The 115,343-nt window shown below is 47.3% G+C and carries 110 protein-coding genes, 1 tRNA gene, 1 rRNA gene and 1 riboswitch (1 of these 113 running past the window's edge); of the genes, 72 read left to right on the top strand and 40 right to left on the bottom strand.

The annotated features are described in order from the left end of the window. On the bottom strand, positions 1 to 635 hold the 5' portion of the coding sequence (yumC, locus tag BXO87_RS06325) for a ferredoxin--NADP reductase 2 (protein ID WP_007613496.1). The gene continues 361 nt to the left of window position 1, outside the view; the window shows 635 of its 996 coding nt (coding positions 1–635); it begins with the start codon at positions 633 to 635; its stop codon lies beyond the left edge, outside the window. A gap of 311 nt (positions 636 to 946) precedes the next feature. Between yumC and BXO87_RS06315 the strand changes: the two genes are divergently transcribed. From BXO87_RS06315 to BXO87_RS06305, 4 genes are all read left to right on the top strand, one after another. Continuing rightward, positions 947 to 2,167: an NAD(P)/FAD-dependent oxidoreductase gene (locus tag BXO87_RS06315; protein ID WP_007408709.1), complete on the top strand. Its 1,221-nt coding sequence runs from the start codon at positions 947 to 949 to the stop codon at positions 2,165 to 2,167. 174 nt (positions 2,168 to 2,341) lie between these two features. After that, on the top strand, positions 2,342 to 2,467 hold the full coding sequence (locus BXO87_RS20470) for a YuiA family protein (RefSeq protein ID WP_007408708.1): 126 nt from the start codon (positions 2,342 to 2,344) through the stop codon (positions 2,465 to 2,467). 68 nt (positions 2,468 to 2,535) lie between these two features. Then, positions 2,536 to 2,856 carry a YuiB family protein gene (locus tag BXO87_RS06310; RefSeq protein ID WP_025285206.1) on the top strand — a complete coding sequence of 107 codons (321 nt, stop codon included), beginning with the start codon at positions 2,536 to 2,538 and terminating at the stop codon, positions 2,854 to 2,856. A gap of 100 nt (positions 2,857 to 2,956) precedes the next feature. After that, complete coding sequence (locus tag BXO87_RS06305) at positions 2,957 to 3,598, top strand: 3D domain-containing protein (RefSeq protein WP_038459704.1); 642 nt, start codon at positions 2,957 to 2,959, stop codon at positions 3,596 to 3,598. 29 nt (positions 3,599 to 3,627) lie between these two features. Here BXO87_RS06305 and BXO87_RS06300 read toward each other — a convergent pair whose 3' ends face one another. Further along, complete coding sequence (locus BXO87_RS06300; RefSeq protein WP_014418782.1) at positions 3,628 to 4,104, bottom strand: divergent PAP2 family protein; 477 nt, start codon at positions 4,102 to 4,104, stop codon at positions 3,628 to 3,630. 147 nt (positions 4,105 to 4,251) lie between these two features. Between BXO87_RS06300 and BXO87_RS06295 the strand changes: the two genes are divergently transcribed. Together BXO87_RS06295 and BXO87_RS06290 are read left to right on the top strand one after the other, a co-directional pair. Further along, positions 4,252 to 5,742: a leucyl aminopeptidase gene (locus BXO87_RS06295; RefSeq protein ID WP_038459702.1), complete on the top strand. Its 1,491-nt coding sequence runs from the start codon at positions 4,252 to 4,254 to the stop codon at positions 5,740 to 5,742. 132 nt (positions 5,743 to 5,874) lie between these two features. Beyond that, complete coding sequence (locus BXO87_RS06290) at positions 5,875 to 7,203, top strand: Na+/H+ antiporter NhaC family protein (RefSeq protein WP_038459700.1); 1,329 nt, start codon at positions 5,875 to 5,877, stop codon at positions 7,201 to 7,203. Between the two features lie 46 nt (positions 7,204 to 7,249). Here BXO87_RS06290 and BXO87_RS06285 read toward each other — a convergent pair whose 3' ends face one another. Then, on the bottom strand, positions 7,250 to 7,843 hold the full coding sequence (locus tag BXO87_RS06285) for a biotin transporter BioY (protein WP_003151994.1): 594 nt from the start codon (positions 7,841 to 7,843) through the stop codon (positions 7,250 to 7,252). Positions 7,844 to 7,942: 99 nt separating this feature from the next. On the opposite strand from BXO87_RS06285, the gene BXO87_RS06280 reads away from it, so the two are divergent. The 8 genes from BXO87_RS06280 (at position 7,943) to BXO87_RS06245 (ending at position 21,688) form a co-directional block, all read left to right on the top strand. Next, positions 7,943 to 8,539 (top strand): sulfite oxidase-like oxidoreductase, encoded by a 597-nt coding sequence (locus BXO87_RS06280; RefSeq protein ID WP_038459698.1) that lies wholly within the window; start codon positions 7,943 to 7,945, stop codon positions 8,537 to 8,539. Between the two features lie 175 nt (positions 8,540 to 8,714). Continuing rightward, positions 8,715 to 9,584, top strand: coding sequence for an alpha/beta hydrolase (locus tag BXO87_RS06275; protein WP_038459696.1), 870 nt, complete (start codon positions 8,715 to 8,717; stop codon positions 9,582 to 9,584). A gap of 135 nt (positions 9,585 to 9,719) precedes the next feature. Continuing rightward, positions 9,720 to 10,505 carry a 2,3-dihydro-2,3-dihydroxybenzoate dehydrogenase gene (locus BXO87_RS06270; protein ID WP_038459694.1) on the top strand — a complete coding sequence of 262 codons (786 nt, stop codon included), beginning with the start codon at positions 9,720 to 9,722 and terminating at the stop codon, positions 10,503 to 10,505. Between the two features lie 23 nt (positions 10,506 to 10,528). Then, the gene (gene dhbC, locus BXO87_RS06265; protein WP_038459692.1) at positions 10,529 to 11,725 is read left to right on the top strand and encodes an isochorismate synthase DhbC; all 1,197 of its coding nucleotides are present in this window, start codon (positions 10,529 to 10,531) and stop codon (positions 11,723 to 11,725) included. A 17-nt stretch (positions 11,726 to 11,742) separates the two neighbouring features. Next, positions 11,743 to 13,368 carry a (2,3-dihydroxybenzoyl)adenylate synthase gene (locus BXO87_RS06260; protein ID WP_038459690.1) on the top strand — a complete coding sequence of 542 codons (1,626 nt, stop codon included), beginning with the start codon at positions 11,743 to 11,745 and terminating at the stop codon, positions 13,366 to 13,368. Between the two features lie 17 nt (positions 13,369 to 13,385). After that, entirely contained in the window at positions 13,386 to 14,312 is a 927-nt protein-coding gene (locus BXO87_RS06255) for an isochorismatase (protein ID WP_038459688.1), read from the top strand. A 14-nt stretch (positions 14,313 to 14,326) separates the two neighbouring features. Further along, complete coding sequence (locus BXO87_RS06250) at positions 14,327 to 21,454, top strand: amino acid adenylation domain-containing protein (RefSeq protein WP_038459685.1); 7,128 nt, start codon at positions 14,327 to 14,329, stop codon at positions 21,452 to 21,454. A gap of 18 nt (positions 21,455 to 21,472) precedes the next feature. After that, entirely contained in the window at positions 21,473 to 21,688 is a 216-nt protein-coding gene (locus BXO87_RS06245) for an MbtH family protein (RefSeq protein WP_038459683.1), read from the top strand. Positions 21,689 to 21,732: 44 nt separating this feature from the next. Here BXO87_RS06245 and BXO87_RS06240 read toward each other — a convergent pair whose 3' ends face one another. The 3 genes from BXO87_RS06240 to BXO87_RS06230 all read right to left on the bottom strand — a co-directional run bounded on the left by BXO87_RS06240 (position 21,733) and on the right by BXO87_RS06230 (position 24,991). Continuing rightward, positions 21,733 to 22,410, bottom strand: coding sequence for a YukJ family protein (locus tag BXO87_RS06240; RefSeq protein WP_038459680.1), 678 nt, complete (start codon positions 22,408 to 22,410; stop codon positions 21,733 to 21,735). Positions 22,411 to 22,527: 117 nt separating this feature from the next. After that, entirely contained in the window at positions 22,528 to 23,658 is a 1,131-nt protein-coding gene (ald, locus tag BXO87_RS06235; protein ID WP_003152011.1) for an alanine dehydrogenase, read from the bottom strand. A 103-nt stretch (positions 23,659 to 23,761) separates the two neighbouring features. Further along, positions 23,762 to 24,991, bottom strand: coding sequence for a PucR family transcriptional regulator (locus BXO87_RS06230; RefSeq protein WP_007408691.1), 1,230 nt, complete (start codon positions 24,989 to 24,991; stop codon positions 23,762 to 23,764). A 315-nt stretch (positions 24,992 to 25,306) separates the two neighbouring features. Between BXO87_RS06230 and BXO87_RS06225 the strand changes: the two genes are divergently transcribed. The 16 genes from BXO87_RS06225 (at position 25,307) to BXO87_RS06150 (ending at position 42,989) form a co-directional block, all read left to right on the top strand. Next, complete coding sequence (locus BXO87_RS06225) at positions 25,307 to 25,600, top strand: WXG100 family type VII secretion target (RefSeq protein ID WP_015418116.1); 294 nt, start codon at positions 25,307 to 25,309, stop codon at positions 25,598 to 25,600. A gap of 75 nt (positions 25,601 to 25,675) precedes the next feature. Beyond that, positions 25,676 to 25,915 carry an ESX secretion system protein YukD gene (yukD, locus tag BXO87_RS06220; protein WP_007408690.1) on the top strand — a complete coding sequence of 80 codons (240 nt, stop codon included), beginning with the start codon at positions 25,676 to 25,678 and terminating at the stop codon, positions 25,913 to 25,915. 14 nt (positions 25,916 to 25,929) lie between these two features. Continuing rightward, positions 25,930 to 27,216, top strand: a complete 1,287-nt coding sequence (gene essB, locus BXO87_RS06215; RefSeq protein ID WP_038460878.1) for a type VII secretion protein EssB — start codon at positions 25,930 to 25,932, stop codon at positions 27,214 to 27,216. A gap of 54 nt (positions 27,217 to 27,270) precedes the next feature. Then, the gene (gene essC, locus BXO87_RS06210; RefSeq protein WP_038459677.1) at positions 27,271 to 31,746 is read left to right on the top strand and encodes a type VII secretion protein EssC; all 4,476 of its coding nucleotides are present in this window, start codon (positions 27,271 to 27,273) and stop codon (positions 31,744 to 31,746) included. Then, positions 31,743 to 34,853, top strand: coding sequence for a type VII secretion protein EsaA (esaA, locus tag BXO87_RS06205; protein ID WP_076851266.1), 3,111 nt, complete (start codon positions 31,743 to 31,745; stop codon positions 34,851 to 34,853). Before essC ends, esaA begins: the two co-directional genes overlap by 4 nt. Before the next feature lie 7 nt (positions 34,854 to 34,860). Further along, a complete protein-coding gene (essA, locus tag BXO87_RS06200; RefSeq protein WP_007408686.1) occupies positions 34,861 to 35,334 on the top strand; it encodes a type VII secretion protein EssA in 474 nt (157 codons plus the stop codon). 60 nt (positions 35,335 to 35,394) lie between these two features. After that, positions 35,395 to 36,126, top strand: coding sequence for a (S)-benzoin forming benzil reductase (locus BXO87_RS06195; protein WP_007408685.1), 732 nt, complete (start codon positions 35,395 to 35,397; stop codon positions 36,124 to 36,126). A 163-nt stretch (positions 36,127 to 36,289) separates the two neighbouring features. Continuing rightward, on the top strand, positions 36,290 to 36,820 hold the full coding sequence (locus tag BXO87_RS06190; RefSeq protein WP_047936080.1) for an HD domain-containing protein: 531 nt from the start codon (positions 36,290 to 36,292) through the stop codon (positions 36,818 to 36,820). Positions 36,821 to 36,957: 137 nt separating this feature from the next. Then, positions 36,958 to 37,194 (top strand): DUF2642 domain-containing protein, encoded by a 237-nt coding sequence (locus tag BXO87_RS06185; RefSeq protein WP_014418770.1) that lies wholly within the window; start codon positions 36,958 to 36,960, stop codon positions 37,192 to 37,194. Between the two features lie 135 nt (positions 37,195 to 37,329). After that, on the top strand, positions 37,330 to 38,436 hold the full coding sequence (locus BXO87_RS06180; RefSeq protein ID WP_014418769.1) for an AI-2E family transporter: 1,107 nt from the start codon (positions 37,330 to 37,332) through the stop codon (positions 38,434 to 38,436). A gap of 61 nt (positions 38,437 to 38,497) precedes the next feature. Beyond that, a complete protein-coding gene (locus tag BXO87_RS06175) occupies positions 38,498 to 38,719 on the top strand; it encodes a spore germination protein (RefSeq protein ID WP_007408682.1) in 222 nt (73 codons plus the stop codon). A 72-nt stretch (positions 38,720 to 38,791) separates the two neighbouring features. Continuing rightward, complete coding sequence (locus tag BXO87_RS06170) at positions 38,792 to 39,040, top strand: YueH family protein (RefSeq protein ID WP_003152028.1); 249 nt, start codon at positions 38,792 to 38,794, stop codon at positions 39,038 to 39,040. Positions 39,041 to 39,105: 65 nt separating this feature from the next. Beyond that, positions 39,106 to 39,504 carry a YueI family protein gene (locus BXO87_RS06165; RefSeq protein ID WP_003152031.1) on the top strand — a complete coding sequence of 133 codons (399 nt, stop codon included), beginning with the start codon at positions 39,106 to 39,108 and terminating at the stop codon, positions 39,502 to 39,504. 96 nt (positions 39,505 to 39,600) lie between these two features. After that, positions 39,601 to 40,152, top strand: coding sequence for a cysteine hydrolase family protein (locus tag BXO87_RS06160; protein WP_003152033.1), 552 nt, complete (start codon positions 39,601 to 39,603; stop codon positions 40,150 to 40,152). 17 nt (positions 40,153 to 40,169) lie between these two features. Next, on the top strand, positions 40,170 to 41,636 hold the full coding sequence (locus tag BXO87_RS06155) for a nicotinate phosphoribosyltransferase (RefSeq protein WP_014418767.1): 1,467 nt from the start codon (positions 40,170 to 40,172) through the stop codon (positions 41,634 to 41,636). Between the two features lie 129 nt (positions 41,637 to 41,765). Continuing rightward, complete coding sequence (locus BXO87_RS06150; protein ID WP_032876792.1) at positions 41,766 to 42,989, top strand: EAL and HDOD domain-containing protein; 1,224 nt, start codon at positions 41,766 to 41,768, stop codon at positions 42,987 to 42,989. Positions 42,990 to 42,995: 6 nt separating this feature from the next. On the opposite strand, the gene BXO87_RS06145 is transcribed toward BXO87_RS06150, so the two are convergent. Next, a complete protein-coding gene (locus tag BXO87_RS06145; RefSeq protein WP_038459666.1) occupies positions 42,996 to 43,337 on the bottom strand; it encodes a YuzC family spore coat inner layer protein in 342 nt (113 codons plus the stop codon). 465 nt (positions 43,338 to 43,802) lie between these two features. On the opposite strand from BXO87_RS06145, the gene degQ reads away from it, so the two are divergent. The 6 genes from degQ (at position 43,803) to BXO87_RS06110 (ending at position 48,603) form a co-directional block, all read left to right on the top strand. Continuing rightward, positions 43,803 to 43,943 carry a degradation enzyme regulation protein DegQ gene (degQ, locus tag BXO87_RS06135; protein ID WP_003152043.1) on the top strand — a complete coding sequence of 47 codons (141 nt, stop codon included), beginning with the start codon at positions 43,803 to 43,805 and terminating at the stop codon, positions 43,941 to 43,943. A 151-nt stretch (positions 43,944 to 44,094) separates the two neighbouring features. Beyond that, positions 44,095 to 45,006 (top strand): polyprenyl synthetase family protein, encoded by a 912-nt coding sequence (locus BXO87_RS06130; RefSeq protein ID WP_079891857.1) that lies wholly within the window; start codon positions 44,095 to 44,097, stop codon positions 45,004 to 45,006. After that, positions 45,006 to 45,170 (top strand): competence pheromone ComX, encoded by a 165-nt coding sequence (gene comX / locus BXO87_RS06125; protein ID WP_007613432.1) that lies wholly within the window; start codon positions 45,006 to 45,008, stop codon positions 45,168 to 45,170. The genes BXO87_RS06130 and comX overlap by 1 nt, the downstream gene beginning before the upstream one ends. Before the next feature lie 11 nt (positions 45,171 to 45,181). After that, entirely contained in the window at positions 45,182 to 47,473 is a 2,292-nt protein-coding gene (locus tag BXO87_RS06120) for a histidine kinase (protein ID WP_038459663.1), read from the top strand. A gap of 80 nt (positions 47,474 to 47,553) precedes the next feature. After that, positions 47,554 to 48,198, top strand: coding sequence for a two-component system response regulator ComA (gene comA, locus BXO87_RS06115; RefSeq protein ID WP_003152052.1), 645 nt, complete (start codon positions 47,554 to 47,556; stop codon positions 48,196 to 48,198). 21 nt (positions 48,199 to 48,219) lie between these two features. After that, positions 48,220 to 48,603 (top strand): hotdog fold thioesterase, encoded by a 384-nt coding sequence (locus BXO87_RS06110; protein WP_007613430.1) that lies wholly within the window; start codon positions 48,220 to 48,222, stop codon positions 48,601 to 48,603. A gap of 39 nt (positions 48,604 to 48,642) precedes the next feature. Here BXO87_RS06110 and mnhG read toward each other — a convergent pair whose 3' ends face one another. The 7 genes from mnhG to BXO87_RS06075 are packed head-to-tail and all read right to left on the bottom strand — an operon-like array spanning position 48,643 to position 54,412. Then, complete coding sequence (mnhG, locus tag BXO87_RS06105; RefSeq protein WP_007613429.1) at positions 48,643 to 49,017, bottom strand: monovalent cation/H(+) antiporter subunit G; 375 nt, start codon at positions 49,015 to 49,017, stop codon at positions 48,643 to 48,645. Next, positions 49,001 to 49,285, bottom strand: coding sequence for a Na(+)/H(+) antiporter subunit F1 (locus BXO87_RS06100; RefSeq protein ID WP_003152057.1), 285 nt, complete (start codon positions 49,283 to 49,285; stop codon positions 49,001 to 49,003). Before BXO87_RS06100 ends, mnhG begins: the two co-directional genes overlap by 17 nt. Continuing rightward, the gene (locus BXO87_RS06095; protein WP_038459660.1) at positions 49,285 to 49,761 is read right to left on the bottom strand and encodes a Na+/H+ antiporter subunit E; all 477 of its coding nucleotides are present in this window, start codon (positions 49,759 to 49,761) and stop codon (positions 49,285 to 49,287) included. Before BXO87_RS06095 ends, BXO87_RS06100 begins: the two co-directional genes overlap by 1 nt. A gap of 5 nt (positions 49,762 to 49,766) precedes the next feature. Then, complete coding sequence (locus BXO87_RS06090) at positions 49,767 to 51,248, bottom strand: Na+/H+ antiporter subunit D (protein WP_038459658.1); 1,482 nt, start codon at positions 51,246 to 51,248, stop codon at positions 49,767 to 49,769. Beyond that, positions 51,241 to 51,582 (bottom strand): Na(+)/H(+) antiporter subunit C, encoded by a 342-nt coding sequence (locus tag BXO87_RS06085; RefSeq protein ID WP_003152063.1) that lies wholly within the window; start codon positions 51,580 to 51,582, stop codon positions 51,241 to 51,243. The genes BXO87_RS06090 and BXO87_RS06085 overlap by 8 nt, the downstream gene beginning before the upstream one ends. Then, positions 51,582 to 52,013 carry a Na(+)/H(+) antiporter subunit B gene (locus BXO87_RS06080; protein ID WP_007613424.1) on the bottom strand — a complete coding sequence of 144 codons (432 nt, stop codon included), beginning with the start codon at positions 52,011 to 52,013 and terminating at the stop codon, positions 51,582 to 51,584. The genes BXO87_RS06085 and BXO87_RS06080 overlap by 1 nt, the downstream gene beginning before the upstream one ends. Next, on the bottom strand, positions 52,010 to 54,412 hold the full coding sequence (locus tag BXO87_RS06075; RefSeq protein ID WP_076851264.1) for a Na+/H+ antiporter subunit A: 2,403 nt from the start codon (positions 54,410 to 54,412) through the stop codon (positions 52,010 to 52,012). Before BXO87_RS06075 ends, BXO87_RS06080 begins: the two co-directional genes overlap by 4 nt. A 242-nt stretch (positions 54,413 to 54,654) precedes the next feature. Between BXO87_RS06075 and BXO87_RS06070 the strand changes: the two genes are divergently transcribed. Further along, the gene (locus tag BXO87_RS06070; RefSeq protein WP_007408668.1) at positions 54,655 to 54,873 is read left to right on the top strand and encodes a hypothetical protein; all 219 of its coding nucleotides are present in this window, start codon (positions 54,655 to 54,657) and stop codon (positions 54,871 to 54,873) included. 44 nt (positions 54,874 to 54,917) lie between these two features. Here the strand turns inward: BXO87_RS06070 and BXO87_RS06065 are convergent, their stop codons facing one another. The 6 genes from BXO87_RS06065 to malK form a co-directional block, all read right to left on the bottom strand. Continuing rightward, positions 54,918 to 55,877 (bottom strand): ABC transporter permease, encoded by a 960-nt coding sequence (locus BXO87_RS06065; protein WP_076851263.1) that lies wholly within the window; start codon positions 55,875 to 55,877, stop codon positions 54,918 to 54,920. After that, positions 55,878 to 56,924 carry an ABC transporter permease gene (locus tag BXO87_RS06060; RefSeq protein WP_012118308.1) on the bottom strand — a complete coding sequence of 349 codons (1,047 nt, stop codon included), beginning with the start codon at positions 56,922 to 56,924 and terminating at the stop codon, positions 55,878 to 55,880. Then, complete coding sequence (locus tag BXO87_RS06055) at positions 56,917 to 58,449, bottom strand: ABC transporter ATP-binding protein (protein ID WP_070082281.1); 1,533 nt, start codon at positions 58,447 to 58,449, stop codon at positions 56,917 to 56,919. Before BXO87_RS06055 ends, BXO87_RS06060 begins: the two co-directional genes overlap by 8 nt. A gap of 141 nt (positions 58,450 to 58,590) precedes the next feature. Then, entirely contained in the window at positions 58,591 to 59,664 is a 1,074-nt protein-coding gene (locus tag BXO87_RS06050) for a BMP family lipoprotein (RefSeq protein WP_007408665.1), read from the bottom strand. A 401-nt stretch (positions 59,665 to 60,065) separates the two neighbouring features. Beyond that, a complete protein-coding gene (locus BXO87_RS06045; protein WP_003152077.1) occupies positions 60,066 to 60,773 on the bottom strand; it encodes a response regulator in 708 nt (235 codons plus the stop codon). Next, on the bottom strand, positions 60,766 to 62,367 hold the full coding sequence (malK, locus tag BXO87_RS06040; RefSeq protein WP_003152078.1) for a malate sensor histidine kinase MalK: 1,602 nt from the start codon (positions 62,365 to 62,367) through the stop codon (positions 60,766 to 60,768). Before malK ends, BXO87_RS06045 begins: the two co-directional genes overlap by 8 nt. A 174-nt stretch (positions 62,368 to 62,541) precedes the next feature. Here malK and BXO87_RS06035 point away from each other — a divergent pair, with 174 nt between their 5' ends. Continuing rightward, a complete protein-coding gene (locus tag BXO87_RS06035; protein WP_007408662.1) occupies positions 62,542 to 63,099 on the top strand; it encodes a YufK family protein in 558 nt (185 codons plus the stop codon). A 14-nt stretch (positions 63,100 to 63,113) separates the two neighbouring features. On the opposite strand, the gene BXO87_RS06030 is transcribed toward BXO87_RS06035, so the two are convergent. The 3 genes from BXO87_RS06030 to BXO87_RS06020 form a co-directional block, all read right to left on the bottom strand. Next, a complete protein-coding gene (locus BXO87_RS06030) occupies positions 63,114 to 63,527 on the bottom strand; it encodes a thiol-disulfide oxidoreductase DCC family protein (RefSeq protein ID WP_014305710.1) in 414 nt (137 codons plus the stop codon). Positions 63,528 to 63,548: 21 nt separating this feature from the next. Next, complete coding sequence (locus BXO87_RS06025; protein WP_014305709.1) at positions 63,549 to 65,423, bottom strand: transglycosylase domain-containing protein; 1,875 nt, start codon at positions 65,421 to 65,423, stop codon at positions 63,549 to 63,551. Between the two features lie 89 nt (positions 65,424 to 65,512). Beyond that, entirely contained in the window at positions 65,513 to 66,757 is a 1,245-nt protein-coding gene (locus BXO87_RS06020; RefSeq protein WP_007408659.1) for a multidrug efflux MFS transporter, read from the bottom strand. Positions 66,758 to 66,908: 151 nt separating this feature from the next. On the opposite strand from BXO87_RS06020, the gene kapD reads away from it, so the two are divergent. After that, positions 66,909 to 67,526 (top strand): 3'-5' exonuclease KapD, encoded by a 618-nt coding sequence (kapD, locus tag BXO87_RS06015; RefSeq protein ID WP_003152084.1) that lies wholly within the window; start codon positions 66,909 to 66,911, stop codon positions 67,524 to 67,526. A gap of 24 nt (positions 67,527 to 67,550) precedes the next feature. On the opposite strand, the gene kapB is transcribed toward kapD, so the two are convergent. From kapB to BXO87_RS06000, 3 genes are all read right to left on the bottom strand, one after another. Next, the gene (gene kapB / locus BXO87_RS06010; RefSeq protein ID WP_015240473.1) at positions 67,551 to 67,937 is read right to left on the bottom strand and encodes a kinase-associated lipoprotein KapB; all 387 of its coding nucleotides are present in this window, start codon (positions 67,935 to 67,937) and stop codon (positions 67,551 to 67,553) included. 47 nt (positions 67,938 to 67,984) lie between these two features. After that, positions 67,985 to 69,268, bottom strand: a complete 1,284-nt coding sequence (locus tag BXO87_RS06005) for a sensor histidine kinase (RefSeq protein WP_015240472.1) — start codon at positions 69,266 to 69,268, stop codon at positions 67,985 to 67,987. A 122-nt stretch (positions 69,269 to 69,390) separates the two neighbouring features. Beyond that, positions 69,391 to 70,554, bottom strand: a complete 1,164-nt coding sequence (locus BXO87_RS06000) for a MalY/PatB family protein (RefSeq protein WP_076851262.1) — start codon at positions 70,552 to 70,554, stop codon at positions 69,391 to 69,393. An 86-nt stretch (positions 70,555 to 70,640) separates the two neighbouring features. On the opposite strand from BXO87_RS06000, the gene BXO87_RS05995 reads away from it, so the two are divergent. Further along, entirely contained in the window at positions 70,641 to 70,901 is a 261-nt protein-coding gene (locus BXO87_RS05995; RefSeq protein ID WP_038459646.1) for a DUF1871 family protein, read from the top strand. A 24-nt stretch (positions 70,902 to 70,925) separates the two neighbouring features. Here the strand turns inward: BXO87_RS05995 and BXO87_RS05990 are convergent, their stop codons facing one another. Further along, positions 70,926 to 71,747 carry an alpha/beta fold hydrolase gene (locus tag BXO87_RS05990; RefSeq protein WP_032876825.1) on the bottom strand — a complete coding sequence of 274 codons (822 nt, stop codon included), beginning with the start codon at positions 71,745 to 71,747 and terminating at the stop codon, positions 70,926 to 70,928. Between the two features lie 152 nt (positions 71,748 to 71,899). Here BXO87_RS05990 and BXO87_RS05985 point away from each other — a divergent pair, with 152 nt between their 5' ends. The 3 genes from BXO87_RS05985 to yugI all read left to right on the top strand — a co-directional run bounded on the left by BXO87_RS05985 (position 71,900) and on the right by yugI (position 74,160). Further along, positions 71,900 to 72,400 carry an Lrp/AsnC family transcriptional regulator gene (locus tag BXO87_RS05985; protein WP_003152098.1) on the top strand — a complete coding sequence of 167 codons (501 nt, stop codon included), beginning with the start codon at positions 71,900 to 71,902 and terminating at the stop codon, positions 72,398 to 72,400. After that, on the top strand, positions 72,401 to 73,570 hold the full coding sequence (locus BXO87_RS05980) for an aminotransferase (RefSeq protein ID WP_029973792.1): 1,170 nt from the start codon (positions 72,401 to 72,403) through the stop codon (positions 73,568 to 73,570). A gap of 197 nt (positions 73,571 to 73,767) precedes the next feature. After that, on the top strand, positions 73,768 to 74,160 hold the full coding sequence (gene yugI, locus BXO87_RS05975; RefSeq protein ID WP_007408653.1) for a S1 domain-containing post-transcriptional regulator GSP13: 393 nt from the start codon (positions 73,768 to 73,770) through the stop codon (positions 74,158 to 74,160). A 51-nt stretch (positions 74,161 to 74,211) separates the two neighbouring features. Here the strand turns inward: yugI and BXO87_RS05970 are convergent, their stop codons facing one another. Then, the gene (locus tag BXO87_RS05970; protein WP_003152104.1) at positions 74,212 to 74,448 is read right to left on the bottom strand and encodes a DUF378 domain-containing protein; all 237 of its coding nucleotides are present in this window, start codon (positions 74,446 to 74,448) and stop codon (positions 74,212 to 74,214) included. Positions 74,449 to 74,678: 230 nt separating this feature from the next. Here BXO87_RS05970 and BXO87_RS05965 point away from each other — a divergent pair, with 230 nt between their 5' ends. Together BXO87_RS05965 and BXO87_RS05960 are read left to right on the top strand one after the other, a co-directional pair. After that, on the top strand, positions 74,679 to 75,842 hold the full coding sequence (locus tag BXO87_RS05965; protein ID WP_032876828.1) for an iron-containing alcohol dehydrogenase: 1,164 nt from the start codon (positions 74,679 to 74,681) through the stop codon (positions 75,840 to 75,842). An 86-nt stretch (positions 75,843 to 75,928) separates the two neighbouring features. Then, positions 75,929 to 77,101 carry an iron-containing alcohol dehydrogenase gene (locus BXO87_RS05960; RefSeq protein WP_003152109.1) on the top strand — a complete coding sequence of 391 codons (1,173 nt, stop codon included), beginning with the start codon at positions 75,929 to 75,931 and terminating at the stop codon, positions 77,099 to 77,101. A 307-nt stretch (positions 77,102 to 77,408) separates the two neighbouring features. On the opposite strand, the gene ycaC is transcribed toward BXO87_RS05960, so the two are convergent. Both ycaC and BXO87_RS05950 read right to left on the bottom strand, forming a co-directional pair. After that, a complete protein-coding gene (ycaC, locus tag BXO87_RS05955; protein WP_014418745.1) occupies positions 77,409 to 78,053 on the bottom strand; it encodes an isochorismate family cysteine hydrolase YcaC in 645 nt (214 codons plus the stop codon). A 126-nt stretch (positions 78,054 to 78,179) separates the two neighbouring features. Beyond that, positions 78,180 to 78,746: an NADPH-dependent FMN reductase gene (locus BXO87_RS05950; protein WP_038459644.1), complete on the bottom strand. Its 567-nt coding sequence runs from the start codon at positions 78,744 to 78,746 to the stop codon at positions 78,180 to 78,182. 397 nt (positions 78,747 to 79,143) lie between these two features. On the opposite strand from BXO87_RS05950, the gene BXO87_RS05940 reads away from it, so the two are divergent. The 3 genes from BXO87_RS05940 (at position 79,144) to BXO87_RS05930 (ending at position 81,342) form a co-directional block, all read left to right on the top strand. After that, positions 79,144 to 80,496: a glucose-6-phosphate isomerase gene (locus BXO87_RS05940; protein WP_007408647.1), complete on the top strand. Its 1,353-nt coding sequence runs from the start codon at positions 79,144 to 79,146 to the stop codon at positions 80,494 to 80,496. 65 nt (positions 80,497 to 80,561) lie between these two features. Further along, the gene (locus tag BXO87_RS05935) at positions 80,562 to 80,915 is read left to right on the top strand and encodes a transporter (protein WP_239692961.1); all 354 of its coding nucleotides are present in this window, start codon (positions 80,562 to 80,564) and stop codon (positions 80,913 to 80,915) included. A gap of 22 nt (positions 80,916 to 80,937) precedes the next feature. Then, positions 80,938 to 81,342 carry a YugN-like family protein gene (locus BXO87_RS05930; protein ID WP_038459635.1) on the top strand — a complete coding sequence of 135 codons (405 nt, stop codon included), beginning with the start codon at positions 80,938 to 80,940 and terminating at the stop codon, positions 81,340 to 81,342. Here BXO87_RS05930 and BXO87_RS05925 read toward each other — a convergent pair. Then, positions 81,339 to 82,325 carry a potassium channel family protein gene (locus BXO87_RS05925; protein WP_038459633.1) on the bottom strand — a complete coding sequence of 329 codons (987 nt, stop codon included), beginning with the start codon at positions 82,323 to 82,325 and terminating at the stop codon, positions 81,339 to 81,341. The genes BXO87_RS05930 and BXO87_RS05925 overlap by 4 nt on opposite strands. Next, positions 82,322 to 82,576 (bottom strand): Atypical membrane-integrating protein, encoded by a 255-nt coding sequence (locus BXO87_RS05920; RefSeq protein WP_015418086.1) that lies wholly within the window; start codon positions 82,574 to 82,576, stop codon positions 82,322 to 82,324. The genes BXO87_RS05925 and BXO87_RS05920 overlap by 4 nt, the downstream gene beginning before the upstream one ends. A gap of 132 nt (positions 82,577 to 82,708) precedes the next feature. On the opposite strand from BXO87_RS05920, the gene BXO87_RS05915 reads away from it, so the two are divergent. From BXO87_RS05915 to BXO87_RS05885, 7 genes are all read left to right on the top strand, one after another. Beyond that, entirely contained in the window at positions 82,709 to 82,972 is a 264-nt protein-coding gene (locus BXO87_RS05915; protein WP_015418085.1) for a YuzI family membrane protein, read from the top strand. A gap of 46 nt (positions 82,973 to 83,018) precedes the next feature. Then, on the top strand, positions 83,019 to 83,696 hold the full coding sequence (locus tag BXO87_RS05910; protein WP_038459631.1) for a zinc metallopeptidase: 678 nt from the start codon (positions 83,019 to 83,021) through the stop codon (positions 83,694 to 83,696). 42 nt (positions 83,697 to 83,738) lie between these two features. Continuing rightward, the gene (locus BXO87_RS05905; protein ID WP_038459629.1) at positions 83,739 to 85,028 is read left to right on the top strand and encodes a hemolysin family protein; all 1,290 of its coding nucleotides are present in this window, start codon (positions 83,739 to 83,741) and stop codon (positions 85,026 to 85,028) included. 89 nt (positions 85,029 to 85,117) lie between these two features. Further along, on the top strand, positions 85,118 to 86,776 hold the full coding sequence (locus BXO87_RS05900) for a glycoside hydrolase family 13 protein (protein ID WP_038459627.1): 1,659 nt from the start codon (positions 85,118 to 85,120) through the stop codon (positions 86,774 to 86,776). Positions 86,777 to 86,897: 121 nt separating this feature from the next. Continuing rightward, entirely contained in the window at positions 86,898 to 87,320 is a 423-nt protein-coding gene (locus BXO87_RS05895; protein WP_007613358.1) for a secondary thiamine-phosphate synthase enzyme YjbQ, read from the top strand. Continuing rightward, positions 87,313 to 88,344 (top strand): nitronate monooxygenase, encoded by a 1,032-nt coding sequence (locus BXO87_RS05890; RefSeq protein WP_038459625.1) that lies wholly within the window; start codon positions 87,313 to 87,315, stop codon positions 88,342 to 88,344. Before BXO87_RS05895 ends, BXO87_RS05890 begins: the two co-directional genes overlap by 8 nt. Before the next feature lie 25 nt (positions 88,345 to 88,369). Then, positions 88,370 to 88,621, top strand: a complete 252-nt coding sequence (locus BXO87_RS05885; RefSeq protein ID WP_007408636.1) for a hypothetical protein — start codon at positions 88,370 to 88,372, stop codon at positions 88,619 to 88,621. Positions 88,622 to 88,638: 17 nt separating this feature from the next. On the opposite strand, the gene BXO87_RS05880 is transcribed toward BXO87_RS05885, so the two are convergent. Beyond that, positions 88,639 to 89,376 carry a protein-glutamine gamma-glutamyltransferase gene (locus tag BXO87_RS05880; RefSeq protein WP_007408635.1) on the bottom strand — a complete coding sequence of 246 codons (738 nt, stop codon included), beginning with the start codon at positions 89,374 to 89,376 and terminating at the stop codon, positions 88,639 to 88,641. 141 nt (positions 89,377 to 89,517) lie between these two features. Here BXO87_RS05880 and BXO87_RS05875 point away from each other — a divergent pair, with 141 nt between their 5' ends. The 5 genes from BXO87_RS05875 (at position 89,518) to BXO87_RS05855 (ending at position 98,501) form a co-directional block, all read left to right on the top strand. Next, positions 89,518 to 91,503 carry a methyl-accepting chemotaxis protein gene (locus BXO87_RS05875; RefSeq protein WP_038459623.1) on the top strand — a complete coding sequence of 662 codons (1,986 nt, stop codon included), beginning with the start codon at positions 89,518 to 89,520 and terminating at the stop codon, positions 91,501 to 91,503. Between the two features lie 184 nt (positions 91,504 to 91,687). Continuing rightward, positions 91,688 to 93,676, top strand: coding sequence for a methyl-accepting chemotaxis protein (locus BXO87_RS05870; RefSeq protein ID WP_038459621.1), 1,989 nt, complete (start codon positions 91,688 to 91,690; stop codon positions 93,674 to 93,676). A 127-nt stretch (positions 93,677 to 93,803) separates the two neighbouring features. Beyond that, positions 93,804 to 95,789 carry a methyl-accepting chemotaxis protein gene (locus BXO87_RS05865; RefSeq protein WP_038459619.1) on the top strand — a complete coding sequence of 662 codons (1,986 nt, stop codon included), beginning with the start codon at positions 93,804 to 93,806 and terminating at the stop codon, positions 95,787 to 95,789. Positions 95,790 to 95,904: 115 nt separating this feature from the next. Beyond that, the gene (locus tag BXO87_RS05860) at positions 95,905 to 97,911 is read left to right on the top strand and encodes a methyl-accepting chemotaxis protein (RefSeq protein WP_038459617.1); all 2,007 of its coding nucleotides are present in this window, start codon (positions 95,905 to 95,907) and stop codon (positions 97,909 to 97,911) included. A 65-nt stretch (positions 97,912 to 97,976) separates the two neighbouring features. Further along, positions 97,977 to 98,501, top strand: a complete 525-nt coding sequence (locus BXO87_RS05855; protein WP_003152143.1) for a type 1 glutamine amidotransferase domain-containing protein — start codon at positions 97,977 to 97,979, stop codon at positions 98,499 to 98,501. Between the two features lie 31 nt (positions 98,502 to 98,532). Here the strand turns inward: BXO87_RS05855 and BXO87_RS05850 are convergent, their stop codons facing one another. Beyond that, positions 98,533 to 99,519 carry a Gfo/Idh/MocA family protein gene (locus BXO87_RS05850; protein WP_038459615.1) on the bottom strand — a complete coding sequence of 329 codons (987 nt, stop codon included), beginning with the start codon at positions 99,517 to 99,519 and terminating at the stop codon, positions 98,533 to 98,535. 179 nt (positions 99,520 to 99,698) lie between these two features. On the opposite strand from BXO87_RS05850, the gene BXO87_RS05845 reads away from it, so the two are divergent. The 4 genes from BXO87_RS05845 (at position 99,699) to BXO87_RS05830 (ending at position 102,415) form a co-directional block, all read left to right on the top strand. Next, complete coding sequence (locus BXO87_RS05845; protein ID WP_007408629.1) at positions 99,699 to 100,859, top strand: AI-2E family transporter; 1,161 nt, start codon at positions 99,699 to 99,701, stop codon at positions 100,857 to 100,859. A gap of 91 nt (positions 100,860 to 100,950) precedes the next feature. Further along, the gene (locus tag BXO87_RS05840) at positions 100,951 to 101,781 is read left to right on the top strand and encodes an undecaprenyl-diphosphate phosphatase (RefSeq protein ID WP_007613337.1); all 831 of its coding nucleotides are present in this window, start codon (positions 100,951 to 100,953) and stop codon (positions 101,779 to 101,781) included. Positions 101,782 to 101,909: 128 nt separating this feature from the next. Further along, positions 101,910 to 101,982: transfer RNA gene (locus BXO87_RS05835), tRNA-Ala, on the top strand. A 112-nt stretch (positions 101,983 to 102,094) separates the two neighbouring features. Further along, on the top strand, positions 102,095 to 102,415 hold the full coding sequence (locus BXO87_RS05830; RefSeq protein ID WP_015240452.1) for a hypothetical protein: 321 nt from the start codon (positions 102,095 to 102,097) through the stop codon (positions 102,413 to 102,415). A 60-nt stretch (positions 102,416 to 102,475) separates the two neighbouring features. Here the strand turns inward: BXO87_RS05830 and BXO87_RS05825 are convergent, their stop codons facing one another. Continuing rightward, positions 102,476 to 103,117 (bottom strand): cupin domain-containing protein, encoded by a 642-nt coding sequence (locus tag BXO87_RS05825; protein WP_038459613.1) that lies wholly within the window; start codon positions 103,115 to 103,117, stop codon positions 102,476 to 102,478. Positions 103,118 to 103,335: 218 nt separating this feature from the next. Here BXO87_RS05825 and hmpA point away from each other — a divergent pair, with 218 nt between their 5' ends. Next, positions 103,336 to 104,511, top strand: coding sequence for an NO-inducible flavohemoprotein (hmpA, locus tag BXO87_RS05820; protein WP_038459610.1), 1,176 nt, complete (start codon positions 103,336 to 103,338; stop codon positions 104,509 to 104,511). A gap of 141 nt (positions 104,512 to 104,652) precedes the next feature. Then, entirely contained in the window at positions 104,653 to 105,498 is an 846-nt protein-coding gene (locus tag BXO87_RS05815) for a glucosaminidase domain-containing protein (protein WP_007613332.1), read from the top strand. Between the two features lie 33 nt (positions 105,499 to 105,531). On the opposite strand, the gene ktrA is transcribed toward BXO87_RS05815, so the two are convergent. The 3 genes from ktrA to cudC all read right to left on the bottom strand — a co-directional run bounded on the left by ktrA (position 105,532) and on the right by cudC (position 107,614). Further along, on the bottom strand, positions 105,532 to 106,200 hold the full coding sequence (gene ktrA, locus BXO87_RS05810) for a potassium uptake protein KtrA (protein ID WP_007613331.1): 669 nt from the start codon (positions 106,198 to 106,200) through the stop codon (positions 105,532 to 105,534). 166 nt (positions 106,201 to 106,366) lie between these two features. After that, a complete protein-coding gene (gene bslA / locus BXO87_RS05805) occupies positions 106,367 to 106,903 on the bottom strand; it encodes a biofilm surface layer hydrophobin BslA (protein WP_032876869.1) in 537 nt (178 codons plus the stop codon). A gap of 156 nt (positions 106,904 to 107,059) precedes the next feature. Next, complete coding sequence (gene cudC / locus BXO87_RS05800; protein WP_038459608.1) at positions 107,060 to 107,614, bottom strand: choline uptake/conversion transcriptional regulator CudC; 555 nt, start codon at positions 107,612 to 107,614, stop codon at positions 107,060 to 107,062. 200 nt (positions 107,615 to 107,814) lie between these two features. Between cudC and betB the strand changes: the two genes are divergently transcribed. From betB to BXO87_RS05785, 3 genes are all read left to right on the top strand, one after another. After that, positions 107,815 to 109,287 carry a betaine-aldehyde dehydrogenase gene (gene betB, locus BXO87_RS05795; RefSeq protein WP_038459606.1) on the top strand — a complete coding sequence of 491 codons (1,473 nt, stop codon included), beginning with the start codon at positions 107,815 to 107,817 and terminating at the stop codon, positions 109,285 to 109,287. A gap of 17 nt (positions 109,288 to 109,304) precedes the next feature. Then, positions 109,305 to 110,513 carry a choline dehydrogenase gene (gene gbsB / locus BXO87_RS05790; RefSeq protein ID WP_003152181.1) on the top strand — a complete coding sequence of 403 codons (1,209 nt, stop codon included), beginning with the start codon at positions 109,305 to 109,307 and terminating at the stop codon, positions 110,511 to 110,513. 71 nt (positions 110,514 to 110,584) lie between these two features. Then, positions 110,585 to 111,166: an MOSC domain-containing protein gene (locus tag BXO87_RS05785; protein ID WP_038459604.1), complete on the top strand. Its 582-nt coding sequence runs from the start codon at positions 110,585 to 110,587 to the stop codon at positions 111,164 to 111,166. Position 111,167: 1 nt separating this feature from the next. Here BXO87_RS05785 and BXO87_RS05780 read toward each other — a convergent pair whose 3' ends face one another. Further along, positions 111,168 to 111,656 (bottom strand): DinB family protein, encoded by a 489-nt coding sequence (locus BXO87_RS05780; protein ID WP_032876875.1) that lies wholly within the window; start codon positions 111,654 to 111,656, stop codon positions 111,168 to 111,170. 145 nt (positions 111,657 to 111,801) lie between these two features. Between BXO87_RS05780 and BXO87_RS05775 the strand changes: the two genes are divergently transcribed. Continuing rightward, complete coding sequence (locus BXO87_RS05775; protein WP_007410165.1) at positions 111,802 to 112,332, top strand: NfeD family protein; 531 nt, start codon at positions 111,802 to 111,804, stop codon at positions 112,330 to 112,332. Between the two features lie 19 nt (positions 112,333 to 112,351). Next, a complete protein-coding gene (locus BXO87_RS05770; RefSeq protein WP_032867221.1) occupies positions 112,352 to 113,881 on the top strand; it encodes a flotillin family protein in 1,530 nt (509 codons plus the stop codon). 30 nt (positions 113,882 to 113,911) lie between these two features. Here BXO87_RS05770 and thiT read toward each other — a convergent pair whose 3' ends face one another. After that, positions 113,912 to 114,493, bottom strand: coding sequence for an energy-coupled thiamine transporter ThiT (gene thiT / locus BXO87_RS05765; protein ID WP_012118271.1), 582 nt, complete (start codon positions 114,491 to 114,493; stop codon positions 113,912 to 113,914). A 100-nt stretch (positions 114,494 to 114,593) separates the two neighbouring features. Further along, positions 114,594 to 114,694: riboswitch (TPP riboswitch) on the bottom strand. Positions 114,695 to 115,060: 366 nt separating this feature from the next. Here thiT and BXO87_RS05760 point away from each other — a divergent pair. Next, positions 115,061 to 115,343, top strand: a 16S ribosomal RNA gene (locus BXO87_RS05760); the annotation flags it as partial.

The raw sequence follows: 115,343 nt of genomic DNA, 5'->3' as shown, positions 1-115,343 counted from the left end.
GGAACAAACGGTGTCAGCACGTTGACTTTAGAATTATGCAGGTTTTCGACACTGTGCTCATGCGCGCGGAATTTATCACGGCGGTGGATGATGCTGACTTCTTTGGCGATCGGCTCAAGCATGAGCGCCCAGTCAACCGCGGAATCGCCGCCGCCCAGAACGGCAACGCGTCTGCCTGCGAATTGATTGAGGTCGTCAATGAAGTAGTGCAGGTTTTTGCCCTCATATTGTTCCGCTGATTCCAGCTCAAGCTTTCTCGGCTTAAACGCGCCGTTTCCCGCGGTGATAATAACCGTTTTTGAATAATGCGTTTCTGAATTCGTGACAAGCTTAAACACACCGTCCGCCTGTTTTTCAACAGATTCAACGGCCTGCTCTAAGCAGATGGTCTGATCGAACTTTGCCATTTGCTCTTTTAAGTTGTTCACAAGTTCCTGGGCGCGGATTTTCGGGAATCCGGCTACATCATAAATATATTTTTCAGGGTACAGCGCGCTGAGCTGGCCGCCAAGCTGAGGCAGGCTCTCGATGATTTTGACGCTCGCCTGTCTCATTCCCCCGTAAAAAGCGGTAAACAGGCCGACCGGGCCGCCGCCGATGACCGTAATATCATAAACCTTTGAATCCTCTTGCATACCAAATTGCCTCCTAATTGAAAATTGTTATTAATTATAACATACAATTTAAAAGGATGACGAGTGCCGAAAACCGCCCGGCCGCTTCATTCTTGAAAAAAATTGCGGCCGCCGCTAATATGGGGACAAATTCCAATCTGTTTTTTCCTGAATGTTTTCTGATTCTTCCGGATAGTATGGTGATATGCAGACATGTGCGGTTTTCTAAAAAATTTTATATTTCATTTCATAAAATCCCGCCAATAAGCTGAAGCTAATACAAATGTTGATTTGATTATGCGTCTAACAGCAAAAAAAAGAAGGTGGATGTGATGGCATTGAATAAACCCAAAATCGTGGTTTTAGGTGCAGGTTATGGTGGATTAATGACAGTAACAAGGCTTCCGAAGCATATCGGGGCAAATGACGCTGACATTACTTTGGTCAATAAACACAATTATCATTATGAAACGACATGGATGCATGAAGCGAGCGCAGGAACGCTGCATCATGACCGCTGCAGATATCAAATAAAAGATGTAATCAATGAATCACGGGTCAAATTTGTGCAGGATACCGTAAAAGCGATAGATGTGCAAAATAAAAAGGTGACGCTTTCACAAGGGGACATCCCTTATGATTATCTTGTCATCGGGCTTGGCGCCGTCCCTGAAACATTCGGGATTAAAGGCTTAAAAGAATTCGCTTTTCCGATCGCGAATATTAATACGTCGCGCCAGCTGAAAGACCATATTGAGCTCCAATTTGCGACATACAATACGGAGGCCGAAAAACGCCCTGACCGCTTAACCATCGTTGTCGGCGGAGCGGGCTTTACGGGAATTGAATTTCTCGGTGAACTTGCGAACCGCAAGCCGGAGTTATGCAGATATTATGATATAGATGAAAGTCTCGTCCGGATCGTCTGTGTCGAGGCCGCCCCGACGGTTTTGCCGGGATTTGATCCGGAGCTTGTCGATTACGCCGTTCAATACCTTGAGAGCAAAGGCGTTGAATTTAAAATCGGCACCGCGGTTCAAGAATGCCGCGCAGACGGTGTCACAGTCGGCAAGAAAGATGAAGAGCCGGAAGAAATCAAATCGCAGACCGTTGTCTGGGCGGCGGGCGTGCGCGGACATCCGATCGTGGAGGAAGCGGGTTTTGAAAATATGCGCGGCCGTGTCAAGGTCAACCCTGATCTTCGGGCGCCGGGACATGATGACGTTTTTATACTCGGCGACAGCTCGCTCTTTATCAATGAAGAGACGGAACGGCCGTACCCGCCGACTGCTCAGATCGCGATGCAGCAAGGAGAAACGGTCGCCAAAAATCTGGGCGGTTTGATTAAAGGAGGCCAGCTTGAAGAGTTCAAGCCTGACATTAAAGGAACCGTCGCCTCCCTCGGTGAGCATAACGCTGTCGGAGTCGTATACGGCAGGAAGCTCAAAGGCATGCCGGCGTCCTTTATGAAAAAGGTCATTGACAACCGATCGCTCTTTATGATCGGCGGGCTGGGCCTGACGCTGAAAAAAGGGAAGTTTAAATTCTTCTGAAAACCCGCGGCCGCGGGTTTTCTCTTCTTTTAAAAAAGAGCGCTATAAAAAGCATGTAAAAGAAAAAAAAGAATGTTTCCGCTTACATGAGTTGTTTTGTTACATATTCTGACTTGGTGCTTGACAAGTAAATATGATATATTATCAGAAAATTAAGAAAAAAGGGTGATCCGCATGAAAACGACAGCAAAAAGCACGGCGGCGTGTCCGTTCTGCTCAGGTAAAGGGTATTTTCAATTGCTTCTTGGCGGCTCCGAAACATGTCCCTCCTGCCAGGGAAGCGGCAAAGAGAGACGATGATTTTTCCAGACGTTGACTTTTTTACCGCCCCCGAGGTACACTGAAAGTGCTGTAGGGGGTGGATGTTTGTGATTAGTTTGCCGGTTGTCCTGATCTCAATCGTACTATTTTTTGTACTGTTTTTCGGCATAGGCTTTCTGTTGAACATGCTGCTTAGAATGTCGTGGATTATGGCTGTTGTCTATCCGATTGTATGCCTTTTCATTATCAGCAATAAAAAGATGATCAGTTACGTGCAGGCGCCGGGGGAATCCTTTCAAAGCCTGTTTCAGCGCATCATGTCATTAGCGGTTGCGGATGTCGTGATTTTGGCGGGCGGACTGGCGGGAGCCATCACGTCAGGCATTGCCATAAAGGCGCTCAGAAAAAGAGGATATCAAATGTTTTAAGCCGCTTTCTTATTTGAGAAAGCTTTTTTTGTGTCGCGGCGCTTTTTGTATAGCACCTCACCGAGTTGGGAACAATGACTCGGAGGAGAGTGATTTCAGATTGACGATAATCAGACGCGTATTCATGATCGTGCTCTTTTTGGGCGCATGCCATGCGACATACTTTTCCATAACCGGTGTTGAAGCAAAGGATCTGACAAACTGGATGACCGAGCATCGCGGCGCCGTTTTGAAAAACATGGGCACTCCGTTTCAATCCTTACAGAATCAGCCGGAAAAGAAGGCATCAGGCAGGATAAAACCGCTGGAAGAAGCTTTTGACTGGGAACGCTATCCCTCACATAAGGTGACAGCCACCGGTTATACCGCCGGAGCGGAATCTACCGGAAAATCTCCGGGTCATCCGCAGTACGGAATTACATATTCAGGCGTGAAGGTCAAACGCGATTTATATTCAACTGTTGCGGCCGATCCGTCTGTTTTCCCGATCGGGACGATTCTGTTTATACCGAATTACGGTTACGGGGTTGTCGCCGATACCGGCTCAAAAATTAAAGGCAGCCGCCTTGACCTCTACTTTGACACCGTCAAGGACGTCTATAACAATTGGGGCAAAAAAACACTTGAGGTCTACATGATTAAAAAAGGGAACGGCACAGTGACCGAGGACGAACTTGTAAAGCTGAACGAAACAAAGTCGATGCAAGTGTTCAGAAATCAATACAAAATGGTAAAAGAATAAAAACGCTTCAGCATCCGCTGAAGCGTTTTTTACATAAAGAGATAATCTAAAATCAATGTCAGCACAATACCGGTGACGCCGCCGAAGAACACTTCAATCGGCTGATGGCCGAGCAGTTCTTTCAGTTTCTTCTGTTTTTCCTTCTCTTCCGCTTTCTGAAAGTCCTTCGCTTCGCTGACAAACCGATTAAAGTCGATGACCAGTTTATTAATGACCGTCGCCTGTTCACCCGCATGCCGCCTGACACCTGTAGCGTCGAACATCGTAATGACGGCGAAAATCGCGGCGACTGCAAACAAGGGCGAGTCCAGCCCCTGTTGCAAAGCGACTCCGGTTGACAGCGCAGTGACGGCGGCGGAATGGGAGCTCGGCATGCCGCCGGTGCTCGTCACAAGAGACCAGTCAAGTTTTTTGGATACGATAAATTGAATAGGCACTTTTACAACTTGGGCAAAAATAATGGCGGCAAAACTCGCCAGTAAAGGAAAATTCATAAGTACATCCATATGCGACATCCTTTCTGTATCTGCTGATTCCGATCGTATCGAAAAACTGCAGAAAACGCCCTTAGTTTGGTAAAATAAAATCAATGAAAAATGTTTTTTCATTATATCACTTTACATAACAAATACCCACATAAGGAGTGTGTACTCATGTTTTATGCATCTGATCAACTGCGGCATCCCGAAACACTGGTCATCGGTCTTTTTCAAAAAAGCACGCTGAACGGATTTACGAAGGAATTGGATGATAAATTGGACGGTCATCTGACCCAGCTGTTAAAGGATGGTGATGTGTCCGCCAAACGCAATCGTGTATCAAAAGTATACCCTCCGGCTGCGACCGGTATGAAACGTATTTATTTTATCGGTCTGGGAAGAGAAGCGGATTATTCGTTTGAAGATACGAAAGAATGCTTTGCACGAGTATTTCAGCAGATTCATCAAGATAAAAAACAGGAAGTGTCCGTTTTGCTCGATACATTCGTCTCCGGGGAAGTGCCTGCCGCCGATGCCGCTCATGCGCTTTCAGAAAGCTGTCTGCTTGCGGTTTACGAAGTGCAGGATTATAAACATAAATCGAATGAGCCGGATCAGGAACTGAAATCAGTCTGCGCCGTGACCGAAGAAGACCTGAGGGAAGTGCAGGCCGGCCTGAACGTCGGCGCGGCATACGGCCAAGGGACGAATTCAGCCCGCACGCTTGTAAATATGCCGGGTAATATGCTGACGGCCACCGATTTGGCGTCATATGCCGCTGAGCTTGCGGCAAAATACGATTTTGAGTGTGAAGTTTTAGAAAAAGATGAAATGGAAGAGCTCGGCATGGGAGGGCTGCTTGCTGTTAACAAGGGCTCATCCGAACCGCCGAAAATGATCGTTCTGAAGTATCAGGGCAAAGATCAGTGGGAAGACGTCATCGGCCTGGTCGGTAAAGGAATTACCTTTGATACGGGCGGATATTCAATTAAGCCGAAAACCGGCATCGTCGGCATGAAAAGCGATATGGGAGGGGCCGCTTCGGTATTGGGCGCGATGGAAATTATCGGCGAACTGCGGCCTGAACAAAATGTGCTCGCCGTCATACCGTCTACGGACAACATGATTTCGTCCGATGCCATGAAGCCGGATGATGTCATCGTTTCGCTCAGCGGAAAAACCATTGAGATTCTGAACACCGATGCGGAAGGGCGTCTCGTGCTTGCCGACGGCATCACATACGCCAAGCAGCACGGAGCCTCTGTCCTCGTAGACGTCGCAACGTTAACGGGCGGTGTCATTGTCGCCTTAGGAAACGAAATGACGGGCGCCATGACCAATCACGCCGCGTTTTATGAACAGGTGGCGGAATCGGCGAAAGAATCCGGCGAGCCGATCTGGCAGCTTCCGATTACAGAAAAGGATAAAAAACGGGTGAGAAACAGTCAGATGGCTGATTTGAACAATTCTCCGGGAAGAGAAGGCCACGCGATTATGGCGGGGGCATTCATTGGTGAATTCGCGGAAAACACGCCGTGGGTTCATCTCGATATTGCGGGAACCGCGACGGCGAATAAAGCGACATGCTTCGGCCCTGCCGGCGCAACAGGCGTCATGGCAAGGACGTTGGCTGTTTTGACTGAGCGCTTTACGCCCGAAAGATAACAGCATCCCGCTGCCTTGATGCAGCGGGTTTTTTGATTTCCAAAATCTTTAGTTGACTAAAGCGCAGAATATATGTTAATTTTAATTATCTACTACATTAGCAAACTAAAGGATTTTTGGAGGGACTCATCAATGAATGCTGTTGTTGTCGCAGTATTGCTTATGCTCGTCTTAAGCCTGCTGCGTGTCAATATTATTATAGCTTTAATGATCGGCGCGCTTGCCGGCGGGCTGACCGGCGGCTTAGGCCTCGGAGAGACGGTGAAGGCTTTTACGGACGGTCTCGGCGGAAATGCCACCGTCGCGGTCAGCTACGCGCTGCTCGGGGCATTTGCCGCGGCGCTGACAAAAACGGGGCTTCCCGATGCAATGGTGGAAGCGTCTGTCAAACTAATCGGAAAAAAGGAAGATTCGCAGAAAAAAGCACTGTCAAAAGTGTTAATCGTACTGATTATTTTAATCATATCCTGTTTCTCGCAAAACGTGGTGCCCGTTCACATTGCGTTTATTCCTGTATTGATTCCGCCGCTTTTAAAAATATTTAACGAACTTGAAATAGACCGCAGGCTGATCGCGTGTGTGATGACATTCGGACTGACTGCGCCGTATATCGTTTTGCCTGTCGGATTCGGACAGATTTTCCAGGGGATGCTGAGAGATAATATGGCGTCAGCCGGTTTAAAGGTGCCGCTCAGTGATATCCCGTATGCTTTAATCATCCCGACGGCCGGGATGGCGGTCGGTTTAATTTTAGCCGTTATCGTCTTCCGGAAACCGAAGAAATATGAGACGAAGGAGATTGCCGGACTATCGTCTTCTCCTTATACGAAAAAAAGCATTGCCATCGCTTTGATCTCCATTGCCGTGTCGCTTGCCGTTCAGCTCTATCTGTCACAAGTGCTCGGAGTGGAAGGTATGATCATGGGCGCGCTTGCCGGTTTGTTTACGCTGTTTATCAGCGGAGTCATGAAGCGCAATGAAGCGGATAAGCTGATCACGGACGGCATGATTCTGATGGCTTTTATCGGGTTTGTCATGCTTGTTGCGGCCGGTTTTTCAAATGTATTGAACAAAACGGGCGATGTGGCTTCCTTGGTCAAAGCATCAACAGGCTTTATCGGTCACAGTCAATCATTAGGCGCGCTCCTGATGCTGGTGGTCGGTTTATTAATCACGATGGGAATCGGATCATCATTTGCAACCGTACCCGTCATTACGACCATATTTGTCCCGCTGTGCGCTCAGCTCGGATTCAGCCCGATGGCGACGATCGCCGTAATCGGAGCGGCCGCCGCGGTCGGTGATGCGGGTTCTCCTGCAAGTGACAGTACGCTCGGGCCGACGTCAGGCCTCAGCGCCGACGGACAGCACCACCACATATGGGATACGTGCGTACCGACATTTATTTTCTATAACATTCCGCTTGTGATATTCGGCTGGATTGCCGCGCTTGTTCTGTAAAAAAAGGCTCCCGAAAAGGGGAGCCTTTTTGTATGCTGAGAACATCTTACGCCGGATTTCTGCTGAACCCCGTCGCTTTATGAATAGACCTGTAAACGGCAGGCGCGATTGATGCCAATAACAATGCTAAAATGATATCTTTTATGAAAAACCATATCATGTAAAACCAGGCCATTCCGTAGCTGATCGGAGCATGAAGCCATAATTTCAGCGCAATATACGTATAGGTCGTGCCAATGATATAAATGACGGCGGTACCGATCAAAGAGGCCCATGCATAATGCAGGCGGCCGGGTTTTTTTGTTTTTTCCAGCAGCCATCCGGCTGCAAATGCCGCCGGGATGTAAGCGAGAATAAATCCGCCGCTCTTTCCGATAAACGGCGCAAAGCCTGCTGAGAATTGAGCGAAAACAGGCGCCCCCGCGAGTCCGGCCAATGCGTATACCGTCATTGCGATGGCTGCCCGTCTGGCGCCGAGAAGCATCGCGGCTAATAGACAAAAGAAAGGCTGCAGCGATAACGGAATTCCCGCAACTTGCAAAAAAGGAGCCATTGATGTAATGTTGGCGCCGACGGCCATCAGTGCGGCAAACATGCCGATAAGCGCCATATCGCCCGCGCGAAGGTTGCGTTGTTTCATTTGTTTTTCCCCCTTACACTTGTACCAGATTAGCGTAATCGAAGGGTGATTGATTGTCAACACAGATTTAATACAGGTTTACTAAATGGAGGGAGCCATATGTTTTTCGGGAAAACGAAACAAACAAAACAGTCGGAACGGATTCCGCCAAACCAAAATGTCACAACGAAGTTTCCCGTGCTTCACGCCGGAAATGTTCCTTATTATGAAGATATGTCAAAATGGAACCTGCAGGTGTACGGGCTTGTTGACCGTCCTATGCTGTTAAGCTTTGACGATATCAAAGCCTTTCCTGAAGCCGAAGTGAAAAATGATATTCATTGCGTCACGGGCTGGTCCCGTCTTGATAATATCTGGCAGGGAATACGCGCTAAAGACATCGCTGAGAAAGCGGGCGTGCACAAAGAAGCGGGATTCGTCATTTTGCACGCTGAAGAGGGCTGGACGGCCAATCTGCCGCTTTCTGATTTTACGCGGGAGACATCCCTGCTGGCATATGCGCATAACGGCGAGCCGTTAACGCCAGAGCACGGCTATCCGCTCAGAGGCGTTTTCCCCCACCTTTATTTTTGGAAAAGCGCCAAATGGCTGTGCGGCATTCAGTTCACAAAGGAAAACCACCCCGGCTTTTGGGAGAAAAACGGCTACCATATGAGGGGAGATCCATGGAAGAATGAGCGCTTTACATGGGATTAAGCCCCTATCACTATATAGTTCTTAGGTACCTTATTGAAATAAGGTGCTTTTTTTATATCAAAAATCCATTGACTTTGTTTGGCAAAAAACCTATTATTTGAGGTGTCTTTTGATATTGAAAATCATTATCAATAAGCATAGATAAAGCAATTGCCGCAAAGGGGATGAACACATAATGGACGGAAAACAAATAAAGCGGGGTTTCACGCCGGCCGGCCGATACGCGGTTCCGGGCACAGAAGTAAGAGAAATGCGCTCTAAAGGAGGCCGTACGTATCGTATCTTTGTCTCTTTTCCTCAGGAAGAGCCGCCTGCATCCGGCTTCCCCGTCATATACCTGCTCGATGCGAATTCCGTATTCGGCACAATGGCCGAAGCTTTGCGGGTGCAAAGCCGACGGCCTGAAAAAACAGGCGTTGTTCCGGCGGTGATTGTCGGAATCGGCTACCCGACAGATCAGCCGTTTTCCGCCGAACGGCACAGTGATTTTACGATGCCGCTTTCTGAATCAGAACTGCCGGTGCATCCGCGCGGCGCGGCATGGCCCGAACAGGGAGGGGCGGAAGCGTTTCTGAGTTTTATAGAAGAAGAAGTAAAGCCCGCGATGGAGCGGGATTATCCGATCGACAGAGGCAGGCAGACAATTTTCGGCCATTCGCTGGGCGGTCTTTTTGTGCTGCAAGTGCTTTTGACGAGGCCGGACATGTTTCAGACCTATGTTGCCGGGAGTCCGTCAATTCACTGGAACAAGCGTTTTATTCAGGAAAAAGCGGAACGTTTGTCGGACCGGCTCTCTGCGGAAAATCTTCAAGTCAGCGTATTGCTGGCTGCGGGAGAAATTGAAAAAACACAAAAAAGCAGAATCCCGCAGCACGCAGAGGCGCTGTACTCTTTATTATCCGGATTTGAAGATGATGGAGTCCGTACTGAATACAGCGAGTTTGAAGGAGAGGGTCATATTTCTGTCCTGCCCGTTTTAATCAGCAGGGCCCTGCGTTTCTGCCTGAATCCGGGAGGGCCGCATACCCCGTATTCTCCCGCATGAGAAAAAACAGGCCCTTCGAACTAAATGCGGCTGATTCTAATTTTCTAATTGACTGCGTGTTTTGATTTGGATATGATTGTCTTGAATCATAATTGATAATGATAATCATTATCAATATAGAAAGGGAATGATAATATGGACGCATTGGGAATGAAAGGGAAAACGGCCGTTGTCACCGGCGCCGCTCAAGGCATCGGAGAAGCAACAGCGCTTGCCCTTGCTGAACAAGGCGTAAATGTGGCAGCTATAGATACAAATGAAGACCTGCTTCTCGGGCTTACTGACAGACTTCGGAAAAAAGGCGTGCAGGCGCAGGGGTTTGCCGCAGATGTATCTGACAGTGCGGCTGTCAATAATATCATCGCCGTTGTTGAACGTGACATGGGGCCTATTGAAATATTGGCGAACGTTGCGGGCGTGCTGCGGCCGGGTCCGGTGCAATCCCTCAGTGATGAAGATTGGGATCAAACATTTTCAGTTAATACGACCGGCGTATTTCATGTGTCACGGGCTGTAAGCCGGTACATGATTGAGCGGAAAAAGGGCGCCATCGTTACGGTCGGTTCGAATGCAGCCGGCGTTCCGCGTGCTTCCATGGCGGCTTATGCGGCGTCAAAAGCGGCTGCCGCCATGTTTACGAAATGCCTCGGACTGGAGCTTGCGGCCCATCATATCCGCTGCAACATCGTATCTCCGGGTTCAACGGAAACCGACATGCAGCGGGCGCTGTGGCAGGACGAGAACGGAGCCCGGGATGTCATCAGAGGTTCGCTTGATACATATAAAACGGGAATTCCGCTTCAAAAGCTGGCGAAGCCTTCTGATATTGCAAATGCCGTTTTGTTTCTGGCTTCTGAACAGGCAAACCATATTACGATGCATGATTTATGCGTTGATGGCGGCGCTACTTTAGGCGTTTGATTTAACGAGAAGGAGGGACAAACATGACAAATCAACATGTATTGACGGAAGTGTCTGCAAAAGAGGTGCTGGACGCTTACAAGCCCGGGGCGTTCTTTTTAGCTTCCCCGAAAAGTACGATGCTTGCGGAAGGAATGTTTGCGGAAGTGCCTGATACAGACACGGAAAATCAGCTGGATTCACTGCCTGAACGCGTGAGACAGACGCTTCTTGAGGCAAAGAAAGCCGGCATCAAACATCCGATTGCGGCCGGCGCCATTCCTTTTGACGGCAGAAAAGCTTCCCGGCTTTTTGTACCGAAGAATGTCCATACGGCAGGCCCGCTTTCGTTTGCGGAATCTTCCGCAGAAAAGCCGCAATCCAATACATATGACATCCGTCCCGTTCCGGAGCCTGAGGGCTTTATGAGCGGTGTGGAACAAGGCGTATTCAACATTACGGACGGTCCGCTCAGCAAAATCGTGCTGTCAAGGACGCTTCATCTGACCGCTGAAAAGGATATCGACATTCCTCAGGCCGTCAAGCATTTGGCGCAGCACAACCCGCGCGGCTATACATTCGCTGCGGATGTGACGGGAACGTCAGAAACAAGAAAAACGCTTTTCGGCGCAAGTCCTGAACTGCTGCTGTCCAAAAACGGAACATCGATTCTGTCCAATCCGCTGGCAGGTTCCAGACCACGCAGCACAGATCCCGCCGAGGATCAGAGAAGAGCGGAAGAACTGCTGCAATCAGCAAAAGATCTGCATGAACATGCCGTAGTTGTGGCCGCCGTGGCCGCCGCCCTTAAACCGTTCTGCCGTGTGCTTGATGTGCCGGAAAAACCGTCACTCATTAAAACTGAGGCGATGTGGCACCTGTCCACCGAGGTAAAGGGAGAGCTTCGTGATCCGTCAACGACATCGCTTGAGCTGGCCATCGCCCTGCATCCGACACCCGCGGTATGCGGAACGCCGACGGATGCGGCGAGAGAAGCGATTCAGAATATTGAACCGTTTGACCGCAATTTCTACACGGGAATGGCGGGCTGGTGTGATGCTGAAGGTGACGGAGAATGGATTATCGCACTCCGCTGCGCCGAAGCGGAAACAAGGTCTCTCCGGCTCTTTGCGGGTGCCGGAATTGTCGCCGGATCAAAGCCGCAGGATGAACTGGACGAGACATCGGCGAAATTCCGCACCATGCTCCGGGCGATGGGGCTTTACCAAGATGAGTTGTAAAAAGGAGGGAACGGATCGTGCTGACTGGATTTACGCCATGGCCGGAAGAATGGGCTGACAAATACCGAAAAGACGGCTGCTGGAAGGGTGAAACGTTCGGAGGAATGCTGAAAGAGCGCGCGGCTTTATACGGAAATCAAACTGCCGTGACGTGTAAAGATGTACATTGGACCTACAAAGAATTAGATGAAAGGGCCGATCGTTTAGCGGCGGGACTGCATAAGCTCGGAATTCAAAAGGAAGACCGCGTTGTCGTTCAGCTGCCGAATATCGCTGAGTTTTTTGAAGTGATTTTCGCGCTGTTCCGCCTCGGAGCACTGCCCGTTTTCGCGCTGCCTTCTCATAGAAGCAGTGAGATTACGTATTTCTGCGAGTTTGCAGAGGCGAAAGCATACATCATTCCTGATATGCATTCAGGTTTTGATTACAGGGCGCTTGCCAGACAGGTGAAAGACAAACTTCCGGGTTTGGCGCATGTCATTGTAGCCGGCGAAGCTGAAGAGTTTCAGGAACTGAGCAGCCTGCATAGAGAGCCTGTTCAGCTGGAAGATGTAAGCCCGGCGGAAGTCGCCTTTTTACAGCTTTCAGGAGGCAGTACGGGGCTGTCCAAGCTGATTCCGCGAACACACGACGATTACATATACAGTTTGCGCATCAGCGCGGAAATATGCGGCTTGGATCATCACAGCGTTTATTTGGCCGCTCTGCCGACAGCGCATAATTATCCGCTCAGCTCGCCAGGTGTGCTGGGAACTTTATATGCCGGGGGCCGGGTTGTTCTGTCACCGACGCCGAGTCCGGATGACTGCTTCCCGTTAATTGAAAAAGAACGTGTCACGATTACAGCGCTCGTCCCGCCGCTTGCGATGGTGTGGATGGACGCATCCGGTTCGCGAAGTGATGATTTATCAAGCCTTCAAGTGCTGCAGGTAGGAGGCGCCAAATTCAGCGCTGAGGCGGCCCGCCGCGTAAAGAGCGCTTTCGGATGCACCCTTCAGCAGGTTTTCGGAATGGCGGAAGGATTGGTGAATTATACGAGACTGGATGATCCTGAAGAGATCATTGTCAATACGCAAGGCAGACCGATGTCACCTTTTGATGAGGTCAGGGTTTTAGACGATGACGGGCGGGATGTCGCCCCCGGTGAAGCAGGACATTTGTTTACACGCGGCCCTTACACGATTCGCGGATATTATAAAGCGCCAGAACATAATGAAAGATCATTCACAGCCGACGGATTTTATCAGACCGGCGATATCGTCAAACTGACGGCGGACGGCTATATCATCGTCGAAGGACGTGCGAAAGATCAAATCAATCGGGGCGGTGAAAAAATAGCCGCTGAGGAGGTGGAAAATCACCTTCTTGCGCACCCTGCCGTTCATGATGCGGCCATGGTTTCAATGCCGGATGATTTTCTCGGGGAGCGGTCCTGTGTGTTCGTCATCCCGAAAGGAGAAGCGCCGAAACCGGGAGAGCTGAAAGCATTTTTACGTGAGCGCGGACTGGCGGCATATAAAATCCCCGACCGGATTGAATTTATCGCTTCTTTCCCGAAAACTGGCGTCGGCAAGGTCAGTAAAAAGGATCTTCGCGAAACGATCGCCCAAAAAGTAAAGCCGGCTGAAATCAAACAATCTTAAAAAAGGAAGTGTTTACATTGGCTATACCGTCTATTCCCGCATATGCGCTGCCGACAGCGTCAGATATGCCTGAAAATAAAGTATCGTGGACGCTGAATCCGAAACGCGCGGTGCTTCTGATCCATGACATGCAGAATTATTTCGTCGATGCTTTTGCGAAAGGTGTCGCTCCGATCACAGAGGTGTCTCAGAATATCAAAAAAATAAAAGAGCAATGCAAAGCACTCGGCATTCCGGTGGTGTATACCGCGCAGCCGGGCAGCCAAGACCCGGCGGACCGTGCGCTGCTGACGGATTTTTGGGGGCCGGGGCTAAAAAGCGGGCCTTATGAAGAAAAGGTCATTCCGGAGCTTGCCCCGGATGATCAGGACATTGTCCTCACAAAGTGGAGATACAGCGCGTTTAAACGGACGAATCTCCTTGAGATCATGCGTGAAAGCGGCAGAGACCAGCTCATGATTACGGGAATTTATGCACACATCGGCTGCCTCGTCACAGCATGTGAAGCATTTATGGATGATATCCAAAGCTTCTTTATCGGAGATGCCGTTGCTGATTTTTCTTCAGAAAAACATAAGATGGCCATCGAATATGCGTCTCAGCGCTGCGCTTACACAGCTTTGACAAACGAAGTGCTGGAGCTGCTGGGCGGCGCGCCGGTTTCTGAAGGAGAAGAGAAGGTTTCCGCCGTATTGACAAAAGACCGGGTGCGGGAACAAATTGCGGCGATTCTTCAAGAATCACCGTCTGATATTCCGGATCATGAAGACCTGCTGGACAGAGGTCTTGACTCCGTCAGAATCATGAGTCTTGTCGAACAATGGCGCCGTGACGGAGCCGAAGTGACGTTTGTGGAACTGGCGGAGAACCCGACGCTGGAAGAGTGGTGGAGACTTCTTTCTTCCCGATCTCAAAAAGTCTTGCCGAACGCAGATTATTTATAAAGGGAGAGAATAGAATGCATGATACACAACAGCTGCCTCTGACAGGCGCACAGGCCGGTATCTGGTTTGCGCAGCAGCTTGATCCTGATAATCCGATTTACAATACAGGCGAGTACGTTGAGATAAACGGCGCGATCGATGTGAACATATTTAAAACCGCTCTCGAACGCGTGCTGACGGAAGCCGCGTCATTACACGCCCGCTTTGAGGAGGGAGCAGACGGGCCGAAGCAGATCATCAATCCTCCATTTGAGGCTGCGATCGATGTCATAGATGTGAGTTCAGAAGCTGATCCAAAGCAGGCCGCACTCAGACTCATGCAGACAGATTTGGCTGAGCCCGTTGATATGGCGGCCGGGCCTTTGTTCCGCGACATTTTATTTCAGGCGGGACCGGAACGCTTTTTCTGGTATCAGCGCATTCACCACATTACGATAGACGGCTACGGTTTTTCACTGCTGGCACGGCGTACGGCGCAAATGTACACCGCAATACGGGAAGGACGTCCGGATAACGGGCGATCCTTCGGCTCTTTGGAGGAGCTGGTAAAAGAAGAACAAGAATACCGCGCGTCTGATCAATTCCTGAAAGATCGGGAATTTTGGATGGAGAAATTTGCGGATGAACCTGATGTCGTCAGTTTGGCGGAAAGAGCGCCGCGAACGTCAACAAGTTTTCGGAGAAGCACGGCTTATCTTTCTGAAACGGCTTTACAGCATGTAAAAGCGATTCCGAACTGGCATGAAGCCGTCACTGCCGCAGCGGCGGTATATGTCCACCGGATGACAAACGCAGGGGATATCGTGCTCGGTTTGCCGATGATGGGGCGGATCGGCTCGATTTCACTGAATATTCCGATCATGGTCATGAATCTTCTGCCTTTACGGCTTTCTCTCCGCCCGGATATGAATTTTCATGAGGCCGTCAGCCAAGTGGCAAAAGAAATCCGAAACATCCGGCGCCATCAGAAATACCGCCATGAAGACATGCGCCGCGACCTTAAATTGCTCGGAGAAAATCGCAGGCTGTTCGGCCCGCAAGTCAATGTGATGCCGTTTGACTACGCGCTTGACTTCGCCGGAGCGCGGGGGACCGTTCATAACTTATCAGCAGGGCCCGTTGATGATTTGTCAATTAACGTTTACGACAGAGCGGACGGAAGCGGAATGCGTGTGGACTTTGATGCGAATCCGGAAGTGTACAGCGCCGAAGATATTGAAAACCATCAAAAACGATTCCTGCTTCTGTTGGAATCCGCTGTGAAAGACCAGACACAAAAAATCGGCACACTCAACCTTCTGCTTGAAAGTGAACGTCTCCGCGTACTGGAAAGCTGGAATGACACGCGCAAGTCCGAGAAGCAGAAAAGTCTGCCGGAGCTGTTTTACGAACAGGCCGTAAAAACACCGGACCGGCCGGCAATCATCACCGAAAACGAAGAGCTCAGCTATGCCGAATTGAACAAGCGCGCGAACCAGCTTGCCGGCATGCTAAAAGAAAAGGGGCTGGGACCGGAACAATTTGCCGCTTTGCTGCTTCCGCGGTCACAGGAGTTGGCCGTGAGCATGCTGGCCGTTTTGAAAACGGGAGCCGCATACCTGCCGCTTGATCCTGATTTTCCTTCTGAGCGGATCACATACATGCTCAAAGATGCACAGCCTGCCTGCCTGATTACAACGATGGAATTATCCGGCCGCATGCCGGAAGACAGTGATGCAAAAAGAATCATTCTCGATGACCCGGATACGGTAAAAACCGTTGCCGCTCAAAATGCTGACTGTCCCGCTCAGGCGGAATGTTCGCCTTTGCACCCCGCTTATATCATCTATACATCGGGTTCAACGGGCAAACCGAAAGGCGTAGTCGTGACAATAAAAAGCGTAAGCAATTTCCTCTTATCCATGCGGGAAATGTTCCCGCTCGGGGAACAAGACCGCCTGCTTGCCGTTACGACTGCGGCGTTTGATATTTCCGGACTTGAGCTCTTCCTTCCGCTCATCAGCGGGGCGGGGTGCGTCATCGCACGTAAAGAGACGATTCAGGAACCGCGGGCGCTTGCGCACATGATTCACTCATACGGTATTTCAATCATGCAGGCAACGCCGACATTATGGCATTCATTAGTCACCAATGAACCGGATTCTCTCCAGGCGCTGCAGGTGCTTGTCGGAGGTGAGGCGCTTCCGAATGCGCTTATGCATGCTCTGCTTGAATCAGGCTGTACGGTGACGAATCTGTACGGGCCGACTGAAACAACAATCTGGTCGGCCGCACAGCCGCTTGCAAAAGACCATAGAGGGGCGCCTCCGATCGGAAAGCCGATTTGGAACACGCGGGTATATGTGCTGGACGCCGCATTGCAGCCCGTCCCGCCGGGAGTCGCGGGCGAGCTTTATATCGCGGGCGAGGGGCTTGCCAGAGGTTATTATAACCGTCCTGATTTAACAGCTGAAAGATTCATTGCCGATCCATACGGCCCCGCGGGCGCGAGGATGTACCGGACGGGAGATCTCGTGCGCTGGCGTGAGGACGGCTCGCTTGATTATATCAGCAGAGCCGATCACCAAATTAAAATCCGCGGGTTCCGGATAGAATTAGGAGAAATTGAGTCAGTGCTGTCGAAATATCCGGGTATTTCGCAGGCCGCCGTCATTGTCCGTGAAGACCAGCCGGGAGATAAGCGGCTGGCGGCTTATGCTGTCTCGGATCAGCCCCTTGATATCGGCGGACTTCGTGCATATATGGCCGAAAGCCTGCCGGATTATATGGTGCCGGGCGCGTTTGTACAGCTGAAAGAATTGCCGCTGACGCCGAATAAGAAGCTCGATCGCAGCGCTTTGCCTGCACCTGATTTTTCCGCTGTCCTGTCTGACAGAGGGCCGCGGACACCGCAGGAAGAAATATTATGCGATCTGTTTGCCGAGGTTCTCGGTCTCGCGCGGGTCGGAATTGATGACGGGTTCTTTGAATTGGGCGGACATTCGCTCTTAGCCGGACGCCTGATGAGCCGGGTCCGGGAGACGATGGGCGCAGAGCTTGGCATCGGCCGTCTGTTTGATACGCCGACCGTTGCCGGGCTCGCCGCACAGCTTGACACCGCAAAGAGTGCGCGGCCTAAGCTCAAGCCGTTTGACCGGCCGGAGCACATCCCGCTGTCATTTGCGCAGCTGCGTCTTTGGTTTCTCTACTGTCTTGAAGGGCCGAGCCCGACTTACAACATTCCGGTGATTGTCCGCATGTCAGGCAAGCTTGACCAATCAGCGCTGAAACACGCCTTTTACGATGTTGTCAGCCGTCATGAAAGCCTGCGCACCGTTTTTCCGGAAAATAAGGGATCATCTCATCAGCTCATTTTACCTGCTGAAGAAGCCCGCCCTGTGTTTACAGTGACACGTGCAGACAAAAACGAGCTCCAAGACATGCTTGCCGCTGCGGCAAGATATCGGTTTGATCTCGCTAAAGAGCCGGCCGTCCGGGCTGAGCTGTTTGATCTTGGTGACGGCGAATATACGCTGATGGTTCTCCTGCATCACATCGCAGGTGACGGCTGGTCCTTGAATCCGCTCATGCGTGACTTATCCATAGCCTATATCGCCCGGCAAACAGGTGAAAAAGCAGAATGGGCGCCGCTGGCGGTTCAATATGCGGATTATGCGCTTTGGCAGCAGCAGCTTTTAGGCAGCGCATCTGATTCTGAGAGCCTAATTGCGCGCCAGCTGGATTTCTGGAAGAAAACGCTTGAAAATGTACCGGATCAGCTGGAGCTGCCGTCTGATTTTCCGCGTCCTGCTGAATCAAGCTACAGGGGCGGCGTCATTCCGGTCAACATCGGCCAAGAGCTTCATGCCCGTCTTCTCTCACTTGCCAGAAAGCAGCGCGTAAGCCTGTTTATGGTGCTTCAATCAGGGCTTTCCGCGTTACTGACCCGGCTCGGTGCAGGGACCGATATTCCGATCGGAAGTCCGATAGCCGGCCGCAGTGATGACGCACAGGGAGACCTTGTGGGTATGTTCATTAATACACTCGTACTGAGAACCGATACCTCTGGCGATCCGAGCTTTTGTGAGCTTCTTGAAAGGGTCAGAGAAATGAATCTCGCAGCATATGAACATCAGGATGTGCCGTTTGAACGTCTCGTGGAAGAATTGAATCCGATTCGTTCCCGATCAAGACATCCGCTGTTCCAAGTGATGCTCGCATTCCAAAATACGCCTGACCCTGTACTCAGTCTTCCTGATATGGAAACAAGCCTGCAAATCAGCAGTGTCGGATCGTCCAAATTTGATTTGACGCTGGAATTGGCTGAACAGCGCCATGACGACGGCACGCCTGCCGGTATTGAAGGCCTGCTGGAGTTCAGTACGGACTTATTCAGAAAAGAAACGGCCGAAGCACTTGCCGGACGCCTGCTTCTTCTGCTCGAAGATGCTGCATCACATCCGGAAAAACCGATCGGAAGCTTAACCATTCTTTCTGATGAAGAGCGCTGGAAGCTTTTGCCGGTTAATCGGGCAAAACAGCATATTCAGCCTCGGCAGACACTGCCTGAATTGTTTGAAATACAGGCCGCCGCAAAATCGGATGAAACGGCGGCAGTATTTGAAGAGAGCGGACTCAGTTATAAAGAGCTGAATGAAAAAGCCAATCAGCTCGCACACATGATGATTGCCCGCGGCGTCGGCCCGGAGCAGTTTGTCGCACTGGCGCTGCCGCGTTCTTTAGATATGATTGTCGGGCTGTTAGCCGTCCTGAAGACGGGGGCAGCGTATTTGCCGCTTGATCCTGATTATCCCGCGGACCGCATTGCTTTTATGTTACATGATGCCAAGCCTGTATTTATGCTCACCAACCGTGAAGGCGCAAGTAAGCTCTCTATCGAAAGCGGCATGCCGGCCTTCATCTTGGATGATCCGCAGAACAAGGAAACACTTCGGCAATATGCCGTCACGAACCCTGAAAATGCCGACCGTATTCGTCCGCTGTCACCGCTTCACCCGGCCTATGTCATTTACACGTCGGGATCAACAGGTGTGCCGAAAGGTGTCATCATTCCGCACAGCAATGTTATCCGGCTGTTTGAGTCGACGCGGCATTGGTATCACTTTCATGCTGATGATGTATGGACGATGTTTCACTCCTACGCTTTCGATTTCTCTGTCTGGGAAATGTGGGGGCCGCTGCTTCACGGCGGACGTCTCGTCATCGTGCCGCATGACATCAGCAGATCGCCGGAAGCGTTTTTACATCTCCTCGTGAAAGAGCGGGTGACCGTGCTTAACCAAACGCCGTCAGCGTTTTACCAGCTGATGCATGCGGAAAAAGAACACAAAGAGCTGGGGCGTCAGCTCGCACTCAGATATATCATCTTCGGCGGCGAGGCGCTTGAGCTGAGCCGGCTTGAGGATTGGTACAGCCGCCACGCAGACAATCAGCCGGTGCTCGTGAATATGTACGGCATTACGGAAACGACGGTGCACGTCAGTTACCTTGAATTAGACAAAAACATTGCCGAACTGAGAGCAAACAGCCTCATCGGCTGCGGTATTCCTGATCTGAACGTATATGTGCTTGATGACCGGCTGGAGCCTGTGCCCCCGGGCATCACTGGCGAAATGTATGTTGCCGGAGGAGGCGTGGCACGCGGCTACTTAGGGCGGCAAAACCTGACCGCCGAACGCTTTGTAGCTGATCCGTACGGCCCGCCGGGAACGAGAATGTACCGGACGGGGGATTTAGCCCGCCTGCGGACGGATGGTTCTCTTGATTATATGGGCAGGGCGGACCACCAGATTAAAATCCGCGGCTTCCGGATTGAATTGGGAGAAATCGAAGCGGTTCTCGTCAAACATCCGGATGTCGAGGATGCCGCCGTAGTCGTCCGTGAAGACCGGCCGGGAGATAAACGGCTGGCCGCCTACCTTGTCCGATCTGCCGGCAGCACCTTGGACACGGGGGACATGCGCCGGTTTGCCGAAGAAAGCCTGCCGGATTACATGGTTCCGTCAGCTTTTGTCCAAATGAATGAACTGCCGCTGACACCGAATGGAAAGCTTGACCGAAAAGCGCTCCCTGCGCCTGACTTCCAAACGGAGGTCACCGGCCGGGGACCGAGAACGCCGCAGGAAGAAATGCTGTGTGAGCTGTTCGCAGAGGTGCTTCATCTGCCGCGTGTCGGTATTGATGACAGATTTTTTGATTTAGGCGGCCATTCTTTGCTTGCGGTTCATTTAATGAGCCGTATTCGGGAAGCGATGGGAGCCGAGCTCAGTATCGGAACACTATTTGAAGCTCCTACGGTGGCAAGTCTTGCTGAAAGACTTGAGTCAGGAACGGGCGCAAGCGCGCTTGATGTTCTTCTTCCGCTCAGAACGGCAGGAGAAGAAACACCGTTGTTCTGTGTCCATCCGGCCGGCGGTCTCAGCTGGTGTTATGCCGGGCTGATGTCTTCTTTAGAGGCTGATTATCCGATATACGGCTTACAGGCGAGAGGCATCGGAAAAAAAGAACCGCTTCCGCAAAGCTTAGATGACATGGCGGCGGATTATATTGAGAAAATCCGCACCGTGCAGCCGAAAGGGCCGTACCGTCTGCTCGGCTGGTCTCTTGGAGGGAATGTCATTCAGGCCATGGCGACACAATTACAGAGCCGGGGTGAAGAGGTTTCGCTATTGGTGATGCTTGACGCGTATCCGAATCATTTTCTGCCGATAAAAAATGCGCCTGATGACGAGGAAGCCGTCATCGCGCTGCTTGCCCTGGGAGGGTACGACCCGGACAGCCTCGGGGATCAGCCGCTTGATTTTGACACCGCGCTGACCATTCTCCGCCGTGAGGGAAGCGCATTAGCCAGCCTGGACGAGTCAGTGATGATGAATCTGAAAGACACGTACATTAATTCTGTCGGGCTGTTAGGAACATACAAGCCGAAGCCGTTCCACGGAGATGTGCTGTTCTTCAGATCCACGATTATTCCGGAGTGGTTTGACCCGATTGAGCCGGATACTTGGAAACCGTATATTACGGGGAAAATCGAGCGGTATGACTTAGACTGCCGCCATAAAGATATGTGCCAGCCGGGCCCGCTTGCCGACATCGGCGCGATTCTGGCAGAGAAATTAAACGGACGGCGTACAGTCCGGTAAAGAAAGGAAAGAGATGATATGACAAATCCATTTGAACGGGAAGACGGCTCATACCACGTGCTCGTCAATGCTGAAGGCCAGTACTCACTGTGGCCGGCCTATCTGGATGTGCCGGACGGCTGGGAAACCCGCCTCACGAATGAAACCCGCCCCGTTTGTCTCAAATATATTGAAACAAACTGGCGTGATATGAGGCCAGAAAGCTTGAATCAGGCCGAAGCCGCTAAAATGTAATAAGAAAAGCCTGCCGTTATTTCGGCAGGCTTTTTATGCGGACATCAGCCGTTAAGCTGTGTATGATCACAAAATGTATAAGGGTGGCCTTCTTCATTCGTGCACCATGACTGAGACAGAAAAGCCAAAAAGACCGCGGCCCACTGGTCTGCAAACTGGATTAAAATACCGCCGTCGTGCCACGTTCCGTTATCCTTCTTCCAGCGTGTATCAATTGGGTTTCCCTGATTCATATGAATATTATGCATGCCGTTTGTCGGCTTGAACCTGAAAATCTTATCAGCGCCCGGCTCCGGCCCGAATTTAGAGCCGTAAATATAGACGGTGGCTTTTTCTGATTTGGCTTTTTGCATGTACGTCTCAATAAAGTCATTTAAGTCATTATCCGGACCGGTGACTTCATGCGGGAGGGGCACCATGTTCCGGGGATCAAACAATCCGCCGCGGACATAATCCAGCGCCAGCTCACGGCTGGTTTCATCAATTGGGGTATATCCATACGGAATGTTGGGCAGCAGGGTGATCGCGCTTGCGTCAAAATGATCGCGTGCCGCATACAGAACCTCTGATTCTTTTGAACTTGACATGACATTGATCGCACAGCGATAGCGCGTATCAGGCTCGCCTAGCACCTCGACTTGAAAATGCGGAGAATCATCATCTGTTTCCCTTTTCATATCTGACACAGTGCCTTTTAATACACCATAGTGCTGAACAGCCATATGAATCCTCCTTTTTCTTTCGGGATATGAATTGATATTCGAGACAGGGGGCCGTTTTTCCTTTTATGAGAAAGAAAAAAGGACAGCCCGCTGATCAGGCTGTCCTCTTCATATCTATTAAGCTTTTGCAGCCGAACCTTGCATTGCTTTTTCAGCAGGCACGTAGTCATAGCCTAAGTCTTTGGCTACCGCTTCATACGTGACATGTCCGTTAGCCGTATTTAAGCCCGCTTTAAGCGCAGGGCTGTCTGCAATGGCTTGTGCCGCGCCTTTATTGGCGATTTGAAGCGCGTAAGGAACGGTTACATTCGTTAATGCGAGCGTAGACGTACGCGGTACGGCGCCCGGCATATTGGCGACAGCGTAGTGAACGACGCCGTGTTTTTCGTAAGTCGGATTATCGTGGGTTGTAATATGATCAACGGTTTCCACAATGCCGCCCTGATCGATGGCAACATCAACAATGACGGAACCCGGTTTCATTTGTTTAACCATTTCTTCCGTAACGAGAGTCGGCGCTTTGGCTCCCGGGATGAGCACGGCGCAGATCAGAAGATCCGCTTCCGCGACGGAATCTGCAATATTTACAGGGTTTGACATCAAGGTTTTAATCTGATGCCCGAAAATATCATCAAGCTGACGCAGGCGGTCTGCGTTCAAATCGATCATTGTCACATCGGCACCGAGTCCGACAGCCATTTTCGCGGCATTTGTTCCGACGCCGCCCCCTCCGATGATCGTGACTTTTCCGCGGGATACACCCGGTACGCCGGCTAATAAAATTCCTTTTCCGCCCTTTGGTTTTTCAAGAAACTGAGCCCCGATTTGCGCGGCCATTCTGCCGGCCACTTCGGACATCGGCGTAAGCAGCGGAAGGGAACGTCCGTCCGTTACCGTTTCGTACGCGATAGCTGTCACGCCTTTTTCTGTAAGCGCTTTAGCTAATTCCGGCTCTGCAGCTAAATGAAGGTAAGTGAATAAGACCAGACCTTGACGGAAATACGCATACTCTTCAGCCAGCGGTTCTTTTACCTTCATGACCATTTCCGCATCCCATACTTGCTTTCTGTCCTCCAGAATTTCCGCCCCTGCTGATACATAATCTTCATTTGTAAAGCCGCTTCCGAGTCCCGCTCCGGATTCCACAAGAACCCGATGGCCGTTTCCGATAAGCTGCGAAACGCCTCCAGGTGTTAATGCCACTCGATTTTCATTGTTTTTGATTTCCTTTGGAACCCCGATAATCATGTCTGTTTCCCCCAATGTTTGTGTGATGCTTCAAGTGTAGCGCGATTTTTGCGAAAATTCTTTGTTTGAAACAGAAAATAAAAAAACACGGATTTGTGAAATTTCACGAACCCATGCTGCGAAGTTTGATATCAAGGTAAATCGTAAACTTTTCATTCACATTTTTTAAGTCGATTTCTGCGATCTGGCTGATTCTTTTCAGCCTGTAATTCAATGTATTGACATGGATGTTAAGCGCTTTAGCGGCGGTGTTGACGTTGCTGTCGGCATCAATAAAATGTTCGAGCGTTTTTACCATATCGGCTTGGTGCTCCCTGTCATACTGCTCAAGCTTTGAGAGGGAATAGTTCATATAGCCGCTGTGCTTGCGTTTTTCATCCAACACATCCAGGTACTGATAAATGCCGAGTTCCGAGAAGCTGAAAAGGTGTTTGGTTTCTCTCACAAACCGCTCTTTCGCTTTTAATACGGAAAGCGCTTCCTGATAGGAGCGGTAAACGTAAGAAATCGATTCGTAAATACCGCCGACCGCAATCGACGCATCCTCAATTTTATATCGTTCCTTCAGCTGTTTTTGAATATGAAGGGCGAAGTGCTTTACATCTTTAAAAGGCTGATCGGTTTTCGGCGCGGCTAATAAGATTAATTCATTTGAATCGACAGTCGCCAGCATGACATGAATCTGCTGTGTCGTTTCCTGCAAATATTGCAGCTGCTGTTCCGTCTTTTCAGTCAGCTCATCATGTAAACGGATGATCATGACGCTGAACACGGACGGCAGCGCCATTCCGAGCTTATGAAACCCTTCGGCCATCTCGGCTTCCTGATAAATATGGCCGGTCAGCATTTTCCAAAAAAACTCCTGGCCCCGCTCTTCGATTTTCGTTTTGCGGATCTGCAGGTGCAAAAGTTTGTTCCGCACCGCTTTGGCTGCCAGCTGAAGTGTCTTCAGGTCCTCGTCATTGAGCTTTTTTTTGATCTCAAGCGCCCAAATAAATCCGAGAACCTGACTGTTTTTCCAGATGGAAATCGCCACGCGGTTGCTTAGTCCCACCTCGTCAATTTCTTTCACTTTGATCGGCTGGTCCGTTTTTAAAAGAGCCGGAATGGTTCCGTCTTTCCACAGTTTGTTGATGACTTTCTCCGGCACCCTCCGCCCGATAATCGTCGACGTCCGGGCCGGATCTGTACAATCGCTGTGCGTGCTGTATGCAAGCAGTTTATGATTAACGTCTTCTATTGTAATGGGGCATTGAAGAACTTCACTGATATGGTCGGCAACATCTTCAAGCCTGTCGAAACTGTACTTAAATGGATCCTTTGGATTGGTCATCTGTATCCCTACTTTTTCATAGCTTCATATCTTGATCTTACCATCTTGCTTTTCAGACTGAAAGGCATCTTTGCAGGGAAATAGACTAGGACAATAAGATCATTCGATGAAAACGAAAATAATAAGAAAATCATACTACTTCATTTACAAAATGTGTAAATATACCGAAAAATCCAATATATCATAAGACTCATTTTGTAAAATTAAAACAGATTTGTTTGACTGTGCCGAATGGTTGTTTTTATAATAATGACGTTCAAAAAATAAGTGAATTAGCCCATATTTAGGCTGATGACACAGGAGGGTATAAGGAATATGTCTGGATTAATTCGTGTCACACCCGAAGAGCTAAGAGCGATGGCTAAGCAATATGGCGTTGAAAGTCAGGAAGTCATGAATCAGGTTGACCGCCTGAACCGCATGATTTCTGATTTGAAAAGCATGTGGGAAGGTGCTTCAAGTGAAGCATTTGCAGATCAATATGAGCAGCTGAAACCTTCATTTATTAAAATGTCTGAATTGCTTCAAGATGTGAATCATCAGCTCGATCAAACGGCAAATACGCTTGAGTCTACTGACCAAGATATCGCTAACCAAATTCGCGGATAATAAGATGAATGAAGAAACGGAGCGCCTGATTCAATCAAGAAGACGGCGCTCTTTCTATGTAAGGGTGATATGAATATGTATATCGATATTACAATAGATTTAACACATTATAACGGCAGCGTCTTCGATCTCAGATTGTCAGATTACCATTCTGTGAAAAAAGTCATCGATATTGCCCGGCAGGCTCAGCATGTATCCGTTCCGCCGCGTGAAGGCTATTGGATCAGAGTGGTCAATAAAGAAGCGGTTTTTTCCGGAGAACAAAAGCTATCTGACTGCGGCATTACGAACGGAGACCGCCTTGAAATTTTATGAAAGGACATGGTGGAATGACAGGTCATAACCGATCTTATTTAGAAACAGAATTAGACTCCGTCCGGGAAGAAACCGAATCAGGCTTCACGTTCACCTTCCAGCGGGAAAAAATCAAGCTTCTTGACGGGCTGGAAGCAAACGTGATTAAAGATGCTGATCCTTTTTTTCAAAAAGAGGTCTCAGTTTCAGAAGACGAAGTAACCATCACAATCAAACCTCCTTCTTCTTATCAGGCTTTCCGCTATATAAAAGGAAAAGATAAAAAAAGCAGGTGGCAATTTGCCTACCGTCTCGTCCAAGCCGTGAAACAGCATAAGCTGAAACGTCTCAATCTGATTGCCGCCCCTGAAAATATCGTGTTTGATAAAGCGCTGACGCCTTACTTTCTTCATTACGGCGTAAAGGAGAGCCTTCCGCCTTATGAGGAAGATAGAGAAAGGGTGTTAAAAGAGCTTAAAGCCTGTGCGGCGCTTGCAGCTGACGGGGCGTACACCTTCGATGAATATTTGAAGTACAAGGAGACGCTTCACTTCTCTCCTGAGGTGAAAAGCGTGCTAGAGGCGGAGACGATTGAAGAACTGGAAGAAACCATTCAAACCGCAATTGATTCCCTCGAAGAAAGGGACAAGACATACATAAAACTGCCGAAAAAGAAATGGAAAATCCAAAGATACGCCGGTCTGGCGCTTGCCGTCCTCCTTGTGCCGACACTTCTTTACTCCTTATACGTTCTGTTTTTCGCCCAGCCAAAGCAAGAGGCAATTACAGAAAGCAACCGCTATTTTTTAAATCAGCAGTACAGCAAAGTCATTGACACACTCGCTAAATACGATGCGGAAAGCCTCCCGGAATCTGTCCAGTACGAGCTTGCTTCTTCTTATGTGGCAGTTGAAAATCTGAGGGAAGAGCAGCGGAAAAACATCGGGAATCTGGTGACGCTGCAATCAGACCCGAAGCACTTCCTTTATTGGATTGATATCGGCAGAGGGGAAAATGAAGAAGCCATCAAAATCGGCCGCAATCTTGAGTACAACCCGTACATCTGGCTCGGACTTACAAAATATAAACAGCAATTATTAGCGGATGACAGTATGAAAGACGACGAAAAGCAGAAAGAACTGGATGCCGTGGAAAGCGAGCTTGCGAAGGCGAAAAAAGAGGCGGAGGAGCAGCATAAAGATGCGGAGGAAAACGGTGACACCGCCGAAGCTTCCGCCGGACAGGATGAGAGCAGACAAGACAAAGCGAAAGATAATAAAGAGAACGACAAGAAAGATGAGAAAAAAGATGAAAAAAAATAACAGCACACATCAAATGGCCGCAGGTAACGATCAGGCTGTCAGGAGGTTCGCCATATGAGTCTGTTATGGGTTTTTTACCGAGAGCACGTACAAAAGATTCAGCTGTCTGAACTCCCGCCGTCTCAGCCGATTACGATCGGTCCGGATATGAAAGATACAATCACGGTCGGCACACTTCCGTTACGGCAAAACGCCGCAACCCTTTATCGAAAAGAAACAGATCGTTATGATGTTTTCCAGGGAAATAACTGTGCCGGCGAATTGACAATAGGAAATGAAATGCCCTGCCGGATTGAAGAAGAGACGATGCGGCTTCTGCTCACCCCTGACAAAGAAGAATCCTCCGTTTATTTTATCGGCGGGAAGGATGAGATCGTTTTCTCATCAGAAACAGAGGAAGCGGATATATACAAAGAGCCGTCCTCCGCTCAAACAGGGGCTTTTTATCTGCGAAAGTCGGGAGGATGCTGGTCTGTTGTCCCTGATGGCCAGGACGTTTATGTGAACGGAAAGCTTGCAGAAGCTCCCGAAAGGCTCCGGACGGGAGATGAGCTGCTGTGGAATTTTCTGCGTGTGAGGCTGACGGAGGACGACCTTTTAGAAGTCGTTCATCACGAAAAGCTTCAAACCGGTTTAACCAAAACGGTAAAACCAAGCACCGAAACGAAAAAGAAATACCCGCAATACCGAAGAACGCCGCGCATGGTCTACGATCTTCCAGAAGACCGCGTTTCATTCAGCTTTCCCTCGCAGGAAAGCGAACAGAATAACCGGGGGCTGTGGCTCGTCATTCTGCCTCCTGTGGTCATGCTGATTGTAATGGGGGTTGTCGCCATTATACAGCCGAGGGGCATATTCATCCTAGTCTCTTTGGCGATGTTTATGATGACTCTCATTACCTCCACCGTGCAGTATTTCCGTGAAAAAAACCAGCGGAAAAAACGGGAGGAGAAGCGGGAGCGTGTGTACAAGCAGTATTTAGAAAACAAACGGAAAGAACTTCAGGCGCTGTCGGAAAAACAGCTGCAAGTGCTGACGCATCATTTTCCCCCGTTTGAAAAAATGAAATATTTAACCTCTGAAATCAGCGGCCGCATTTGGGAGAAATCGCTGGAAAGCAGGGATTTTCTGATGCTTCGGCTTGGAACGGGCACGGTCCCGGCAAGCTACGAGATTTCAATGAGCGGCGGAGACCTTGCGAACCGTGATGTGGATGATTTGATGGAGCAGTCGCAGCACATGCAGCGTGTGTATAAAGATATCAGCCATGCGCCCGTGACCGTTGATTTACAAGAAGGGCCGATGGGGCTTGTCGGGAAACCTCAGATCGTCAAAAATGAAATTCACCAGCTGATCGGCCAGCTCGCGTTCTTCAACAGCTACCATGACCTGCGGTTTGTCTTTATCTTTCATGAGGACGAATATAAGGAATGGGAATGGATGAAGTGGCTGCCGCAATTTCAGCTGCCTCATATGTATGCGAAAGGATTTATTTACAATGAACAGACCCGCGATCAATTGTTATCGTCCATTTACGAGCTGCTGCGTGAGCGGGATTTGGAAGAAGATAAAGAAAAGAAGATCTTCCAGCCGCATTTTGTCTTTGTCATCACAAATCAGCAGCTGATCGCAGAGCACGTCATTTTAGAATACATCGAAGGCCGGCATGAGCATCTCGGCATCTCGGCAATCATCGCCGCGGAAACGAAGGAAAGCCTGGCGGAAAACATTCACACCCTCGTCCGCTACATTAATGAAGATGAGGGAGACATTCTCATTCAGCAGAAAAAAGCGGTGCAGATCCCGTTTAAGCTGGACAGGCACGAACGGAAAAACAACGAGCGGTTTTCCCGGACGCTTCGGACATTGCACCATCAGGTCGGAATGACGAATTCCATTCCTGAAACGGTCTCATTTCTGGAGCTGTTTCATGCGAAGGAAGTAAAAGAAATCGGCATCAGGCAGAAGTGGGAGACAAGTGAGTCTGCAAAATCGCTGGCTGTTCCGATCGGCTATAAAGGAAAAGACGACATCGTCTATTTAAACCTGCATGAAAAAGCGCACGGGCCGCACGGATTGCTGGCGGGAACGACCGGCTCCGGGAAAAGTGAATTTCTGCAAACGTACATCCTGTCATTGGCAGTTCACTTTCACCCGCATGAAGCGGCGTTTTTGCTGATTGACTATAAGGGCGGAGGAATGGCGCAGCCGTTCCGCAAAATGCCGCACCTTCTCGGGACCATCACGAATATTGAAGGAAGCAGAAACTTCAGTATCAGGGCGCTTGCATCCATTAAGAGCGAACTGAAAAAACGGCAGCGGCTGTTCGATCAATATCGCGTCAATCACATCAATGACTATACAAAGCTGTATAAACAGGGAGAAACGGATATTCCGATGCCGCACCTGTTTTTGATTTCAGATGAATTCGCCGAGCTGAAAAGCGAAGAGCCTGACTTTATCAGGGAGCTTGTCAGCGCGGCCCGCATCGGACGGAGCCTTGGTGTGCATTTAATTCTCGCCACGCAAAAGCCGGGCGGCATCATTGACGACCAAATATGGAGCAACTCACGCTTTAAGGTCGCGCTGAAAGTGCAGGATGCAAGTGACAGTAAAGAAATCCTGAAAAACAGTGATGCGGCGAATATTACGGTCACCGGACGCGGCTACTTGCAAGTCGGAAATAACGAAGTGTATGAGCAGTTCCAGTCTGCCTGGAGCGGCGCCCCTTACATGGAAGATGTATACGGCACCGAGGATGACATTGCCATCGTTACCGACACCGGCTTAATTCCGCTGTCTGAGGTGGACGCGGATGATGCGGCGAAAAAAGACGCCCCGGCAGAAATAGAAGCCGTAGTCGAAGAAATCGAGCGGATTCAAAATGAAATGGGCATTGAAAAGCTGCCGAGCCCGTGGCTTCCGCCGCTTGCCGAACGTATCCCGCGCACGCTTTACCCTGCGCAGGAAAAAGACCGCTTCTTCATCGCCTGCGTTGATGAGCCTGATCAGCAAAGACAGGCGCCTCTCGCTTATACGATGATGGATGACGGCAACATCGGCATTTTCGGCTCATCCGGCTACGGCAAGTCAGTGGCTGCCATCACCTTCCTGATGAACTTCGCGGAAGGATACACGCCGGAAGAGCTTCATATGTACATCTTTGATTTCGGAAACGGCACGCTTTTGCCATTGGCAAAGCTTCCGCACACCGCAGACTATTTCTTAATGGATCAAATGAGAAAGATCGAAAAATTCATGATCCGCATCAAGGAAGAAATCGAGCGGCGGAAACGGCTGTTCAGAGAAAAAGAAGTCAGCCATATCAAAATGTACAATTCCCTCAGTGAAGAAGAGCTGCCGTTTATATTTATCACAATTGACAATTTCGACATCGTAAAAGATGAAATGCATGAATTAGAAACGGAATTTATCCAGATTTCACGCGACGGGCAAAGCTTAGGCATTTACTTCCTGCTGACCGCAACGAGGGTAAACGCCGTCCGCCAGTCGCTGTTAAACAACATAAAAACGAAAGTCGTCCATTATTTAATGGATCAGTCGGAAGGATACTCCATTTACGGGCGTCCGCCGTTCAGTCTCGAACCGATCCCGGGCCGCGTCATGATCCAAAAAGAAGAACTGTATTTCGCGCAAATGTGTCTTCCGGCTGAAGCGGAAAATGACCTCGAGATGTTCCAGGCGCTGAAAGCCGATGTCAAAGCATTAGCTGAGCGCCACACCGGAACAGCGGGCCCAGACCCGATTCCGATGCTTCCGGATAGGCTGACGGCCGGCGAATTTTCACTCCGTCTCGGGCCGGATCAAGAACCGTTCCGCATTCCTGTCGGGCTTCATGAGGAAAAGGTCAGCCCTGTGTACTTTGATCTGGGCAAAAATAAACATTGTCTTATCTTAGGCCAGACACAGCGTGGAAAAACAAACATCCTGAAAGTGATGCTGAATCACCTGCTGCGTGAAGGTACGGAACGGGTGGGGCTGTTTGACTCGATTGACCGCGGACTGTCGCAGTATGCGCAGGAAACAAAGGTCAGCTATCTGGATACAAAAGAAGACGTCCGGCAGTGGATCGAAACGGCAGAAGCCATTTTCACGGAGCGCGAAGCTCAGTATGCGCAGGCCGTCAAAAATGGCGATGTGCACAAACTCAGTTTCTCTCCGGTCGTGTTAATGGCCGACGGCATTACAAGATTCCAGCAGACGATCGACACCGCCATTCAGGACAAGCTGGCGATGTTTATGAAATCGTACGCGCATGTGGGCTTCAGTTTTATCCCGGCGGGCAATCACAGCGAATTCTCAAAAGGCTATGATTCCTTAACGACGGAAATGAAACAGATCCGCCACGCGATGCTGCTTGTGAAAAAATCTGAACAAAATGTCATTCCGCTGCCTTACCAAAGGCAGGAACCGGACATTCAGCCGGGCTTCGGCTATTTGGTTGAAAACGGGAAGGAGCAAAAAATCCAAATACCTTTATGTTCAGCGGAAAGGGAGGCCGTCAGATGACTGAACAACGAAAAAGCCTGATCAAATTAGTAGCCGCGGTCGTCATCATTCTGCTGCTGCCGGTGCTGTTTTTCCGGTTTATCGGCGATGACCCGGGAAAACAAAAAATCAACGCCACCCGTCAAATCGCAGTCGTGAATGAAGACATGGGCTTACAAACAGATGAAAATGAGGAAGAGGAATCCGTCCATTTCGGCAAAGAAGTAGCGGCCGCTCTCGGCGGCCGTCCGGATTATTCATGGACGGTTGTCAACAGGAGCGCGGCTGAAAACGGTCTGGCGGCTAAGAAGTATGACGCCGTCGTTTACATTCCATCCGATTTTTCAAAAGATATCTTAAGCTATGACAAGGAGCGTCCGCAAAAAGCCACGCTGACATTCAATATTCAAAGCAACCTGAACGCCGTCAACAAAGAAAAGGTGCAGCGTGAGCTAGAAGACGCCCAAAAATCAATGAATAAAAAAATGTCGGCATTATATTGGAATTTCGTCTCACAAAAAGTGAACAATGTCCGAGGTGATTTTGACAAGATCGTCAATAAAGAATCAGAGTTTCAAAACGTCATGTACAATTTTTACAAGCCGAGCTCCAATGACTTGGCAGGTGAAATCAAGCGGCAAAAAGATCTGATTGACGAACTGAAAAAATCAATGAATGAGGCGCAGGGCGCGGCAAAAGAAAAATTGACTTCGGCAGATGAAGCCAAAACCACGCTCAAAGACTTTGCCGATACGGTCGAGCGCTATAAACAATATCAAGAAAATCAGAAAAAACTGCTGATGGCCGCGCAGGAACAAAATCAAAAGCAAATCACAACCGGACTGAATGCCATTAAAGCACAGCAGGCCGCCAACCAGTTCAGCACGATGATGAGCGGGCTGTCTTCAGATATAAACCGGGCGCAGACACAGCTTGACCAGACGGGATCGGCTCTTCTTGCCGCCCAACAGGTGAGAGAAGCGCAGGTTCCTGAGCAGGAACACGGGATGGCAGATATTCAATCCAATTTACTGAACAATTTTTTGACTCAATATAAAGCTCAAGCAAGATTTGAAACATTGAACAGCATCCAAACCCTTATGAAAAGGGATCGGCCGGCATTAACCGTTCCGGAAAAGGACCCGGGTGATGACGGATCGGATGAACCGAAAGAAGAAGAAAAACCGGAAGAAGAAAAACCCGGCGATCTGAAAATTGACCTTGACGATCAGCGTGACGAATTAAAACGCATCTCCGCTGAAATCAATCACATTTCTGACGGATTAAAAGAACCGGAAAAGGAAAAACCGGACCAAGGCGATGACGGTGAAAACTCCGGCGATACCGACCCGAATAACGGAACGAATTCCGGAGAAGACGGAAAAACGGAAGACGGCACAAAAGAAGAGCAGCCCGCTTCCGATAACACAGGCGATCAGGAGCCAAAAACCGTCCAAACCGCGACAGCCGCTAAAAATGTCACTCCGCCTGCTGATGAGCCGGCGGACGATCCGAACGATTCTGAAGGAGACGGCGGCACGGACATATCTGAGGCGAAAGAAAGGCTGAACCAAGCCGCAGAGCGGATTCAGCAAATTGAAAAAGAGCTGGAAGAAAAACAGCAGACTCATAATGAAGAACTGAAAAAACGTCTCGATGCTCTTGATGAAGAAATCCAAGGCCTTAAAAAGCAGATTGCCAAAGTTGAAAAACGGGCGGAGAAATTACAGGAAGATCTTGAAAAAACAGTAGAAAAGAGAAAACAAGACTTCAATACCATTTACAGAATGATTGTAAAAACAGAACAGAACATTCTGAACTACCCGTCATTGGATGGCGGCCGCAAATCTGCTCTTGAACAGATATTTGCCGCTGACATCAATACAAAAGAAATATCCGATTTAATGAGTTACTATAATGATTTATCCCTGTATGAGGCGACACTTTATCACTCTCTTGACGCGGGCTCGCTGCCTGATGTGAAAAACAGGGTGCTGAAAGCCCAGCAAGGCGAAGTTCAAACCGTTCTCGCCATCAAACCGGTGGAAACGGCAAGCTGGGAAAACCTGAAAAACAACAAGATGCAGACAGATGAAGACATCAGCAATTTCATTAAAGGCATGACCGAATTCTCGGATAACTACAGTACCTATATCAGAGATGAACAAGCCGGAGTGCTCGATGAGCTCGCCAGCATTTCAGACAGCGCGGCGAAAGCATCCGATCAGCTGGCTGAAGGCGCCGTGCAGGAAGCGGCCGCGTTCAGCGGAGACGGATTAACCGGAACGATGGCGCTCGGCGCTCAGGATACCGTCGGCCGCGAAGTCCTGCAAATGTCTGACACGATGGGCCATCTGTCAGAACGCCAGTCCGGCATCATCAGCTATACCGACAATATGCAGCAAAGCGTAAATGACGTCCAGCATAAAGCGGACACCCTGAACAGCAACTGGGGCAAAAACGTCGATTCCACGAAATTGATCAGAAATGACGTGTACGGCATTTTAGGGAACGCGCTCGTTGACGGACAGGAAAACGGCTACGTTTACGATTATCTCGCCAACCCGCTTAAAATCAGCGGAGAGGTGCCGGAAGACCGGGTTCAGAATGTTCCGCCGGTCGTCATTTTGGTGATCGTCCTGATCAGCAGTCTTCTGATCGGCTATTTCAGCTCGTATTATCAGCAGGCGCCGCTTCTTGTCAAAGGCGCGCTCTTTGGGATTTTAAACATTATGGTCGGATTGATGATCAGTCTGTTCGGTCTGAATATCTACTCGCTTCCGGACGATCAGACGATTAAATGGTCAGTCTTTACGATTCTCTTGCTTGCGGCGAGTTCAGCTTTTATCCGGGCAGCCTTTGTCTTCGGTTCGATTACCGGATGGATCGCATCATCAGCGCTCATTCTCTTTTATGTGGCGCCTTTGATCGACCTGATTATGCCGAACTTCACCTTTGACAGTCCGGTTTCGAAAGTCTATATCGATATTCAATACGGAACGGGCCATCTGTTTGCGATGGGGGTAACGGTTCTTGCGATTATTACGCTGATTGCGGCGGCGCTTCCGCTCGTCATTCGGCTGTTTGCGGAAAAAACGGAGGAAAGTGATCAGTCTTATGAGGCGTAACACGTTCATGGAAAAAGGATTGCTGCTGTTTGCTCTCTCCTTTTTCCTTTTCCTTCCCCAAGCCGCAGCCGCGAATGAGGAAAATACTGATGTCAAGCCGAATGAATATGAAAAGAAAGACATTGAAATTCGTACGGATTACCTGCACGACGATGCCTACTCCGAGGAAAAAACGGCGCTTCCGAAAGAACAGAAGGATATTACCTTTGATCAGCCGGCCGAAAACCCGGATGACAAACTGATATCAAAGTTGTTTACATCGTCAGACACGGAGCCGAATACGATCAAAGCGCAATCGAAAAAACTGGGTATCACATTTGCCGAGCCTGCGGTGCGGCGTACCTCGGCAGATATGGAAACGGAAGAGAAAAAGACTTCTTATCTGCTTCCTGTCATTTATGCCGTCTTGATCCTCCTCGGGATTGCGGCGATGATCTATCTGATCCCGAAAGTCACGGCGCAGGAAAAGGCAAAGCGGTAAACGAATCGCTTGTGTTTGCGGGAAGACAGCCCGTAAAATAAGAAAAAAAGGAGGAGTTTCATGCAGTTTTTTCTTATAACAGGCGCGTCAAAGGGCTTGGGCCGGGCGCTTACGGAACAGGCGCTTCAAGAAGGAGCCGAAGTCGCCGCGCTTTCAAGAACGATAAGCGGGGAAAAGCGCGAGGGGCTGACAGAATACAGTGTTGATTTAACCGATCTGGCAGATACCGGGCGGCAGATGAAGGCGATTCTTGATCAAGCAGAGGAGAAGGGGTACTCTGCCGTCACACTGATCAACAATGCCGGCATGGTGGAACCGATCAAGCGGGCGAAAGAGGCTTCCGCCGAAGAATTAAACCGCCATTACACCCTTAATCTGACGGCGCCCGTTTTGCTCAGCCAAATGTTTACAAAGCGTTTCGAAGCGTTCAGCGGCAGCAAAACAATTGTCAACATCACATCGGGCGCGGCGAAAAATCCTTATAAAGGCTGGAGCGCGTATTGCAGCTCAAAAGCGGGGCTTGATATGTTTACGAGAACATTTGGGTTTGAACAGGAAGATGAAGAGCTGCCGGTCCGCATGATCTCATTCTCGCCGGGAGTGATGGATACAGACATGCAGGCCGTCATCCGTTCTTCGTCAAAAGAAGATTTCCATGACATCGAGCGGTTCCGCAATCTGAAAGAAACGAAAAACCTCAGAAGCCCGGAATACATCGCCGGCGTCATTCACTCACTGATCGCGGGCGAGCCGGAAAACGGACGGATATACGATATTAAAGAATTTTTGTAGAGCAGCTTTTACGCTGCTCTTTTTTGTTTGTACAATCACTTCGGGGTCCGGCGCCATATGATGAATGAAACAACGTATAAGGGGTATAAGAAATGTATCAGATGAATTGAGTTTCTTCTCGATTTATGTTAGGATTCTAAAAATATATTAAGGAGGGGTTTCCATGAGAAATGTAACGTTAATGGATGTCTTCACCCATCCAATCGCACAAAAGTATTTACAGCGTTCCGGTGTCGCCCATGCGATCGCCTGCGCGTTTCATGCATACCGTCTTGCCGTAAAAGCAGGTGTCAGCCCGGACCTTGCGACGAAAGCGGCTTTACTGCATGACGTCGGCCATTATGAATGGTACACAGACGGCAAATGGGATTATGAAAAGTACAGAAGAAACGATATCCATGCCATTAAAGGCGCGGAACGGGCGCATAAGCTGCTCATCCGGCTCGGTGAAGAACCGAAAGCGGCGAAGGACATTGCGCTGGCGATTCTGCTTCACACCGATTCCTATCTGCCTGAAGGCGAACTGGACAAGAATACGCTCCAGCAAATCGTGAAACAAGCGGATGAACTCGATGAAGAACCCGGCGGACATCACCATTACCGCCAAATGGATCACACAGCCGCGCTCAAACAAATCCAAAAGCTTGATCAGTTAATTGACCAAGCCCAATATCCCATAAGAAGCTCAGTCTAGGCCACTCATGCGGCCTTTTCCGCTTACATAACTCCGCATGCTCACTAACACCTTTTCCGCTCCGATAGACGTACTGTGTCAAAGCCTTTGTCCGCTGCATATGCTGAAGGAAAACATAGTAAAGGGGATCAGCGAAAATGGCCCATCAAGGAAGCCCGCAAATCGTCTCGTTAGTGGACCCTTACGTTTATCAGACCATCCATAAGCTTATCGGCTCAAGGTTTATCATTCAAACCGTCAGACGCATTATCAGAGGACGGCTGATTGATGCCACTCCAGATCACATCGCCATTGAAGAAACGCATGACCGTGTATTTTATATCAGAAACCGTCATGTAGTTTCCGTCATGCCTGATTATACCGAACGCGTGTAACAGCCCGAATAAGGCGCAAACCGGAGGCGGCCCTATAGAACCCCGGTGCGTCTTCTTTTTGAGATACATAGATGCACGGCGGCTTTTTTTGGTACAATCACAGTACAAGTTCACATGACAATAGGAGGAAACCGCTTGTTGAAATCAAAGGTCCATTTTTGGACGCTGCAAATTTTGCTCGTTTTGCTCATTATTTACGTATCAACGAAAGTCTCGTTTATTTTTCAGCCGTTTTTCGGTTTTATCACCACTCTGTTTTTTCCGATTTTGATCTCGGGCATTTTGTTTTTCATTTTTAATCCGATCGTGCGCCTGCTTGAGAAAAAAATCCCCCGGACATTGGCGATCCTGCTCATTTATCTCGTTTTCATCGGCCTGATTGCCTTTATGTTCACCGCCATCGGACCGATTGTGGCTTCCCAGGTCACGGGGCTGATTAACAATTTCCCTGATTACATTCATCAGATTCAAGTCTTGACGGCGCAATTATCCCATTCCAAATGGTTTACGTGGATGATGACGCAGGATTATGTGTCGATAGAAAAAATCCAGCAGTCTCTGACGGGATTTTTACAAAGCCTTCCGCAAAATATTACGGCAAGCCTGTCGGCCGTGTTCGGCGTCGTTACGAATATCACGCTTGTCGTGATCACCGTTCCGTTCATTTTGTTTTATATGCTGAAGGACGGCCGGCGGTTTCCGCTCTTGGCGGTCAAAATCCTGCCTTCTTCCTACCGGGCGGAAGGTCGGAAAATATTTAACGACTTATATGTCACATTGGCCGCCTATTTCCAAGGCCAGCTGCTGATTTGTCTCTTTGTCGGAACGGCATGTTTTATCGGATATTGGATCATCGGCCTGCAGTATGCGTTAATTCTCGGGATGGTGATCGCCGTCACCAATATCATTCCGTACCTGGGGCCGTTTCTCGGGGCGGCGCCCGCGGTGATTATCGCGTTTATGGATTCGCCGGCTAAGGCGCTGTTTGCCGTTATTGTTGTCGTTGTCGTCCAGCAGCTTGACGGGAACCTGCTTTCTCCGCTTGTCATCGGGAAACGGCTCAATACCCACCCGCTCACCATTATTCTTCTGCTTATCGGAGCGGGCAGTTTCGGCGGCATTCTCGCAATGATTCTGGCCGTGCCGGTTTACGCGGTTTTAAAAGCTTTTGTCTTAAATATCGTCCGGCTTATCAAACTTCGTCAGCGGTCAAAGCTAGAAGACAGCCGCAAGCCGAAATAAAAACGGGCACAACTCCCGATGCAGCGCATAAAATGCTGTAAAGAAAAGCGGAGGTGTGGGTATGCCTGCAATTGTGGGACCGATTTATATTATGAGTTTAGCCGGAGACGCTGCGGCGAGCTTCGGTGACGTGTTTGCCATTTCTCCCAAAGCCGTTGACCACTCAGGCGCGGGGGCAGGGGCGTTTCATTCCGGAGATTTTGTCAAAGTCACTAATAAATTCAGCAAAACGCGCTTTGAAGACATCGATGTGTTTGACGAACCTGATTGGTTTAACGCGTGACAGCCTCCTTTTAGGAGGCTGTCGCTTTTTTGTAGTATAATAGAATCAGTCTTTATAAAAGGGGAATTTTTTATGAAAATCAGAAAAGCGAATATTACCGTGCAGTCCGGAATGATCGGTGATGTATATCTGCATGAAAATAAAAAAGAACAGCATACCCTTGTAGCGGTTCCGGAACTTGAGTGGAGCACGATCATTTCCTATGAGGAAGAGAAAAAGGCGCTGGCGCAGCGGCTTTTACAATCGTTCAGCAAGCTGATTGAAGAAGAGCCCGCGGGAGAGCTCGCCGGCAAGATCTCCCATTGGGTGGCTGAAATGTAACGAAGCGGTTTACCGCGTCCCGTCCGGGGAGATAATTGTAAAACAAGCTGAGGAGGGACAGGCCGATGAGCGACAAAACGGTTGACCTTTATTTACAGCAGGGGATGTACGGCCCTCTGCAGACGAAACCGGATGAACGCCATTTATTTTTAGGCTCGCTGCGTGAAAGAGTCATCATTGCCCTGACGAAGGGGCAGGTGCTGCAAAAGCAGCCGTATGAAGAAGTGAAACAGGCGCTGAAAAGCCGAAAAGACGCGGTGCTCTATATAAACGGAAGGCTTCCGTATCATGCTTATTCACCATATATGAAGCTTGCCGCACTTGCCGGTGTCCGAAGCTCCGTCATTTCGGACCTTCAATTCGAAACGCCGCTCGGCCTGGTTTTTGCCGCCGATTATGCCGTGAACCTTGACGGCATTTACGTTCAGGATGACATTTTTCAGCGCTCACTCCTGAAATCTTAAAAGGGCAAAACACCGTTTGTCATTTTACAATGCCAATTCACTTACAAGTGGAGATAGGATATAATGGTTTTCATATGAATGGCGGGGAGGCCGGCTATGAAAAAAGCATTTATATGCATTGATTATACGAATGATTTTGCAGCTGAGAACGGGGCATTAACCTGCGGAGAACCCGCGAGACAGATTGAAGATACGATTGTCAGTTTGACGCAAGCATTTATAGAAAACGGTGATTACGTTGTTTTTGCGGTAGATTCGCATGATGCAGACGATGACTTTCATCCCGAGACACGCCTGTTTCCTCCGCATAATATCAACGGCACGGAGGGCAAAGAGCTGTACGGAAGGCTATCGCCTCTTTATGAGAAACATAAACACGCAAAAAACGTAAATTATATGGAAAAAACGAGATATTCTGCTTTTGCGGGAACGGATTTAGAGCTGAAACTGCGGGAACGGCAAATCACTGAGCTGCATCTTGCGGGCCTGTGCACGGACATCTGCGTTCTTCACACGGCGGTTGACGCTTACAACAAGGGCTTTCAGATCGTCATTCATCAAAACGCTGTGGCCAGCTTTAATCCGGAAGGGCATGAATGGGCCCTGTCCCATTTTAAGAACAGCATCGGAGCGCAAGTGGCAGAGTAAGGAAGGGGAAAATAATTTTGGTGGAGCATGGTTTTAAAGACGACAGTTTGTCTTTACATACAGATCTTTATCAAATTAATATGGCCGAAACGTACTGGAGAGACGGCATTCATGAGAAAAAAGCGATTTTTGAGCTTTTTTTCAGAAAGCTTCCCTTTGAAAACGGCTATGCGGTATTTGCGGGCTTAGAGAAAGCAATCGAATACTTGGAGAACTTCAAATTTACCGACAGCGATCTGAATTATTTAAAAACGGAATTGCACTATGCTGATGATTTCATTGATTATTTACGGGATCTTTCTTTTACCGGATCTCTTTACAGCATGAAAGAAGGCGAGCTCGTTTTTAACAACGAACCGATTATGCGGGTCGAAGCGCCCCTGATCGAAGCCCAGCTGATTGAGACGGCTCTGCTTAACATTGTGAATTACCAAACATTAATCGCCACGAAAGCGGCCCGCATTAAAGGCGTTGTCGGTGACGAAGACGCCCTCGAATTCGGAACGCGGCGCGCCCATGAAATGGATGCGGCTATGTGGGGAGCGAGAGCTGCTCTGATCGGCGGCTTCAGCGCGACGAGTAATGTAAGAGCCGGAAAGCGTTTTAATATACCCGTATCCGGCACGCACGCTCATGCGCTCGTACAAGCGTACCGCGATGAATATACGGCATTTAAGAAATATGCGGAGACCCACAAAGACTGCGTGTTTCTCGTAGATACGTACGATACGATCCGTTCGGGCATGCCGAATGCGATTAAAGTCGCAAAGGAATTTGGCGATCGGATCAACTTCATCGGCATCCGGCTGGACAGCGGGGACTTGGCGTACCTGTCAAAAAAAGCGCGTGAAATGCTTGATGAAGCGGGTTTCACAGACGCAAAGGTCATTGCTTCAAGCGATCTTGATGAGCACACGATATTAAATCTGAAATCGCAAGGAGCGAAAATCGATACGTGGGGCATCGGCACGAAGCTGATTACCGCATACGATCAGCCGGCTCTCGGCGCGGTTTACAAGCTTGTCGCCATTGAAGAGGACGGCAAACTGACCGACACCATTAAAATTTCGTCAAACCCTGAAAAAGTGACAACGCCGGGAAGAAAGAGAGTATACCGGATTATCAACAAGCTGAATCACCACTCGGAAGGTGATTATATCGCGCTTTATGACGAGCGGGTAAATGATCAGAAACGCTTAAAAATGTTCCATCCCGTCCACACGTTCGTCAGCAAATTCGTCACTGATTTCTATGCGAAAGACTTGCATGAGCCGATCTTTGAAAACGGCGTTTTATGCTACGATAATCCCGAAATTACCGACATCCAGCAATACGTGCAGGATAACCTCAAACTTCTGTGGGAGGAATACAAACGGATCAGCAAGCCGGAAGAATATCCGGTCGATTTAAGCGAAGACTGCTGGAGCAACAAGATGCAGCGGATTCATGAAATCAAAAGCGAGCTGAAACGGGAACTTGAATAGAAGACAAAGCGGCCTTTCCTTTCTCTGGAAAGGCCTTTTTGTTGTGATAATATTTTTCACATTTAGACAAATTTCGTCAAGTTATTTGATATACTTATGTTCGAAGGCCGCATCTAAGGGGGTAAATGAATGAAGGTGTTTGTTGCGAGACAGCCTATCTTCAACAGAAATGAACAGGTTGTTGCTTATGAACTTCTTTACCGGGAGAGCGAAGAGAACCGTTATTCGGCCGCTGACGGAGATAAAGCTACGACGGATCTCATTATTAACAGCTTTATCAACATCGGAATCGAAAAGCTGACTGAGGGGAAACGCTGCTTTGTGAATTTTACAGAAAGCCTGATGTTTTCAGATCTCCCTACCTCCTTTGATCCTGACCAGCTTATTATCGAAATTCTTGAGGACATACCGATCACTCCGGCACTCATCTCAAGATGCAGACAGCTGAAGAAATTAGGATATACATTAGCACTTGATGATTTTTACGCCATCAATCCGGAAAATGAAGAGTTAGTGGAACAGCTGATGAAATATATTGATATTTTAAAAATCGACTTTTTGCAATCCTCGCGTCTGGAGCGCAAAAAAATCATTCAGACGTACAGCTGTAAAAGTCTGATTTATTTAGCGGAGAAAGTGGAGACGAGAAAAGATTATAAACAGGCGGCCATAGACGGCTTTCACCTGTTTCAAGGATATTTTTTCAGTGAACCGCGTGTCATCAGCGGAAATGATCTGACGTTTCATTTTCATTCTTACTACCAGCTTTTAAGCGAATTAAACAATGACCAGCCCAATATACAGCGCGTGACGGAATACATAGAGCGGGACGTCAGCTTATCGTATCAGATTCTGCGTTTTTTAAACGGATCGCAAACAAGGCTGAAAAAAAAGATAGACAGCATCCAGCAGGCCATCATGATGCTCGGGCTGAATGAGATTAAGCGCTTGATTTACATTCTTTCATTCAGAGATTTAACGGCGAAAAGCCACTCAAGCCAAAAAGAAATCATTAAGATTTCCTTAATCAGGGCCAAGCTGTGCGAACTGCTGGCGAAAAGAACCGGAAGACCCCAGCCCTCTTCTTACATGCTGATCGGCATGTTTTCGCTCATCGATACGCTTCTCCACAGGGAGCTGGAGGATATCATCAAAGAACTGCCTTTAATCGATGAAGTCGGACAGGCGCTGCTCGGTTATGAAAACGATTATTATAAGATGCTCGCGCTTGTCAAAGCCATTGAATGCAACAACTGGGACTGTGATGAGTGGGGAAAAGAACTGAACAAAGAAGAAGCGTATGACTGTTACTTACAGGCGATCGAATGGTGCCGGCAGCTGATCGTGGATTGAGCCGCTTTAAGCCGACCACCTGAGGGCGATGATAAACCGGCTTCGCTCTCTGACCAGACTGACACGGATGCCGTCGGGATTATACGTCACGTCAAAGTCATTTTTGATGCCGGTCTGCTTAATGAGCCGCTTGACCGCTGCGGTGTCAGAGGATTGCGCTGCGGTGAGGATGCGGCGCGCAAGCTCTTTTGACGCCGACAGCCGCGCAAGGAGCAGGCGCGCATCCTCCAGCATGCCCGCAGCTTCTTTTGCGGACGCTGTCAAAATATCTGCGTGAACCGGGGGACTGGGCGCAGGATGCCGGTATGGCGCGGTGAAAACAGGGCAGCATGGATACACATAATGCATACGGCGGCCTCCTTCCTGAGAAAACATTCGTTATACATGAGTATAGGCGGCGTGATAACGAGTTATGACAAGCAAAAAGACCACAATGCGGGGGTTGCGGTCTTTTCGGTGTTTGTCGGTGGTTATGCGACGCTGTTCGCCCATTCTGTTTTGAAATTGCGACGGCAGGGACTATAGTCCTTGCCGGTTTGTCGGAAAACCGTTAAAAAAACAGCAGAACCGCCAGATTGGTCTGCTTCATCCTAAACGTCTGCCTTTCTGGTAGTTATATAGTCCTGTTCGCTAAATGCTCCATTCGGGACTATGGGATTACCCCGGTTTGCGGTGTCACGCAGATACTTTTACACATACTTTTCGGTGAAAAATCCCGCAAAAACGTTTACACTATTAGTAACAGATCAAATACCTAGGACTCGTTCACCATACACAATTCATTGATCTTTCAAAAAAAGGAGTGTGGAAACGGTGGAAAACAAATTAGAAGAAGTAAAGCAATTATTATTCCGACTTGAAAATGATATCAGAGAAACAACCGACTCATTACGAAACATTAACAAAAGCATTGATCAGCTCGATAAATTCTCATATGCAATGAAAATTTCTTAAAAAGACTTGGAAACAAGTCTTTTTTTTGTGCATTTTTTATCCATTTCATGGATAAAGTATTATACGATTGTTAAAAAACGAAAAACCTGCTGTCTTTCATCACCTGCATTTAGTAAAATAGAATGGGAGGGTGAAGACAATTATTGAGCAAATGTGTTTAGATGCCAAAACGATTAAAGAGAAAATGAAGGAAATTGTGGAGCACAATATATGCAATACTAACTTGAAAATGTACCTTCTAAAATTTATTGCATCAAAAGATTCATTTGGATTTGCTGAATTGGCATATCAACATTACAAAGCGTTCAATGGCAGAGACACAGAGGCGATTTTAAAGTTAGCCGTAGGCATAGAATTATTAGTCCTGTCATACGACATTTATGATGATTTAGAAGATAATGATAATCTGAAAATGGAATGGATGAAAACAGGTCTCCCCATTACGCTGAATACTGTAACGGCCCTCTATACATTAAGTATACAGGTTATGAATCAGATTAGTGAAAATCCGTATTTTCTTAAGCAAATATTAAACTTTGCTTTGAATTCAATTGAGGGCCAGCAAGATGATATTTTGAATGCACCGCAAACTGAAGAAGAGTGTTTGAAAATGATTAAGAATAAATCTGGCTCTTTAACTGCATTGCCTTGCGTTATGGGCGCGATGCTGGCTACAGGAAAGTTAAATCCAATCGTTCAATCATATTCATATGAACTCGGAATAATATCCCAGATTGATAATGATTATCAAGGTTTGTTTTACTTGAATAATGATTTTGTTCAACGCAAAAATACACTTGCTTATTTATACTTAAAAAAGAAATTCAATAAAGCTTCTGAAGAAATCTTACAATGGTATGAAAACCCAGAGTTATTCAAAACCTTAAAGACCCGAGACATAAAAAAGAAATTAATTGAAGCAGGTGTAACCCAATACTTATTGGTTTTGAAACATTTGTCGTTAAAAAAAATAAAAAGTAAGATATTTGAATTGGAGATAGAGAGAAATAAAACGGAAACTTTATTAAATGCGATTGTTAATTTAGAGGAGGATGAAAAATAATGCAGGAAATTGTAGGATACTTAACCAAAAATCCAGAAGTTTTAAATAAAGTGATTGAAGGCAATGCTAGTCTGATTGGAGTTAGCCAGGATCAAACAGATTGTGTTATAAATGCGTTTAAGGGTATAGATGTTATTTCTTTCGGCGGTGATTGGAAATATTGAGGATGATATAAATGAAGTCCAAGTACAATAAGGTTTCAGTTGTCTTAATTCTGCTTACATTGGTATATGTCATTTATCTGACTTATATAAGCACAAATAATCTTTTAGTCGGCGCCACAATTTCTGAAAATAAACAGGGCGAAATTAAAATAAAAGATGTAGAAGATTTTACAATGGCATATTACGCCGGAGTGCAAAAGGGAGATATAGTAAAGAATATTAACCACCAAAATGTAAAGTCAATTAATATTCAAATGAATAAGCTGAAAAATGTAAACTCGATGGTCGTTGATAGAAACGGTCATGATATTGAGATTAAGCTCAATTTATTTAATGATAGGAACTTCAGTACTTACTTAATACCGATAATTTTTTATGTAGTATGTTTATTTTGCTGTTTCTTCATCATTAAAATAAATGAAGAAAAAAACTTGAAATCTGCTTTGGTGCTAATTGTATTTCTTTTGTCTGCTTCAATTGCATATATTAGTGCTGGAGGATCGGCAAAAGGCGATTTACTTAGCAGATGTATCATGTTGTTAACATTAATAACTGTACCTTTAAATTATCTTCTGTTTCTTTATCATTACTTTAAAGAATTAGGTACAGTGCTTTTCAGCAAAAAAGTTTTCGTTTTGTATTTATTTCCAACTATAAATATATTATTTGAATTATTTCGGTCGCGATTATCTTTTGGTGATTTTATTCCAAAATTTAATTTGATTTCGTTTTTTCTTCTTTTTTTGATTGTAGCATATTACTTTATTGTTATTTTGAGAAGAAACAAAGATACTGATCAGGCACATATTATAAAGGTGCTTGTAGTTATAAATATATTGGCATTTTCGCCTTTTTTATGTCTGTATCTTATACCGTATGTATTTTTTAATGATTATTATGTCTCTTCTTTCTTAACAGCATCATTTATGCTGCTAATACCTTTTTCACTTGTATATCAATTCATGTCGAATAAAATATATAACGTTGATTTTATCTTAAGTAAGTTAAAATATTATGGCTTTTTAGCGTTAACCCCAACTATAATTCTGGTTACAACAATAGAGTTATTACGTGAGCCGGAAGAAAATTTTTACAATCTCAAACTGACATTTTTAATTTATATTTTAATGTTAGCTGTTTTTTATTATAAAGAAATACTCGATTTCCGGTTTAAATTAAAAAGGGTCTCTGAAAGATTCAATTACCAAGACAGTATTTATAAGTTTACCCAATTAATCAGAAACTCGTCTTCTTTAAATCAGGTTTTTGGGGAATTAAAAACCACCATTCTCGAAGTAACTCTTACAAGTAAAGTGTATATATTTGAAGTTACGTATAATGGGAATGTAAAGGCATTTGACGAAAGAGATTCAAGTTTGATAGATGATTATCAAGTGCTTTTAAATAGTGTTACTATTGAGATAGGAAAAATAACGGAGTTTAATCAAGGTTTCGCAATGAAAGTAGGAGAACGGGGAGATAGATCATTCGTTGTTCTCTGTTTGTCTAAGATGAATACGCCCCGTTTATCACGTGAAGAAATTTCTTGGTTAAAAACATTATCTTTTTACGTTAATGTTTCAATAGAAAACGTGATGAAAATCGAAGAACTTATGAATCATCTCGAAGATTTAAAGAAACAAGAGACAAACCCGGTCTGGCTCAAAAAGCTGATGTTTACGATCGAGGAAAAGCAGCGGTCGGATTTGGCCCGTGATCTGCATGATTCAGTGCTGCAGGACTTGATTTCTTTGAAGCGCCAGTGTGAGCTGTTTCTGGCCGATTTTAAGAAAGAGGAGCCTTGCCAGTTAGAGGTGCAGGACAAGCTTCATCAGATGAATGAGCAGATGTCGGATGTCATTTTGATGACCCGGGAGACGTGCCATGAGCTTCGTCCTCAGCTGCTGTATGATTTGGGTCTGGTCAAGGCGGTATCCAAGCTTGCCGCGCAGCAGCAGGAGCGTGCGCCGTTTCATATCCGTCTGAATACGGGCCGGTTTACGGCGGCGCTGGATTTGGATACGCAGCTGAATTTGTACCGCATCATTCAGGAATTTCTTTCGAACGCCATGAAGCATTCACAGGCGAATGAGGTGCTGATTATGCTGATCAGCATTCAAAATAAAGTGATTCTGCATTATGAAGACGACGGTGTCGGCTGCAATCAGGAAGAAGGCGGCGGGCAGTCGATGAGCATGGGTCTTTCGGGTATTAAGGAGCGCGTCCGTGCGCTTGACGGACGGATGAAAATCGACACAAGTGAAGGAAACGGTTTTAAAGCGGATATTGAAATGGAATTGTAACCAATTTATCACCAAATCGACTTGGCAGAAGCCAAGTCTTTTTAATAAAATGGAAATGAGTGAGTAAAAGGGAGGAAACCATGAAAAAGATACTAGTGATTGATGATCATCCGGCTGTCATGGAGGGCACCAAGACGATTCTGGAAACGGACACGAATCTTTCTGTCGATTGCCTCAGTCCTGATGCCAGTGAACAATTTGTTCTCCGGCATGATTTTTCAGCTTACGATCTCATATTAATGGATTTAAATCTGGGTGATGACATCAGCGGCATAGAGCTTTCCAAGAAAATCTTAAAAGAGAATCCTCTCTGTAAAATCATTGTCTACACAGGCTATGAGGTTGAAGATTATTTTGAAGAATCCATCCGCGCGGGCCTGCATGGCGCCATCAGCAAAACCGAATCTAAAGAGAAAATCATGCAATACATATATCACGTGCTCAACGGACAGATTTTAGTTGATTTCTCCTATTTCAAACAGCTGATGACCCAGCAAAAAACAAAAACGTCTTCTTCCCCTCAAAGTGAGCAGGATCGGTTAACCCCGAGAGAGCGCCATATTCTCCAAGAGGTCGAAAAAGGTTTGACCAATCAGGAAATCGCAGATGCGCTTCACTTAAGCAAGCGGTCGATTGAATACAGCCTGACATCCATTTTTAATAAGCTGAATGTCGGCTCCCGAACTGAAGCGGTGCTGATCGCCAAGTCAGATAACGTACTATAAATCTTGAAGGGAGAATGACCTATGAATCTGAACAATACATTGCTCGGCGCACTCGGTATTGAAATCACTGAAAACACGCCGGAGAGATGCGTGGCGGTGATGCCTGTGGATAAGAGGACGGTGCAGCCTTTCGGATATCTGCATGGGGGCGCGTCAGCAGCGCTGGCGGAGACTGTTGCAAGTGTGGGGGCCCAGCATTTTATCGACCGGTCGAAACAGGCGTGTGTCGGGCTTGAGATTAATGCCAATCATTTAAAATCCGTGAAAGAGGGCGGGACGGTCACGGCAATAGCAGAACCCGTTCACACGGGCAGAGCAACCATTGTGTACGGTATTAACATTTTCGATGAACGGGAAAGGCTGATCTGTGTTTCCCGCTGCACGCTGGCTGTTATAACAAAATAAACAAACAGCCGGAACCCTGAATCGTCCGGCTGTTTGTTTTTACAAATATGAATCTTCTTTTCGTTTGATCACAAAGTTTCTGATCCCTTTGTAATCATCCTGAACGCTTCTTTTATCAAGCGCCGCTCCCGAATTGTACGCGGCCCTGCATATGAGGTGCGCTCCGACCGGCGCCGTCAGCAGGATAAAAATGATGCCGAGCAGTATTTTTACAGAAATTTCTCCGGTCAGCATCCACAAGTAGCCTAACACCCCGAGCAATACCAAATTAACGCCGAGTGTCGAGCCTTTTGAAGAGGCGTGGGCGCGCGTATACACATCAGGAAGCCTGAGTGTGCCGAAAGACGCGACCAGGCAGATCAGCGATCCCATCAGAATACAAATGCCGACGGCCCATTTAACGATTTCGATCATTTTCGATAATCTCTCCTTTCTCCAAAAACTTAGCAAAGGCAATCGTGCCGATAAACGATAAAATGCCGAGCAGCAGAATGATGTCCAAAAAGGCCGATGTGTTTAAGAGAATGGATACAAGCGCGGTCATGGCAATCAGATTAATGCCGATCCCATCAAGCGCGACGACCCGGTCCGGTATCGTAGGCCCTTTCATGACGCGAATGACGTACAGAAGAGTCGAAACCGCCATAATGCCGAGTGATAATTGCAGAATAAACGTAAACATCAGCGGCTCACCTCCTGAATGGCTTTCTCAAAAGAGACGCGGATGTCATGAATCGCTTTCTCCGCATCTTCAATGTCCATGGCGTGTATATAGAGAATCGACCGGTCATCGGAGATATCCATCACGAGCGTACCCGGTGTTAAAGTGATTAACAGCGAGAGCAGCGTGATCTCCCAATCCTCCGTCAATTCCGTCTTAAACGCGAAAATGCCCGGACGGATGTTCAGTTTCGGAGATATAACGGTTTTCAGCACGCTGACATTGGCCAGATATAATTCCTTTATAAAGGTCAGCATCAGTCTGATGACCGACCATATTTTCCAAATGTAAAACGGCCGCGAGAAGAAGCGCCGGAAAAAAAACAGCGCCGCCAAGCCCGCGATAAATCCGGTCATAAAACCTCCGGCGCTGAGGCTGTTTGTGAGAAACATCCAGCAAACAGCGAGAAGAACATTTAATAATAGTTGAAAAGCCATGCCATCTACTCCTTCAAAACAGCTTCAATGTATTTTTCCGGATTCAGCAGATTCTCAGCCGTCTGATTGACATACGGTGAAACCCATTCGGTTCCGAGCCCGAACAGAAGCGACAAAAGGAGAAAAGCGGCTGCCGGATAAAGAAGTCCTTTTGCGGACCGTCCGCCTGCGCCGGGGATTTCTTTTTCTTCCCCCCAAAAAGCCGTCGTAAAAACCTTCAGCACGGAATAGAGCACAAGCAGGCTGGATAAGAGAATCAATACGGAAAACAATGTTTCCCCCTTATCGAACCCGCCTTCCGCGATCTTCAGCTTGCCCACAAATCCGCTGAACGGCGGGATGCCGGCCAAAGATATGGCTGAAATAAAGAACATCCATCCTAAAACGGGATAACGGGTGATCAGTCCGCCCATTTTATGCAGGCTGGCAGTGCCTGTCAATGCGATAAGCGTGCCGGCAAGCATAAACAGCGCTCCTTTAATCAGCATATCGTGAATCAAGTAATAAACCGCTCCTTGAATGGAGGCCGGCGTGTTCATGGCAATGCCGAACAAAATCACGCCGACGGCTGTAATAATATTGTAGATGACGATTTTCATGACATCCGAAAAGGCGATAGATCCGATTACGCCGAATAGCACCGTCAGCATCGCAAGCCACATCATCAATTGGTGGGTAAAGCCCGTATCGTGAATAAAGATCAGGGTGAATACTCTTAAAATGGCATACAGGCCGACTTTCGTCAAAAGAGACCCGAATAAGGCCGAAATCGCAGCCGGCGGGGCGTAATAAGAGCCCGGCATCCAGAAATACAGCGGGAATATCCCGCCCTTTAAACCGAATACGACGAGAAATAAGACGCCGATGACGGTGATCAGCCCGGTCTGGCCCGATTCGCTTATTTTTACGCTTAGATCAGCCATATTCAGCGTGCCCGTCACCGCATATAAGTAACCGACGCCGATGACAAAAAACGCGGATGACACAATGTTAAACACGATATACTTCAATGATTCTCTTAATTGAATTTTCGTTCCGCCAAGCACGATCAGCATGTAGGACGCGATAAGCAGAAGCTCAAAAAAGACGTACATGTTGAACAGGTCACCCGTCAAAAACGCTCCGCTTACGCCGGCCAGAAGAAACTGCACCCCTGAATAATAGAAAGCGCGCTCCCTTTTTTCTCCAATGGAGCGGAAGGAGTACAGGGTGACGAGCAGCCCGATTATGGCGGTTGTCAAAACAAGCAGTGCGGCGAGCTGATCCGCGGCGAGCACAATGCCGTACGGCGCTTTCCATCCGCCGAGTGTCAGCGTCTGAATCCCGTGTGTGAAAACCGTCTGAACGAGAGCGGCGCTGATGACGATGGAGACACAGGAAGCGGCAGTGCTGAATATCCGCATCAGCATCACGCGCCTGTTCATAAAAATCAGCAGCACTGCGGCAAGCAGCGGCACCAGAATAGGCAATATCACAAAGTTATTCATGTTGATCATTTCCCCTCATTCGATCCATATCGTCCGTTTTCAGTTCCTGATAGGCGCGGAACGCCATCACAAGCAGGAAGGACGTGACGCCGAACGAAATAACGATCGCCGTCAGTATGAGTGCCTGCGGCAGCGGATCGACAAACGACGTGCTTTTTCCGCCCAGTATGGGAGGAGCGCCTTTTTTCAGTCCGCCCATGGTCAGAAGCAGCAAATGGACGCCGTGACTTAAAAGCGCGGTGCCGATAATCACGCGCAGCAGACTTTTAGAAAGCAGCAGGTAGGTTGCCGCCATAAACAAAATACCGGCAATGACAGACATTAAGATTTCCATTATTCTTCCTCTCCAATCGTTTGAATAATGGTCATCGTCACGCCGACAACAACGAGATACACACCTAAATCAAACAAAGTGGCCGTCGCAAGCTCCGTATTCCCAAGCACCGGGAGATGAAAATGGCCGAATGTATGGGTGAGAAAGGGTGCTCCGAATAAGAACGAACCTGCACCCGTTGCAATCGCGATAAGCAGACCCGCGCCCGCCACATAAATAAAATTGACGGGCAAAATCGATTTGACGGTTTTTAAATCAAAGGCCAAAAGCAACAGCACGATGGCCGAAGACGTAATCAGTCCGCCGACAAATCCTCCGCCGGGAGCGTTATGCCCCGATAAAAATAAATAGAAAGAGAAAAGCAGAATGATAAAAGATACAAGCTTCGTTGCCGTCTGAAGGATGATGTCGTTTGTTTTTTGCTGTCTCAACGCTCTTCTCCCTCCTCTTTTACTTTCGTTCTGATCATGCCGTAAATCCCGAGTGCGGCAATCGACAGCACCGTGATTTCAAACATCGTATCAAATCCCCTGAAATCAACGAGGATGACGTTGACGATATTGTTTCCTCCCCCGAGCTTATGGCTGTAAGCGGTGAAAAAGGAGGAGATGCTGTCTTTTGTTTTTTCGCTGGAAGACGCGATTCCGAGCATTGTCACGATGACGCCGACACCGAGAGAAATGATAAAATTCGTCATCCGGAATGTTCTTGTCTTCTTTTTCCGCCGCATTTTCGGCAGATGGTAAAAACAAAGAAGAAACAAGGCGACGGATATCGTCTCAATGACGAGCTGCGTGAGCGCCAGATCGGGCGCTCTGAAAATCACGAAAAACAGCGCGAGTGTGTACCCGACAACACCGAGTGAGATAATGGCCGTCAGCCGCGATTTGGCGAACACAGTCGCAATCGTTGCGCTCACCATAACGAGGGACAGCACGATTTCATAAAGGCCGATCTCAGCCATGCCTTTCGCTGTCATGGAAAAGCCGCCTTTCATGACGAACGCCGCTCCGATGAGAATGATAAACGCCGCAAAAATATACAGCAGATAATCCCGCAAAAATCCGGTCATATAAGATGACGTCAGCTGGTAAGATTTTTTTTCCATACTGCCCGTCACCGCATCGTAAAGCTTGTTCAGCGTCAGTTTTTTCGGAAACAGACCGTACAGACGCTCCCATTTAGACAGCGTTACGTAACCGATCGTGCCGACAATGATGATGCCGAGGGTCATCATTACCTCAGCCGTCACCCCGTGCCACTGGGAAATATGGACATGGAATGTATCTCCGCCGGTTAACAGAGCCGGATAAATGGAGTTCATCGCCGGTTCAATCAGGCTGTAAGACAAAATGTTCGGGGCAAAAAACAGACTGACGGCGCAAGCGGCAAGAATCACCGGCGAAATCAGCATGCCGAGCGGAGCTTCATGCGGCGTCTTTTCAAGCTGAGCAGATTTACGCGCGCCGCTGAACGTTCTGAAAAACAGCTTCATGCTGTAGATGAAAGTGAAGACGCTCCCGATCCATGCGAGAACGGGGAACAGCACGCCCCACGTATCCAGGCTGAAAATATCTGCATGAGCAATCCGCAGCATACTTGTAAAGAACATTTCTTTACTTAAAAAGCCGTTAAACGGAGGGAGGCCGGCCATGGAAAACGTTCCGATCAGTGAAACGGTAAACGTTACCGGCATAAGCGCCATCAGGCCGCCGAGCCTGCGGATATCCCGCGTTCCCGTTTCATGGTCGATAATGCCGACCGCCATAAATAAACTTCCTTTAAAAGTAGCATGGTTAATTAAGTGAAACACAGCCGCGGTGACAGCCGCCGTAAAATACTCTGAATGCTGATAATGAAGCGCGGCGGCTCCTGCGCCGAGCATCGATACAATCATACCGAGCTGGCTGACTGTGGAAAATGCCAGAATCGCTTTTAAATCGGTTTGTTTAATCGCATTAAAGGAAGCCCATACCATCGTGATCAGACCGACTGAGGCAACCGTCCAAAACCAGACGGGTGAAAAAGCAAAAACCGGACTGAATCTGGCAATCAAATAAATACCCGCTTTCACCATTGTAGCCGAGTGCAGATAGGCGCTGACAGGAGTCGGCGCCTCCATGGCATCAGGCAGCCAGATATAAAACGGAAACTGCGCTGATTTCGTAAAGGCCCCCAATAACAGGAGAACCATCGCCGGAATAAAGAACGGATGGCCTGCGATAATATGCACCTGGTTGACCATTTCCCTGATACTGAAAGAATCCGTCATCAGATACAGCAGGATAAAGCCGCCGAGCATGCACAGCCCGCCGCCGACGGTAATCAGCAGTGATTTTTCCGCCCCGTAGCGTGATTTCTTCCGCTTATGCCAATACCCGATTAATAAGAAGGATGACAGGCTTGTCAGCTCCCAGAACATATAAAGCACGATGACGTTATCGACGAGCACAACGCCGAGCATCGCGCCCATAAACATCAGCAGGTACACATAAAAGGGGCCGAGCTTTTCTTTGTCCTTCGATAAGTAAAAAATACTGTAAAGCGTCACCAAAGAGCCGATGCCCGTAATCAATAAAGCGAATAACAGCCCGAGTCCGTCAATATAAACGGTATAGTTAATACCGAGGGACGGAATCCATTCGGCCGCATACCGGACGGTTTCCCCAGCCATTGTGACAGGGAGCTTGCTGATAAAGTAAACAAACAGCACAACGGGCACTATCAGCACAAACCAGCCTGTATGGACTTGTTTTACCCGTTTATAAAGAAAGGGAACGATAAATGCAAATAAAAAAGGCGCCAAAATCGCGAAATGTAACAGCTGCAACAGAAGACCTCCTTTGCTTGTTTTTTCATCAAGCAACTGCTTTATGTAAGAATGAATCAATCAATTCACGGTCATAGGACCCAGTACAAATTATATCGCACTTTTTTTTACCCTGCTACGGCATAATGTATTCCTCTTTGTGTTTTTGTGGTCTTTTGAACCCAAAATAAATTTATCAAATATCCGGATCTTTGTATATACATTTCTATTTCAGATCAAGCTTTACAAAAGGAGCTGGTCAGATGAAGAGAAAGGCGGCGGCCTGTATTGGAATATTTTGTTCTATTATTGCAGGAACATTCATAGCGGATGATTTCTGCAAAACGCGGCAGCAGACGGAGGCGGATAATTGGGAGCGTTTTTTTCTCGGTGCGGAATACGCAGAAGACAAGCTGAGTGCGGCTGAATCAATGCAAACGCCGTTTCAGCCGCGTGAGTATATCAGAATCGTATATAGATGAAAAGAGTTCCGGCACCAGGGTGCGGAACTCTTTTTGTGTCACAATCAGCGTTTTCCTTTAATATAAGGGATGCCGTTGGCTTTAGGCGCATCCGCTCGGCCGATGAAGCCGGCAAGCGCGAGAATGGTCAGAATGTAAGGAGCCATCAGCATGTATACATTCGGAATGTCTTTGAACAGGGGCAAAAGCGAGCCGATAATGCTCAAACTCTGCGCAAACCCGAAGAACAGCGCAGCCCCGAGCGCGCCGATCGGATGCCATTTGCCGAAAACCAGCGCGGCGAGAGCGATAAAGCCTTGTCCGGAAATAGTGGAGTGCGTGAAATCAAGCGCGATCGTGGAAGCATACACACCGCCGCCGAGCCCGCCGAACAGCCCGCTGATCATGACGCCGATATAGCGCATGCCGAACACGTTGATTCCCATCGTATCGGCCGCCATCGGATGTTCCCCGACAGAACGGATGCGAAGGCCGAACGGCGTTTTGAATAAAATAAACCAGGAAACAAAGGCCAGTACGATGGCTAAAATCGACGTATAATATACGTCAGAAAAGAAAATCTTTCCTAAAACCGGAATATCGCTTAACCCGGGAATGTTCGTTTTGTAAAAGGGCTCCGGGATTTTATCAGTCTGCGCCTTCCCGTAGATCAGCTTGACGATAAACAGTGTTGCTCCTAACGCGAGCATATTGATCGCCACACCGGTTACCGTCTGATCGGCGCGGAAAGAAACCGCGGCAGCCGCGTGGATCAGTGAGAACAGTCCGCCGGCAATCATAGCCGCAGCCAAGGCGAGCCACGGAGCGGAGCCGCCAAGCTCGCGTCCGAAAAATAAGTTGAACATGACGCTTGTAAAGGCGCCGATAATCATCAGTCCTTCAAGACCGATGTTGACAACCCCCGATCTTTCAGAAAACACGCCGCCGAGAGCGGTTAAAATAAGCGGAGCCGCATATACGAGTGTTGCCGGGACAATAATGGATAAAATCTGCAGGAAGTCCACTTACTTCGCCCCCTTTTTCTTCAATTTATCAAGGATGAGACGGATGGCGTAGCTTGATGCCACAAACAAAATAATAATGGCGATGACGATGTCAACGACTTCAGAAGGCACCCCGGATTCAATCGGCATATTTAATGCCCCGACTTTAAGGCCGCCGAGAAGACATGCCGCCAGAACAACGCCGATTGCCGTGCTGCCGCCGAGAAGCGCAACCGCAATGCCGTCGAAGCCGACGCCGGTAAAGGCGCCCTTAACCGCCGCATATTGAAAGGTTCCGAGTCCTTCCATCGCGCCGGCAAGCCCTGCGAAGGCGCCGGAAATCATCATGGCGTACATCATATTTTTTCTGACGCTCATTCCGGCGTATTGTGCGGCGTGCTGGTTAAAGCCGACAGCCCGGAATTCAAATCCGCTTTTTGTTTTATGAATGATAAACCACATGAGGACTGCGGCAAACAGAGCGATCAGAATGCCCCAGTGAAGGCGGGAGTAATCTGTCAGCTGCTCTAAAAACGGCGAGCGGAGCGACGCGCTTTCATGAATTTTGTCTGTTTTGTCCCGGTGGTCCGTCATGACATCGGAAATGAGATAATTGGTTAAATGAAGAGCGATATAATTCATCATGATCGTGACAATCACTTCGTGGACAAAAAAACGGGCTTTTAAAAATCCGGGAATCAGGCCCCAAATGCCGCCCGCAGCCGCAGCCGCCAATAACGAAAGCGGAAGGTGGATGTAAGCGGGGGCGTCAAAGGAAGCGCCGACCCACACCGCGGCGGTCCAGCCGACAAGGAGCTGTCCTTCAACCCCGATATTAAAAAGGCCGGTCCGAAATGCGAATGCCACGGCCAATCCGGACAAAATATATGGCGTAATCTGCCGGATCGATTCCCCGATGTAATACACTTCACCGAAAATGCCGCTCCAAAGAGCCGAATACCCGCTTACGACATTGTAGCCGCTGGCGAGCATGATGACCGCACCCGCAGCTAACCCAAGGATGATCGCAATCAGCGGCACAGCCAGATGAGAAAGTCGATTAATCATGTGTTTTCCCCGCCTCCATTTGCTTACTACCCGCCATTAAAAGTCCGAGCTCCTGCTCGTTTGTTTCAAGCGGATTGACGTTTGCGATGATGCTGCCTTCAAAGATGACGGCGATGCGATCGCTGAGATTCATTATTTCATCAAGTTCAAAAGATAACAGAAGCACCGCTTTACCGGCATCACGCTGCTCAATGAGCTTTTTATGGACGAATTCAATCGCGCCGACATCGAGTCCCCGCGTCGGCTGGGCCGCAATTAAAAGATCCGGATTTCTGTCCACTTCCCGGCCGATAATGGCCTTTTGCTGATTCCCCCCGGAGAGAGCGCGCGCAGGCGTATATTCATCAGGTGTTCTGACATCGTATTCTTCAATCAGGCTTCGCGCTTTGTCATAAATCGTGTGTTTATTTAATATGCCGAAAGAAGAGTAGGGCTTTTGGTAATAACTTTGCAGCACGATATTTTCTCCGATCGGAAAATCAAGGACGAGCCCGTGTTTATGCCTGTCCTGCGGAATATGCCCGATTCCTGCTTCAGTGACTTTCCTGGGCGGCATGTTTTGGAGCTGTTTGCCGTTTAACATGATCGTGCCGGCATTTGTTTTTCTGAGACCTGTAATGGCTTCAATTAATTCAGACTGGCCGTTTCCGTCAACGCCCGCAATGCCGACGATTTCACCGGCTCTGACAGAGAGGGAGAGCTGTTTGACCGCCTCAACGCCGCGCGCGTCTTTCACCGTTACATCAGAAAGTGAGAGCACTTCCTGTTTTGGTTCGGCCGGCTGTTTATCCGTCTTGAATGACACTTCGCGTCCGACCATAAGGCTTGCCAGTTCATCTTGATCCGTATGTGCGACATCAAGTGTTGTAATGCCTTTTCCTTTCCGGATGATGGTGACACGGTCGCAGACTTCCATAATCTCTTTTAATTTGTGGGTGATGAGGATAATTGATTTTCCTTCATTGACAAGATTTTTCATAATCTGAATCAGTTCTTGAATTTCGTGCGGAGTCAGCACCGCGGTCGGCTCGTCAAAAATGAGAATGTCGGCGCCCCGGTAGAGGGTCTTTAATATTTCCGCCCGCTGCTGCATACCGACGGAGATATCGGCAACTTTGGCTTCAGGATCAATGTGCAGGCCGTAACGGTCGGAAATATCGCGCACGTCCCGGTCGGCGCGCTGTCTGTCAATTCGGCCGAAAGTTTTCGGCTCTTTTCCGAGAATGATATTTTCTGAGACGGTGAAGGTATCCACAAGCATAAAATGCTGGTGCACCATCCCGATGCCGAGATCGTTGGCTTTGTTCGGACTGTTGATGTGAACGCGTTCGCCACGCACCCGGATCTCGCCTTTTTCCGGCTGATACAGGCCGAATAAAACGTTCATGAGTGTCGATTTTCCGGCGCCGTTTTCACCGAGAAGGGCGTGTATTTCGCCTTTTTTCACTTGAAGCGTGACGTCATCATTGGCGACGATTCCGGGAAATTCCTTGCGTATATTAAGCATTTCAATGATATAATCCACCGATTTGTCGCTCCTTTTCAGAGATACTTTGATGAGAAAGAGCTTGGCAAAAGAAAAGCTGCAAGAGATGCAGCTTTTCCTTCACCGCTCTTTTCAAAAAAGAGAGGGGATAAGCACGGAAGTCTCCTTATCCCCTGGTTCTTACTCAGCCTTGAAGGATTTCAATTCTTTTTCAGTTGAAGGGATCTCGAGTCCGTCCGCGATTTTCTTCTTCCAATCGTCTGTTGCTTTGATGACATCGTCAGAAAGGTTCTCCTTATGATCCGAGATGCCGACTGCATCTTGCGCCAAACCGTATGTTAATGTTTTGCCGCCCGGGAATTTACCGTCACTCGCTTTTTTCGTTAAGTCCTCCACGGCAGTATCCACTTTTTTGACCATTGATGTGAGAGTGACATTGTCTTTTGTGCCTTTGACTTGGCCTTCCGCGTACTGGTCTTTATCAACACCGATAACCCATACGTTCCGCTTCGGATCTTCTTTTTTCAGATTTTTCGCTTCTGTGAAGACGCCCGTTCCCGTTGCGCCGGCCGCGTGATAAATGACGTCAACGCCTGATTTGTACATGCTTTCAGCCGTCGCCTTGCCGACATCGGCTTTGTCAAACCCGCCCGCATATTTCACTTCGACGGTCGCTTTCGGATTTGCGGCTTGTACACCCGCGCGGAAGCCGATTTCGAATTTTTTGATCAATTCAGACTCCATTCCGCCCACGAATCCGACTTTTCCCGTTTTGCTCGATAGCGCAGCGGCCGCTCCCACGAGGAATGAGCCTTCCTGCTCTTTAAATGTAAGGCTTGCCACGTTGTCTTTTTTGACAACGGCGTCAATGATCGCAAAATTTGTGTCTTTGCGCTGATCGGCGATTTCGCTGATGGAATCCTGCATCAGATACCCGACGCCGTAAATCAGGTCAAAGTGTTCCCGCGCTAATTTATTTAAGTTCGTTGTATAATCTGCATCTGATTTTGATTGAAGATAGTCAAAACCGCTTTTGCCTTTTGTAAGCCCGTTGTCTTTTCCGAATGCCTGGATGCCTTCCCAGGCGGACTGGTTAAATGATTTGTCATCAACACCGCCGATATCCGTTACCATGCCGACGGTAAAGTTTTTGCTGCCGGAGCCGTTTGCTTTGTCACTTGAACCGCATGCGCTTAATATGGTTCCGGCCGCTGCGATGAGCGCCATCGCCATTCCGATTTTGCGTTTTTTCAAAGATATAACCCCCCTGTAAAATATGGCTGTGCCGTTCAATTCAGACTTGAGTCCCCGTGCCGGATGCAGAATCGAAAAAACTTTCTGATAATAATGATGAGACGTCTCTCTTTTTCCCGCCTTGAGCGGCTGTCTCTTCCGGGTTCGGGACTTATGACTTATCTGAAAAGATCTGCTAACCAATCATAATTTATCATTTTACCCGCCATAAATAAATAGAAATTTGCTTATTTTTTAAAAAATATCAATTTTATGAATCGGCTTCCTCATCTGGATAAAACAGAGGAGGATCAGCCGGGTCATTATCCTTATATAGCATATCAAAAAGGAATCTCAAGCCTTTTGTCACGGGATATGACAGTAAAAAAGCACCGTTCACAGCGAAACGGCGCTTTTTGACATTATAAATATTGTTTGATGCTGCTGACATTGCCGGTGTTGATATGATATTGAAAGACGGGTCTGCCGATCGTGCCGTACGCCATCTCTACATTCAGCACTTGTATGTCTTCCAGAAATTTAAGGTATTTCCGGATGGAGACTTGCGAGATTTCAGTATGCTTGGCGAGATCTTCCGTGGTAAAAGAGCCGTCGCCGAAAGACTCAATGCTCGCCCAGATGAGTTTAAGCGTGCTCTTTGTCAATCCCTTCGGAAGGTGAACCTTTTCCGCCGCTTCTTTCTTTTGAAAAAGCTCGGCATCCAATTCTTTCTGTGTCATGCTTCTGTGTGATTGATAAACTTTCTGCTTGCGTCTGTAGTCGGAAAGAGCGGTTTGAAAGCGGTCAAATTCAAATGGTTTGATTAAATAATCGACGGCGCCGTACCGAAGCGTTTTTTTAATGACGTCCAGCTCGCTTGCGGCCGAAATGACGATGACATCAACCGATTCATTCTGCTTGCGGATTTCCGTTAAAAGCTCAAGCCCGTTTTTTCCCGGCATGTAAATGTCAAGAAGGATGAGATCGATATGATGCTCGCTCAGCACGTGCAGCGCGCTTTGAAAGGATGATGCGATCCCTTTCAGCTGAAATCCTTCAATCTGGCTGAGATAGCGTTTATTTAATTCACCCACCATGGGGTCGTCTTCAACTATGAGTACATTAATCATCATTTTCCTCCTTCGGTTCATACGGAATGCGAAGACTGAAAGTCGTTCCTTCATTCTTTTCACTTGTCACAATCATATGGCCTTTTAAATTTTCTGTTGCCTGCTGGGTGAAATAGAGGCCGAACCCCCGGTTTGTCCCTTTCGTGGAATAACCTTGTTCAAAAATACGGGCTTGGTCTGCCGCAGACATTCCGGCTCCCGTATCCGTAATCTCTATGTCAAGCTGGCGATCCTGAAACCGCATCGAGCACGTAATGTTTTTTTTCGGCATCTGCGCCACCGCGTCGAGCGCGTTGTTTAACAGGTTTCCGATAATCGTAATGAGCTCATGGATGACGGCCGGATCCGCCGCATTCGGAATCAGGCTGCCGAGCTGAATGTCCAGATCAGCGCCCTGCTCGCGTATGTAGCTTTGTTTTCCCAGAAGAAACCCTGCGAGAACCGGACTTTTGACATCACTTATAATCTCGCTTGTTTCCGTCTTCTGCTGAATGGCAATGTCTTTAATGTAAGTGCCGAGATCATCGTATTCTTTTAACTGGACAAGCCCTAAAATGACATGAAGCTTATTCATGAATTCATGAGACTGGGCTCTTAATGCGTTTGCATACATTTTAACACCGGACAGCTGTTCTGCTAAATGTTTGACCTCCGTTTTGTCCCTGAACGTGGCGATCGCTCCGACGGTTTGTCCTTTCAGATGAATCGGAACTTCATTAAAGACCAGCTCAAGTCCGTTAATGCGGATATCTCTGTCCTGAAGCGGTTTTTTCGTTTCAATCACCTGTTTCAGCCGGCTTTTCGGGAGAATATCGTTCACATCTTGATCGACCGGATTAGTCGGAATACCCATTTTAATAAAAAGTCGTTTCGCCTCTGCATTGGCAAGCTTAATTTTTCCCCGCGCGTCAACCGCCAGGATGCCTTCCTTCGTTGATTCGAGCATGGCGCTCCGCTCTTCCAGGAGGGTGGCGATTTCATAAGGCTCAAGACCGTACATAATGTTTTTGACGGTGCGGGCGACAATCACGGCTCCGATGACGCCGACAAAAATACTTACGCAGATGATGAAATAAAGCGGTCTCAAACTGTGGCTGACGACATCCTGTATTTTGTTAAGCGAAATTCCGACCGAAACGACGCCCACTTGTTTTTTATCTTTTCCATAGATCGGTACGAAGGCTCTCATGGATTTTCCGAGAGTGCCCGCTGATGTGCTCGTTTTGATATGGCCGTGCATTGCCGGCTGTTCGTCTCCGCCGGTGAATTTCTTCCCGATTTTATTTGCGTCGGGATGGGTGAGGCGGATGCTGTTCATATCCATCACCACGACAAATTCGGTTCCTGTCGTATGCTGGACATCCAGTGTATAATTCCGGAGCTCTTTCAGCCCTTTTCTTGTTTGCAATGCCTGCGCGACACTCGGTGTTTCCGCGACCAGCTTTGCGGTGCGCAGCGCGGTTGTCCGTTCTTCTTCTTTCACGCGGTCTGCGGTCTGGACGCTGATCGTGAAAAAGGTGATACAAAGTGCGATAAGGACGACAATACAGACGAATATCGTTAATCGGGTTTGCAATTTTAATGTTTTTTTCATAACAGCCTTCCTTACGTTTATCATTCCCGCGTTCTACTTTACTCCGAAAAAGCCTGTTTGTGAAGATCAGGCCCTTATTTCGTAAAAGTGAGGAAAAATGGAATTTTTTATCTTGTCAATGTGTTTTAAGTCCTCCATAATAAGTGAGGTAGATTACAGAAAGGGACTTTTTATATGAAAAATACTTATTGGACGGGTTATTTTCCGCTCGTTGCGATTCTGCTTTTTAGTTCGTCATTATCCATTTCTACCTCGCTTTATGTCATGAAGATACTTCAGACGCTCGGCATGTATCAGGGGATGCTGGATTATTTCTCTGAGAAAGGGATCAGACTGGCGCTTTTTGCAGCGTTCGCCCTTGTGTATTTTATGCTTTTTTCGGCTTTGAAGCTGATTGCAAACACAGTGACAGAGCTGTCTCTTTTGTTTTTCACAAATGACCCTGAAGGGGACAATCTGAAAAAAATCAGATTAGGCTCTTTAATTTATGTAGGCGGAGGAATTCTTTCCTTTGCGCTCGTGCAGAATGGTTTTTGGATTGCGGCGTTATTTGCCGTTGTTACGCTCGTTTATTTGATTTTCATGGTGTACAGAATCTATTCGACACTCTCGATCGTTTCGCTGATCGGTTTTATATTGCTTGAGATTCTGTTTTGGTTTACTTTTGTTATCGGTATTTTGTACATCTTTATCAAGCTTTATAATAGCATAATGGCTAGCTTACCTGTGTAAGCTAGCCATTTTTGTTAAGACAGAAATCTGTTTTTGATCTCAGGGGAGGGGAGCATGCATGCTTCCCTTTTTCCGAACCATTTGTAACGGCGCCGGGCGATGAAAGAATAGGCTCTGTCCCTGAGGGGGCGGGGCACTGCGAAAAAAACCGCTGACAGCCGCCAGGCTCCGCGGAGATGACGCGAAACCTTTAACACGGCTGCGGATTTTTTGTATATCCGCCCGTTTTCGATGAAAATCATGCTGTCAAATTGTTCTGTCGGAAGTCCTTCTGATGCCAAAAGCTCCCGGGCGGTATCTGATTGCAATGATGCAAATGAGATTTTGCCGGCCGGATCGCGTTTAATGATGAATTGAACGGCGCCGCTGCATAAGTTGCAGACGCCGTCAAACAAAAGCACGCGGTCCGGAAGCTGAGCTGGTTTCAAAGCGGATCCCCTCCGTTATCTTTAATAAGCTGCCTGCAGCGTGTTTTTCCAGATCGAAAGCTGAGGGCTTGCGTCATGAAGGTATTCGACGCTTGACGGTGTATCCTTGCCGACCCATACCCCCATCGTATAAGCATCCGTCAGGCCGACAAACCACATATCGTGATAGTCATTTGACGTTCCTGATTTTCCGCCGACGTACGGAGCTTTAAAGTTCGCTTTCTTTCCTGTTCCGCTTTTGACGACGGCTTTCATCATTTCTTTGATCTGCATGTTGGTCCGCACGCTGAATACCTGCGCCGGCTCATCTTTCCATTTTAATATCGTTTTTCCTTTTAAATCAGTCACTTTTGTAATCGCGTGACTCGGCGTATAAACACCGTTGTTGCCGAACGTGGTATACGCATTGGTCATTTCAAGCGGCGTCATGCCGTTTGTAAAACCGCCCAGCGCCGCAGGCAGACGGTAATCCGCGCTGACCAGCTTCGCGAAATGAAACGGTTCAAGGTAGCTGAACGCCTTATTGACGCCGACGCGGTCCATGATTCTGATGGCCGGTGTGTTGTACGAGTATTTAAACGCCGTTTCCAGGGTAACCGTGCCGTACGTGCGGTTATTATAGTTCTGCGGGCAGTAATCCGCACTGCAGAATTTGCTTGCGTCAATCTTGCTGTGTGGCGTTGCGCCGGTCTTTTCAATGTAAGGTCCGTAATCAAGCAGCGGCTTAATGGATGAACCGGGCTGTCTGTATGCTTGATAGGCACGGTTGAAATCATATTTATGATAATCTTTCCCGCCTGAAAGCGCGATAATCTGATGTGTCTGATGATTAATCACGGCCGCTCCGCCCTGGACGCCTGCATACGGCAGATTTTGATTCACTTGGGCGACGACCTGGTTTTGCATATACGGATTCAGCGCCGTATAAATCTTCACGCCGTCTTTTAACAATGTGCTGACTCTGTCGGAAAGCTCACTCTGTATTTTTTGTTTCGCCTTTCCGGAAGCTTTTTCAAGACGTTTGTCATAGCCTTCAGATGAGGAAACAAGCTGTGTGAATTCATCATTTACATAGGAAACATAGTCAGGATATTTATTTGTTTTTTCGTTTATATCAAGCTTGATCTTTTCCTTTTCGGCTTTTTTCAGCTGTTTCCCGGATATAACGCCTGCTTTTTTTAATCCGTTAAGCAATCTGACTTGTCGTTTTTTCGTATAATCAAAATGCTTGAGAGGATCATATAATGTAGGGTTATTAGGGATGGCGCAGATAAAGGCCATTTCTCCCAAAGTGAGAGATTTCAGCGGCTTGCTGAAATAAAATTGTGCCGCCGAACCGACACCGTATACGCCGTTATTAAAATAAATCGTATTTAAGTAGCCTTCTAAAATCTCATCTTTGCTGTATTTTTTCTCAAGCTGATAGGAATAGGCCAGCTCCGTCAGTTTTCGGCTGAAGGTGCGTTCATGGCTTAAATACACATTCCTTGCCAGCTGCTGGGTGATGGTGCTGGCGCCCTGATCAATTTTATGATCTTTGAAATTGGAGGCGGCCGCCCTGACCATCCCCATAAAGTCAAACCCTTTATGCTCATAAAAATGACGGTCTTCAGAGGTTAAAAACAGTTGTTTTACCTCATTCGGTATTTTATTAAAGGGCACGATCACGCGGTTCTCATGATCGCTGACAATCTCAGAAACAAGGCTTCCGTCCCTGTCATACATGTAACTGTTTTGAACCAGGTTGATCGCTTTTAAATCAATATGTTTATCGAGCACCTGATCAAAAGGCTTGATTTGTTTTACCTCTTTGCCGGAAGCAATAACTGTAAATGCACACAACGGGATAATGCCGAGCAGCAAAATCCATCCGATTATTTTACGTACCATGGTCACTCTCTTTTCTCCTGATTTCTAGCCATATCGTATCATTCTTTTAAGAATACGAGAAGGTTAAATTTAGAAGAAATCGTGATCGCTGCCGGTCAGCCCGCATTTGACGCTGTATCCTTTTGCAGATGTCCCGCCATCCATAAGAGCCCCGCGCCTATTAAAAAGAGAAAGGCGGTGACGTAGAAAGCAGCCGAAATGGAAAAACCGCTTGAGACCGCACCTCCGAGCAGAGGGCCGAGCACATTTCCGAGAAAACGAAAGCTGACGTTATAGCCGAGCACCTCTCCCTGGATGCTGCCCGGCGCCCTGACGCGGATCGCAGCCGTAATGCAGGGGAGCGTGCCGCCCATGACCATGCCGAACAGAAATCTGAAGACTAACAGAATGGAGAGGGAGGAGGCGAGCGCCTGCGGAATGAAAAACACCGCTGAGGCAATCAAAAGCACGATTAAGATCCGGCTGTGGCCGAAGCGGTCGCCGAAGTCCCCCCATTTCCGGGCGAGCAGTAAGCTTCCGAGTCCGGTCGCTGAAAACGCCATACCGGAGAAAAAGGCTAAATTAACAGGTCCGTGCAGCTCATTGACATATAAAGCGAGCAGCGGCTGGATGCTGAAATTGCCGGTCTGCACGATCATAGTAAGCACCATCATCGCCCAAAGCGCGGGCTGGTGAAAAATATAGGAGAGCACCTGTTTTCTGGAATAGGTTTTCCGCTTGTTTTGTTTCTCGCCGAGCGGCTGCTCATTGACCTGAAATAAAACGAGAAGCACGGATGCGAAAATAACAAAAGACGTAATAAAAAACGTGTACGTAAACCCGAAGCTGTCAGCGAGCAGCCCGCCCAGCATCGGTCCGAATAAAGTGCCTGACACCTGACCCATCTGCAGCGTGCCGAGCGTCTTCCCGGCAGTCTCTTTCGGCGTCTGCGCCGAAATCATGGCAAGCGATGTCGGAACAAAGCCTGTTACTAGACCCATAAGCAGCCGCAGGACAAACAGCTGATAAACGGATGTCACAAACCCCATCAATAAAATGCTGACGGCAATGCCGGTTCCTGTAATCAAGAGAATTTTTTTGTAGCCGCGCTTATCGCCGAATCTGCCCCAAAACGGGGAAATCACAAACGCCATTAAAAACGTGACGCCGAACACATACCCGCTCCATCTCTGCACATACCCGCCCGAATGGGGGCTGATCGTTTCGATATATAACGAAAGAAACGGAACAATCATGGTCATGCTGGCGGAAATAAAGAAATTTGTAATCCAAATGACGACGAAGTTCTTCTTACGGACAGAAATAACATCACCTTCTTTACTTTTCGTGTATCTAATCATTAGTATATAGGAATGAATCCGGTATTTGTATTTTCGATGCGGATATAGGAAAATTCATTATTTTTAGAAAATGAAGAAAGTTTCAGAGGGGAAACTGATATACTATCATAAAATATCATTTTTGATCGGAGGAAAGGCAGGTGTAAAAAAAGTGGATCAGCGCAGTCTGCTCATTATTGATTTTGAATTTACAATGCCTGACGGAAAATACAGCCCGCAAAATTTCTTTCCCGAAATTATTGAAGCGGGAATTGTCAAGACGGTGAATGATGAAGTGACTGAAACGTTTTCGAGTTATATCAAACCGAAAAAATTTCCGAAGCTGACGAAACGATGCAAAACCTTTCTGAACATCACCCAAAAAGACGTGGACGGCGGAATCACGTTTAATGAATTCATCCGCAAATTAAATGAGCTTGATCCTGATAAAAACTGCACGATCGTCACCTGGGGCAATATGGATATGAAAGTGTTAAAGCAAAATTGCATGTTTAACCACATCCCTTTTCCGTTCAAAGGAGAACTTCGGGATCTGTCCCTTGAATACAAAAACTTCTTCGGCGACAGAACATTGACCGGCCTTTGGAAAGCGGCAGAAGAGTATGGCGATAAAGGGACGGGCACGCATCATAAAGCGCTGGATGATGCGCGGACGACATACAAATTATTCAAGCTTGTCGAGCGGGATAAACAATATCTTGAAAAACCGAAACCTCCGACGATCGGTGATCGCGTCGATCTGACTGAACTGTTTCGCCGGGCCACATAAAAAAACCCAATCATGCCGACTGGGTCAAGTTCTTTTAAAATAGTCACGCTCTAACGCGGCCAAGTTGTCGAGCGAACGTTCCGCCCATTCTGAGCCGTCCGCTGTAAGCTGATCTTTCAGCCGGGCAGACGCCGCTTGTAAGGAAGCCGTATAATCAGGCACCTCGCCATCAAACGGTTTGACCATCTGATGCGGTATGTTTGTCTGTTCCCCGAATGCAAGCGCTCTTCTTTCATGAAAAAACGGAACATCCGCCTGCTTCGGATGATGAAGATCTCCTTGAGCGGGATGCGTCAGAACGGCTTTAATTTTCACTAAATAGTGATTGGGCCTGACGTCTGTCACTTCCCCTATGTATGCTCCTGTTTTATAAAACCCTTTTACGATTGTGCCGATTTCAAACGTATTCATAGCGTTCACCTCTCTCTAGTTATTCTATAAAAGATCAACGCGGTTGGCTAGTGAACAGCTGCCGGAAGCCTGACTGAGGCCGTTGTGCCCGAGTGCTCGCCGCTGGTGAAACAGACGGAGCCTTCATGATGCTGAATAATCGAGAATGTCACGGTGAGCCCGAGCCCGGTGCCGTTCGTTTTCAGCGTATAATATGGTTTACCGAGTTTCTGCAGTTCTTCATCGGACATGCCGATTCCGTTATCCGTAATCTGAATGAGAATCATCTCTTCCTGTTTTTGGACGGAGACCTCGATTCGGCCGTTTTCAGAGGGCACGGCTTCAATACTGTTTTTAATCAGATTAATGAAGGCCTGTTTCAGTTTTTTTACATCGCCGAACACATATAAATCAGGCTCGCTTCGAACCGTAACGGTCACCGATTTAAAATTGGCATAAGACTCCATTAAGGAACCTGTTTCCTTTACGAGCAGAGAAATATCAAACTTTTCTTTTTCATAGTCATCCTGCTTCGCCATATCGAGATAATTCGTAATGATCGTCTGAGCCCGGTCGAGTTCGGACAGCACAAGTTTCTGATATCCGGAGTGGGATTTGTCCTGAAGCTGCTCGCCGCTGAACAGCAGCTGCACAAAACCTCTGACGACCGTAAGCGGATTGCGGACTTCATGGGCGACGCTTGCCGCAAGCTCGCTGACGACGGCCATTTTTTCTGAGTGAATCAGCCTTGCCCGCATGGATGCATTCTCATCGATGATCTCAATCAAATAAATGCACAGCAAAAGGGCGCTGACTTGAAAAAAAACAGATACTGCCGCCTCATAATAAACGGAAGATAGATTTTGAAAATTGAAAATATTGGTCGCGGAATAGATGAAGACAGATGCGGTTAATAAGGCGGTTTCAGTGCAGCCGATGAGAAGAGCGAAAAGCAGTTTCTTCCGCTTTGAAAAAAAAGGCCATTTCGTTTGGAGCTGGATAGGGATGATGATTAAAAAAGGAATTAAGGATAAGAAAAAAAGAGCGGAAGGTTCAAACCATATGAGCTGAAAAAAAACGGATGCCGCCCCTGCGGCAAGTCCTGCGGCGGTACCGGAATAAAGCAGGCAGACGATAATGGGAATCAGCTGCAAACCGTAACGGACGGAATGAAGCTCCTGGATGGGAAAAGCCGTACATAATAAGGAAGATGACGCTGCAAATACGGCGACCAGCAGGCGGTTCGCTCTCGGCACAAGCAAATCGGGCTTGCTGAGCCAGAAGACTTGATAAAGAAAAATAGGGAATAAAATAAAAGAGAAGTGAAGCAGGTAATCCTTTACAATCTCCATTTATGCGAAATCCTTTCCTATGTAAATATGAATCTATTATAACATCTTTACCGGAAAAAAAAGTATATATTTCTCTAAAGCGAACGCCCTTATCTCATCTGATAAAGGCGTTCTTTCCGCTGCTAAGCGAGCGCTGCTTTCATTCTCTCAAGCCCTTCTTTTACGGCGGCGGCTGAACAGCCGACATTAAGTCTCATAAATCCTTTGCCGCCCGGTCCGTATTTTGTTCCCGGCTCTAATATGATTTTCCCTTTTTTGAGCATTCTTTCTTTGAGCTCGGCATCCGAAAATCCGTATTCGCTGAAATCCATCCAGATCAAATAGGAAGCGTCAGGCTTCATCATGCGGACTTTCGGCAATTCTTTTCTTAAAAAGTCCTCAGCCAATTTCATATTCCCTTCAATGTAAGGAATCAGCGCGTCAAGCCAAGGGCCTCCCTTTGTATAGGCCGCTTCGATTGCTGCAACCGCAAATGTGTTGAGGCTGGAAATCCCGTTCTGATGCAATGCGGCGGAGAATTTCGCCCGCTTATACCGATCGGGAATGATAATGGCGGATGCCTGAATGCCGGCAATATTAAACGTCTTGCTCGGCGCGACACAAGTAACGGAAATCCGCGCAAACTCCTCAGACAGAGAAGCGAAAGGCGTATGCGGCTTTCCGTACAGCATCAAGTCGGAATGTATCTCGTCAGAAACGACGGTGACGTTATGGGCGGCGCACAGCGATCCGAGCTTCATAAGCTCATCCCGGCTCCACGCTCTGCCGGACGGATTGTGGGGATTACAAAGAATCATCAGCTTGACCTCAGAATCGCTCAGTTTTTTCTCAAGATCCTCAAAATCCATGCAGTAGACGCCGTTTTCTTCCCGTAATGGGTTATGTAAAACCTGCCGTTTGTTTTCCTTGATCATCTGATAAAAAGGCGTATACACCGGTGATTGAATCAACACCGGATCGCCTGGTTCGGTAAAGGCTTGTACGGCCATGCTGATTGCCGTGACAACACCGGGACTGAACGCGATGCTTGCGGGATCGGGTCGGTAGCCGTGCCGCGTCTCAAGCCATGAAGCGACGGCTTCTCTTGTGTTTTCGTCAGGAGACGTATAACCGAATATGCCGTGGTCAAGGCGGGCTTTTAAGGCGTCAGTGACCGCTTCGGGAGCGCGGAAATCCATATCGGCAACCCACATCGGAAGCGCATCCGATACGCCGAATAACGCTTCCGCCTTGTCCCATTTCACCGATTGTGTGCCAAGACGGTTTTCTCGAAGATCAAAGTTCATGTATGTCACTCCTGTAGTATCATTATTTTGCACAGCGTATCTATGATAAAATAGAATTGCAAACTTTATTATAAGCGGTGATGAAAATGGAAGAAAGCCAAGCGGTCATGGAAATGATGAAAATCATTGCCAAGTGGGACCCGTTTAAATATGGAGAAGATTTTTATGAGACAGAAGCTGTCGACATCGTTCATGCCGTCTACAGTGAAGACCGTGCCGACAAGCTGGCAGCAGCCATTCAGGATATCTTTGAAGCTTCATTTGAGCAAAAGCTTCCGATCGAAGGCTGCCAAAAGGCCGCCGAGCAGCTTTTGTTCATAAAAGAAAGCAGCTCCTGCACCCCTTAAAAACCGGCGGTTCCGCCGGTTTTTTTATTGAATAAATTCAAAAATCCGCTCCGAAACAAACTCCGGGCGCTCTTCGGGTACGAGGTGCCCCGTATCCTTGAGTGAATACAGAATGGAATCCGGCAGGTCGTCATGAAGCCGTTTTCCGACTGAGACCGGAACGACCCGATCTTCTTCTCCCCAGATTAAAAGAGCGGGGTTTTGCACTTTCTTCAAATCCTCGGGCTTTAAATCGCCCTCCCTGTGTCTGATAAACCTTGTCATCGCTTTGAAAATCTGGCGGTCTGTAAATGGTTTTTCGTAACCGTCAATCATTTCCTGATCGATAAGCGTTCGGTCGTGAACGACATTTAACAGGTTGTTCAGCACGCCGTCTTTTGAAAGCCAATACTTAAGATACAGGTCAAAACAAGGCAGATGCGTCCCGAATATAATCGACGGGTGCGAGCGCTTTAAATACCCCGAGCTGCACAGCAGGACGATTTTAGAAAAAAGCTCGGGTCTGAGAAGAGACGCGGATAAGGAAATCTGGCCGCCCATTGAATGGCCGATGAGTGCGGCCCGGCTGATACCGAGCTTTTCCAGAAGTCCGATCAGAAGCTTGGCGAGGTTTGCGTAAGTATAAACGAAAGTCCGTGACTTTTCCGATTGCCCGAAAGGAGGCAGGTCAACGGCGATAATATCATAATGGTTTCTGAGCAGCGGGATCAGTTTTCTGAAGCTGAATGCCGAAGATAAAAAACCGTGTACGCAGACGAGTGTCTGTCTGCCGGGATTTTCATAATGCTCGTAATACAGCTCAACTCCGTCTATCGCGGCCCGTTTAATCGGTGAAACAGCTTCCATGAGAGCCTTCGCCGTCCTTTCTTTGTTGTAATGTAAAGGCTTTTTTGATTGTCAGATTTTAGCTCTGGTTTCTTTCGGGTTTTTCTTAGCATTTGTCGAAAATCGTGATATAATGTCATGAAGATTTTTGATAATGCAAAGGTGTGAAACGTATGAAGCTGACCGAAAAAGAAACAGAAATATTAGAAATTTTAGACGAAAACAGCCGCGTTGATGCGGAAACGATTGCGAAAATGGCAAACATTCCCGCTGAAGAAGTTAAAAGCATCATTGAAAAGCTTGAAAAGGAAAAAGTCATCATTGATTATGCGGCGATGATCGACTGGCGCAAAGTCGACGGTTTGGAAGGCGTCACGGCGATGATTGACGTAAAAGTCACTCCGAAACGAAATGTCGGCTTTGATGAAGTCGCTGAGCGGATATACAGATTCCAGGAAGTTGAATCAGTGTACCTGATGTCAGGGGTGTATGACTTATCCGTCGTTATTCGCGGCAACACGATGTCAGACGTGGCAAGCTTCGTGTCTGAAAAATTGTCCACCCTTGAGTCTGTCGTTTCCACGACAACGCACTTCATCCTGAAAAAATATAAGCATGACGGCAAAGTCTTTGAAAGCGGAGACGATGACAAAAGAATCGTGGTGTCTCCGTAAATGGAAACGAAGACTTCTTATTTATCTGACTACGTGCAGCAGATTAAACCGTCAGGCATCCGCAAGTTCTTTGATCTGGCCGCTACGATGGAAGGCGTCATTTCACTGGGAGTGGGAGAGCCTGACTTTGTGACGGCCTGGAACGTGAGGGAAGCGAGTATTCTTTCTTTAGAACAGGGTTATACGGCTTATACGGCAAATGCGGGTCTTTATGAACTGAGAGAAGAAATCAGCCGCTACTTAGATCAGCGGTTCGGCCTGAGTTATTCGCCTGACAGTGAACTGATCGTTACTGTAGGGGCAAGCCAGGCGCTTGATCTCGCTGTCCGCGCCATTATGAATCCTGGAGAGGAAATGTTAATTCCCGAACCATGTTTTGTCGCATATGAATCACTCGTGACGCTGACGGGGGCGAAGCCGGTGCCGATTCAGACTGTCGCTGCAAAAGGTTTCAAAGCATCCCCAGCCGATTTTGAAGCGGCCCTGACGGACAAAACAAAAGCGCTGCTTCTATGCTCGCCGTCAAATCCGACAGGTTCTGTCTATTCGAAAGAAGAGCTTGAATCCATCGCTGCTTTCGCTGAAAAACACGACTTGATCGTGCTTGCCGATGAAATTTATGCTGAGCTGACGTATGATGAGCCATTCACGAGCATGGGGGCCATCCGCGGCATGAAGGAACGCACGGTTCTCATTTCCGGCTTCTCCAAAGCATTTGCCATGACGGGATGGAGACTCGGATTTACGGCGGCGCCTCCCGTAATCAGGGATGCGATGCTCAAAATTCATCAGCACGCGATGATGTGCGCGCCTTCCATGGCACAATACGCGGCGCTTGAAGGGCTGAAAAACGGCCAGGAAGACGTCGAAAGAATGAAGAAAAGCTATCGGAGACGCCGAAACCTGATTGTGGAGACATTGAACGAAATCGGACTCGGCTGCCACCACCCTGGCGGAGCATTTTACGCCTTTCCTTCCATTCAGTCGACCGGCATGAGTTCAGAAGAATTCGCGGAACAGCTGCTCATTGAAGAAAAAGTAGCCGTCGTTCCGGGGAATGTATTCGGCCCGAGCGGCGAAGGCTACATCAGATGTTCCTATGCGACATCCATTGAGCAGATTCAGGAAGCGCTCGTCAGAATCAAACGGTTTGTTGAAAAAAGGGCATAAAAAAAGATACGAACCCGGTTCGCATCCAAATAAAAAGGGGGGAATACTAGAAAGCCTTCGTAATCATAGTATACCCCCATTTTTCTGTGCTTAAACATGATCATGTAAAAAAGTTCTCTTTGCGAAAAACAAACTTGTATGATATAATTTTAAATTGCGTATAATCTGTATTTAATTTAACTTAGGAGTTGTTATGAATGGCAGCAAAATTTGAAGTGGGCAGTGTTTACACTGGTAAAGTAACAGGATTACAAGCGTATGGTGCGTTTGTTGCATTAGATGAAGAAACTCAAGGACTTGTTCACATTTCTGAAGTCACTCACGGTTTCGTAAAAGACATTAACGAGCACCTTTCAATCGGTGACGAAGTACAAGTAAAAGTACTTGCGGTTGACGAAGAAAAAGGCAAAATCAGCCTTTCTATCCGTGCGACTCAAGCGGCGCCTGAAAGAAAAGAAAGCAAACCAAGAAAACCGAAAGCGGCTCAAGCTTCTGAAGAAACATCTGCTCCGCAAGGTTTCAACACATTGAAAGATAAGCTTGAAGAGTGGATTGAACAGTCCAACCGCAAAGACCTTATCAAAAAATAATCATCAAAAAAAGCACCGGATATGTATGTTCGGTGCTTTTTTTATGTTTGTTTATCTGACTTCCGGATTTGCCGCTTCCTCGCGGGATGTTTCTTCGTTCGGCTTAAACAGCAGGCCGAGATTGATCAGACCGGCGATGCCGACAAGACCGTAAATAATCCGCGACAGAGCTGATCCTTGGCCGCCGAAGATGGCTGCTACTAAATCAAATTGGAAAAATCCGATCAGTCCCCAGTTAATAGCGCCGATAATCGTTAATACGAGACAGATACGCTGAATAACACTCATGTAAACAACCTCCTCTATGAATTCGTGAAACAGTTATAGATTGTGACAAAGCAAAGAATCTATGCATACTACATTCTCCGCTGTGTAAATCACACACTGTCTCAAGCTGTACAAGTGCCTTTCCCGCGAAGCCGCTGCCTGTAAACCGTGTGATGTGCCGTCAAAAAAGCGGATTGCTTTACATTGAATGTCATCTTTCTGCATAATATAAATCCAAAGGAGGAGATGTCATGCAAAACTTTACATATTGGAATCCGACCAAATTGATTTTCGGAAAGGGAGAGGTCGAAAAACTTCCTGAAGAAATCAAGCCGTACGGAAAGAACGTACTGCTCGTATACGGGGGCGGCAGCATTAAGCGCAGCGGTCTTTATGATCAAGTAACCGAACTGCTGAAAAAAGCAGGAGTTACCGTACATGAATTGGCAGGCGTAGAGCCGAATCCGCGTGTCTCAACGGTGAACAAAGGTGTTGCGCTCTGTAAAGAAAACAGCATCGATTTCTTATTGGCCGTCGGCGGCGGAAGTGTCATTGACTGCACGAAAGCCATTGCGGCGGGCGCTAAATATGACGGCGACGCGTGGGATATCGTCACGAAAAAACACCAGCCGAAAGAAGCGCTGCCGTTCGGAACAGTGCTGACCCTTGCGGCAACCGGTTCAGAGATGAACTCCGGATCAGTCATCACAAACTGGGAGACACAAGAGAAATACGGATGGGGAAGCCCGCTCGTTTACCCTAAATTCTCTATTCTCGATCCGGTAAACACATTTACCGTTCCGAAAGACCACACCATTTACGGCATGGTCGATATGATGAGCCATGTGTTTGAACAATATTTCCACCACACGTCAAACACGCCGTATCAGGACCGGATGTGTGAATCGCTTCTGCGCACGGTGATTGAAACAGCGCCGAAGCTGATCGATGATCTGGAGAACTACGAGCTTCGTGAGACGATTTTATATACAGGCACGATCGCATTAAACGGAATGCTGTCAATGGGCGCAAGAGGGGATTGGGCCACACACAACATCGAGCATGCGGTATCAGCGGTTTACGATATACCGCACGCCGGAGGTTTAGCGATTCTGTTCCCTAACTGGATGAGACATGTGCTCAAAGAAAATCCGGCCCGCTTTAAACAGCTTGCCGTCCGTGTCTTTGATATTGACGAGACAGGCAAATCAGATGAAGAGATCGCACTTGAAGGAATCAGCAAGCTGTCTGATTTCTGGACGAGCCTCGGCGCTCCGAACAGACTCGCTGATTATGATATTTCTGATGAGAAGCTGGATACGATTGCAGATAAAGCGATGGCAAACGGAGTATTCGGACAGTTCAAGTCACTGCAGAAAGAAGACGTGCTTGCGATACTGAAAGCATCATTGTAATAACATAAAGGGGGCGGCCGGATTGGCAGCTCCTTTTTTTCTGTGTTATAGTAATTCCCTTACGATTTTTTTGGAGGTCATGATAAATGGAGAACTTTACGTACTACAATCCGACGAAACTGATTTTCGGAAAAGGTCAAATCGACCAATTGAAAAAAGAGCTGAAGCAATACGGGAAAAACGTGCTGCTTGTTTACGGAGGCGGCAGCATTAAGCGAAACGGCCTGTATGACCAAGTAACAGGCATCTTAAAAGAAGAAGGCGCAACCGTTCATGAGCTTGCGGGTGTTGAACCGAACCCGCGTCTGGAAACGGTAAATAAAGGAATTGAGCTGTGCAGACAGCATGAGATTGATTTCCTTCTCGCAGTCGGCGGCGGAAGTGTCATTGACTGTACAAAAGCGATTGCGGCCGGTGCGAAATATGACGGTGACGCATGGGACATTTACAGCAAAAAAGTAACGGCGCAGGACGCGCTCCCGTTCGGCACGGTGCTGACGCTTGCGGCGACAGGCTCTGAAATGAACCCTGATTCCGTTATCACAAATTGGGAAACAAACGAAAAATTCGTATGGGGCAGCAATGTCACTCATCCGCGTTTCTCCATTTTAGATCCTGAGAATACTTTCAGCGTTCCGGAAAACCAAACCGTATACGGCATGGTGGATATGATGAGCCACGTATTTGAACAATACTTCCACAATGTTGAAAACACGCCGCTTCAGGACAGAATGTGTTTTGCGGTCCTTCAGACGGTAATTGAAACAGCGCCGAAACTTTTGGAAGACCTTGAGAACTATAAGCACCGTGAAACGATTTTATACGCGGGTACGATCGCATTAAACGGCACGCTGCAAATGGGCTATTTCGGCGATTGGGCTTCCCATACGATGGAGCACGCCGTATCAGCGGTTTATGACATCCCTCACGCGGGAGGACTTGCGATTCTGTTCCCGAACTGGATGAGATACACGCTTGATACAAATGTAGACCGTTTTAAAAACCTCATGCTCAACATGTTTGACATTGATACTGAAGGCAAAACGGATAAAGAAATTGCGCTTGAAGGGATCGATAAATTGTCCGCGTTCTGGACAAGCCTCGGCGCACCGTCCCGCCTTGCAGATTATGACATCGGTGAAGACAAGCTTGAGCTGATCGCAGACATCGCCGCAAAAGAAATGGAATACGGCGGATTCGGCAATTTCCAAAAACTGAACAAAGATGACGTACTTGCCATCTTAAAGGCGTCGCTGTAAGATACATTCCCGGCCGGGGTGAAGATGAAATAGATTTTCAAGCTGCAGATGCAACCGTTTTGGGAGTCCTTCTTTCCAGATTTTCATTAGTGCATCAAGAGCAAGTGAAACACCCTGTGCCATGAGACAACTATGGAAATCTCACATGATGCGGATTTGACTCCCTGTTTCTGTACATTTAGCAGAAAAGGATCAATTAACTTTGCGATGCCGATCATCTATTTACACAAAATCTAAATCATGAAGATGAAGAGCTTTGCTATACTTCGAATTTAAAAAAGGGGCGCTGATTCAATCAGCGCTCCTTTTATGCATTTTGTGTACTAAGGTCCCGCTGCGCCCCCATATAGCTTCCCATTAAGTTTTGATAACCGGGAAGATGACTGGAGATTAATGCGCCAAAACCTTCAACATCGTTGCGCCAATCACGCTGAAGCTCGCACGCTACGCTGAACCAGTTCATAAGCTGCGCGCCGCCATGAGCCATACGCGTTAATGATGCATCTGCTACTTGCTTATTAAACGTCCCCGAAGCATCTGTCACAACAAACACTTCGTAGCCTGCTTTAATGGCAGAAAGCGCAGGAAAAGCAACGCAGACGTCTGTTACCACCCCCGCGATAATCAGCTGTTTTTTGCCGGTCGCTTCAATGGCTTTAACAAAGTCTTCATTGTCCCATGCATTAATTTGTCCGGGACGGGCTATTTTTGGCGCATCAGGAAAGAGATCAACGAGTTCTTGCATGAGCGGTCCGTTGGGTCCATTTTCAAAACTCGTTGTTAAAATAACCGGTAAATCAAAGAATTTAGCCGTATCACCGAGAGCCAATACATTGTTTTTAAATTCATCAACGCCATAGTCACGCACGAGACCGGAAATAAGGCCGGTTTGATGGTCAACTAAAAGCACGGCAGCATCATCTTTTGAAAGACGGGAATAAAGATCAGACATTTTATATAATCCTCCTTGAATTAAGGCAAGTAAGCTTGTGAATTGAAAACGGTAAATCTATTCATATGCTGTGTAGATAGAAAGTTATTTCTGAGGTGACTTCTCGTGAGGGTGATGATCCTTCAATTAATCTGGAACGGGAACCGGAGCATGATCAATCCAATGGATGAACTGTTGTAAATAGCGTTGAAGATAACGTTTTGTTTGTTCATCCGTAAGTATGTTTTGAGCGGAATCAATTTTCCCATGGACTTGCGAAATCAGCATTTTTTGAAATGGCAAAACATTGACTTGCATAGCTTCGAGTACTTCTCTCAATTGCGTTTGACCAAAGGCAGTGCCGAACCCTCCGGGGGTTGCTCCGATTAAGCCAACCGGTTTTCTGTTTAAAACAGAAGAGGTCCGCGGTCTCGATGCCCAGTCCAATGCATTTTTTAATACCCCCGGAATTCCGGAATTGTACTCTGGACTTACAATGATGACGCCGTCAACGTCTTGTATATCAGCTCTAAAGGATGTTACGGAGTCTGGTGCTCCGGCAATTTCTAAATCTTCGTTAAAAAAAGGAAGACTGTCTATTTCAACCCAGCGAAATTGAGCCGCATTATCGAAGTCAATCAATGATTGAGCAATTGCTCGATTATACGAGTTTTTTCGTAAACTTCCACAAATAAGACCAATGGTTTTAGTCATAAAATCACCTCCCGGTATAAAATCACTTTCATCTTAACACGCTAACCCAAATATAGACACTATTTTTAAAAATGGACATTTATGCCTTAATATGCCTGTGCGGCAGCCTCTCAAGAGGAGTACTATATAAAAAGAACCGGCCCACCGGGATTGGCGATGGATGTCATCCTGCTCCAAAGTAAAGGTGATACGTTCCTGGATCACCAACATTCGATTCGTTACCTCTCTCATGATTATTACAAATATAACCATATTGAATCCGGGATATTGTATAAAAAATGAACGCATCTTTAGCGCAAATCCCGTATTCATCCGGCCTTCTTCATGACTTGATTTAGCGGGTGAGTTCATATAAAGTGAAAGAGAAAACAATTCACCGTGATGGAGGGACAAGCAAATGACGCATGTACGCTTTGATTACTCAAGAGCGTTACCTTTTTTCAATGAACATGAACTTACATACGCACGTGATTTCGTAAAAACGGCACACCATAATATCCATGAAAAAACAGGCGCCGGAAGCGACTTTTTAGGATGGGTGGACCTCCCTGAAAACTACGATAAAGAAGAATTCGCGCGCATTAAAAAAAGCGCTGAAAAAATTAAATCAGATTCAGACGTGCTTCTCGTCGTGGGTATCGGCGGTTCATATTTAGGCGCCCGCGCAGCGATCGAAGCGCTCAATCATTCTTTCTATAATGTTCTGCCGAAAGACAAGCGCAAAAACCCTCAAGTTATCTTTATCGGCAACAATATCAGCTCAACTTATATGAAAGATGTTATGGATCTTTTAGAAGACGCTGATTTCTCTATCAATGTCATTTCTAAATCAGGCACGACGACGGAACCTGCAATCGCTTTCCGGATTTTCCGCAAACTTCTTGAAGAAAAATACGGAAAAGAAGAAGCGAAAGCGCGGATTTACGCGACGACAGATAAAGAGCGCGGCGCTTTAAAAACGCTTTCTAATGAAGAAGGCTTCGAATCATTCGTTATTCCTGATGATGTCGGCGGACGTTTCTCCGTTCTGACTGCGGTAGGTCTTCTGCCGATTGCGGTAAGCGGGGCTGATATCGATGAAATGATGAAAGGCGCTCTTGATGCAAGCAAAGACTTTTCCAGCTCGGAATTAGAAGAGAACGCGGCTTACCAATACGCCGTCGTCCGCAACGTTCTGTATAATAAAGGCAGAACCATTGAAATGCTTATCAACTATGAGCCTGCGCTGCAATACTTTGCGGAATGGTGGAAGCAGCTCTTCGGCGAAAGTGAAGGAAAAGATGAAAAAGGCATCTATCCTTCTTCTGCTAACTTCTCAACAGACCTTCACTCTCTCGGTCAATACGTGCAGGAAGGCAGACGCGATCTGTTTGAAACTGTATTAAACGTTGAAAAACCGAAGCATGAGCTGACAATTGAAGAGGCGGAAAATGATCTCGACGGCTTAAATTACTTAGCCGGCAAAACGGTCGATTTCGTCAACAAAAAAGCGTTCGAAGGCACGATGCTTGCCCATACAGACGGAAAAGTGCCGAACTTAATTGTCAATATTCCGGAGCTTAATGCATATACATTTGGATATCTCGTCTATTTCTTTGAAAAAGCGGTGGCGATGAGCGGTTATCTGCTCGGAGTCAACCCGTTTGATCAGCCGGGTGTTGAAGCCTATAAGGTGAATATGTTCGCGCTTCTCGGCAAACCGGGCTTTGAAGAGAAAAAAGCAGAGCTTGAAAAACGCCTTGAAAAATAAAAAGAAGGGCTGGCCCTCAGCATGACGGGTCAGCCTTTTTTAAACCGTGAAAGGTGTGATGATGAATGATACGACTCTTATGTAAGCATGCCGTCATTTCCGTCTGTTCCGCCGCTATTGTCTATTCGGCACTAAAACTGTCTCCTGAATCCCTCTTACAAACCATCCTGTTTTTCGCTTTCCCTCTCGGCTTGTTTACGGACATGGTCCGGCTGAAACTGAAGATTGGCCGGATGCATACGCTGATCACGAAGTGCTGTCTCTATGCCGCCGTTTTCTATATTTCAACGGAAGCCGCTCTCTCCGCAATTGTGACGTATGTTCTGATTGAATGCGCCGTTACCTCTTTTCAGCGTCTGTCTGCCGCTCCCGATTCTTGCCTGACGCCGTATGAAGATACCGCAGAGCGGGGACGCTAAAGACAAAAAGGAGCATATGCACATGATCAGCATACCATCTTCACTTGAGGGGCAATCTTTTTTACTCCGCGAATTGGAACAGGTGCTGAAACCGATCGGTTATACCATCGGAGGCGGCTGGGAGTATGACCGCGGGTTCTTTGATTACAAAATTTCCGATCAGGACGGCTATGTATTTCTCCGTATCCCTGTTGAAGCAAATAAGGGACACCTGGATGAACGGGGGGCCGCCGTTACAATCGGCACACCCTTTTTGCTGAGGCACGTCTATCAGCAGGAAACGGATGATCACGCAGGCGGCGGTGTTTTTGAGTCATTATTCAACCAATTCTCGGAGCCGAAACGGCGGGATGCGGCAATTGACTGCTCATATACAGATATCGGCATCTCGCTTGTGAAAGAGCTGGAAGACGTCCTGCTGCATTAAAGAGCCAAAAACAGATCAGTATCGAGCACCTGGTATGACAGGGGAGGGGTCAGCATCGGCCCCTCTTCTTTTTGTATGCCGATGATCGTGGTATTCCGTTTGAGATAATAGAGCGCACAGTCATGATAAGATGAGCCCTTTAATTCCTCGGGGACGGGAATGATGCGCACCTTTTTCTCCAGCGTCAGATCTGACAGCGTTTGCGGTTTGGCAAGCTGCAGCTTGACCCGGTAATGCTCAAACATCACCCGGCTCGACAGCCGTGATGTGCACAGAATCTTATTGGCTCCTGCGCGCTCGGCGTTTTTGACATACCGTTCCGTTAAAATTTCCACGATACAATAAACCGACGGATGCAGCCCTTTGATGGCGAGAAGCGTTAATACCGACAGCATATCAGCTTCGGATTCATTTTTCTGCTGGTCGGCTGTCAGAATGACGGTATCGGCTTCCGTAATATTCGCTTTATTGAGCGTGCTGTCATCAGCGGCATGTCCGCGGATGAAATGGACGTTTTCAATAAGCGGCCCTTCCCTTAATGAATCATCAATCAGGACGACAGTTTTTGACGGTGCGATGTGCTGCAGTTCTTTCAGCAGCATATGCGATTTTTCATTCCATCCGATAAGAATGACGTGCCCCTTGCCTTTAAAGGCGACCTTCCCTTCGACATAGCGATGCTGTTTGCTGAATACGGCTGAAGAAAGCGTGGCGAAATAGGCGGTCACAAAACTCGCTCCGCTTAATACAAGCACCATACCGGCAATCTGCCCGAGCGGCGTCTGGGGAACGTAATCGCCGTAGCCGACTGTGGCCACCGTAATCACCGCCCACCAAACCCCTTCAAACACAGACGTGAATTGCTTCGGTTCGAGCATGTAAATGAGTTGGCCGAACAATAAAATCAAGGCCATAATGATCAGCCCGATCCGAACATATAACGGCCATCTCAGCCAGGAAATAAATAAACGGTTTGATTTCATTCGTCCGGCTCTTCTTTCGACAGAGAGATGGATAAAATCTGCTTAATAATGGTGTTTAGTTTTTCGTCCAGCTGTTCCTGGCCGTATGAGTCACGCGCATGTCTGATTAAATCGGCCGTCTCATCTTCAAACTGAATGAGAGGTTCATCGTTTTCCGCTTCATTATAGAGCTGGATGAAGGCGTCAAGCCCTTCGTTCATTCTGTCTATCGCATTGCTCAGCTGTTCTTTCTCGCCATTTGTCACTTTCATGTCGATCACACCTGTATCTTTTTTTATACAGTATGTCCCAGTTCGTTTGATGTCTTTCAAAAATCGCCGAAAACATATTCACCCTTATTTTTTCATATGATAAAGAAAGCGGACCGAAAAAGGGTGAGTCAAATGACGGTCATTCAAAAACTGCTGGCGGCGCTGGCCGGAGCGCAGCTGCTCGCTTCGGCGGCCGTATTGCTTATTTTCGATTTGAATGGATACAATCACATGTCCGGTGGATTCTCATGGCTTGTTTTTGCAAAGGAGACCGCAGGCACGTTTCCGTTTTACATCGGATTGGCCGGGTGTATCCTCATCATGCTCGGAGGATTGATTCCTGTCAGAAAAAAGAAGCGGATTTCTGTACAGGAAAGCGGACAATCATTAAAATAATATATAAGCAGATCGTACGATATAAGTGAAAAAGGAAGAGGATAATATGCTGTTTATCTTTTTAACAATTGTTGCATTGGGATTGTCGTTTTGGGCACAATTTAAAGTGAAAAGCAATTTTCAGAAATACTCAGACGTGGAAGCTTCCAGTCAGCGGACGGGGGCGGAAACGGCAAGACGGATTCTTGATATTAACGGTTTATATGATGTGCCGGTAGAACCGGTAAGAGGCACTTTAACAGACCATTACGACCCGACGGAGCGGGTGGTGCGTTTATCTGAGCCGGTATATTACGGCCGCTCCATTTCCGCCATTTCCGTCGCTTCCCATGAAGTCGGACATGCTTTGCAGCATCAGGAATCATACGGCGCGCTTGTGCTGAGGCACAAAATTTTTCCGGTCGTCAATTTTGCCTCCGGGGTTGCCCCTCTGCTTTTCTTGGGCGGGATGCTCCTGGGCAGCTTGAACTTAATCGGACTCGGCATTATTTTGTTTTCGGCCGCTGTTTTTTTCCAGCTTGTCACACTGCCTGTCGAGTTTAATGCCAGCGCGAGGGCGAAGCGGATTATCGTGTCGGAAGGATTCATTCGCAACAGTGAAGAACACGGCGTGAATAAAGTGCTGAACGCCGCCGCGCTGACGTATGTGGCTGCGGCGCTCGTTTCATTATTCGAGCTGCTTCGTTTTGTGATGATTTTCTTAAATGGTCGTGATGAGAATTAACACGAAGGAGGTGGCCCCTTACCGTTTGCGGTAGGGGTTTTTTTGCTTATATTAAAACTGGTTCTCATTATGCTGTTAATCGGATTAACGGCCATCTTTGTCGCTGCGGAATTTGCGATTGTCAAAATCCGCGGTTCAAAAATCGCGGAGCTGGTTGAAACCGGAGACAGCCGGGCGCTCGCGGCGCACAGGGTAATTTCAAATCTCGATGAATATTTATCAGCGTGCCAGCTTGGCATTACGATTACGGCGCTCGGACTCGGCTGGCTCGGTGAACCGACGATTCAGCGGCTTCTTCATCCTGTTTTCAGCCTGATCGGAATGCCGTCATCTATTACGCACGTCGTCACGTTTATTGCGGCGTTTATCGCCGTCACGTATCTGCACGTCGTCATCGGAGAGCTTGCGCCGAAAACGATATCCATTCAAAAAGCCGAAGCCGTCAGTCTGTGGACGGCGAAACCGCTCATTCTGTTTTATAAAGTGATGTATCCGTTTATTAAGCTGTTAAACGGATCAGCCGGATTTTTGGTCAAGCTGTTCGGTTTTCATTCGGTGAAAGAACATGAGGTCGTCGTCAGTGAAGAGGAATTGCGGCTGATTTTGTCCGAAAGCTATAAAAAAGGTCAAATCAATCAATCCGAATTCCGTTACGTCAATAAAATATTTGAATTCGATAACCGGGTCGCCAGAGAAATCATGGTGCCGCGCACCGAAATCGCCGCCATCTCGCTTGAACAGTCAGTTGATGAAGCCATACATTTGATCATCAACGAACGGTATACGCGATATCCGGTTATTAAGGAAGACAAAGATCACATTCTCGGCATTATTAACAATAAGGATTTATTTAAAGCGTATTTTCTCGGCCGCTCCATTGAATTAAAAGAAATTATGCGTCCGGTCATCAGAGTCATTGAAAGCATCCCCGTTCAGGAGCTTTTGATCCGGATGCAGAAGGAGCGGATTCATATGGCGATTCTCGTTGACGAATACGGCGGCACGGCGGGACTTGTGACCGTCGAAGACATATTGGAGGAAATCGTCGGGGAAATCCGTGATGAATATGACCAGGATGAAATGCCCCACATCGTCAAAAAAGGCGAACACCACTATGTGATGGACGGCAAGGCGCTCATAGAAGAGGTGAATGATCTCCTTGATATCGCCATCGAAAATGAAGACATTGACACGATTGCCGGCTGGCTCTTAACACAAAAAATGGAGCTGAAAAATGGTGATGTGTTTCATGCCGAAGGGTGTGAATTTAAAGTGCTGGAAGCGGAAGACCATCATATCCGCTTCGTTGAAATTAAAAAAACTGATTTCTGAGCCTCCTGCTTTTGCAATGAGGCTTTTTTTATGAAAAAAATGCTTCTTCGTCCAGCTCCTTCATATGCTGTAAAGAAAGGAGTGTCGGTATGAAAACGGATTGGTGGAAAACGGCGGCCGTCTATCAAATTTATCCCCGAAGTTTTATGGATTCGAACGGGGACGGAATCGGCGACATGAACGGCATCAGAGCAAAGCTTCATTACATAAAAGAGTTGGGGGCGGATGTGATCTGGCTTTGTCCCGTTTTTGACTCGCCGGGCGCGGACAACGGCTACGATATTCGGAATTATAAACAAATTGCCGGCGAATTCGGGACGATGGAGGATTTTGACCGGCTCCTTGCAGATGTCCATGCGCTCGGCATGAAGCTGATTATAGATCTCGTCATCAACCATACAAGCGATGAGCACCCTTGGTTTATCGAATCACGCTCAGCGAAAGATTCTGAAAAACGGGACTGGTACATCTGGAGAAGCGGAAAAAACGGCAAAGAGCCGAACAATTGGGAAAGCATTTTCGGCGGATCAGCGTGGGAATATGATCAAGAGACCGGCCAGTATTACCTGCACCTGTTTGACAAAAAACAGCCTGATTTAAATTGGGAAAACGAAGCGATGAGGCAGTCCGTTTATGAGATGGTCCGCTGGTGGCTTGATAAAGGCATAGACGGCTTCCGGGTGGATGCCATTTCTCACATTAAGAAAAAAGAAGGGCTCCCTGACATGCCGAATCCGGACGGTCTCCCATACGTCCCGTCTTTCCCGTATCATATGAATGGGGAAGGCATAATGGATCTCTTAAAAGAGCTGAAACGGGAAACATTTTCGCGCTATCCGATCATGACGGTCGGCGAGGCGAACGGAGTGGCGGCTTGGGAGGCGGCTGATTGGGCCGGTGAAGAAAACGGCATCTTTCAAATGATTTTTCAATTTGAACATCTCGGCCTCTGGGATACGGAAGATGATCAAAGCATCTCCATTCCGGCGCTTAAGCGCGTCTTGTCCGGCTGGCAGAACAGTCTTGAAGGAAAGGGCTGGAACGCGTTGTTTATGGAGAACCACGATCAGCCCCGTTCCGTCTCGGTATGGGGTGACGAACGGTTTTTGACAGAAAGCGCCAAGGCACTCGCCGCGATGTATATGCTGATGAAAGGCACGCCGTTTATTTACCAGGGGCAGGAGCTCGGGATGACCAATGTTTCGTTTCCATCCATTGAAGATTATGATGACGCCGCAATGAAATATTTGTATGAAAAAGAGACGTCCCGCGGCGTTCCGCATGAAAAAGTGATGAAGATCATCTGGAAGAAGGGCCGGGATAATTCACGGACACCGATGCAATGGAGCGGTGAGGCGAACGGCGGGTTTTCTGATGCTTCTCCGTGGCTCGGAGTGAACCCGAACTACACATGGCTGAATGCTGCATCACAAATGCAGGATAAAACATCCGTATACCATTTCTACAAACGGCTGCTCGCCCTCAGAAAAGAATACGGCGTATTGATCAGCGGCACATACGAATTGCTGCTTCCGAATGACCGGCAGATTTATGCCTATCTAAGAAAAAACGGAACAACAACCGCCCTGATCATCACAAATCTGTCTCGAACCCCCGCTTTATACAGGCATCCCGGTTATCCGCTTGACTCCGATTCTCTCGTGCTTGCAAACGCAGAAACAGAAGCGCACCGCCATGTGACATCCTTTCTTTTAAAGCCTTATGAGGCACGCGTATATATATGGTGAAAAACTTCAGTCCCGAGGCTGAAGTTTTTTGTGATCTGCGTTTATCATCGCGATCCGACAGGAAAAGACAAATACAGAAACGAATATGGGAAAGGAAGAGAAAAAGAAAGGAGGCATTTATATGCTGAAAAAATTGCAGATTCAAACAAACAGACGGGATGAAATGATCGACATCACACATGAAGCCGAAGCGTTTCTCCGCGAAACAGGCGTGAAAAACGGTTTGGCGCTCATATACTGTCCCCATACAACCGCCGGCATTACCATAAATGAAAATGCCGATCCGGATGTGAAGAGGGATATGCTCAGAAGGTTTGATGAAATGTATCCGTGGGAGCACGAACTGGACCGGCATATGGAGGGAAATACGGCGGCACATATGAAAGCGAGTACAACCGGCGCCTCCCAGCATGTCATCATAGAAGACGGGCGCCTGATACTCGGAACATGGCAGGGCGTTTATTTTTGCGAATTTGACGGTCCGCGAAACAGAACATGTTATATCAAAATACAGGCTGAACCGGAGGAAAACACAAATGAGTGAGTGGATGAGTGCATTATCATTAACAAAGCCCGTCATTCAGGCGCCGATGGCCGGCGGGCTGGTCACGCCGTGTCTGGCTTCGGCGGTATCAAATGAAGGGGCGCTCGGAAGCCTTGCTTCAGGATACGTCAGCCCGCAAGCGCTTGAAAAACAGCTTATCGAGATGAAAGAGCTGACGGACCGCTCCTTTCAAGTAAATCTTTTCGTCCCGGAAGAAAGGCAGATGCCTGAGGCGGAACTGGTTGAAAAATGGAAAGCCCGCATTCCGAGGGCAAAAGACGCCAAGCCGTTCTCTGATCTGAAAGAAGAATGGAATGATTTTGAGGAAAAAGCGGAGCTTCTGATCCGTTACGGAGTCAAAGCGTGTTCATTCACCTTCGGCCTGCCGCCGGAAGAAACGGCGGAAAAGCTGAAGAAAAGCGGTTGTTTCCTTTTCGGCACGGCGACAACGCCGGAGGAAGCGAAGGCTTTTGAAGAACGGGGGATGGACGCCGTTATCCTTCAGGGAATAGAAGCCGGCGGACATCGCGGGTCGTTTCTGCCGGTTAAAGGAGAACCGGCTCTCGGCCTTATGGCGCTGATTCCGCAGGCTAAAGACGCGCTGAATATCCCGGTGATTGCGGCAGGCGGCATTTTTGACCGCCGCGGCGTGCAGGCGGCCCGATGTTTGGGTGCGGACGGCGTTCAAGTAGGAACACCGTTTCTCCTTTGTGAAGAAAGCAGCGCCTCACCGGCATATCAAAAAGCCATTGCCGAATCAAAAGGAGCCGACACGCGGCTGACCACCCTGTTTTCGGGAAAACAGGCGCGGGGAATCGTGAATCAGTTCATGAAAACATATGAAGCTGACGAGGGAAATACACTGCCTTATCCGCTGCATAATACGCTGACAAAGCCGATGCGCGGGCACGCGGCTCAATCAGGAGACGCGGAGTATATGTCTTTATGGGCCGGCCAGTCCGCCGCGAAACTTGAAGGGCCGACAGACGTGAAAACCGTTTTGGACAGATTGTGCGAATCATAATCCAGAAATCGTGAGGTGATGGATGATGAAGATTCTTCAAATGTCCTATAAAAAAAGAGGGACTATTGAGTTTGTCTTTGAAGATTTTCCGCATTCTAAAGTCACCATGGCGCCGATTAAAGGGTATTACTTTGTCCGCGCCATTAAATGGAGCCGACGGGACAGAGCTGTCACCCGACATGATTTAGAGAAGTTTGAATGGGCTGCAAACCAAGCGCTCGGCACGACGGCTTTTTACCGGAAAAGAAAAGCATTCCGCATCCCATCGTCACAATGACAGACGATGGGATTGTTTTAATGCATGATCTGATAAAGCGCGGGTGCATCAAGCCTTGTTGCCTGGTTAAGCAGATAAGCCGGCTGCACGGCATTTTTTTTTCTTAAAGAATTCAATCTCTGGATGATTTGTTCAGCGGTCAGAATCCCGAGACCGTGGGCGAAATATTGATCATTCCCCATCACAATGACATTCTCTCCCCGCCACTGAGCCTTTGCAGGATTAAAATCAGGATTTTTAAAATATAAACAATCTCCCCGTAAAAAGTGACTGCCGGTTTCCGTGTAGATCGGCAGATGCTCATAGTGCCAGTCATACAAAGTGATATCCCGGAAACGCCGGTTAAACCGTTCTTCACCGATTGTCTTTAAGACGGCCAGATAATAAATCACAACAATGGCGGTAGCGCATTCAAATGCGTAAAACGCCCCATTTTCAATAATGTCCCGAATCGCTTTTGAAGCGGGGATTCTGTACTTCAGCTCCAAGGCTCCTTCCGGCGTCACTCTCCAATAAGCCGTATTTCCGTATGTTTTGGCGAAAGTTGCAAATTTCACACCTGATCCGTGCAGTTCTCTTGCGGCTTCCACAATATGGCGGCGCAGCCGCACCTCGAACATCAGTTCAGCAATCGACCCGTAATCGAATTGTACGGGAGAATTGAGCAGTTCATTTATATAAGGAACAAGGCTTTCTTCCGTCTGCCAGTTCGCGATGTCCTGAGGCCGAAGCACTTGGCCGGATATGATAATCATCTGCGCGCCCCCTATCTTTTTTTATAAGATATGCAGGAAGCTTGGGCAATGAAAATCAAGTCATAAAAAAGGAGGAAATGTTAACAAAATGTGAAGACTGAGCCGATATATAAGGTATCACACTTGAGGGAGCAGCTTAATATGAAAAAATTCATCAATTGGTGCACAAAGGCATCGATTTCACGTAAATTAATCATTTCATTTATCGTGATCTTAATCATACCGATTCTCGTGTTAGAATTCAGTTCATACCATACGGCGAGCAATTCGCTGGATGATCAGATTTCAGGCAACGCGAAAAATAACATTGAATCTTTTAACACAACGATTACAAATGATATCGGCGCAAAAGCAAAGGCGATTGAATTTTTCAGTGAAACGTTAAAAGGGTCATCCTTCTCAAAGAAAAACATGTCTGCTCTTGAAGAAAAGTTCGGGCAATACACGTCTATTCATAAGGACGTAGCCCGCATTTACGGAGGAACGGAAGACGGCAGCTACGCACAGGCGCCGAAGGAGAATACTCCGGCCGATTACGATCCGAGAACACGCACTTGGTATAAAGACGCTGTGAAGGCTGGCGGCACGCTCGTTGTCACCGACCCTTACACCGCGGCAAGCGACGGCAGCATGGTCGTCACCGTGGCAAAGCAGATGCAGGACGGAACAGGCGTAGTGGCCATGGATATTACGATTGACCAGCTGCTGAAGCAGATGAAGGGAATCAAAATCGGGCAAAAAGGCTTCGTGTTTATCACGTCCAAAAATAAAACCTATGTCGCGCATAAAGACCACAAACCGGGCGATAAAGTTTCAACCCCGTGGCTGAATGAGGTATACAGCAAAGACAGCGGCATTATTTCATACAAGCTCGATGATCAAAATAAAAAAATGGCGTTTACGACAAATAAACTGACCGGATGGAAAATAGAGGGGAGCATGGAGCTCAACGAAATTAAAGACGCCTCACAACCGGTGCTGACGATGGGAATGATCGTCCTTGCAGCATCCATTATCATCGGGGGAATTTTAATTCTGTTGATTGTCAGATCCATTACGTCACCGCTGAAACGGCTTGTCCGCTCTTCTAAACAAATCAGCGGCGGAGACTTGACCGAAACCATTGATATCCGCTCGAAAGATGAATTGGGCGAACTCGGCGCGAGCTTTAATGAAATGGGAGAATCTCTGCGCGGACTGATCAGCGCGATCCAAAACTCTGTCGACAACGTGGCCGCGTCATCGGAAGAGCTGACCGCTTCAGCTTCGCAGACAAGCAAAGCGACGGAACATATTACAATGGCCATCGAGCAGTTTTCAAACGGAAACGAAGAGCAAAGCGAAAAAGTCGATTCAAGTTCAGCCAAGCTGAATCATATAAATGACGGACTCGCCGCCGTTTCCCGCACATCATCATCCATTACGGAAGCATCTAAACAATCGAAGGAAGCTGCCGGCACCGGGGAAGAATATGTGCAGCAAACCGTCGGGCAGATGAATCTCATCAATCAATCGGTCCAGCAGGCGGAAGCGGTTGTAAAAGGTCTTGAGGCCAAATCAAAAGACATCACTCATATTTTAAGAGTCATCAACGGTATTGCCGATCAGACAAACCTGCTTGCTTTAAATGCAGCCATTGAAGCGGCAAGAGCCGGTGAATACGGGCGGGGCTTCTCAGTGGTAGCCGAAGAAGTGCGCAAGCTGGCCGTCCAATCCGCCGGTTCTGCCAAAGAGATTGAAAAACTCATTCAGGAAATCACGGCTGAGATTAATACATCGCTTCACATGTTCACCTCTGTTAATGAAGAAGTTCAATCAGGACTTGCCGTAACGGACCGCACGAAAGAAAGCTTCCAGAATATCTTCGGCATGACAAACGATATCGCCGAGAAGCTTCAATCGATGAACGGCACGGTTGAACAGCTGTCGGACAGCTCCCAGCACGTTTCAGCCGCGGTGACCGATATTGCGGACGTATCACGGGAAAGCGCAGCAAGCATTCAGGATATTGCCGCATCCGCAGAAGAACAGCTTGCATCAATGGAAGAAATCAGCACATCCGCCGATACTTTGGCACAAATGGCCGAAGAACTGCGGGAATTAACGAAACAATTTAAAATCAACTAGTAAAAAAGGACGCTTTCCGGATGGAAGGCGTCTTTTTTTATAGTGACATCCGGATAATTAAACAAAAAGTCTTGCATGCAAAGGGAGTACATAGAACTATTTTTCATTTATGACTTAATTTTCAATGTAATAAAAAGGGAGTCGACCGATATAAACAGTAAATGATTGAAAGAGGTTTACAAAATTGAAAAAAACAGCAAAAAAAATCGCCAGAAAATCAATAGCCAAAAAACTTATCATTTCATTTTTACTGATCTTAATTATTCCGGTAGCAGTATTGGCTGCCGGCGCCTACCGTTCGGCGGCTTCATCCGTTGAAAAGCAAATGATGGAAAGCGCCGAAGGAAATGTGCAAATCTTAAACAATATGATTGATGACCGGATCGGAATGTTTACAAAAAGCTCAGCATATTTCAGCGAATGGGCGACAAGCGCCAAATTTAAAGAAAAAAACCAAACGGAAATGCAAGAAAGGTTCAAGCAGTTTATTGAAAGCAATGATAAAGCGTCCGCCGTATTTTCAAGCAGCAAGGAAGGAACGTTTACCCGTTATCCGCATGCCGATATGCCGGCCGATTTCAACCCGCTTGAAAGAAGCTGGTATCAGGAAGCCATGGAGAATAAAGGCCAAACCATCATCACAGACCCTTATGAGTCCATCTCAAACAAAAAGATGGTCGTCACTATGGCCCGCGCGGCGCAAGACGGATCAGGCGTCGTCGCCATTGATATAAAAATCGACGATCTCATCACGATGACAAAAGAAGTGAACATCGGAAAAGAAGGATATGCCTTTATCCTCAGCAAAAATAAAAAAGCCGTTGCCTACAGTGATGAAAAAGCCGGCTCGGCGGTGTCGGGAAAATGGGTTGATACATTATACAGCGGGCAAAAAGGCGACTATGAATATACGCTGAACGGGAAAGCGAAAAAAATGGCGTACGTGACCAATGAAGCGACGGGCTGGAAGATCAGCGGAACCATGTCCGTGGATGAAATCAAGGATGCGGCAAGACCGGTTCTGACTCTGGCCGTTATCATATTGGCGATAGCCATTGCCGCAGGGATGATTTTCATTTATTTTGTCATCCGCTCAATTACCAAACCGTTAAAGCGTCTCGTAGCTTCAGCGGAAAAAATCAGCAGCGGAGATCTGACGGAAACCATTGATGTCAGCTCTCAAGATGAGCTCGGCGTGCTCGGTAAAAGTTTTAATCATATGACAGATTCACTCCGTTCGCTTATTCAGGGAATTCAGGACTCTGTTGAACATGTCGCTTCTTCCTCAGAGGAGCTGACGGCTTCGGCTGAGCAGACGAGCAAAGCAACGGAACATATCACCCTTGCGATTGAACAGTTTTCTAATGGAACGGAAGACCAAAGTGAGAGTATTGATAAAGCGACAGCCCAAGTGAATGAGATGAAAGACGGGCTCAGCGATCTGGCGGAAGCGGCAGCCGTGGTGACGGAAACGTCAATTGAATCGGCGGAGATATCCGGCGCCGGTGAGCGGCTTGTCAAGAAAACAGCCGGCCAGATGGGCGCCATTGACCAATCCGTAAGTAAAGCGGAGCAAGTCGTACAAGGGCTTGAACTCAAATCGCAGGACATCACCAGCATTTTGCGCGTCATTAACGGCATTGCCGATCAAACGAATCTCCTTGCTTTAAATGCAGCCATTGAAGCGGCAAGAGCGGGAGAATACGGACGCGGTTTTTCAGTCGTTGCCGAAGAAGTGAGAAAGCTTGCCGTCCAATCCGCCGATTCAGCGAAAGAAATCGCATCCTTAATTCATGAAATCGTCAAAGAAATTCATACTTCGCTCGGAATGCTGGAATCCGTCAATCACGAGGTGAAAAGCGGACTTCAGTTAACGGACGAAACGGAAAAAAGCTTCCGGGACATTTCCGTTAAAACAAATCAGATTGCCGGTGAACTGCAAAATATGAATGCAACCGTGGAACAGCTTTCTGCCGGGTCTCAGGAAGTATCAAACGCTTCAGAGGATATCGCGGCCGTCTCCAGACAAAGCGCGGCCGGCATTCAGGACATCGCGGCTTCAGCTGAAGAGCAGCTTGCGTCCATGGAGGAAATCAGTTCCTCCGCCGTCACGCTGGAAAAAATGGCGGAAGAATTACGCGAACTGACAAAGCGTTTTAAGATAAACTCTTAATTAAGTCTAAAAGACTAATTTAACAATAGGTAAAAAGTACGTTTCGTTATATTTCTTCTTTTTGGATGTGTATATTTACCCATAATTGCCGATATGAAGGGTAAACACGCAAGAGGAGATATAGCAGATGAAAAAAATTGTTCAAATCATCAAGCAGAGATCGCTTACAAGAAAACTGCTCATTTCTTTTTTGGCCATTCTCATTCTTCCTATTTCAACGCTGGCTTTTATCGCCTATCAATCGGCGGTAAGCACGCTTGACAGGCAGATGATGGGAAGCGCACTAGATAATGTGCAGCAGATTAACGATATGATCAACACAAGCATCAGCCAAAAGGAAGACGGAACGGCATATTTCAGCGACTGGCTCACAAAGGATCGGTACAAGCCGAAAAACCAATCGCAAATTACCGATAAATTCACAGAGTACATGAAGATCAATAAAGACGTGGAATCCATCTATACGAGTGACACGGAAGGACATTTCACACGGTATCCGGATCTGCAGATGCCTAAAGGATATAATCCGATTGAAAGAGACTGGTATAAAAAGGCCGTGGAAAATAAGGGGAAAGTTGTTGTAACAGATCCTTACCGCACGGCTTCCACCAATACGATGGTCGTGACAGTCGTTCAGCAGACGAAAGACGGCTCAGGAGTCGTCGCCATCAATATGAAAATCGATGAGCTTCTGAAAACGACAAAGAAAGTGAACATCGGAAAATCCGGCTACGCTTTTATCCTGACGAAAGACAAAAAAGTGGTCGCCCATCCGAACCGCACGTCAGGCACAGTATTAAACGGGGAGTGGGCTGAACAGCTGTTCACCAGCAAAAAAGGTGATTTTCAATACAAATACGACGGCCAGGAAAAGAAAATGGCTTATGATACAAACGGGCTGACAGGCTGGAAGATTACCGGAACGATGTATCTGGACGAAATTCATGAAGCGGCCCTGCCGATCCTTCATCTGTCCCTGCTCGTTCTCGTATTAGCGATTGTCATCGGAACCATCGTCATGGTGCTGATTATCCGTTCAATCACAAAACCGCTCAAGCAGCTTGTGACATCATCGAAACAGATCAGTGAAGGCGATTTAACAGAAACGATCGAGATTCAGTCAAAAGATGAATTAGGCGAGCTTGGCAAAAGCTTTAACAATATGGCCGCTTCGCTAAGGTCTCTCATCCATGCCATCCAGGATTCCGTGAATAACGTCGCATCTTCCTCAGAGGAGCTGACGGCTTCAGCGGAGCAGACAAGCAAGGCAACCGAACATATCACACTGGCGATCGAACAATTTTCTAACGGAAATGAAAGCCAAAGTGAAAATATTGAAAGCGCGGCGGAACATATTTACCAAATGAACAGCGGGCTTAAAGATATGGCGAAAGCATCTGCCGTCATTACCGAATCCTCCGCCACATCAGCGGAAGTCGCCAATTCAGGCGGAAAGCTCGTCCACCAGACGGTCGGCCAAATGAACGTCATTGACCGGTCAGTGAAAGAAGCTGAACAAGTGGTGCGCGGACTTGAAACAAAATCAAAAGACATTACAAACATTCTCCGTGTCATTAACGGAATCGCTGATCAGACAAACCTTCTTGCGCTGAACGCGGCAATTGAAGCCGCGCGTGCGGGTGAATACGGCCGGGGCTTCTCAGTCGTCGCCGAAGAGGTCAGAAAACTTGCGGTCCAGTCTGCCGATTCAGCGAAAGAAATCGAAAGCTTAATTATAGAAATCGTCAACGAAATCAATACATCTCTCGGCATGTTCCAATCCGTCAACAAAGAGGTGGAGAGCGGACTGGATATTACGAATCAGACCGAAACGAGCTTCAAACGGATTTCTGAAATGACGAACCAGATCGCCGGAGAAATTCAAAATATGAATGCGACGGTAGAACAGCTGACAGCAGGATCTCAGCAGATTTCAGGAGCTTCTGAGCAAATCGCGTCCATCGCAAAAGAAAGCTCCGCCAGCATTCAGGATATCGCGGCCTCCGCCGAAGAACAGCTGGCTTCAATGGAAGAAATCAGTTCGTCTTCGGAAACGTTATCCCAAATGGCGGAAGAATTACGTGATATGACGAAACGATTTAAAATAGATTAATAGGTCATAGAACACCCAAATGTGCTGTTTGGGTGTTTTTTTTAGTTTTTTTAATAAATCTTTTGTCCTAGCTGACGATATTAGATTTAGCTTTTCAAAGAAGGAGACTGAAAAAATGAAACAACTGATACATTGGATCAAACAGCCATCCATCAGCAAGCCGCTGATCGCGGCATTTTTAGCCGTATTGGTGCTTCCGATCGGCATACTCGCCTACTTCAGCTACCAAACGGCGGGGAGTACATTAGAAAGCGAACTGACCCACAGCGCCCAGGGAAATGTCAGCGAACTGAACAGCGTGCTGGAAAACATGCTCGAAGGCAAGCTGAAAGCGATTGACTACTACAGCGAATCAATCACAAAGGAAAAACTGAATACGAAAAATAAATCCGCACTGCTTGAAAATATGAAGCAGTATGTCACCGTAAATGACGATGTCGCGTCAATTTACGCCGCGTCTCGCGACAAAGCGTTCGTGAAATACCCGTCCGTTGACATGCCGTCCGATTATAATCCGCTCACGCGCGAGTGGTATACAAAAGCGGTTGAAAAAAGCGGACAGCCGGTGTTTACCGAGCCTTATAAAGACGCTGCAACCGGACAGACGGTCGTTACGATTGCCCAGCAGACAAAAGACGGATCAGGCGTTGTGGCGCTTGATATTAATCTGGGCGACCTGCTGAACGCTTCCGAACGCGTCCAGATCGGTCATAAAGGATTTGCCTTCATTACAACGGGAGATAAAAAATACATCGCCCATCCGACTATAAAAGCGGGAACGGAAGGCTCCGGAGAGTGGACGAAAGAAGTGTTTTCCAAATCAAGCGGATCGTTTGAATACATGTTTGAAGGACAGCAGAAGAAAATGGCCTTCACGACAAACAAACTGACGGGCTGGAAAATCGCCGGCACATTTTTTGTCAGTGAGATCCATGACGCAGCCTCGCCTGTCATGAAAATGGCGCTGATCATTCTGGCGGTTTCTCTTATCGTCGGCGGGGTTTTAATCTTTTTTATCATTCGCTCGATTGCAAAACCGCTCAAAAAACTTGTTTCGACATCAGCTAAAATCAGTGACGGCGATTTAACGGCAGTCATTGATATCAAGTCAAAAAATGAATTCGGGCAGCTCAGCCAAAGCTTCAATGAGATGTCGGCCTCACTCCGGTCTGTCATCGGCGTCATTCAATCATCCGTCGAACATGTCGCTTCTTCATCCGAAGAGCTGACGGCATCCGCCGGACAGACGAGCAAGGCGACAGAGCATATTACACTGGCGATTGAACAATTCTCAAACGGAAACGAATCACAAAGCGAGAAATTGGAAGAAAGTGCTGATCACCTTTCCCAAATGAATGCCGGCATTGCCGAGACGGCGAATGTATCGGCGGAAATCACTGAATCCGCCATCCAAACCTCTGAAACGGCCGGAAGCGGAGAAGAATTAGTGGCAAAAACGGTAGGCCAGATGAAAACAATTGATCGTTCCGTACAGCAGGCGGAAGCGGTCGTAAAAGGGCTGGAAACGAAGTCGCACGACATTAAGAGCATTCTCAACGTCATTAACGGCATTGCCGATCAAACAAATCTGCTTGCCTTAAACGCTGCCATTGAAGCGGCCAGAGCCGGCGAATACGGGCGGGGCTTCTCCGTCGTTGCGGAAGAAGTGAGGAAGCTTGCCGTACAATCAGCCGGCTCCGCGAAGGAAATCGAAACGCTGATTCAGGAAATCGTCAAAGAAATCGCCACATCGCTTTCCGTATTCCAAGCGGTGAATCAAGATGTGAAGGAAGGCCTCGATATTACGGATCAAACGGCCGAAAGCTTCAAAAAAATCTCAGAAATGACGACTCAGATTTCAGGCGCCTTGCAGCATATGAACGGAACGCTTGAGAAGCTTGCAGCCGGGTCGCAAAATGTAACAAACGCGGTGGAGGACATTACCTCAGTCGCCAAAGAAGGGTCCGCCGGCATTCAAGACATCGCCGCCTCAGCTGAAGAGCAGCTGGCCTCCATGGAAGAAATCAGTTCATCCGCCGAAACGCTTGCGCATATGGCTGAAGAACTGCAGCAGGTCACACGGAAATTTACGATTCAGTCTGAAGACGAAGAACAGCTGTAGCGAGCTGTTTCTTTTCCTTATCTGAAAAAAGCGATACACTAGTATAAAAGAAGGGAGTGGCAGTGATGAGATTAGAAGGCAAAAAAGTCATAGCGCTTGTCAGTGACGATTTTGAAGACTTAGAGCTTTGGTATCCCGTCTACCGGCTGAGAGAGGAAGGCGCGATCGTTCATTTAATAGGAGAAGAAGCGGGCCGTTCATACAAAGGAAAATACGGCGTGCCCGCGACGGCGGATTACGATTTTAAGAGCCTGATTATTCAGGAGTATGACGCCGTGCTCGTGCCTGGCGGCTGGGCTCCTGACAAACTGCGAAGATATCCCGAAGTTTTGGACATCATCCGTACGATGAACGAGCAGAAAAAGCCGATCGGCCAGATCTGTCATGCGGGCTGGGTGCTCATATCTGCCGGAATTCTCGCAGGAAAAAAAGTAACGAGCACGCCCGGCATCAAAGACGACATGACAAATGCAGGGGCACAGTGGCTGGATGAAGCAGTCGTAACTGACGGCCACATTGTATCAAGCCGTCGCCCGCCCGACCTTCCGCAGTATGCAAAAGCGTTTGCTGACCTGTTAGCGTCCAAATAAAAAACATCCGCCCGAATCCGGGCGGATGTTTTTAGTTTTGATCGGCGGGAAAGACAATTCCGATTTGTTTTCTCGCTTCCTCCATAATGCTTGCCGTAATGAAAGAACGTTCAAATGTATTTTCGGAAGACTCCCGCTGTCCGTTTCGAAGAAGATTGATGAATTCATCCGTTTCGTAGTACATCGACGGTTTCAGATCAGGGACTGAAATGTCTTCCGTCCGTCCGTCACGATAGCGGATTTCCGCCCGTTCCGGTCCGTGAATGCTGTCCAGCACGATCGTGCCGTCTTCACCCTGAATTTCCGCCGGGGCAAACGAATTTGAGATTTTCGAATGCATCAGCACCGCTTCAAATCCGTCGTATGACAGAATGACCGTGCCTTCGCCGTCAACGCCGGATGAGAGTTTATGACCGGTCGCAATGACGTTTTTCGGTTTGCCGAACAGGACGACGGCCGGATAAATGCAGTACACGCCGATGTCCATTAACGAACCGTTCGATAATTCAGGCTTAAACGCGTTTAGCACCGTACCGTTTTTATATGCATCATATCGTGATGAATATTGGCAGTAACTTGCCGTGAATCTCCTGACGGGTCCGATTTTATGTAAGTGGTTTTGAAGCATGCTGAAGTTCGGCAGGAACGTTGTTTTCATGGCTTCCATCAAGAGAACGCCGTTCGTTTTGGCTGCGTGAATCATTTCATCCGTTTCCCTTGCGTTAGACGCAAACGGTTTTTCGCACAGTACATGCTTGCCGTGTTCCATAAAAAGGACCGCCTGCTCTTTGTGAAATGCATTCGGGCTGGCGAGATACACCGCGTCATAGGCTTCGCTTTCCGCCATTTCTTTCAGGCTGGTGAAATAACGAGAAGCGCCGTGTTTGCCGGCGAATTCCGCCGCGCGTTCCTCAGTTCTGGAATAAACCGCCGTTAATTGAAAATCATCAATAGCAGAAGCCGCCTCCAGAAATCGTTCTGTAATCCAATTCGTTCCGACTGTTGCAAATCGAATCATTGCTATCGCTCCTTCTATGTATTGGCTTACATTATAGCTTTTTTTCTGAGAAACATAAATGGAAAAAAGGCTGGCAGCTAAAGAGAAAGGAAAAATTCCCATAGAGATCGGTTATTATTTTTCATTACAGGAACGATAGTGTACAATTTAAGTAAAATACATATGATGGAGGAACAATAGTGGAAACATTGCAAACATGGGGCGGCAGATTTAAACAGTTTTTCTTAGACAATAAATTTGTCTTGTTTTTGCTTGTATTGCTGCTCATCGGTCTCAATATCCTTGTCTTTATGAAGACATCATTTATTTTCACACCCATTATCGTCCTGCTTAAAACGATTGCGCTCCCCGTCATTTTGACAGGAATCGTTTATTATCTGCTTAATCCGATCGTAGATATATTGGAAAAAATAAGAGTGAAAAGAGTCTATTCCATCCTGCTCCTTTACCTCATTATTATAGGGCTGATTACGATTACGGTCGTTTCAATTATTCCGTTTTTAAAGGAACAGATCATGAGCCTGATCGACAATCTGCCGAAATATGTGGATATTGTTGAAGATCAGACGAAAAGCCTGATCGGAAGCGATTTTGTAAATCAGGCGCAAAAGACGATGAATATCAACATTTCCGATCTTGCTAATAAAGTATCGGCGCAGGCGGCGACAATTGCAAACAGCACATTTACCGGGGTCGGGAATTTTATCGGCGCGCTGACGGAAGTAATTATTTCAATTGTGACCGTGCCGTTTATTCTGTTCTATTTGCTGAAAGACGGCAAAAAACTGCCAATCTATATCTTAAAGTTTGTGCCCACCCGTCTGAAAGAACAAACGTATACGATGCTTAGTGAAATGAACCACAGATTAAGCTCCTATATTAGAGGACAGGTCATCGTCAGCTTCTGCATCGGGTTTTTATTATTTATCGGCTATCTGATTATCGGACTTGATTATGCGTCACTGCTTGCGGTCATTGCCGCTTGTACGAGCGTTGTTCCGTATTTAGGGCCGACCATTGCCATCACGCCGGCGATTATTATCGCGTTGGTCACTTCGCCCCTTATGCTGCTGAAGCTTGCGATTGTATGGACCGTTGTCCAGCTCGTGGAAGGGAAATTAATTTCGCCGCAGATCATGGGGAAAAATCTTCACATTCACCCGATTACCATCATCTTTGTTCTTTTAACCGCCGGAAAGCTGTTCGGGGTTGTCGGCATTATTTTAGCCATCCCGGGGTATGCGGTCATCAAAGTGGTCACGACCCATCTGTTTGATTGGTTCAAAATGCGTTCGCATTTATATGAAGAAGAAAAAAATGATGCTGGATCGAAGTCATAAAATCGGAACGGATATGATATTTATTATAAGACAGGCTTTCCTTCAGAGGAGAGCTTCTCTTTTGTAAATGATGAATGAAGGGAAGAATGGGATGACACTATGGGAGATGTTCACAGCAGCCGTTTTGGGAATCGTGGAAGGGCTGACGGAGTATGCGCCGGTTTCTTCCACGGGACATATGATCATAGCGGATGACATCTGGCTGAAATCCGGAAGCCTGATGAATCCGGAAGCCGCCAATTCCTTCAAAGTGGTGATTCAGCTCGGTTCGATTCTGGCGGTGGCCATTGTGTTTAAGGATCGGATATTACATTTACTCGGCCTCAAAAAAAACGTCACGCGCGATCAGCAGAAGGGATACAGGCTGACCATCGCGCAAATCGCCGTCGGTCTTGTTCCGGCGGCGGTGCTCGGCTTTTTATTTGAGGATTTCATTGACCGCTATTTATTCTCCGTCAGAACGGTCGCTTACGGATTAATTGCCGGAGCCGTGCTTATGCTTATAGCGGACTGGATCAATAAAAGGAAAGAAACGATCGATACGGTGGACAGAATCACCTACAAACAGGCTTTCTGTGTCGGATTATTCCAGTGTCTCGCCTTATGGCCCGGATTTTCCCGCTCAGGCTCAACGATTGCCGGAGGTGTCATTGTCGGCTTGAATCACCGGGCAGCCGCAGACTTCACATTTATTATGGCTATTCCGATTATGGCGGGCGCAAGCCTTCTGAAGCTGGTGAAATACTGGAGCAGTCTTTCTTATGACATGATTCCGTTTTTTCTAGTCGGCTTTATCTGCGCCTTTGTCGTCGCCCTCTTAGTCGTCAAGTTTTTTCTTCGGCTTATTAACCGGATTAAGCTTGTCCCGTTCGCCATTTACCGTGTCATCCTCGGCATCATTTTAATCATGCTCGTGCGATAAACGAAGAGGCCCCCCGGAGGGTCTTCTTTTTATGTTCGAAAAACGTCTCAGGAAAATATGAGCAAACTGAATTTTCTGCTTGAAATTCATATAAGACTCGTCTATAATAAAATATGACGTTACAGCACGGGGCCATAGCTCAGCTGGGAGAGCGCTACGCTGGCAGCGTAGAGGTCAGGGGTTCGAGCCCCCTTGGCTCCATACCTTTAAACCCTTATTCTATAAATAAGGGTTTTTTTGTTTTTTCATCTTCTGCGGCAGCCTCTATGTTCTGCTTCATTTCTAACAACTCAAAATAAAGGAAAGAGAGAAAATGAAAAAGAAAATCTATCTTCTACTAACTCTTTCAGCGGCACTGGCACTTCTTTTAACAGCGCTCCCGGCTCTTTCTCCCGTCGTCTTCACGTCTGCTTCAGAAAAAGGAGCCATCAGGCATGACATTTATAAAAAAGGATATCCGTATCAAAGCTACTTTGCGATTCTTCGAAAAGAAGAAGGCGGCGGAGAGGCCGGGAACCTTTATTATGTAAATTGGTTCAATTGGAAAGATGATACCGGACAGACGCCGCACGTATGTTATTCAAAAAAATCGTCCGAAGGCGAGTACAAAGTAAGCTGCGGAACCGGACCGTAATGATCAAGAGCCCCTCTTCAATGAGGGGCTCTTTCTGTCGATGCCGCTCTGGCTCTCCGTTTAATATCCCCAATATAACGGCGTATCATAATGCCGATACGGATCATTCGGATAATGCGTATTTGGCTGATAAGGCGTATTCATATCATGAATACCCGTGTTTTCAGTCTGTCCGCAGTATTTATCGGGACCTATCACAGTTGATTGCCGGATCGGGGAAACGGCTTTTTCCCACTCATGCTCATTCAGACAGTACGTATGCGCCATGATCTCAGGCGGCGTCAGACGGAGAATATCCGAGCCGTATATCACTTCAGGCGAAGGGGCGTCAAATATGGCCAAAAGGTGGGTTCTGTCTGAAGTGGCGACTTCATAATGCCACCACCCCTGCGGAACATTCGCCACTTGTCCTGAAGAGATCGGATAATTCCGTATTTTCTGGGTGAACGGATTCAGCATCGACACCACCGCGGAACCCGAAATACAGTACACCAATTCAGCGGCATTTTGATGGGTATGCGGTTCAATCACATTTGTTTTGCTCAGAAAGATATCTAATAATGAAATATTTTCAAGCGTGTTTAACTGTTTAATCCCCAATACATTGATAAAGTTCCGAGCATCTTTCGTAAAAAAACGGCTCTCATTCACATCATAAGTGAACTGTGTATTCGGAGACGTGTAATCGATATCGGAAACCATGCACTCCCCCGCTTTCATCTTTAAACGTATATTCCCAAATATATGTGTCCCTGTTTCACCGGGTGATAAAAAAAGGAGGTGAAATCCATAAATTCCAAATCCAACACAATATTGTGACGACTTTTTTAAAGATTCATTTTAAATATATCTTTTATTCAAAATATCTCTTACTATAAAGATATATTGAAAATACATCTTTAGAAGGGTTGAGGATTAACATGCTGGATGAGAGAACAATAGACATCATCAAAAGCACAGTACCCGTATTGAAAACACATGGAGAAAACATCACCGGACGCTTTTATAACCTGATGTTTCAAGATCATCCCGAACTGTTAAATATGTTTAACCAAACGAACCAAAAGAAACAGACTCAGCGCGCAGCATTGGCAAATGCAGTCATTGCGGCTGCGGCGAATATTGATCAATTAGAACAAATCATTCCGGCGGTCAGACAGATCGGCCATAAACACACAAGCATCGGTGTAAAACCGGAACATTATCCGATTGTCGGAAAGTATCTGCTTCTGGCAATTAAGGATGTGCTGCAGGATGCCGCAACTCCTGAGATTATGCAGGCATGGGAAAAAGCTTACGGTGTTATTGCGGAGGCTTTCATCGGCATTGAAAAAGACATGTACAATGAAGCCGGATGGCAGGGGTATAAAGAATTTACGGTTATACAGAAAACGAAAGAAAGCAAAGATATCACATCATTTTATATCAAACCGAGTGACGGCTCTTCGCTTCCTGGATTTGAAGCGGGACAATATATCAGCATTAAAGTGCGGATTGCGGATTCTCCTTATACGCACATTCGCCAATACAGCCTGTCTGATGCTTCTCAAAAAGGGGCATATCGGATTTCTGTGAAAAAGGACGGAGCGGTTTCTTCTCATCTCCACAATGAAGTTCAAGAGGGAGATAAACTTGAAGTCAGCGCACCCGCCGGGGATTTCAAGCTGTCTTCTGCCGAAAAACCGGTTGTTCTTATCAGTGCCGGTTCCGGAATCACGCCGATGATGAGCATGCTGAAAACAGCCGCCGAAAAACAGCTGGAGCGTTCCGTTACTTTTATTCATGCCGCGAAAAACGGAGAGTACGCCGCGTTCCGCAAAGAGGCTGAACAAGCTGCGGAGAATCATCCGAATATTAACGTCATTTATGTATACAGTGAACCGGCAGAACAAGACCGCTCAGGAGACAAGCCTTTTTACAGCGGCCGGATTGATCAAACCTTCCTGGAGCAGCTTCATCTGAATCAAGATGCTGAATTTTACTTGTGCGGATCAGCGCAGTTTATGACGCAAATGAAAGACATGATTCTTGCACTCGGGTTTGACTCTGATTCCGTTCAATATGAATTGTTTGGCCCTCAGCTGAGCATGGCATAACAAAAAAGACTCCTCAAAGAGGAGTCTTTTTTATTTGCGCAATGTGTTCTTTCTCCGTCTTTTTCCCTATTTTATTGAAATTTTCATCAATGACCAGTAAAATTATAAATCTAGTGATTCCGGAATTAAAGGAAGGTTGATATGAAAAAGAAAGCAAAGACCAAAAGGGTGCTTGGGTGCCTTTTTGCTGTATCTCTTATATTCGGATTATTTCTGGTATCAATGGTGTTTTCGAAATTCATAGTGACGGAAGAAAAACCGCCTGAAGAGGTGGACGAGCAGCAGGTCTTTATTGACAGCCTTTCCGGGCATGCTCAAATTTTATATGAGAAATATCATGTCCTTCCGAGCATCACCCTCGCACAGGCCATTCTCGAATCGGACTGGGGGAACAGTGAGCTTGCGGGGAAAGCGCGCAACCTGTTCGGTGTAAAAGGTGATTATAAAGGAAAACACGTCACGATGAAAACGGATGAATTTGAAAAAGGAAAACGAAAAACGATTCGGGCAAAATTCCGTAAATACAGCACGTTTTTTGAATCAATGGATGACCATGCCAAATTATTTGTCAACGGAACGTCTTGGAATAAAAAGAAGTACAAGCCCGTCATTGAAGCGGACAATTATAAAACTGCGGCGGCTGCCCTTCAAAAATCCGGCTACGCCACAGACCCCGGCTATGCTGAAAAAATTAAAGATGTCATAGAAACCTATAACCTGAATGAATATGACAAAATCAATGCCTCTCTTAAAGCAGTTGATATGAAAGGCGCCATCAAAGACCACGCCATTGAAGACGTGTGGTCCAAGCCGTCAAAAGAGCGGCATTCTATTAAACTGGCATCGGCGCAAAAGTTTACCGGCGAGCATATTAAAGTCGTATCTGAAAAACAAAACGGAGAATCCGTCTGGTACCAAATTCAAGTGAAAGATGAGCTGATCGGCTGGGTTGACCAAACCGCCGTCCAGTTAAGTGAAGAAACATAAGCATCAAAAAAAGCCGGCAGCCCGCCGGCTTTTTTACATTCCTTCAGTTTCAAACCTTTTAATATCACGTTTATGCCCCATCAGCACAAGGCAGTCACATTCATGAATGACAGTCTCCGGAGAAGGGGACAGCTGAATGTCTCCATTATGTTTCAAGGCGAGAATGGTGCAGCCGAATCTGGCCCGGACGCCGAGATCAAGAATGGATTTTAAATGCAGCTTTTTCGTGGCTGAAAGCTCCACAATGCTGTATTCATCTGACAAATCAATGTAATTTAAGACATTTTCATCTGAAAGGCTTTGCGCAATCCGCACGCCCATATCCTTTTCGGGATGGATAATACGATCAGCACCGATCTTTTCAAGCACTTTGTGATGATAATAGTTTTGCGCTTTCACCCAAATATTAGGGATGTTCAGCTCCTTCAATAACAGCGTCGTCAGCGTGCTTGCCTGAATGTTGGCGCCGATTGCTACGATGACATATTCAAAATTTCTGATGCCGAGCGACTGAAGCTCGCTTTCTTCCGTTGAATTTGCCCGCACAGCATGCGTGGCATAAGAGGAGTATGCGTTGACCCGCTCTTCGCTGATATCGACCGCAAGCACCTCATGCCCCATTTTAAAAAGCTCTTTACAGATGCTTCCGCCGAAACGGCCGAGTCCGATGACGGCAAATTGTTTATTTTTGATTTTTCCCAATCCTCATAACTCCTTAAGAAACTGTTTTCGTCACTCCAAATACAACAAACAAGAATGTACTCCTGTTTCAAGGGTTTGTCAATGCGCGGGCCGGAAGAAAGAAAACAGCACAAAAAAAAGACCGGCTGACAAGCGATGGGCTTGTGCCGGTCTTTTTTCGCAATTATTAGCAGTCGCAAGGCTGTGTCGGCGGTGTGCTGCGTTTTTGAACAACAATTGTGTCCTCAGCATAGAATTTAGAGCCGATGCTTAATGATTTATTTTCTGCACGGAACTTATATGTACCTGCAGCAGGCAATGTTTTATTATTAAGAGAAAGCTTAAATTCCGCTGCGCCGAGCAAATCAATGTTTAACGGAAGTCTGACTGTTTTGCCGTTATTCAGAATCTGTCTTTCACGCAAAGCGTGTCCGTTGACTGTATCTTTTGTAGTAGCCGCAAATCCGCTAGGAAGGGTAAATTCCATAACGCCTAAGCTCAGGATCGTGTTCGGACGGTACGTCAATTCGATATCAGAAAATGACCATTCCTGCTGGCTGGCACCTGTATATTTTGCAAATAAGGTAGCAGTCGCTTTCGTGGACATTTCCGGCTCGTGAACGGTTGAGCCTGACTCAGCGGCGAATGACGCTGTCGGCAGAGAAAGAAGCAAAACCAGGCCGAATAAGCTTGCCATGACAGTTGAGAAAAATTTCTGTTTCATTTTAAATCCCCCTAAAAAAAATTTGCTGATTGTTCTTAAAAAAGAACGACCATACCTATAAAAATTTACCATCAATTTTAATGGAAGTAAATGGGGTTATGTTCCTATATTTTCTCAAAAATAATCAAATCACGACAAAAAACGCCTGATTTTGATTCAGGCGTTTTTTTCGTCCGTTTCTATCGGAATAAATTTAAAAATCTCCCCGCTCTGAACCGAGTCGGCGAGACGCTTCAGCCAATGATAATAAGCTTTCGAACTTTCAAGCTGATCATGTAACTGCCGCGCTTCTTCCTGTAATTCCGCGTTGCCTTTCTCGGCCAGCAAAACGGACTGCAAATCCGCCTGGGCCTGTTCAATGGCGGACAAATTCACCTGAACTTCACGATCCCATTTCGGCGGGAAGAAATTCGTAAAAAACGTAAAGAAATCTTTTTCCGCTACAAACGTATGCTTCCGTGTGCCGCGGTGAAAGGTTTTTTTGACTACATTTAAATCCTGCAGCTTTTTGACGCCTGTGCTCATACTCGGTTTGCTCATCTGCAGTTCCTCACGCATTTCGTCAAGCGTCATTTCATCCCTCATATACATTGTTCCGTATAAAATCCCGACACTCCGTGTGATTCCGTAAAGATCCATCGTCTCTGCAATGGAATCAATGACAAGATCCCTGGCTTGTTCTATAGCTGCGAATTCTGGATTCTCATCCATACTGTCCCTCTTTTCCTCTTGAAGTTTAAATTTATTAAGTCATTTCTTTATGTTCTTAATCTTAACGAATCATGACAAAATGTCAAAATCTAAACGGACTGACCGGGTTTTGACAGGCAAAAAAACATATGTTAAATTAATATTGTTAAAAACATTAAATTTTTATTTAACAAACTTACTTTCCGGTAAGGAGGACTTTTATGAGCAAAACGCTTTATATCGGCGGCGAATGGATCAGTGCAGAAAAAAAACAGACCCGCCGTATCATTAATCCATTTAATCAAGAAGAAATTGCAACGGTATGCGAAGGAGACCGGAACGATGCGGTGAAAGCCATCGCCGCAGCCAGAAAAGCATTTGATGAAGGGGAGTGGCCGGTGCTTTCCGGGCTTGAGCGCGGACAATTTGTTCTGAAAATTGCGGAATTAATCAGACGCGATCTGAACGAATTAGCTGAGCTGGAATCGCTCGATACAGGAAAAACGATTGAAGAAAGTAAAGCCGATATGGATGATATCGCAAATGTATTTCAATATTATGCCGGTTTGGCGGATAAAGACGGAGGCGAGGTCATTTCATCTCCGATTCCTGATTCCGTAAGTAAAATCGTCAGAGAGCCCATTGGCGTATGCGGACAAATTACGCCGTGGAACTATCCGCTCCTTCAGGCGAGCTGGAAAATCGCTCCCGCTCTTGCGGCCGGAAACACGATCGTTTTAAAGCCGAGCGAGATTACTCCGCTGACAACCATTAAAGTCTTTCAATTAATAGAAGAAGCCGGTATTCCGAAAGGGGTCGCCAATCTCGTCCTGGGGCCGGGCGCCTCTGTCGGCGACGAGTTGGCGAGAAACCTCGACGTCGATTTGGTCTCTTTTACGGGCGGAATTGAAACAGGCAAAAAAATCATGCAGGCGGCAAGCGGCAATGTGAAAAAGATTGCCCTGGAGCTTGGCGGCAAAAATCCGAATATCGTATTTCAAGATGCAGATCTCGAAACAGCTGCAGATCAAGCGCTGAACGCCGTGTTTTTCCATGCCGGCCAAGTTTGTTCGGCAGGGTCCCGCCTTTTGGTGGACGAAGCTATTCATGATGAATTTTTAGCCGAGCTGATCAAGCGCACGAAACGCATCAAATTAGGAAACGGTTTTCATGAAGATACGGAAAGCGGTCCGCTGATTTCCGCCGAGCATCGGGCCAAAGTCGAAAAATACGTAGAAATCGGTATCGAAGAAGGGGCGAAACTGGAAACAGGCGGCAAACGTCCTGATGATCCCGCCCTTCAAAATGGTTTCTTCTATGAACCTACTATTTTCTCAAACTGCAAGTCTGATATGCGGATAGTCCAAGAGGAGATCTTCGGCCCCGTTTTAACAGTTGAGTCATTTTCTTCTGAAGAAGAAGTGATCAGACTTGCCAACGATACCATTTACGGGCTGGCCGGAGCGGTATGGTCAAAGGATATTGAAAAATGCGAACGCGTAGCCGCCAAACTGCGGATGGGAACGGTATGGATCAATGATTTCCATCCGTATTTCGCACAAGCGCCATGGGGCGGGTACAAACAATCGGGCTTCGGCCGCGAACTCGGCAAAATCGGTCTGGAAGAATACACGGAAATCAAACATATTTACCGCAACACGAAACCTGCACCTGTGAACTGGTTTCAAGCATAACGAGGAGGAGATACAATATGACATTAAATATGAAAGTAGAAAGCATGCATAAATTCCATACATTCGAAATCCCGACAGTCATTAAACACGGAATCGGTGCGATTCAGCACGCGGGAAGTGAAGTCAGAGCGCTTGGTGTCACAAAAGCGCTGCTCGTAACAGACCCGGGAATTTATAACGCGGGAGTGGCAAACCCGGTCATTGAATCTTTACAGGAAGCGGGCATCGAAGTCGTCCTGTTTAACAAAGTGGAGCCGAACCCGCCTGTACGTCTTGTAAACGAAGGATCAGAACTGTATAAAAAAGAAAACTGCAACGGCCTTGTGGCTGTCGGCGGCGGAAGCTCCATGGATACAGCGAAAGCGATCGGAGTAGAAGCGACACACGAAGGAAGCGTGCTTGATTATGAAGCCGCGGAAGGCAAAAAGCCGCTGGAAAACCGTATTCCTCCGCTGACAACGATCCCGACGACTGCGGGAACAGGTTCAGAGGTCACACAATGGGCGGTCATTACAGATGAGGAAAGAGAATTTAAATTCAATACGGGCGGACCGCTTATCGCCGCGCATTTAACGGTCATTGACCCTGAGCTGCACACGTCCATGCCTCCGCATGTGACGGCTATGACAGGTATTGATGCCCTTGCGCACGCCATCGAGTGCTATACGATGAAATTCGCGCAGCCGATCACTGATGCCGTCGCTTTAATGGCCATTGAATATGCGGCGCATTATATTAAGCGCGCGTTTGCGGACGGAGAGGATTTGGAAGCAAGATACGGCATGGCGCAGGCGGCGATGCTTGCCGGCCTTTCATACGGCAGTGAATCAGCAGGCGCGGCGCATGCGATGAGCCAGACGCTCGGCGGCATCATCCCTGTCGCTCACGGACAATGCGTCGCGGCTATGATGGGGCCGGTAATGGAATACAACTGGAAAGGCTATCCGGAAAAATTCGCCCGCATCGCCAAAGCATTCGGAATCGATACAAGCAACATGACAACCGAAGAGGCGGCAAAAGCGTCCGTCAACTGGATGTATGATCTTGTGAAAGATTTAGAGGTACCGAGTTTAGAAGAACAAGGTGTGTCTCCGGACATGATTGAACGTTTATCAAAAGAAGCTATGAAAGATCCGCAAACTTTCGGAAATCCAAGAGATTTGAATGAGAAAGCATACAACTGGATTTACAAACGCTGCTTCGACTTAACGCCGAAAACGGTATAATAAATGAACCCCGCTCCTTTACAGAGCGGGGTTTTTTAAGGATAATGTCAAGAAAAAGGCGGTGGTGGCTGATGTGGAAACGCATAACAGCAAAGACGGAAGGCGTATATATAGCGGATACCGAACAATTTGTTACCAAAAAGATGGACAAGCTTCGTGCGGAATACGGCGGGTTTCCCGGTGACCTGCATTTCGGACTGACAAAAAAGGCCGGCGCGCGTGAGCCGATGTATGAAAGAGGAACAGAAATTTTTAACCGGAGACAAATTTCAATCGTGTCCATGGAGGAATGTGATGACATTGCGGAGAAGATGGGGATTTCTCATATCTTTCCCGAATGGCTCGGCGCTAATATCGCAATCAGCGGTTTTTCTGCACTGACGCCGCTTAAAGAAGGAAGCAGAATGATATTTCCAAGCGGTGCGTCTCTGTTGTGCGAGGGAGAAAATGATCCGTGCATTCAGCCGGGAGAAGTCATTCAATCCTTTTATCCGGATCAGCCAAAACTCGCCGCGGCGTTTGTGAGGCACGCGATGGGCAGAAGAGGAATTGTCTGTATTGTTGAACGCCCGGGTGATATATGCACGGGCGATGCGGTCACCCTCCATTCTTATGAACCGACACGCGCCAAGAAAAAAATCGAGAAGGTCTGATTCAGACCTTTTCGATTTTTTGTTTGATTTCTTTTATTTGATTAATGTGACGCTTTTCATGATGGCCGATAAAATCAATCCACTGGCGGATCGTCAGTTCTTGAAAAACAGGATGCGGAAGCACACGTTCTAAGTCTTCCTCGTTTAATGATGAAATAACTGCGGTCAGCTGCTGTCTTGCCGTATCTAATTCTTGTTTTGCTTCAATGACTGATATTCGGTTTTGCTCAGGTTCGAGGTGTGACGGAGCCGGCCGTTTATTTGTTCTGTCCTCTATAAACTCCATCGGTTGTTCTTCTATTTCTTTTAACGGTGCGTCTTTTGCCTGCTTTGATAAAAGGGTCTGCGCTGTTTCGTCAATTTTCTTTAAATGGTCAAGGACTTCCCGCACGCTCCACTCATCAGCCGCGGGCTTTCGGTTGAATTCCTCATCAGAGAGTCCTTTCAGTTCTTCCCAGGTCTGCTGTCTTGCTTCATTAAAAATGCTCATCCTATCTCCTCCTTTAGAGTAAACATATCATATCCGGATTGGATAATCATGTAATCAGCCTCACTTATCAGAAAATTGAAACCATTCACCTTTACATCCGTATATAAAGTAACACTCCACACCTCGGCCGAAAGGAGGATAGAATGTGGACATATTTCATCTGCCGCTTGAAACGGTCTATCTTTACACATTGATTATTTCGGGAAGTCTCACGCTTTTGATTCTGTTTTTTCAAGATGTGTTTCACGGCCTCTCGGAAGCCATTCCTGTTTCATTTTTAAACCCTGCATTGATTCTGTCTTTTTTAACAATCTTTTCAGCCTCAGGTTATATCGGCGAAATCGCCGCTCCGCTATCAAGTTCTGTCATTGCGTTGCTTTCATTTGTTCTTTCGGTTCTTTTGGTCAGCCTGCTTCACTTCTTCGTCCTTGTCCCGCTTTCATCAGCGGAAGAATCGCTCGCTTATCGGGAGACGGATTTAAAGGGCAGAGTCGGCAGGGTCATTACTTCCGTCCCGAAAGACGGCTATGGAGAAGTGATCATAGAGGGAATAGGGGGCGCCATTTCTAAATCAGCCGTCAGCTTTGATCAAGAACAGATCAAGTACGGAACTGCCGTATTAGTGATTGACGTGAAAGACGGAGTGCTTTTTGTGACGCCGCATGAACCAATCTGATATCTAAGGGGGAACTGTTATGACTATGCCGATTATCATCGTTATCGGAATCGTATTCTTTTTACTCATCGCACTTATTGCTGTATTTATTACGAAGTACCGGACGGCGGGGCCGGACGAAGCCCTTATCGTGACCGGAAGTTATTTGGGAAATAAGAACGTCCACATTGATGAAGGCGGAAATCGTCTGAAAATCGTCCGGGGCGGGGGAACGTTCGTGCTCCCGGTATTCCAGCAGGCAGAACCTCTCAGTTTACTGTCAAGCAAACTTGATGTCTCTACACCCGAAGTCTATACAGAGCAAGGCGTGCCGGTAATGGCCGACGGAACCGCCATTATTAAAATCGGAGGCTCTATCAGTGAAATCGCAACAGCAGCTGAACAATTTTTGGGGAAATCTAAGGAAGACCGTGAGCAGGAGGCGCGGGAGGTGCTGGAAGGCCATCTGCGCTCCATCCTCGGCTCCATGACCGTTGAAGAGATTTATAAAAACAGGGAAAAGTTTTCTCAGGAAGTCCAGCGGGTCGCGTCTCAGGATCTTGCTAAAATGGGGCTCGTGATCGTTTCTTTTACGATTAAAGACGTCCGCGATAAAAACGGCTATCTTGAATCATTAGGTAAGCCGAGAATCGCCCAAGTCAAGCGGGATGCGGACATTGCCACGGCAGAAGCGGATAAAGAGACGAGGATTAAACGCGCGGCCGCTGATAAAGACGCAAAAAAATCAGAGCTGGAGCGGGCGACGGAAATAGCTGAAGCGGAAAAAATCAATCAGCTGAAAATGGCGGAATACAGAAGAGAGCAGGATACAGCAAAAGCCAATGCCGACCAGGCATATGATCTTGAAACAGCAAAAGCCCGCCAGCAGGTGACAGAGCAGGAAATGCAAATTAAAATTATTGAGCGGCAAAAGCAGATTGAATTGGAGGAAAAAGAAATTCTGCGCCGTGAGCGCCAATATGACTCTGAAGTGAAGAAAAAAGCCGATGCCGACCGTTACTCGGTGGAACAAGCGGCCGAAGCCGCAAAAGCGAAGCAGCTCGCGGAAGCGGATGCCGAGCAGTACAGTATCGAAGCGATGGCCAAGGCGGAAGCGGAACGCGTGAGAATTGACGGTCTTGCTAAAGCGGAGGCTGAAAAGGCGAGAGGAGAAACCGAAGCGGAAGTCATCCGCCTGAAAGGTCTCGCAGAAGCGGAAGCTAAAGAAAAAATCGCCGAAGCATTCGAAAAATACGGGCAGGCTGCAATCCTTGATATGATTGTGAAAATGCTGCCTGAATATGCGAAGCAAGTCTCAGCGCCTCTTTCCAACATTGATAAAATAACCGTCGTTGATACGGGAGGAAGCGGTGAAAACGGCGGGGCCAATAAAGTCACAGGCTACGCAACCAATTTAATGGCTGGTCTTCAGGAAAGCTTAAAAGCATCTTCCGGAATCAATGTAAAAGAGCTTATTGAGAATTTTTCAGGCAAAGGAAACATAAAACAAAGTATAAATGAACTTACAAAAGAACTGAGTGATTCGAACGAACGGCACAGCCCGGAATAAAAAAACAGCAGGCGTAAACCGCCTGCTGTTTCAGTTCGTCCGCTTAGCTTCAAGAAGCCGCGGCGCAGTCATGAATAATAAGATAAGGACAATGGCCGAAAGGATAAAAGAAGGAATCATATAAGTCGCGTTATAGACGGACGAATAAATCCATACCGGCGTGCCCTTCGGAGCATAGCTTCCGAAAAAGACAGCTCCGGAGACCACATGTGCCGCATAGCGCAGCACACTGCCGATGAAAACACCGCCTATAACATACATCGTTAAAGCGCCTCTTTTTTTATTCAATGCCGATTCCCGTACACCGGAAGCAAACAAGCCGCTGAAACCGAGAACTGCAAAGGCCGCGATGTAATCAAGAAATAGCTGGACCGGGTGCTGCAAAAACAAATTGCCGATGGCGATCTGGACAATCCCTGTCAAAAAGCCTGTCGTAAGCCCGGCTTTCACTCCCCAGCGGAATGAAATCAAAAAAATCGGAATCATCATAATAGAGACCGAACCGCCTTGGGGCATCCGGAGAAACATACCTGAGACAATGTCCAGAATGACAGCCGCCCCGGTCATAATCGCTATTTCAATTAAGCGCACAAGCCGTGTTGAATGATTCATAGTTTTCCCCCTGGTCAGACAACCGTAACAAGGATAAACAAAAAAGCAGCGCGGGGAAGGATGGGAAAAGGTCCGCGCGCTGCTTGCATAAACTGCAAATCATTTGGCTTTGCCACATCCCTACGCCAGCGTTAACTAACAGGTTCAAAGGGTCAGAACAAAATGTTCACTCTCAGCTTTAATGCTCCCCTTGTGGTCATCAAGTATTTAGTTCAATCTTACTATACAAGAAAATATGCCAAACCACAAGACAGCTTATCTTTCTATAGAAGAGAAACTGAAATAAGTATTAAAGAAAATAATTAATGATTTTTTTAAAAAAACTATTGTCATATTTTCAAAAGGGTGTTATATTATTAAACGTCGCTGATGAACAACAGACAACAACGAAAAGCTTCGCAAACAACTTAAAAAAAGTTGTTGACATAAAAGAAGCTGAGTGGTAAGATAATAAAGCTGCTTCAACAAGCGGTAATGATCTTTGAAAACTAAACAAGACAAAACGTACCTGTTAATTCAAAGTTTTAAATAAATCGCACAGCGATGTGCGTAGTCAGTCAAACTACTTTATCGGAGAGTTTGATCCTGGCTCAGGACGAACGCTGGCGGCGTGCCTAATACATGCAAGTCGAGCGGACAGATGGGAGCTTGCTCCCTGATGTTAGCGGCGGACGGGTGAGTAACACGTGGGTAACCTGCCTGTAAGACTGGGATAACTCCGGGAAACCGGGGCTAATACCGGATGGTTGTTTGAACCGCATGGTTCAGACATAAAAGGTGGCTTCGGCTACCACTTACAGATGGACCCGCGGCGCATTAGCTAGTTGGTGAGGTAACGGCTCACCAAGGC

Source organism: Bacillus sp. GZB (assembly GCF_001975995.1).
In the GTDB taxonomy this organism is placed as follows: Bacteria; Bacillota; Bacilli; order Bacillales; family Bacillaceae; genus Bacillus; species Bacillus velezensis.
Note: the sequence above shows the minus strand (reverse complement) of the source record. Positions and strands in the feature narration are given on the sequence as shown.

Excerpts from the sequence above, each read along its gene's own strand:
- BXO87_RS06315 (WP_007408709.1), top strand. The coding sequence starts at position 947 with ATGGCATTGAATAAACCCAAAATCGTGGTTTTAGGTGCAGGTTATGGT.
- BXO87_RS20470 (WP_007408708.1), top strand. The coding sequence starts at position 2,342 with ATGAAAACGACAGCAAAAAGCACGGCGGCGTGTCCGTTCTGCTCAGGT.
- BXO87_RS06300 (WP_014418782.1), bottom strand. The coding sequence starts at position 4,104 with ATGGATGTACTTATGAATTTTCCTTTACTGGCGAGTTTTGCCGCCATT.
- BXO87_RS06295 (WP_038459702.1), top strand. The coding sequence starts at position 4,252 with ATGTTTTATGCATCTGATCAACTGCGGCATCCCGAAACACTGGTCATC.
- BXO87_RS06290 (WP_038459700.1), top strand. The coding sequence starts at position 5,875 with ATGAATGCTGTTGTTGTCGCAGTATTGCTTATGCTCGTCTTAAGCCTG.
- BXO87_RS06285 (WP_003151994.1), bottom strand. The coding sequence starts at position 7,843 with ATGAAACAACGCAACCTTCGCGCGGGCGATATGGCGCTTATCGGCATG.
- BXO87_RS06280 (WP_038459698.1), top strand. The coding sequence starts at position 7,943 with ATGTTTTTCGGGAAAACGAAACAAACAAAACAGTCGGAACGGATTCCG.
- BXO87_RS06275 (WP_038459696.1), top strand. The coding sequence starts at position 8,715 with ATGGACGGAAAACAAATAAAGCGGGGTTTCACGCCGGCCGGCCGATAC.
- BXO87_RS06270 (WP_038459694.1), top strand. The coding sequence starts at position 9,720 with ATGGACGCATTGGGAATGAAAGGGAAAACGGCCGTTGTCACCGGCGCC.
- dhbC (WP_038459692.1), top strand. The coding sequence starts at position 10,529 with ATGACAAATCAACATGTATTGACGGAAGTGTCTGCAAAAGAGGTGCTG.
- BXO87_RS06250 (WP_038459685.1), top strand. The coding sequence starts at position 14,327 with ATGCATGATACACAACAGCTGCCTCTGACAGGCGCACAGGCCGGTATC.
- BXO87_RS06245 (WP_038459683.1), top strand. The coding sequence starts at position 21,473 with ATGACAAATCCATTTGAACGGGAAGACGGCTCATACCACGTGCTCGTC.
- BXO87_RS06240 (WP_038459680.1), bottom strand. The coding sequence starts at position 22,410 with ATGGCTGTTCAGCACTATGGTGTATTAAAAGGCACTGTGTCAGATATG.
- ald (WP_003152011.1), bottom strand. The coding sequence starts at position 23,658 with ATGATTATCGGGGTTCCAAAGGAAATCAAAAACAATGAAAATCGAGTG.
- BXO87_RS06230 (WP_007408691.1), bottom strand. The coding sequence starts at position 24,991 with ATGACCAATCCAAAGGATCCATTTAAGTACAGTTTCGACAGGCTTGAA.
- BXO87_RS06225 (WP_015418116.1), top strand. The coding sequence starts at position 25,307 with ATGTCTGGATTAATTCGTGTCACACCCGAAGAGCTAAGAGCGATGGCT.
- yukD (WP_007408690.1), top strand. The coding sequence starts at position 25,676 with ATGTATATCGATATTACAATAGATTTAACACATTATAACGGCAGCGTC.
- essB (WP_038460878.1), top strand. The coding sequence starts at position 25,930 with ATGACAGGTCATAACCGATCTTATTTAGAAACAGAATTAGACTCCGTC.
- essC (WP_038459677.1), top strand. The coding sequence starts at position 27,271 with ATGAGTCTGTTATGGGTTTTTTACCGAGAGCACGTACAAAAGATTCAG.
- esaA (WP_076851266.1), top strand. The coding sequence starts at position 31,743 with ATGACTGAACAACGAAAAAGCCTGATCAAATTAGTAGCCGCGGTCGTC.
- essA (WP_007408686.1), top strand. The coding sequence starts at position 34,861 with ATGGAAAAAGGATTGCTGCTGTTTGCTCTCTCCTTTTTCCTTTTCCTT.
- BXO87_RS06195 (WP_007408685.1), top strand. The coding sequence starts at position 35,395 with ATGCAGTTTTTTCTTATAACAGGCGCGTCAAAGGGCTTGGGCCGGGCG.
- BXO87_RS06190 (WP_047936080.1), top strand. The coding sequence starts at position 36,290 with ATGAGAAATGTAACGTTAATGGATGTCTTCACCCATCCAATCGCACAA.
- BXO87_RS06185 (WP_014418770.1), top strand. The coding sequence starts at position 36,958 with ATGGCCCATCAAGGAAGCCCGCAAATCGTCTCGTTAGTGGACCCTTAC.
- BXO87_RS06175 (WP_007408682.1), top strand. The coding sequence starts at position 38,498 with ATGCCTGCAATTGTGGGACCGATTTATATTATGAGTTTAGCCGGAGAC.
- BXO87_RS06170 (WP_003152028.1), top strand. The coding sequence starts at position 38,792 with ATGAAAATCAGAAAAGCGAATATTACCGTGCAGTCCGGAATGATCGGT.
- BXO87_RS06165 (WP_003152031.1), top strand. The coding sequence starts at position 39,106 with ATGAGCGACAAAACGGTTGACCTTTATTTACAGCAGGGGATGTACGGC.
- BXO87_RS06160 (WP_003152033.1), top strand. The coding sequence starts at position 39,601 with ATGAAAAAAGCATTTATATGCATTGATTATACGAATGATTTTGCAGCT.
- BXO87_RS06150 (WP_032876792.1), top strand. The coding sequence starts at position 41,766 with ATGAAGGTGTTTGTTGCGAGACAGCCTATCTTCAACAGAAATGAACAG.
- BXO87_RS06145 (WP_038459666.1), bottom strand. The coding sequence starts at position 43,337 with ATGCATTATGTGTATCCATGCTGCCCTGTTTTCACCGCGCCATACCGG.
- BXO87_RS06130 (WP_079891857.1), top strand. The coding sequence starts at position 44,095 with ATGTGTTTAGATGCCAAAACGATTAAAGAGAAAATGAAGGAAATTGTG.
- comX (WP_007613432.1), top strand. The coding sequence starts at position 45,006 with ATGCAGGAAATTGTAGGATACTTAACCAAAAATCCAGAAGTTTTAAAT.
- BXO87_RS06120 (WP_038459663.1), top strand. The coding sequence starts at position 45,182 with ATGAAGTCCAAGTACAATAAGGTTTCAGTTGTCTTAATTCTGCTTACA.
- comA (WP_003152052.1), top strand. The coding sequence starts at position 47,554 with ATGAAAAAGATACTAGTGATTGATGATCATCCGGCTGTCATGGAGGGC.
- BXO87_RS06110 (WP_007613430.1), top strand. The coding sequence starts at position 48,220 with ATGAATCTGAACAATACATTGCTCGGCGCACTCGGTATTGAAATCACT.
- mnhG (WP_007613429.1), bottom strand. The coding sequence starts at position 49,017 with ATGATCGAAATCGTTAAATGGGCCGTCGGCATTTGTATTCTGATGGGA.
- BXO87_RS06100 (WP_003152057.1), bottom strand. The coding sequence starts at position 49,285 with ATGTTTACGTTTATTCTGCAATTATCACTCGGCATTATGGCGGTTTCG.
- BXO87_RS06095 (WP_038459660.1), bottom strand. The coding sequence starts at position 49,761 with ATGGCTTTTCAACTATTATTAAATGTTCTTCTCGCTGTTTGCTGGATG.
- BXO87_RS06090 (WP_038459658.1), bottom strand. The coding sequence starts at position 51,248 with ATGAATAACTTTGTGATATTGCCTATTCTGGTGCCGCTGCTTGCCGCA.
- BXO87_RS06085 (WP_003152063.1), bottom strand. The coding sequence starts at position 51,582 with ATGGAAATCTTAATGTCTGTCATTGCCGGTATTTTGTTTATGGCGGCA.
- BXO87_RS06070 (WP_007408668.1), top strand. The coding sequence starts at position 54,655 with ATGAAGAGAAAGGCGGCGGCCTGTATTGGAATATTTTGTTCTATTATT.
- BXO87_RS06060 (WP_012118308.1), bottom strand. The coding sequence starts at position 56,924 with ATGATTAATCGACTTTCTCATCTGGCTGTGCCGCTGATTGCGATCATC.
- BXO87_RS06045 (WP_003152077.1), bottom strand. The coding sequence starts at position 60,773 with ATGATTAATGTACTCATAGTTGAAGACGACCCCATGGTGGGTGAATTA.
- malK (WP_003152078.1), bottom strand. The coding sequence starts at position 62,367 with ATGAAAAAAACATTAAAATTGCAAACCCGATTAACGATATTCGTCTGT.
- BXO87_RS06035 (WP_007408662.1), top strand. The coding sequence starts at position 62,542 with ATGAAAAATACTTATTGGACGGGTTATTTTCCGCTCGTTGCGATTCTG.
- BXO87_RS06020 (WP_007408659.1), bottom strand. The coding sequence starts at position 66,757 with ATGATTAGATACACGAAAAGTAAAGAAGGTGATGTTATTTCTGTCCGT.
- kapB (WP_015240473.1), bottom strand. The coding sequence starts at position 67,937 with ATGAATACGTTTGAAATCGGCACAATCGTAAAAGGGTTTTATAAAACA.
- BXO87_RS06005 (WP_015240472.1), bottom strand. The coding sequence starts at position 69,268 with ATGGAGATTGTAAAGGATTACCTGCTTCACTTCTCTTTTATTTTATTC.
- BXO87_RS06000 (WP_076851262.1), bottom strand. The coding sequence starts at position 70,554 with ATGAACTTTGATCTTCGAGAAAACCGTCTTGGCACACAATCGGTGAAA.
- BXO87_RS05995 (WP_038459646.1), top strand. The coding sequence starts at position 70,641 with ATGGAAGAAAGCCAAGCGGTCATGGAAATGATGAAAATCATTGCCAAG.
- BXO87_RS05990 (WP_032876825.1), bottom strand. The coding sequence starts at position 71,747 with ATGGAAGCTGTTTCACCGATTAAACGGGCCGCGATAGACGGAGTTGAG.
- BXO87_RS05985 (WP_003152098.1), top strand. The coding sequence starts at position 71,900 with ATGAAGCTGACCGAAAAAGAAACAGAAATATTAGAAATTTTAGACGAA.
- BXO87_RS05980 (WP_029973792.1), top strand. The coding sequence starts at position 72,401 with ATGGAAACGAAGACTTCTTATTTATCTGACTACGTGCAGCAGATTAAA.
- yugI (WP_007408653.1), top strand. The coding sequence starts at position 73,768 with ATGGCAGCAAAATTTGAAGTGGGCAGTGTTTACACTGGTAAAGTAACA.
- BXO87_RS05970 (WP_003152104.1), bottom strand. The coding sequence starts at position 74,448 with ATGAGTGTTATTCAGCGTATCTGTCTCGTATTAACGATTATCGGCGCT.
- BXO87_RS05965 (WP_032876828.1), top strand. The coding sequence starts at position 74,679 with ATGCAAAACTTTACATATTGGAATCCGACCAAATTGATTTTCGGAAAG.
- BXO87_RS05960 (WP_003152109.1), top strand. The coding sequence starts at position 75,929 with ATGGAGAACTTTACGTACTACAATCCGACGAAACTGATTTTCGGAAAA.
- ycaC (WP_014418745.1), bottom strand. The coding sequence starts at position 78,053 with ATGTCTGATCTTTATTCCCGTCTTTCAAAAGATGATGCTGCCGTGCTT.
- BXO87_RS05950 (WP_038459644.1), bottom strand. The coding sequence starts at position 78,746 with ATGACTAAAACCATTGGTCTTATTTGTGGAAGTTTACGAAAAAACTCG.
- BXO87_RS05940 (WP_007408647.1), top strand. The coding sequence starts at position 79,144 with ATGACGCATGTACGCTTTGATTACTCAAGAGCGTTACCTTTTTTCAAT.
- BXO87_RS05935 (WP_239692961.1), top strand. The coding sequence starts at position 80,562 with ATGATACGACTCTTATGTAAGCATGCCGTCATTTCCGTCTGTTCCGCC.
- BXO87_RS05930 (WP_038459635.1), top strand. The coding sequence starts at position 80,938 with ATGATCAGCATACCATCTTCACTTGAGGGGCAATCTTTTTTACTCCGC.
- BXO87_RS05925 (WP_038459633.1), bottom strand. The coding sequence starts at position 82,325 with ATGAAATCAAACCGTTTATTTATTTCCTGGCTGAGATGGCCGTTATAT.
- BXO87_RS05920 (WP_015418086.1), bottom strand. The coding sequence starts at position 82,576 with ATGAAAGTGACAAATGGCGAGAAAGAACAGCTGAGCAATGCGATAGAC.
- BXO87_RS05915 (WP_015418085.1), top strand. The coding sequence starts at position 82,709 with ATGACGGTCATTCAAAAACTGCTGGCGGCGCTGGCCGGAGCGCAGCTG.
- BXO87_RS05910 (WP_038459631.1), top strand. The coding sequence starts at position 83,019 with ATGCTGTTTATCTTTTTAACAATTGTTGCATTGGGATTGTCGTTTTGG.
- BXO87_RS05900 (WP_038459627.1), top strand. The coding sequence starts at position 85,118 with ATGAAAACGGATTGGTGGAAAACGGCGGCCGTCTATCAAATTTATCCC.
- BXO87_RS05895 (WP_007613358.1), top strand. The coding sequence starts at position 86,898 with ATGCTGAAAAAATTGCAGATTCAAACAAACAGACGGGATGAAATGATC.
- BXO87_RS05890 (WP_038459625.1), top strand. The coding sequence starts at position 87,313 with ATGAGTGAGTGGATGAGTGCATTATCATTAACAAAGCCCGTCATTCAG.
- BXO87_RS05885 (WP_007408636.1), top strand. The coding sequence starts at position 88,370 with ATGAAGATTCTTCAAATGTCCTATAAAAAAAGAGGGACTATTGAGTTT.
- BXO87_RS05880 (WP_007408635.1), bottom strand. The coding sequence starts at position 89,376 with ATGATTATCATATCCGGCCAAGTGCTTCGGCCTCAGGACATCGCGAAC.
- BXO87_RS05875 (WP_038459623.1), top strand. The coding sequence starts at position 89,518 with ATGAAAAAATTCATCAATTGGTGCACAAAGGCATCGATTTCACGTAAA.
- BXO87_RS05865 (WP_038459619.1), top strand. The coding sequence starts at position 93,804 with ATGAAAAAAATTGTTCAAATCATCAAGCAGAGATCGCTTACAAGAAAA.
- BXO87_RS05860 (WP_038459617.1), top strand. The coding sequence starts at position 95,905 with ATGAAACAACTGATACATTGGATCAAACAGCCATCCATCAGCAAGCCG.
- BXO87_RS05855 (WP_003152143.1), top strand. The coding sequence starts at position 97,977 with ATGAGATTAGAAGGCAAAAAAGTCATAGCGCTTGTCAGTGACGATTTT.
- BXO87_RS05850 (WP_038459615.1), bottom strand. The coding sequence starts at position 99,519 with ATGATTCGATTTGCAACAGTCGGAACGAATTGGATTACAGAACGATTT.
- BXO87_RS05840 (WP_007613337.1), top strand. The coding sequence starts at position 100,951 with ATGACACTATGGGAGATGTTCACAGCAGCCGTTTTGGGAATCGTGGAA.
- BXO87_RS05830 (WP_015240452.1), top strand. The coding sequence starts at position 102,095 with ATGAAAAAGAAAATCTATCTTCTACTAACTCTTTCAGCGGCACTGGCA.
- BXO87_RS05825 (WP_038459613.1), bottom strand. The coding sequence starts at position 103,117 with ATGGTTTCCGATATCGATTACACGTCTCCGAATACACAGTTCACTTAT.
- hmpA (WP_038459610.1), top strand. The coding sequence starts at position 103,336 with ATGCTGGATGAGAGAACAATAGACATCATCAAAAGCACAGTACCCGTA.
- BXO87_RS05815 (WP_007613332.1), top strand. The coding sequence starts at position 104,653 with ATGAAAAAGAAAGCAAAGACCAAAAGGGTGCTTGGGTGCCTTTTTGCT.
- bslA (WP_032876869.1), bottom strand. The coding sequence starts at position 106,903 with ATGAAACAGAAATTTTTCTCAACTGTCATGGCAAGCTTATTCGGCCTG.
- cudC (WP_038459608.1), bottom strand. The coding sequence starts at position 107,614 with ATGGATGAGAATCCAGAATTCGCAGCTATAGAACAAGCCAGGGATCTT.
- betB (WP_038459606.1), top strand. The coding sequence starts at position 107,815 with ATGAGCAAAACGCTTTATATCGGCGGCGAATGGATCAGTGCAGAAAAA.
- gbsB (WP_003152181.1), top strand. The coding sequence starts at position 109,305 with ATGACATTAAATATGAAAGTAGAAAGCATGCATAAATTCCATACATTC.
- BXO87_RS05785 (WP_038459604.1), top strand. The coding sequence starts at position 110,585 with ATGTGGAAACGCATAACAGCAAAGACGGAAGGCGTATATATAGCGGAT.
- BXO87_RS05780 (WP_032876875.1), bottom strand. The coding sequence starts at position 111,656 with ATGAGCATTTTTAATGAAGCAAGACAGCAGACCTGGGAAGAACTGAAA.
- BXO87_RS05770 (WP_032867221.1), top strand. The coding sequence starts at position 112,352 with ATGACTATGCCGATTATCATCGTTATCGGAATCGTATTCTTTTTACTC.
- thiT (WP_012118271.1), bottom strand. The coding sequence starts at position 114,493 with ATGAATCATTCAACACGGCTTGTGCGCTTAATTGAAATAGCGATTATG.